We start from the raw sequence: 115,343 nt of genomic DNA, 5'->3' as shown, positions 1-115,343 counted from the left end.
TTGCTAACAGTTTCATGGCTTTGATCCCCACAAGAACAATTTCAATCTGTACCGACCGCCCCCGCGTGGCACACGAGATGACAGTAGATCGCACCCATCTATGCTACGTCTAAATCGTGTAAATCTCAAGCTTTTGTGAACTTTACATGCCTGTCCATCGTCTATGTTGCTGACTATGCGAGATCAGTAAATAGGTAAAAATGGGGTAGATGCGAAGACTGACACGATTTATCCGATACAGCACGTGAAGTAAACTTCATCTGTGTCACACGGTGATCAGTGAATGCTGTTGCAACATTCTCTTTACATTAAGGCCTGCCTTTGTTGAAACTTCTTGCCTCTACCGTGATCAGCGTTAGCTTGACCGCCTCTGTCTCTGCGCAGTTATCCGGCTGGCAGGGGATGCGCGTTATTAACCAGGAAGGCATGCCTTTTCGCGTGCTGGCTGCCGATCTGAATAACGACGGCCGGGATGAATTGGTCGTGATCAACACGCGCCAATCCCGCCTCGATATCTACCGTTGGCAGCCCGTTGGTAAACGCGATCAGCCGGCCAAGCCCGATCCCGATCGTGTCAACGAGTTACCCATGGCTCCAGAGTGGACCAAGGAAGAAGTAGCACTGGACGACCTGCCTGCGGATGCAATCGCCGAAGATCTTGACGGTGATAAATTGAAGGAGTTGATCGTTCTTGGTATGCCCGCCAACCGAGTGCTGGTTTACAAAAGCGAGGCGAAAGACAACGCCAAAACAGCTTGGAAAAAATCACAATCTTGGGATTTGCTGGCAGGCACGATTAGCGGCCGGGAGAAAACGCTATTGTTCCGCAATACTCCGGCTGGTCAGCCTGAGCTGCTGATGAGCTACGACCAGGGAGTTCAGACGCTCCTACTCGAAGCGGGTAGCCGACCAGCATGGATGATGCCTCGTGAGCAGCGAGGTCGGTTTTACTGGCGACTGCTCGATCTCGACGGTGACGGTGACCTTGATCTCGTCGAATGGTCGCCGGTGAACAAGCAGACCGTGCGATGGTATGAGTGTGTCGCCGGAAAACTTTTACCTGCACAGGTCTTGTTCGATCAGCCTATTCAAGGCCTCGAATCTCTGGCGATTAAAGGAAAACCCGCGGAGCTTCTCTTGCTCGGCGGAACACAGGAAGGTCTCGTCCGCCGTTATGCAATGGGTAAGGGTAAAGTGAATCCGCTGGGAAAGGTCGAAGCATTACCGATGCCAGCAGGGGCCAAAGCAGTGTGGACCGGGATTACTCTCGATGGCAAGCCCAATATCGTTGCTGTCGATCCTGCGCAGCCGCGTCTCCGTGTCGCGCCACTGGGTGAGACCGGATGGCTGAATGAGCAGAGTTTCCCGATAGTCGGCAATGTACGCGGAATGGCAGCACCGCAGGGCGCACCCGGCACATTGCTGCTGTGGGCAAAAGATGCCGCGGATCTTCACATCAGCAAATGGGAGGGTGGCCGATTTTCCTATCCGCAGCCAATGCCCCAGTCTGCGGATGTGGTGGATCGACGCATTCTCGCTCTCGACACAACCGGTACGACCACTTGGTGGGCGCAGCGAGTCGGAGACAATCTCGACCTCTATGTATGGGAAGCCGGCCAGAAAGAACCGAAGGCCACTCGGTTCACTGGTGTCGGGGCTAAGGCGGAGCGTGTGTTATGGACGGGTGGTGACCGTCTGCTCGTGCAACAGAGCTACTCAACCGGTGCCAAACTCGCCGTCATCAAGGACGGCAAGACCGTGACGACTGAACCTGCTCATTTAGCGAAGATCGACCTGGGTGAGTTTCAATTGATTACGCAGGCAGGCAAGCTGCGGCTTGCACGATTGACCGATGGTGTGCTTCAGTGGCTGGGTGATGATCTTCAACCCACCGATCAGATCATGCTCACGGACGGTCAACGTCTCTCCAGTTACGTGCCAATATCAGACAAGGAAGCGTGGGCACTGGAGCAGGGGGGCGGTTTCGTGCATCGACTTCGGGCTGACGAATCCGGAGTGCTGCGCGTGGTCGAGAGTATTAAACTTCCCGGCGGAACCGCACTGCTTTCCGATAACGTGCTGGGCATGATGCTCATTGATAATGATCGCGTGCTGCGTCTGACTCGTGGTGAGCCGTGGGAGTTGAAGTTGATCGACAGTATTGACAGCCGTGTCGGGCGGCCGAGCGGGGTGCGTGAGGCGACGATTCACCGGATGTTCATCACCGACGCGACCGGTGACGGGCAGGAAGATGTGATTTTTTCCGACGATCGTCGCCATCAGTTGAGTCTGCTGGTGCGAACGGATAAGGAACTGAAATCAGAGCTGTCCTGGCCAGTATTTGAAAATCAGGCGTACCCCTATGGCGATGGCGGACGTGGAGGACAGGTTGCCGAGCCGCGTGCGGTAGTGGGTCTTGATGCGGATGGTGATGGCGGGCGCGATCTGGCGATGCTTTGTCAGGATCGCCTCATCATCTACTTAGCCAAGGACTCTAAATGAAAGAATCAGTCGTTATTACTCGTATCCGCAAGGGAGAGGGTCGATCAATTACTCGATACATACCGATCCACACGCTTGCCGTCGCTACGGTATTTTCTCTTGCGGGTTTCACCAATGCTCAGCCTGCCACGCAACCAGCACCTGCTGCCGATGCCTCGGCTGTGATTCCGGCTGGTGTAAGAGTCACGGTAACCATCGTCGGCGGGGCAAAGGTCTCCGCCACGTTGCTTCGTGAAAGTACTCAGGGTGTGGTGCTCGATCTGGGGCAGCAGGCAATCACAATTCCATCCGATCAGGTGCTTGACCTGGTGCGGGCGGATAAAAAAGCCAGCGATGAAGAAGTGCGCAGCGAGGGCGTGTTTGTCACCGGGCGGCTCGAAGCGGCACCAGTTTCTGAGCTGGTCAAGCGACATGGCGACGCGGTGGTGATGGTCCGGACGCCGATCGGGTTGGGAAGCGGTTTCGTCATCTCTGACAAGGGACACGTCGTTACCAACTACCATGTGGTCGAAGGGCAGACCAAAGTCTTGCTGACGCTCTTTCGACCCGGAGAGCAGGGCTATCAGAAAAAGGAACTGAAAAAAGTTCGGATCGTTGCGCTGCATCCATTGCGCGATCTGGCACTGCTTCAGATGGATCTGACCGAGCTGGATGGTGATCCTCCCCGGCCGGTGACGATTGACGATCGAGACGATGTAAACGTAGGCGATCTGGTTTTTGCAGTGGGTAATCCTCTGGGATTGGAGCGATCGGTTACTCAGGGCATCATCAGCTCGACAACACGCACGATCGGCCACCTGCGACTTCTTCAGACTGATGCGTCTATCAACCCCGGCAATAGTGGTGGTCCGCTCTTTAACGCGCGGGGTGAAGTAGTCGGCGTCGTCTGTGCCGGTGCCACCTCATTTCAAGGATTGGCATTCGGTATTCCATCCAATGAACTGGTGGACTTCTTGATTCACCGCGATAGTTACCTGTACGATGCTTCTCAGCCACAGAACGGAGTGACGTACCTCGAACCTCCTTTCAAGGATCCCAAAGCTGCGGCGCAGGCTGCGCCAAAGACCGGCAACAACCCCACGCCTACCAAGGATTCCAAGCCATGAAATTGTTGACCTCTCCTTTGAAGTTGTCTGCCGCGCTCTGTCTTGCCGTGCTGACTACCCCGACGTTTGCGGCCGACTTGGCTCCGTCACACACCGCACTGCCGGCGGAAACCATCGCCATTGTTCATGTGCCAAACGGCAATGAATTCCTCAACACGCTCCGTAAAAACACCAAGCTCGGTGCTGTCGGCCTCAGTGAGGAACGAATCGCCAAAGCAATGGCCCTGGTACGTGACTCCAGCGAGGGGGAGTGGGAACAACTCGTCAAAGACATGGGCAAGTACAACCTCAAACCTGAGGACTGGAACGAAGTCCTCGCGGGCGATGCTGGCTTCGGGTTAGTCATGCTGCCTCAAGATGGTGCAGCGACTCCGCTGTCCGTCGGTCTGACGTGGGTTGAACCCGGCGGCGATCTGGCGGAGCGTGTCGTTAAAGCGATCGAGCAGGCTGTCGAGGAAAATAAAGACAAGCCTCACCCTGTCAAGCGTCTGGACACGGAACTCTCAGGTTTCAAGGTCATGCACCTGATCGTCCCGGAAGTGGTCACGGATTTTCATCCCGTCATTCCCGACAACTATTACGAAATGACGCCTGAGGAGCAGGAAAATTTCACTAAGGAGCAAGACGAAAAACGGCGCAACGCACCGAAGATCGTTGTGGATCAGACTCACCTGTTGATTGTGCGCGACGGACGACGACTTCTGATCGGCAATACTTTCCCGCAATCACAGGAACAGGTACGAGAAAAGTTGGCCGCAGGCGACGCAAAGGTTGACTTTGCCGCGATTACCCGCATCGAGGAGGCCAAAGGCGTATTCGCCCGCTTCCTTATGGCGCATAAAACCAAGGATCCTCGTAACGCGTTTGACGTCCTTCAGACGACTCCCGGATTGGCGACCTCATTGCCTTCTGGTCTGGTACTCATGGATGTGTTCTTTGATCCGCGGCCCGTTTTTCAATGGCTCCAGAAATCGGGAAAGGATCCGAAAGCTGCAAAGGCTCTCCAAACCTTTGGGGTGACTCACTTGGGGCCGATAGCCATGCGAAGCTCGTTTGAGAACAACAAATTGCTCAATTCGGTCTTTGCATCAGCACCCGCGCCACGTCCCGGTCTGGTGGCACTGCTGGATCAACCGCCGCTTCCTGCTGAACCACCCGCATGGGTTCCCTCTGCTGCGATTGGTTATACACACGTCAGCTTTGACCTTGGCAAGGCATACACGTTGATCAAAACTCTTTCCATTCAGGAGTTCGGTCAGGAAGCTTCACAAGGGTTTGACCAGATCGAACAATCTGTTGGTCAGCAGTTGGGTACCGACATGGCCAGCTTGCTCTCTGCCTTTGGTCAGCAGCACTCATTGGTTTCGTATCTTCCTGAACTACAGGCGGCGGAGGCGGGTGGAGGCGGGGCGAACGCGGAGCCTAAGCCTGCTGATCTAAACAAGATGGCTTTTGTCTGGACCACGCAGAATGACGACATCTGGAACCGTGTCTTTGCGCTCATCGGTCAATTCGCTCCGATGATGGGTGATGCGGTTGCGCCAGCCGAAGAACAGGGCTTCACCGGTTATCGTGCGACTGATCCAAACGGAAACTTTGAGGGCGGACTCTTTAAGGGTAAGGGTTTTCTCGCTCTGTCCATCGGTCGCGGCGTAGTGGAGACGACACTCAACACCCTCGGCGCGCCCCCAGAGGGCGAAGCTGCGATGCGTGGGGCAGCCTATTTCCGTCGTGCCAAGGAGCTGCTGCCGCTGAAGCCCGGTTTGTGGTTGCAAATCAACGACATGAATCGCTACTCGAAGGTACTCCGTGAATTGTTTATCGGTGAAATGACACGAGAGTTCGAGCGGCAAACCGGGATGCCTGATCTCGATAGCGGCAATAATGCTGCGAGCCGCGAATCGAAGAAAGCTCTCTTTGAGGGGTTCAAGGCGCTGATCCCCAGCGATGTGGAGCTTGACGGCATGACCGGTGTGAGCGTCACCCAGTCTCTCGTCGGGGATCACGGCCTCGTGATTCAGTCGGCAATGGAACTGCCCCCGGTGAAGTAACTCACCAGTTACTCATCGCGGCCGTTTGTTCCGTTTTTTCGAGTTGGCAGCGCGGCTTGCTGCGGTTTAATCCGTCACGTTTCTTCGATCAATGTTTGCTTGATCGCGATTTCCGCCAAGCGTACTGTCGCGTGATCCATTGCCGTCAGCGCATTGGCGAAAGCGTCCGGATCGGGCTTGGCCGCTTCCATGAATCCGCGTACCGCAGCGATTTTGGTTTCGATCTCCGTGCGGTAGGCATCGTCAATCTGGTCGCCTACCTTTTTGAGTTGCCGCTCAATGGCACGGATGTCATTTTGCGCATGGAGCCGTAGATCGATCAGCCGGTGTGCGGTCATATCCTCTCGCGCATGGAGCACGCTCTGTGCTTCCATTCGTGCGACTTCTTCGCGTGACAGACCGTGGTTCGGCACGATCTGGATGCTCGCGGCTTTCTCGCTGCGTTTTTCAACGGCTGAAACATTCAGAATTCCGTTAGCATCGACGAGGAATGTCACCTCAATTTTCGGAAGCCCGGCAGGCATTGGCGGAATGCCGCGAAGATCGAACTGGCCCAGCGAACGGCAATCCTGAACCAGTTCGCGTTCTCCCTGAACCACATGGATTTTCACGTTCGTCTGGCCATCGACATAAGTTGAAAACATCTCCGTCGCTCGCGCGGGAATCGTCGTGTTGGCGGTGATGAGCTTGGCCATCGCACCGCCCATCGTTTCGATCCCCAGTGACAGCGGAATCACATCCAGCAGTAACACACCGCGGTTAATGCCTGCGATGATTGACGCCTGCACCGCGGCACCCAGCGCGACAACTTCATCGGGATTCAGCGCGGTGTAAGGCTCGGTCTGGAAAAATTCCGCAACGCGCCTTCGCACCAGCGGAATGCGTGTCGAGCCACCAACCATCACCACTCGATCGATATCTTCGACAGTCAGCTTTGCTTTGCGCAATGCATCTCGACATTTGCTGATCGCACGCTCAACCCACGGGGAGATCATCTTTTCAAACTCGTACTGTGTTATCGTGCGCTGGTGTGTTCGCCCCTGTCCCAGGTTGAGCTCGAAAGTTGTCTGCGGTTCATTGGACAATCGGACTTTGTTGGTTTCTGCGAGTGTTCGCAGTGCTTGCAGTGTTGATGGCGGAAAGGTCAGGTTGCCGTATTTGGCCCGCAGCTCTGTCTGTACGAGGTCGATGAGCATGCGATCGACGTCATCACCACCCAGGTGTGTATCACCATCGGTGGCGAGAACCTGATCCACCGAGCCTGCCCCGTCATCAAGATGCTGTAGCCGCAGGATGGACAGATCAAAAGTCCCGCCGCCAAGGTCAAAGACCGCGACCGTTGCATCTTGATGTCGCTGGCCGAGGTTGTACGCCAATGCTGCGGCCGTCGGTTCGTTGACGATGCGCAGCACTTCGAGGCCGGCAATTCGTCCAGCGTCGCGCGTCGCCTGTCGCTGAGCGTCATCGAAATAGGCGGGCACGGTGATCACCGCTTTGCGAACCGAGCAACCGAGATGCTTTTCCGCGATCTCTCGCAGCCGTCGGAGGGTTACAGCGCTGATTTCCTGCGGGCTGAGTAGTTTTTCTCCGATTTTGACTCGTGCGGTGTTGTGCTCGCCCGCAGCCACTTCATAGGGGAGGGCAGCCAGATCCTCACGCACGTCATCGAGGCCTCTCCCCATCAGTCGCTTGATGCTGAAAACAGTTTGGTGGGGGAACTCCACCGCGTGTAACCGAGCTTCCTCGCCTACCGCTTCGACCGCAGCAGTCCGAGGGTTGAATCGGACGACGCTGCGCAACATGCGGCGCCCCTGCTCGTCAGGGATGATGCGGGGGCCGGTTTCGTCGCACCATGCGACGAGGCTGTTGGTCGTGCCCAGGTCGATGCCGATAATGGGGTCGTTAGACACGGAGTACGTATCCTTCTCCGGAAGAATGTTGTGTATGGATTTGCGTTGTGCCGTTCATCACGTGAAAGTCTAGGTGAACACTCCGCCGACTCCAACCTGTGAGCCAAATATGTATGAGATCACGATTGCCAAGACCTTTGCCGCCGCCCATGCGATCCGCCTGCCCGATGGCTCGCTGGAACCGATTCATGGCCATAACTGGCCGGTAGAGGTCACGGTGCAGTCGCACCAGCTTGACACCATCGAGACGGTGATGGATTTTCACATATTGGAAAAGACGATCGACGGCCTGATCGCGTGCATCCATAATCGTCATCTCAACGAGGTCGAGCCATTTGTTGACTGCAAGGTTAATCCCACGGCTGAGCGAGTAGCCTGGTGGTTTGCTACGGAAGTAGCAAGGACACTACCCAAAGGTGTCAGCTTGGTGAGCGTGCGTGTTGGCGAGGCACCGGGATGTTTCGCCACATGGAGACCTTGAACGGAATCCCATTGCGAACATCCGCCGATTCGTGCATTTCAACCTATTTCACGGACTGCCTTGAATCGACTCGTGCATAGATGTCGGCGTGATCGCTGCGCGTGTATCTCGTTCCAGGACGCCCGATAACCGATTGAGAAGATTTGGCGTTTTGGCATCCTGTTGGCCGATAAAGTCGAAACCGTAGCATCCGTCAAGCTGTGAGGGAGCAGGTCATGGGTTGGTTTTTGTCCGGTAAATCCGGCCAGACAAAGAGAAAAACAAGGAAGACCGCCAAGACAGCCAAACCTGTCAAAGGGTGGGATCCACGCCGCACACTGGCGGCCCTTCAGATATTGGCATTGATGGCATTGGTACTCGGCGGCTGGGCGGGCTGGCGCAAAGCCGAAGCCTCGCTGACCGGGTACGTCAAAGAACATCAAATGCGCAATATTGGTATCAAGGACGTGGTTCTTGCTGATAAACCGCGATGGCTCAGTGCCAAACTCAGTCAGGATTTGGCCGCCATCGTTGCTGCGCACGTCACTGGCGATCCGCTGGATCATGCGAGTCTTGATAAAGCTGCGATGGCGTTGAATTCCAATCCGTGGGTAAGGCGTGTCGCGCGAGTTCAGCGATTTACCGACGGCAAGATTCACGTGTGGGCGCAGTACCGTGAGCCGATCGCAATGGTCGAGACGGACGATGGCTGCCGACTCGTGGATGCGGAGGGGGTCCGCCTTCCGGGACTGTATAAAACTGGTCAGGCACAGCAAATCGGTCTGCCCACGATTGTCGGAGTCAGCAGCCCGCCACAGCGTGAAGGCTATCACTGGCCGGGAGAGGACCTCAAGGCGGGTCTGAGCCTTGTGCAGCTTCTTCAGGGTGAGCCGTATCTTTCACAGATTCGTGCCTTTGATGTAAGCGGACGCGACCAGCGCGGCCGCATTCGTCTTGTGTTAAAGACGCGCAATGGGATGGTTCGCTGGGGCCTGCCGCCGGGTCAGGAAAAACCGATCGAACCCGAAGCCGAAACAAAAAAAGAGTGGCTTACGACCGTTTACAAGCGGCAAGGATTGATCGATGCGGGTGGAAAAACGGTTGATGTTTATGGCGCAGCGGTCTTTATCCATCAGCCCGAAGGTGAAGAACCGGATATTCCCGTTGGCTACCATTGGTAGAAGTGAACGGATCACCCCATCCTCAGTCCGATGATGCCGACACCACGGCATTTGATGCGCTGCAACCTCATTCAGCGTCCGAGTCTGTTCCTGCATCGGAACATTTTGTAAGCGATGAGCAAGACGGCCAGAGTATCCGAGCTCAATACTCATCTTTCCATGATCTAGCCTCACGAGGCCTTGTGCTGGGTTGGTGCATCTGGCTGCTGGGCAGTTGGTCATCAACGCTTCTAATCGAATCTCCCGTACCCGCTGCACGATGGATGATATTTGCGAGCCTGATCGGCTTGATGCTTCTCTGGCCGGTGATTCGGTTAAGTCAGGAACTGGCGGTCGGCGGAAGAAACAGCGCGGAAGTCGCACCCCTCGGCGGGCCGGCAATGCTCCGTCGTTATCCATCACAGCGACTTCTGAGTGGTCCAGGACTAGCTCTTGCTGATTGGCTTGCACTAATGATCGTCTTTCAAGCAGTCATCTGGCCTCTGCGTCTATCGGCTGGTTGGTCGATTGTGCAGTCAATCTGGCTCGATGCGGCGATTGCGGCGTGGAGTCTGCTGGTTGCTGCGATCATTGCGGTGGGAAGTTTGGCACGTCAAGGCACATACCGCGCGCTGGCGATGCTGCTGTGTGTGCTGCTGATGTTTGCGGAACCGACGGTGATGGTTCTGATGCGTCGTGCTCAGATCAACGTGGCGTGGCAGATGCACGTCAGCCCGATTCAAGCTATCTGGGGTCTGTCCACGTCGCCGGTACTCTGGCAGCCGGATCCCTGGCGATTTCAGATCATCGCTGTCGCATTGGGGGCCGTGGTTGCCTGGCTGGGCGCGATCCTGATCTCCGGGCGGATACGCGAAAATCTGACTGCGGAATTAGTAAGGTGAGCGTGCACGAGTCTCGCGCTGCTCCATCTTTGAGTTCCGCATTTGGTTTGCTCGGATTAACCGGCTAAGCTTTCAATTTGGTGCTGTGATGGTCGGACATCTCGGCCATGCGCGCTTGAGGAGTATTGATATGGAGTTCATCACCGCGGAAGAAAAACAGCAGCTTGAGTCCAAGCTCGAAGATCTCAAGGCCAAGCGACCCGTGCTGAGCAAGCGCATCGCCGAAGCCCGTGCTTTGGGTGATCTGAAGGAAAATGCCGACTATCACGCCGCCCGCGAAGATCAGGGCCTCAACGAAGCGGAAATCCGCCGACTCGAAGAACGTCTCCGAACTGCAAAGGTAGCGGATACTTCCGCTGTGCCGCAGGACATGGTTTTTCTTGGTGCGACGGTAAAGCTCAAAGACGCCTCCACGGGAAGCGAGGATCTTTACAAACTCGTAGGGGAGGCGACCGGGAAGTTCGACAGTGACGAAATTGAAGTCACGGTATCCAGCCCCATGGGTGAAGCACTGCTTAAAGCCCGCATCGGCGATGTGGTCAAGGTGGACCTACCCCGCGGAACCCGTCGATTTGAAGTTGTCGAGATACTTTGATCGATCTTTTATGGGGGAGTTCAGATTGGTGAACGAGGCAGCTTCCCGCTCAGTGCGGAATGCTTGTTATTTGGCAGCAGCGAACCGCATATATCTCTACAGCTAAGGGTTCCCTAGAATAATGCAGGTGGATCCCATGAAAACGGCAACCCGAACGATACACACCGCGGCCTATTGCCTCATGCTGACTTTGGGCAGCATTTCGTCGGCACAAGTACCCGCAGGGCAGAACCCTAACGGTGCCGGAGACGGACGCCTGCTTGATCGCAACCTTCAGGTGGGAACCGGAGGTATCAACGCTCCTCAGCAACAGATCGATTACGCAGCACGAAATAACCTCATCACCGGCAATGTGACCGGACTGGGATATTTCCACGGTCGCGTCGGGTACACCGCGCCGGGTGAGTTCCGGGGTTCTTCCTCGGATGACTCCCTCTTTCGTTTTCGGGCACAGAGTTGGTCGCCGGGATTGCCGAGCATTAATGCCGGCCAACCTTACGCAGGCGGAGTTGTACCGATCTACCGCTACACCGCTGGAACGACTTCCGGCCAGGTATTGAACAACAGCGGACCAGGACTGATTCAGCCGTTTACAGGGTCGTATCAGTCCAACATCGCGTATAGCAACGCGCTGCTGGCCGCACAGAATGCGGCGGGTACTCCCCGGCTGGGTGTGATCCGTCAACCGGATGGGAAATTACTTGAGGTCAGCGCAACGCCATTCCTTGGTGTACGCAAGATTCCGCTGACTTCTCCAAACACGCTTGCCAATCCGTTGGAGGAATCAAATGTTGGGACATCATCCGCGGGATCATCCGACGGCGATAAGGCCGCATCCTCCAATCAAATAACCGCAATGCCGGCTTACTCGACTTCAACATCATTGACGGATCGCGGTTCGGGCGGCACCTCAGCGGAAAATAACCGTACCACTCAGCGCAACTGGAAGCCATCGCTGCTGATCGGTGAGCAGATTCAAAACATGATCCAGCCTGGACGGATGACGGCTGATGGTTCGTTAACGACAGAGAAGCGAATTCAGGATGTTCAGGCGGCAATATTCGAGCCAATCAAATCTTCTCAGGTAAAACCCGGAGAAGACCCGTACCTGGATCTCCTGGCCCGGTTGCGCAGCGGAACCCCCAAAGCTGGTAAACCGGCTGTTAAACCAAGCGCTGAAGACGAGGAAGCTCTTGCCGACCCGCTGCCCAACGATGCAGCCAAAGCGAAAGCAGACCGTGAAGCAGCAGTCAAGCAGGCGTATGGACTGCTGCCGTCTGATGCCGCAAAAATGAACGGAGGACAGCAGACGGACGCTCCTGATCCGAATCGTGCGAAAGTTGATATCGCCATGGCGAAGTTTCTCGATTCGCTCAAGACGGATGAGAAACTGACTCGATTCTCCGGCACCCGTGAAGATCGGATCAGCAAGACGATGCGAGCGGGCGAGATTGCACTGGGATCAGGCAAGTATCTCGATGCGGAAAATTATTTCCGTGAAGTGATTGATCTCAATATGAATCAGCCGTTGGCGGTATCAGGGTTGATCCACGCCCAGGCTGGCGCGGGGTTGATCCGTACGGCGGCATTCAACCTTCGGCGTCACCTCGAAATGCACCCCGAACTCGTCGGCGTCCGTTATGACGCTAAGCTGTTGCCCAGTCGTGCGCGGCTCAGTTGGGTGCGGGCACAGATCGAGCCAATGCTCAAGTATCCGCAGCAGGGTGATGTGGCGATCCTGCTCGCGTATCTGGGATTTCAGCTCGATCAGCCGACTCTGGTGGAGTACGGTCTGGACAAGGCTCAGGCCGCCGCACCACTTGATCCGTTGATTCTGGTATTACGTCGAGTGTGGACCAGCACTGATACGGGTGCGACAACTCAGCCGACTCCAAAGCCATGATGCGATAGATTTCCCTGTCCTCCGGATTGATGAAGTGACCCCTACGTCTTCGACTACAACGAATACTCCGGCCAGCGCAGTGCCGGCAGCGCCGGTGTCCTTGACATCCGACCCGACAGCGGTGGGTGCGTCATGCCCGGTTACACGGCTGACACTGGTTCATTTTCTTGATCTCAAGACGCTTCAGGAATTGCAGGACAGTTTTACTGCCCTGACCGGGTTGAAGACGGAGATCGTTGATCCAACGGGAAAACCGCTGACAGTTCCGACTCAATCGGGTGAGCCGGTGCGCACTCATTCGGCAAGCGAATCGACCACGGGATCAAAAATCGTTGACTCGAATGAGCCTATTGCAGCACCGATCGTTGTAGAAGGGCAGGAATTAGGCTCGGTACGTATCGAGAGCCGGGCGGAGCGATCAGACGCGACGGTTAATCGACAAAAGCTTGTCAACTTATTGACGACATTTGGTGTACCGACTGAAAAGGTTGGCAGCATGCTCGATGCGGCAGAGCATGTATTCGCTCCTCCACGGGCGGCTGCGGTACAGGCGATTTTTCTTTTAGCCAATCACCTTGCGAGGCTCTGCTATCAGGAGCACCAGCTCCGTGAACGTGTGGGTGAACTGGCAGCAATTAACAAGCTCAGTGCTCTGCTCGCTGGAGCTCGTGATGTACAGCAGATTCTGGATACAGCCGTCCTCACCGCGGCTCAGGTGCTCGGTGCCAAAGCAGCGACTATTCGACTGCTGAACGAGGAAACACGCGAGCTGGCCATCAAAGCGGTGTACGGACTGTCGGAGGGTTACTTGAACAAAGGTCCGGTCCATGCCGACAGTGCCGCGATTGCTCGAAGCGCATTCGCTGGTGAAGTTGTGTATGTGGAAGACATGACGACGGACCCGCGCGTGATCTATCCCGAAGATGCCGAACGTGAGGGACTCGTCTCGTTTCTGGTATCGGGAATTATTTATCACAGCAGGCCGATCGGACTTTTCCAGATTTACAGTGCGACCAAACAGAAATTCGGACGCTTCGACATCAATCTGCTCCAGTCGATTTCACAGATCACCGCGACTGCTATCGAAAGCGCTCGCCTGGCGGTGGCTCGTCAGGAGGGCGAGAAAGTGCAGAGGCAGGTGCGATTGGCGGCGGACGTACAGCGCCGGATGCTTCCGGGAACGATGCCTCAGATCAAGGCATTTGATATCGGCGCCCGGTATGTACCAAGTTTTGAACTCGGCGGGGACTTCTATGACTTCATAGACCTCGACGGTCATCTGGGTGTGGCAGTGTGCGATGTAGTGGGCAAGGGTATCGCTGCCAGTCTGCTGATGGCCAGTGTGCGGGCGAGTCTGCGGGCGTATGCGCAGGATGTGTATGACATCGACGAAATTATTTCGCGCGTGAACATCTCCCTTTCCCGCGACACCCGCAGCGATGAGTTTGCCACGCTCTTTTATGGTGTCCTCGATCCTTCTACGCGAAGAATGACCTATTGCAATGCCGGCCACGAGCCGCCGTTGCTTTTGCGCGATGGTCGATTCACACGACTCGATGTCGGCGGTACGGTTGTCGGTATTGACAGAGAGCAGACTTACGAAAAGAGCATCGTTCAGCTTGAACCGGGTGACTTCCTGCTCTTTTACACAGATGGTCTGACAGACGCGCAGAACTTCAACAATGAAAAATTCGGCAGGACGCGAATCCTCAAGGCGATGCGCGATACTGAAAAAGCGCCAGCTCAGGAGGCAGTCAATCACCTGCTTTGGGAAATGCGCCGTTTCATCGGACTAAAACCGGCGATTGATGACACCACGATCGTTGCGGTAAAAGTCAACCCAAGGTCATAACGACGCATCCTGTTGAAGATTAGGTGGAATACCCCGCCGGTTCGCACCAATGCGGTTATGCGCTTTGATCTTCAAACCGTCAGGAATTTCTCGTCGGGCTGCTGGTTTCTATGATGATCCAGCCCATTCTTCGGGTATGGAGCTACTCATGAGATGGATATTGTTCGCGTTGGTTGCCTTGTGTCTGATCGCGTCCTTAGCACAGGCTGAGGATTTCAAGGATCCGGTCTTTGATCTCAACGCTATTACTTCCACGCCGCTCAATGCCAAGGTGCTCAAAGGGCCTTACGAAAAAGACGGCGTGATGGTGGAAGAGGTGCAGTTCCATTCTGAAATGGATGGCTCAACCAGCGTCGATATTTTCGGGATATTTGCATATCCCAAAGGCGCAAAAGCTCTGCCTGCGTTTATCTGGAATCAGGGAGGGCTGGCTCAAGCGAGCGACTATTTTCCGATCCTCGGCGCCAAGCGAGGATATGCAGCACTGTGCATTGATTTCCCTATCAAGGGGTATCGTTCGACAGGCGGCTATCTGATCAATAGCGGTCTCTCCTCCGCTAATGATCCCAGGACCGCGCCGATTTATCACGGGGCGGTAGCGATGCTTAAGGCGGTGAGCTATCTCGAATCACGGCCGGAAGTAGATCGAAACAAGATCGGCATGTGCGGCAGTTCGTGGGGAGGGTTTTATACAACTTTGATGGTCGGCATCGATCCACGGCTAAAGGTTGGCTCGGCAATGTTCGGCTGCGGGTTCCTTGATCTGGGTAACGCATGGTGGGGTTATCCGGGCAAGCAGGGCTTTCCCAGCCAGGAAGCAGTCAAGCAGTGGATGGCTACGCTTGATCCAGGGCCGCGATTGGCGCATCGAAAAACACCAATCGGGTGGTTCACAGGCACCGCTGACATGTTTTACTGGATGCCGTCTGTGATGAAGAGTTACGCAGCAGCTGCGGGTCCAAAGCATCTGACGCTCTTTCCAAACTGGGCACACGGTCTGCCCTCTGAGGGAGACGAGCAGGTCTTTGTGTTTCTTGATATTTACCTCAAAGGTGCTCCCGCCTTTTGTGAGGTGTCACCTATCAATATCGAGGAGCGCGATGGCGGTCAGGTCGCGACTTGGACATTCAAAGGTACACGCAAGGTGGTATCGGCAGACTTGATTCTCAGTCCGGGAGACGAAGGCAATTGGCTCTCACGGTATTGGCTGACCTTGCCGGCGCAGATCGAAGGCAACACGGCGAGCGTCGTCCTGCCGCCGTCGAGTCGTCCGTATCTGATCAGCGGCGCGGTGGTTGACAGCGACCACTTCCGCAGTTCGACGCCGATTCTTCGCATCGTCAAGCCGCCGTCGGGAGGTGAATTGACGTACAACGGCGCATCGATGTGGGGTGATTTTGAAGAAGACGGCGTGGATTGGTCGAGGCGGCACGCTTTCATGAACATCGTGCCCAGCACCGACGCGAAGGCGGGCAAGCAGTCGTACAAGCTGTCAACGGGAAAGAACAGACTCTATCCGCTCTATTTCGCAGCAGATCAGACTCATCGGTTTACCGCATGGGTCAAGTCGGACAAGCCCTGTGCGATCACGCTTCGGTTTGACGGCGGATTGCCTGCGGACAATCACAAGACGTTCAGCGTGACGGATCAGTGGACGCGGATTGAATGTGAAATCAAAACCATGAATATCCCCACAGCGACACTGGATGCACAGATCGAAGTCCCCGCCGGCGCGACGGTGCTGATCGATGATGTGAAGCTCGAGCCGGTCAGCGAGGGCGTGCGCTAAGGTGGGGGAGTCTTCTGATCAATCTGGTTCGGGCAAAGAGGTAAAGCACGACCCGTACGCCGCTATGCGCTGGCGCGACTACCGGCTGTATCTGGCCGGTACGGTCATCGCAAATATCGGTCTGAATATGCAGACCACGGCTGTCGCATGGGACCTCTATAACCTTACCGGCAGCGCGCTGTCACTGGGACTGGTGGGTCTCGTGCAAGTGGTGCCGGTCTTTGCATTGACACTACCCGCGGGGCACGTCGCCGATCATCACGACCGCCGGCGTGTATTGCTGACGGCTGAGTTGTTTCTGGGGCTGGCGACGCTCTCACTGGCGATGGTCTCGCATTTCCAATGGCCGGTGTGGATGATTTATGCCTGTCTGTTCTGCAGCGGAATCGGTCGTGCGTTCCAGTCACCGGCTCGACAATCCTTCATGCCGCAACTGGTCCCGCGAGAAGATTTCAGTAATGCGGTGACCTGGAGCAGTGCGGGTTGGCAGATTTCGAGTGTGGCGGGGCCTTCTCTTGCGGGTGCGCTGATCGCGCTGGCAAAAAGTACGACGATCGTTTACGTGCTCGATTTCTGCGCGATCATGTTTCTTTTCTACGCGATTCTGGCGATTAAACCTCGGCCATTTGTTGGTAAGTCCGCAGCGATGTCCATGGAGTCGCTGGTCGCCGGAACGAAGTTTGTCTGGAAGACGAAGATCGTTCTTGCTGCGATCACGCTTGATTTATTCGCTGTGCTGTTCGGTGCAGCCATTGCGCTTTTGCCCATCTATGCCAAAGATATTCTAAATGTGGGTAAGGTCGGCTTTGGGTGGATGCGGGCGGCACCAGCCATCGGTGCACTGGTAATGGGTCTGTATATCGCTCGTCGCCCGCCGATGAAAAGTGCCGGTAAGGCTCTGCTCTGGGCGGTTGCCGGTTTTGGTGCAGCGACGATCGTCTTCGGATTTTCCCGCTGGTACTGGCTTTCGCTGCTGATGCTCATGCTCACAGGTGTTTTCGACAACATCAGCGTCGTGATCCGTCACACACTGGTGCAAATGATGACGCCTGATGAAATGCGCGGCCGGGTGTCCGCGGTGAACAGCCTGTTCATTGGCTTGTCGAACGAACTGGGCGATTTTGAGTCGGGCTTTGCCGCCTGGTACTTCATCACAAGTCTTGGAATGGGTACGGAACGCGGAGCCACGGCTGCGGTCGTCACGGGTGGGATCGGCACCTTGATCGTGGTCATTGCGACTGCGGCAATCTGGCCGGAGGTACGTCGTTTCGGAGCGCTGCCGGGAGGTTCCAGATGACGAGTCGTTCTGTACCGACCGGACGAATGCCGCTGGTTCGATTCGTTGTGATGGATACTTTCGTCTATCATGGGACCGTATCCTCTGGACTTGAGCCATTGGACCAGCCTGGATCGATGGCTTAGCAGGACGCGGCGTGCGTCCGGCAATTCGTCTGGGCGACCGGATTCTCTCCGGGCTTTCGCCGCAAACTCCGGAAACTCTGGAAACGGCAATCCCGGCTGCACCCCGATGGCGGTGAGCCGGCTTTTTGGAAATGGCTGTGAACTTCAACGATCTCAGGCTTTCAGAGCCTCTTCTTCGCGCACTGGCGACCGAGGGCTACACCACGCCTACGCCGATTCAGGCACAGGCTATTCCGCACGTTCTGGCGGGGAAAGATATTCTCGGCATCGCACAGACCGGCACGGGCAAAACAGCCGCATTCGCACTGCCGATCCTCGATCGCTTATCGCAAAAGAGGCACAACCCCTCGCCATCAACAACAGACGCATTGCCGACAAGTGAGGATTCGAACAGACACGGCAGCAGGCGGGTGCAGCCGCAGAGTCACTCCTTCCGCGGCAGGACGGCTTCGCCGGATCGTTCGTATCCACAAGCGACGTCTCACCTCGCTTATGGCAGGTCAGCGCACAGCCCGTCTTCGCGGGATCATGGCCGCCATATTCGTGCCCTGATTCTGGCTCCCACCCGTGAGCTTGCCGCACAGATCGGCGACAGCTTCCGCGCCTATGGCAGGCATACTTCGTTGCGTCACGCGGTAATTTTTGGCGGTGTCAACCAAAACCCTCAGACCCGCGCGGTACGCGAGGGCATCGACATCCTCGTGGCGACCCCTGGAAGATTGCTTGACCTGGTGAATCAGCAGCACATTGACCTCCGCCATATCGAAGTCTTTGTGCTTGATGAAGCTGATCGCATGCTTGACATGGGTTTCATTCACGACATCCGCAAAGTCGCTGCGCTGCTTCCCCGCACGCCGCACCCGCAGACGCTGCTCTTTTCCGCAACGATGCCGGCAGATATACGACAACTGGCTGCGACGCTGCTGCGCGATCCGGTGAGCGTGCAGGTCGCAGCGGTCTCCGCGACAGCTGATCGCATCGATCAATCGGTCTATTTCGTGGACAAGCGAAATAAGCCGTACCTTTTAACGCATCTTCTTTTGAACACCTCATTCACCCGCGCGCTGGTGTTTACTCGTACCAAACACGGTGCTGATCGCGTTGTGCGGAAGCTATATCAGGCTGGGATTCAAGCGGCGGCGATCCACGGTAACAAGTCGCAATCACAGCGGCTCCGCGCGATGGAGGGGTTCCGTTCCGGGCGTATTCCGGTGCTTATCGCCAGTGACATCGCGTCACGAGGCATTGATATCGATGAAATCTCGCATGTCATCAACTACGACTTGCCGAATGTTCCCGAGACATATGTCCATCGCATCGGTCGGACAGCCCGTGCCGGTGCGGAAGGTGCTGCGATCGCGTTCTGCGATCACGAAGAAAAACCGTACCTGAAGGATATAGAGAAGCTGACCCGCATCCCGATACCTGTGCGGAACGATCATCCTCCATACCCGTCGCGTGCTGAGCATGAGGCGACGCTTCGCGCTGAAGGTGTGACACCGCGACATCAGCACCCGCATTCAGGAGGCAGCACGTCCGGTCGCGGTGGTCAGCGGCAAAATACTCGTGGAGGACAGCATCGCAGCCCTCGTTCGGGCAGCGGTGACCACACACAAAGTCGTGGTCAACGCCGACGGCACTGGTGAGTGATCCGACTCACATCCTCTGGGGACGTTTAGCGATTCATGCTGGAACGAGAAAACGCAAGGAAATGCGGTGAGATGATGAGGCGAATGCTTCGACCGCTGGCGGCATAAAAACGGCTTGGCTATAATCCGCGTCCCACAACCCCGCCCGGGTGGTGAAATTGGCAGACACGCCAGCTTGAGGTGCTGGTGGGAGTAAAATCCCTTGCAGGTTCGACTCCTGTCCCGGGCATTTCAATACTTCCCCTCGACTGCATCAACCTTTCCCGTCTTGACCTGCTTGGTATGTCGCTTCATCGGTGTCGCAGAGAGCGGCCTTGTGCCATGTTATTGAAGTGCGTCATCGCTCTGGCAATCGCAAACTCCAGGTCCGGGCAGAGATCTTCAAGATCAACTCGCCTCGCAATACCCATGGCATCGAGCTGGCGGTAGTGATGTGGCGTCACGCCGGAAATAACCAATCGGCTCCCGCGCTCGTTCAAGGACTGCGCAGCCGCTTGAAGATCGAGCACTGCGTTATTGGTGAAGCGCATCGACGATGGAATGGCAAGGATCACCACTTTCCATCGGCGGGGAATGTGATTAAGCCAGAGCTGGAAATTAGGAGGCCGATGTGTGCGACCCTGCGGTCCGGTGATGCGATAAATGCCCAATTCAGGCGGAAGCAAATCCTTGATGATACCGAAGGCACGTAATTCAGGATCGCTGAGAAGATCAAGCTCTTTTACGTCAGCGATGGGAGTACGCCAATCAATAAAGATGATCCATAACAAGAAAATGATGGGAAGCAGCAGACTTATAGCCCCGTAGCTGTCAAAGAGAAAGGTCCCGATGATCGCGCCCAGCAGGAACGAACCAAAGATGCTCGCCAGGAGCAGGAGCCTCAGAGCGGTGGGGTGCCGCTGCGAGATGCGAAGCACCCGACCGGCACGAGCCCATCGCCTGCCGCGGAGCTTTTCCATCCACCAGTAAAAAAATTGTACGCTCTCAAAGCCGAAGTCAGTGATGACGCCGGTGACGTGCGTCGTTCGGATCTCGGACCCGGAGATTTTGGTGATCGTCGCGTTTTGCAGGCCCATCGCCAGTGCCGCCAGACCGGTGAGCCACCAGAGATGTTCCTGAGTGGGTTCAACCGTGTGACCGCCCGGCTGGATGTTCGTGTATTTGAGTCCTATTGCGATGACAGCCAGCAACACCGCTTCGACCGTCATGGGCAGGACATATTTGGAGATATTGCCGCGCAGACGTGCGCCCTCCGTCATCAAAGCCGAGAGCATGCCCCCGATAAGGAACATCAAAACCAGAAACGCGTAGAGCAGCGATACAGAGTGCCGCTCCATGGCATGACGAGCGATCAGTGTCGTATTGCCCGACATGTGCGAAATGGGGACAACGAAAGTGATGAGCATCACCGCATTGGTGAATCCGCCGATCCAGGAAAGTGAAATGGCAAGGCGCGACTTCTGGCGGAAGGAATAAGCTCGCGCGGAAAGCATCTCGATCGGATCCGTGAATCAGAACGATGAAGGATTTTATCGACCGGTTACCTTTAGGGAATTGAGTCAGAACCATTGGCAGGCACGGAACCATCGCTATGGTCTCGCAATCTCCCCGGAAGATTCGTGGCTTTCGACAAATTTCAAGGGGGCTTGGCTACGTACGGAGGAGTACTGAGTTTTTGCAGATGCCGAAATTACACAGCAGGGAGGGTGAGGCTCTGCCGAACCGTAACTCTTTCGCAAATGTCAAAGTCACACAGCAGGGAGAGTGAGGCTCCGCCGAACCTTATCTCTTTCGCAGATGCCGAAATTACACAACAGGAAGGGTGAGGCTCCGCCGAACCATATCTGGAAGTTGTCGAAAAACGCCAGAGGTTACGGGGTAGAGAGTAACTTGGTCGAGATCGCTTCTGCGTCGTACACGCAGCCGCCCCACGTACCGCCGCTGGCACTTTGTAGCGCAGCCCATAACCGTGTATCTGCCGGGAGATCGGAATCCGGCTTGAGGTCTGAGCGCAGCGGTCGCTGAGCGAGCAGCCGGGCACCGACCGCGGCATCTTGAGCTTTACCGTTTTCACCGACGAGATTGATTGAGCCTTCAAGTCGATTGCGGTCGATCACGATTTGAATCATGTCGCCGTCAAGAACTTTGCCCACCGGCCCGCCTGCCAGAGCTTCCGGGCCGATGTGACCGATGCACGCTCCGGTTGAGACGCCGGAAAACCGAGCGTCCGTGATGACCGCGACATGTTTACCAAAGTCAAGGTGCTTCAGCGCGGTCGTGACCTGCGCTATCTCTTCCATGCCCGATCCCATAGGGCCGCGACAGATGAGCACCATCACATCGCCGACGCGAATGTGACCGCTTTTGATAGCCGCCATCGCCGCCTTCTCAGTGGTGAATACTCGTGCCGGTCCTGTTTTGCGGTACACGCCATCAGCTCCGACCACGCTGGGATCGATCGACGTACTCTTGATGACCGAGCCTTGCGGCGCGAGATTACCCAGTGGAAAGGTCACGGTGCTGGTAAGTCCACGCGAAGCAGCACGTGAAGGTGACATGATTACATCATCGGGATCGATGCCGTCCTGTTTTCGTAGCTCATCACGCAAGCGGCTGCGACGCGGCGAGGTTTCCCACCATTCCAGCACACGGCCAAGTGTTTCTCCGCTTGCGGTCAGGCATGACAGATCGAGCAACCCAAGCTGTCGCAGGTGGAGCATGACTTCCGGCACACCGCCTGCGAGGAAAACGCGGACAGTCACGTGACCCACCGGGCCGTTCGGTAAGGCATCGACCAATCGCGGCACCTGTCGATTCAACTCGATCCAATCCTGCACGGCCGGACGAGTCAGGCCGGCCGCATGTGCGATCGCCGGGATGTGGAGCAGGAGATTGGTCGAACCGCCAAATGCTGCATGAACAGCCATCGCATTTTTGATGGACGCGGGTGTGAGGATGCGATTGACCCCGATATTTTGTGATGTGAGGTTCATCAGTGCCCGGGCTGAACGTGTCGCCATGTCGAGCCAGATCGGTTGGCCCGATGGTGCTAATGCCGAGTGCGGCAGCGAGAGTCCCAGAGCCTCACCGACAACCTGTGAAGTCGCAGCGGTGCCGAGAAACTGACAACCGCCTCCCGGCGAACCGCAAGCACGGCAACCCATTTCGGCGGCTTCTTCCAGACTGATAACCCCAAGCGAAAACCTCGCATTGATGGATTGAATTTTTCCCGCGTCTTCCGCTCCCCGTGCCGGTAGCGTTACTCCGCCGGGGACGAGTACGACGGGCAGATCGCCGCAGCCCGCGAGTGCCATCATCATCGCCGGCAATCCTTTGTCACAGGTTGCAACTCCCATGACACCTGCGCGGCGGGGTAACGATCGGATCAGACGACGCAGCACAATGGCAGCATCATTGCGGTAGGGCAGGCTGTCCATCATGCCTCGCGTGCCCTGCGAGCGGCCGTCGCATGGATCGGTGACATAGCCCGCAAAGGGAATCGCGCCGCGATCCCGCAACTCACGGGCCGCGACTCGCATCAACAGCCCGACTTCCCAGTGGCCGGTGTGATAACCCAGCGCGATGGGTGAGCCATCGTCCGCACGGATACCTCCCGATGTCGAAAGAATCAGAAACTCCGGCCTCGTCAGCTCCGTTGGCCTCCAGCCCATCCCGGCATTCTGCGTCATGCCGAAGAGGTCTCCGCTGGCCCAGTTGCGGAGCATTTCCTCGGTCAGCGGCAGTGATCCCGCAGGACCGGCTCCGCTTGTACGCAACTCATACACGCTCTGATCGGTTGGTTCAACGATATTGGAAAATGAGGTCGGCATCATTTGAGGATATTCCGATTGCAGATGGCGTCCACAACTGCTCAGCGGTTATCTCGATAGTGACTCAGCGGCTGGCAGATGATGTTGATGTTGCATCATCAGCGATGATTCGGCCATCCTCCATCGTGACCACTCGCCGCGCTTTATGTGCTAACGCCTGATCGTGCGTGACCATCACGATGGTCTGACCGCGATCCGCGATTTGATGGAAAATGTCCGCGACCAGTTCGCTGTTGCGCTTGTCGAGGTTACCGGTCGGCTCATCGGCCAGCAGTACCGCGGGATGATTTGATAATGCCCGGGCGATGGCGACACGCTGCTGCTCGCCGCCGCTGAGACGATTGGCGGGCCGCCTGATCTTGTTACTCAAGCCAAGGTCAGTGAGCAGAGAGGCAGCCCGTTCCATAGCCTCTGCACGGTGCAGACGGCCGAGTTTGAACATTGGCAACGCCACGTTTTCCTGTGCTGTGAATTCTTTGAGCAAGTAGTGAAATTGGAAAACAAAACCAATTTTTTCATTCCGCAGACTGGCTAGCTGCGGATCATTTAGCTCAAGGGTGTTATGTCCGTCAATGAACACGCAGCTCGGCGGATCGCAGGGTAAACGGTTTCGTTTTTCATCAAGCGTAAAGGTGCTGGGTCGATCCAGACCACCCAGGAGATACAGAAGCGTACTCTTACCCGAACCGCTGGCCCCGACGATCGACACGTACTCGTTGCGGCCGATAGTCATGTCCACACCGCGCAGCACGACGGTGGCCGCGTCGTCCTCCCCCAGGACACGGTGGACATTTTGAGTACGCAATAAGACATTTGCCTGTGTGGCGGGACTGCTGCAGTTCGCATCGACTTGTTGCGGATTGCTGGTCATCAATGCGCTCCCCGGATCACATCCACCGGGTCGTAACCAGCCGCCCGCCGTGCCGGATATGCCGCCGCCAGCAGAACGATAATCATTGACGCAATGAACGCAGTCACGTAATCGCTGCGATGTTCGCTCATCAGCAGGCCTTCAGTTTTAACAAGCCCTTCCATCTGGATCGGCAGCCGCCGGAGTATTTCAATCGTTACCTTTCCCAGTGCCAGTCCCAGACTGGAACCAATCAGGCCGATGACCAGACCCTGAAAGAGATAAATCTGTGTGATGTCGGAGCGTGAGAGGCCGATGCTTTTGAGGATTGCGATATCGTTGACGCGCTCCAGTACCGCCATGATGAGAATGTTAAGCACTCCGAACGCAGCCACGATGAGCAACGAGGCTGTGATGATGTAGGTGATAACCGTCTGGATGCGGAAAATCTTGAGGAAGTTTGCGTTTGATTCCTGCCAGCTTTCCGTGCGGTAGCCCGCGATTGACTCGATCTGGGCTGCGTAATCCTGCGCCTTGGTGTAGTCGTCGGTGCGCAGGACGATTTCATTGATGATGTTTTTTTTATCCACCAGCGTTTGCGCGTTGTTGATCATCATGTAGGCGCGGCCGTAATCGACCGGGGTGACGCCGGTCTGAAAAATGCCGACGATTTTGGCGACGGTCTTACCGCCGGTAGGACTGGTCAGAACGATGGTGTCGTCGAGTTTAGCCCCCAGCAGGTCTGCCACGCCGCTGCCGACGACCACGCCGTTACCCGCGGTTTTGAGTCGGCCAAAGTCGCCGGCGATGAGTTTGTCGCCGATGGTCGTCACGCGAATCTGCTGTTCGGGTTCGATGCCGAAAATACCCAGATTCATCGTCTTGGTGCCGTAGGTCGCGATGACGTCACCTGTGACCACCGGCGCAGCAGCAACGATGCCGGGCATCCGCCGGAGTTTGGCGAGCAGACCTGTCGAGTTCTTGATTTTTCTAATTTTGTCCTGCGGCTTGGTGCCATCAACCAGTAGCAGGGCGTTGGGATCCTTATATGCACGCTGGAGTATCGGCGTCTGAGTCTCGCGGAACTCGTCCTTGATCGTGATGTGGCCGGACGACTCGACCGTCTCGATGATGAACTTATCAGTGAATCCACCCATCATCGCGGACATGGCGATGAACATCATCACACTGATCGTCACACCAGCGATACACACCAGTGATTGGCGCTTGTGGGAAAGGAAATATCGGATGGAAATAAACCAACGCATGCGAGTGATCCAGCGGACATCCGGTCAATTAGCCGGACTTAACGGAACCCCTTGAACCCGTCCGCATTCTTCACGTGCTTGTTCAGACCTGCCGCTTCACGCGGATCGACAAATTGCGTGCGCACGCGCTGGCCTTCTTCCAGGTTGCCGACCGCGCTGACGACAACCTGATCATCATCGCTCAGACCGGATAGCACTTCGGTCCGCTCGATGCTGGTCAGGCCGAGTTTGACTTCCGCACGTTTGAGTCTGCCTTCGCGCACGATCCATACCGACCCGCCTTGCACAGCCTGAGAGGGCAGGATATTGGCTTTGGACTTTTCTTCGATCACAAACGCCAGTTCCCCTGTCATGCCCGGCGAGAGTTTGGCGCGATGCGGGTCGGACTCGTCGATCTGGATGTCCACCTCGAAAGTTCGACGGTCAGACTCGGCCTTGTCATAGATTTTGCTCACGCAGCCTGTGAGCACTTCACCGGGAAACGAATAGAGCGTCATCCGCACCACCTGGCCGGGTGTCACGCCGACCTTGTCCTCCTCATCGACCGCGGCCCGCATCACGAGTTTGCCCGGAGACACATCGGCTATCTGCATGAGGTGATCGTTGACCGCCACCCGTGTGCCTTGTGAGACGGGCCAGTCGAGCACGACGCCATTAATCGGACTGCGGATGGTCTGCTGGTCGTAGTTCCACTGCGCGATGCGTAGTGCTGCGCGTGCGACATCGACATCCTTATCAAGTTGAATCTTTCGTGTCGCTCGCTGCGCTCGATTGGAGGCAGCATCGCTGGCCGCGCGGCTGAGGCGGTCCAGCGAGCGATCCAGATCCTGATCGGTGGCAGAGTTTGACTTCACCAAAGTCTCTATCCGTTTATTTTCACGGCGAGCCAGCGCGAGCACTTCGTCGGCGGCAACAATCTTCGCGTCAATCTCGGCAAGGATCGGCGAGGTCTTGTCGTCAGCCAACTGCTCCTTTTCCTTCAACTCAGCCTTGGCCTGGTCGAGCTTGAAAGTGATGTCATCGCTGGTGATGACGACAACGGGTTGATCCTTTTTGACCGTATCGCCTTTATCCACGAGCCGCTCAGTGATGAGGCCTGCCACGTTAGCGCGGATCGGATATTCACGGTCGGGCGAGATCGTGCCGGTGGCATAAAACGCATGGACTACCGGAGCTTCGACAATCCGGGTGACGCTTACCACCGGATTCCAGTAGCGTTCATAAACGTAATAGGCAGCCGCGCCGAAAACGACGAGGAGCACAAAAAACACAAGCCAGCGAATACGAGCGAGGGCACGAAGTCGGCGGGTCATGAGGGAGGATTCTAAGGGGAATAGCTTCGCGAAGCAGAACTATATCCGAGACACTTATGTAAGCGGGGAACGATATACGACTTTCACACACTCGCCCTGAAAGGTTACTTCACCATTGCCCATTGCTGTTCAAGCCTTTTAGCCGACACCGGAACCGCGGTGCCCAACTCCTGGGCAAAGAGTGAGACGCGAAACTCCTCAAGCATCCAGCGATATTGTTCAAGGGCAGGATCGTACAGACCGCGAGCTCGATGAAGCTCAGCTCGTGCAACATATTGCTGCCAGAGCGGCGAAAGGTCGGCGGTGTGTCGCGCATCCCGATCGAGGCCTGCATTGGATAGTTTCTGGATTCGTAGCTGAACCGCTTTGAGATAGCGGGGGTATTGCTCAAGCCACGGGTAAGGAATGCGAAGCAGGAATCCTTCCGCCATCAGGCGACCAAGCTGCTGACGCATGTCATTGATTGCTGCGGTCCAGCTCGGTGCGATCCGTCCGCCGAGTTGAAATTGCACAGCCTGATATGCCGCGAGAATCTGTGTCACCAGAGCAACCGTTGACCGCAGTGATTCATCGATGCGATGCTGTCGCTCCCGCAACCGTACTTCAAACTCCATGTGGGTGCGCACTTCGGGGAGGTTTTCGAGAAACGTGCGGTCGATCGCCAGCTCGATCAGGTATGCCCGAAGTGCGGATACGCTGCCCAGCGGGGCGAATTGCACGCCAAGAGTATCAATGCCTCTGAGACCTCGCGTGAGGTATTTCATCTCATCGGCAAGGGCGATCAGGTACAGACGGCGCACGCCGGCGCGGTGGACTGCGCGGGCGGTATCCGCGCTATCAAACAGTCGCAGGGAGACGGAGGTCTGTTTGTCCACCAGTGCGGGATATCCCTGCATGGTTACGCCGGCACGGCGGACGGATACCCGTTCCGGCAAGTCGCCAACATCCCATTTTTTCAGGTCATCACGGGTGAAGTCGGAATCTGTTGCTGGCCCGGAAAAGCTGCCGGCTGCCATCGCACCGAGCCGCTCCTGCAGCTCCGTCAGATCACGGCTCATCGCCAGCGGGTGCCCCTTGTCATCGAGGACGCGGAAATTCATGCGGAGATAATCTTCGATACCAGACTCGTTGAAATCCTCGCGCCGGATCGCTCGACCGGAGATCTGCCCCAGATGGATCACGAGTTGATCGATGAGAGAGCTGCGAACGGTCGTATCGTCTCTTTTTTCCGCGTTTGATGAATGGCATTGTGCTGACGTGTGATTCAGGAGCGGCAGAATCGACGCGGCTGTCTGCGGCACGGGTACAAAGAGAACACGCAGGTGTTTGGGTAGCGATTTAATCATCGCTGTCACTTTTTCATCGAGCCAGCCGGGGACGAGCCATTCAAACGGGTCCGGACGCAACTGATTCAGCGCAGCCAGCGGGACAGACAGCGTCACGCCATCTGCCGGATCACCCGGTTCAAAGCGGTATTGCAATGGCAGTCGCATCTGGCCGACTGCGATTTCATCGGGAAACCGCTCGGTCGTGATCCCTTCCGGCAAGTGATCGACCAGATCACGCATCTCCATAAAAAGCAGTCGTGGCTGCGTGCGTTCCGCCTTTGCCCGCCACTGCTCAAAGAGCGGGCCGCTGAACACATCACGCGGTATGCAACGGTCGTAGAACGCGAAGACATCCTTTTCATCACGCAGCAGGTCGTGCCGCCGCTGCTTTGCTTCGAGAGTTTCTACCTGGGCTGCCAGTGAGCGATTATGCCGAGCGTATGGCGCATTGCTTGAGTATTCGCCTTCGACCAGCGCGTGGTGGATGAATATCTCCCGTGCCAAACGCGGATCGACAGGACCGAAGTGAACCTTTCGGCGAGGGATCACCACCAGGCCGTGTAGCGTCACTCGCTCCCACGCGCGGACGTGGGCTGTCTCCTTTTCCCAGTGCGGGTCAGAGTAGGAGCGTTTCATGAGATGCGGTGCCAGACGCTCGATCCACTCGACGTGGATCGGTGCAACGGTGCGTGCGTAGAGCCTGGTCGTCTCCACAATTTCAGCGGCCATCACCCAGCGCGGTGTCTTCCGAAAGAGTGACGATCCCGGAAAAATGCTGAACCGGCTACCGCGTGTGCCCTGGTATTCCGACGTTTCCCCGCGCAGACCGATATTGCCCAGCAGGCCGGTGAGTAACGCGCGATGGATATGCTCAGGCGGCGCGGGTCGGCGATTCGGTTCAGAACCCGCCTCTCGCACCAGCGAGAGCAACTGTTGGTGGATGTCCAGCCATTCACGCATCCGGACAGGAGAAAGAAAATGCTGCGAACACCACTTGCGAGCCTGACTGCGGGTGCCGCGGCGAATCTCGTCGTGGTATGCCTCCCAAAGTTTCAGATAACCGAGAAAGTCAGAGCTGTCGTCACGGAACTTCGCGTGCGATTCATCAGCGGCCTGTTGTCGATCCAGCGGTCGCTCACGCGGGTCCTGCACGGAGAGTGCAGCCGCGATGATGAGCACCTCGTGCAGAGCGTGTTCCTCGCGAGCAGCCAGAATCATCCGACCAATTCGCGGATCGATCGGCAGACGCGCCAGCTCGCGGCCGATCGGGGTCAATTCGTTTCGTTCATCCACCGCTCCTAATTCGTGCAAAGTGACGTAGCCATCACGGATCGTGCGTGGATCGGGTGATTCGAGGAAGGGAAACTCCTCGATGCGTCCAAGCCGCAGGGCTTTCATTTGCAGGATGACGCCGGCCAGGTTGGTCCGCAAAATCTCCGGCTGTGTGTAGGCGTCCCGCGATAAATAGTCATCTTCGGAGTAAAGACGGATGCAGATGCCTTCGCTGACTCGTCCGCAACGGCCTTTACGCTGATCCGCACTGGCACGCGAGATCGGTTCGATCGGCAGTCGCTGCACTTTCGACCGTGTGCTGTATCGGCTGATGCGTGCTGTACCCGGATCGATCACATACTTGATGCCGGGGACGGTGATCGAAGTTTCCGCCACGTTGGTCGCCAGTACGATGCGCGTGTTGGTGTGCTCCTGGAACACGCGGTTCTGCTCGCCGGTCGAGAGCCGTGCGTAAAGCGGCAGAACTTCGACGCCGCCTCGTGATGGAAAGTGTTTGCGCAAGGCGTCGGAGGTGTCACGGATATCACGTTCTCCGCTGAGAAAAATCAGCGTGTCACCTCTGGCACCGGCTTGCAATTCATCGACCGCGCTAACGATGGAGCCTAGCACATCGTGGTCCGTTTCTTCATCGTCCGGGGCATGCGGACGGTAGCGCACCTCGACGGGATAGGTTCGGCCTGATACCTCAATGATCGGCGCATCATCAAAATGGCGGCTGAATCGCTGGGGATCGATGGTCGCGGAAGTGATGATGACCTTCAGATCACGCCGCTTGGGCAGCAACTGCTTGAGATAACCCAGAAGAAAATCGATGTTGAGGCTGCGTTCGTGCGCTTCGTCAACGATGATCGTGTCATAGGCTTCGAGAAATCGGTCCTGCTGCGTTTCGGCGAGCAGGATGCCATCGGTCATCACCTTGATGTAATTCTGCGGGCTGGTCTTGTCATTGAACCGGACCTTGTAACCGACCGCACTACCCAGCGATGTGCGGAGTTCATGAGCGATGCGGGCCGCGACACTGCGGGCTGCGATTCGTCGCGGTTGCGTATGGCCGATCATTCCCGCGATGCCTCGTCCCAGATCGAGACAAATCTTGGGAAGTTGCGTGGTCTTACCTGATCCGGTCTCGCCGCAGAGGACGACAACCTGATGGGAAGAAATCGCTTTCGCAATTTCTTCCCGTCGCGCGACGATGGGTAATTCACCGGGGAATACAGGTCGTGGCAGTCCGCTGCGGCGTTGCTCTCCCCTGGTGATGGAAGCCTCGACATCAGAAGCCAGACGTGTGAGCGAAGCATCGGCCACGACATCATCCTGTCCCGGACCTCGCCCACGTAACGCATCTTCAATTCGCATCAGAGCGCGGCGAAAGCGGTGCTGGTCTCCCAGCATGGCTTGTCCAATGCGTTCGGTGATCGAGTCAATGCGTTCGCGCACGCGCTAAACCTCGCGTAAAAGGAGGCATTCTAGGAAATGAGACAGCAGACATAACGGGTCCGACAGCTCCTTGGCCAAATACAGAAGTCGAGCAGGGGAGCGTCATCCTGCCGGTGGTGTCGCAGGTCATAGGGGGTGAGTTCAGCCGCGGAAAGGGGCGTTTACCGGCAGCGGTGAGGTTCGTACTGTATTCGATACCTATGCCGATGATTGCCGTTGAAACGCTCGACGATCCCCGCCTCGATGTCTATCGCAATCTCAAGGACCGCGACGTAGCGCGACATGGTGACAGGTTCATCGCGGAAGGTGAGCATCTGGTGCGTCGGCTGCTTGCCAGCGACCACCGCGTGGATTCCGTGTTCATCGCTCAGCGGCGCGTCGAGGAACTGGCTTCACTCGTCCCCTCATCCGTGCCGTTGTATGTCGCGCCTGACTCCGTTCTCGAAGGCGTGATCGGCTTTGCTTTCCATTCCGGCGTGCTGGCGTGCGGCATCCGTCCGGTGGAGCACAGGCTCGACGATGTGCTGCCGCCACCCGCTGGTCCTGCTGTGCCCCTGACGCTGGTGATATGTCCTGAGATCATCAACGCAGACAATCTGGGATCGCTGATCCGCATCAGCGCAGCGATGGGTGCGGATGCCATGATCGTCGGTGAGCGATCATGTGATCCTTATTGGCGTCGGTCGGTTCGGGTGTCGATGGGTTCGATCTTCACGTTGCCGATCGTCCGTTCCGACGACCTGCTGCGTGATCTGTATCGTCTGCGGCAGGAGTGGGATGTAAATCTGCTGGCTTCGGTGCTTGATGATCGCGCTGCTCCGCTGGAATCCATCCGTCACCCTCGAACCCCCAATCGCGTGGGCATTCTTCTGGGTAGCGAGTCACAAGGCCTGCACACCCGCTGGCTGACCGCTTGCGATCAACTGGTGACGATTCCCATGCACCGAGGAACTGATTCACTGAACGTCGCGGTAGCAGCCGCGGTCTTTCTTTATCACATCACCCGTGTTGCTGGGAACGCCACGGGCGGAGCCGAGAAACTCTCCGAAAAATAAGCATCACCACTCGCGGAGTTCCCGCAGCAGCGTCTCCTGTGCCGAAGGGGAAGCCATGAGGTTTGGCACGCGGGCACCGGAGTATCGTTCGAGGTTAAAGGGGAAGACAGCCTTCCCCTGCGTGTCGGTGACCAGACCGCCTGCTTCGATGACCAGAGCAGCAGGGGCCACCACGTCCCAGAGTTTTCCGTGAATGGTGATGGCACCGTGAGCGATGCCGGCTGCTACGTGGGCACCATCGAGTGCCGCCGAACCGATGACGCGCATCTTCCAGGGCGTTCGGCCGAGCCAGCGCGCCGGCCAGGAGGGGGCGCGGCCATTGGCGTCGATGAGATTGCTTGACGACATGACGAATGAACTGTCAGAAAGCGGATCACCGTTTACCTGTGTGCGACGGTCATTAACCGACATGCCTTCGCCTCGCGCCGCGGCATACATCACATCTTCCATCACGTCATACACCACGCCCAGCACAGGCCGGCCGGCATCGAGCAGACCGATGCAGGTGGCGAAGTGTCCGAAGCCGGCAATGAAATTGTTGGTGCCGTCGATGGGATCGACGACCCAGACACGCCCCGCGGGGTTCGGAATCTCACTGGTGATAGCCAGTCCGGTGTCATTCTCCTCCCCGATGAAGCCGTCGCCGGGGAAGCGGGGGCGGATCGCCTCATAAATCAATTTTTGACAGGCGCGGTCAGCATCGGTGACCGCTTCGTCATTCCGCTTGGTGAGACGTTTGACCTTACCGTAATAATCGCGGGCAAGCTGGCCGGAACGTCGCGCCAGTGCGACGGCAAACTGGAGATCTTCCTTGAGCGTCATGTCGGGAGTATAGAGGCGCAGCCTCGGATTGACATTTTTTGCCGATGTGATGCTGTCAAAGGAACTGGTAACGGGCGCCACGGGTTATACTTGGCAAATTGTGAACATTGGTTGGGTCTCGTGCGTCTGAAAACGGACGAGCGAGCGGATCGAACCACTTGGGGATGCGTGATGCACCGACACAGCCAGCGACTCAGCCAGCGCGCCCGGTGCTTTACCGTTGCAGCCGTTGCGCTGACGGGTGTGCTGCCCATTCAAGGTTTCGCTAGAGAAATGGTCCAGATGAACATGAGGGCTGTCTTATCTATCAGCCCTCAAGGTGAGTCGGTTTCCAGCATGGCTGCCTTTCGTGTTCCCGGAGAGTCGCAGCAAACCACTGACGCCGTCGCCGACTTTGAGCAATTGCTGACCAATAAACAGTGGGACAAAGCCTTCCGTGCGATGGAGACTTTCCAATCGGCCAACCCTGTACCGATGGTTCGCACGGCGAACGATTTTGTCATGCCGGTGGACCTCTACGGTCGGCGACGATTGGCATCACTTCCGCCGGATGGTCGGCAGGCGTTTCGTGTGTTTTACGATGCACAGGCCAAAGCTCTGCTGGAGAAACCCGAAGGTTCTTCCGAAGAATTAGCCGCACTGGAGAAGGTGTACCAGAAGTATCTCATCTCCAGTTATGGCCCCGCCGCCGCCGATCGGCTTGGAGACACCTATTTTGAACGTGGTGATTTTTCTCAGGCCGCCAAATGTTGGGCGGACATCATCACCTACTGCCCGGATTCAACGATCTCGGTTGCCCGACTTTATGTGAAACAGGCGACGGCCCTGGCGCGAGCGGGTGATTGGACGCGGTTTGATCAGATTCAGCAGCGTGTTCAGACAAGATACCCCGAAGAGAAAGTCGTGATCGGCGGCGGCGAGGTCGCTGTGACCGAGTATCTGACCGCATTGGCGAAGGAACGCGCTTCGGATGCTGCCGACGCTGCCGGACTCGCTGCCGCATCAAACCCGGTGCCGGACAAAATTCCGCTTCCCAAGGCTGACGTCCCGGCGTGGAAGTATGAGTTCTTCAACGAAAATCTCCGACAACAGGTTGCCGTGGCGTTTCAGAACAGCGGCTATGGCAGCGGGATGATCGACAATCTGCGCCCCGAAGCAGTTAGCGATGAAACGCGGGTGTACGTCAATTGGTTTGGTTTGACGACCGCGATCGACGCCAAAACAGGCAAAGTAATCTGGCAATCAGAAAAACCCGAAGCGATCGCGCCACGTGTCCAGCAGATGGTCAATTACGGAATATTCAACAGCGGCGCGATGTTGCTTGATCGCGGCTTGATCTTCAGCACGGGTTACGAACAGAACCGTATGCCTTACTTGAGGATTGCCTGTTATGACGCTGCCTCTGGAAAGCTCAAATGGAACACGTCGGGTAACTCAGGGCTGGGGGAATACTTCTTCCTCGGTTCACCCGTGATCGAGGGTGACGTGGTCTATTGCACCGCGTTGAAACAGATGCGCGGCGAGCTGAGCCTGGTGGCGATGAGCCGGACCAGCGGCACAAAACTTTGGGAACTGGTGCTGGGAAACCCGACTCAAAACCCGCGAGGCGGGTACAACGTGGACCTGGAACCACAGATCGAAGCGACTGACAATCAGATCTTCGTGTTGACCAATGACGGTGCTCTGGTGGCGGTGGATCCCGTGGAAAAGCGAATAGCCTGGGCGTATATGTACGGTGAAGGTCGAAAAATGTTTTCCAATCGATCTCGCCGCCGCGGTGCGATGCCGTCGACTGGCGGTCGGCGCGGTGATCTGCCGATCGAGCATGGCATCCTTTATTTCAAGGACAAAGGACAGGAAGAATTACACGCAGTAAACATCAACGATCGCTCCCTCCTCTGGACCAAAGAAATCGGATCAACGGATGCACTGCTGGGCATCATTGATGGCGAGCTTTACGTACTCGGCGATGCGCTGACAACCTATAAGCCGAGTTCGTTGGAGCGACGCTGGTGGTCGGAGTTGTTCGGTAAAAATGTCGATGCTCCGCTATTTACCCAGTCACAGGTTTACCTCTACGGTACGGCTGGGCTTTTCGACATCGACCGCAAGACCGGCAAAATCACCCAGATGCTTACCGAGTTTGATACGGAACCCACTGGCGGGTCTGTGCTCGCCGTCGATCAAACGCTGATTCTCATCACCGACACGACAGTAGTCGGGTACCGGACAGCGGCACCATAAAGTAGCCAGCAGGTCATGCCTACGGCATGATGTGTCGGCTTATTCAGCAGAGTCAACAAAGGAACGCATCTCATGAACATCCATCTCCGCTTTCCCGCATTGCTTCTGATTCTTGGAATGCTCGCTTCGGCGGCTGACGCGCAGACGACACGTCCCGCGGATAGTGCGTCGAGTGGTCTGGTCACCTTCAATCTGATGGACGGATCCATCATCAGCGGCACGCTGGGTGTCAAGGAAATTCCGATTGATACAGATTTCGGAGCACTGGTTGTGCCGGTGTCCAAGATCATTTCGGTCACGCCGGGGCTGGACAGCCACACGGATTTTCAGGCGAACTTCGCAAAGCTGGTCGAGAAGCTCGGTTCACAGGAAGTCACCGAACGCGACGCCGCCCAGAAGGCTCTGATCCGCATGGGGCCGTCGCTCCGCAACGAGCTGGTGCGTTATCAGGCGACCGCCGACCCGGAGCGCAAGCTTCGCATCAATGCGATTCTTGAGGAGTTCAACGATGATGTGTCGGTCGATGAAGATGAGCCGCAGCCAGCTGCGGTCATCCGTCTGGACATGATCCAGACAGCGGATTTCACCATCGTCGGGCGGATCGTCCCCAAGTCATTTGCCGTCACAAGTAATTACGGTCAGTTGACGGTGAAGCTCAGCGATATCCGCAACGCTTCACGAAATATCAGCAAGGGCGTGGAGGAGATCAACAAGTCGCTCTCCGTGGACGGCTCTAACCTTGTGCAACTGCGATTCAAGGAATCGGGCATCAAGGTGAGCAAAGGCGATCGGATCACGGTCAAGGCTGACGGCACGCTGGTGATGACGCCCTGGGGCAGCGATGCTCAGTCCACGCCTGATGGTGCGCCGAACTACGGCTGGTACATCCAGAACCAGATTCCGATGGGGATGCTGATCGCGAAGATCGGCAAGAGTGGTTCGGTGTTCAAAGTCGGATCGAATAACACGTTCACCGCAGAGCAGAGCGGCGAGCTGCAATTTGCCATCGCCATGCACCAGGGGTATGCGTCCAACAGTTTCCCCGGCAAATACAACGTCAAAATCAAAGTCCGGCCGAAGTCAACCAATCCGTGATTAAAATCGCCGGTCGATGATGAAAAAGATCACGCCAACCAGCAAGCCCGGTGCCGCCATCGCAGCACTGGGCTTGTCTATTGAAAGCACCGCCAAAGCGCAAGCTGCGTGGGCAGCGGATTGGTCGAGATCGCAGCGGACCTATCGGGCCGGGCGAGTTCCTTTTCTGAAGCCCTCTGCGATCCGCTCGCTCTGTCAGCGGGTTGGAATGCAGCCGGATGCACGCGAAGCGATGGCTGGGGCAGCAGCAGGAATCGCGGATGATCCCACCCTTGAACGCATTGCCTGGCATTGCCATTGGATGACTTTTCATTCCGGCAGGCCGCAACAGATTCCCTCGTATTCCTGGCCGTCAATGGATGAGTGTTTGGGTGAGCCGGGGCGGCTGCTCTACGCTGTCGTGGTGCTGTCCGGGTTGCCTGATCTGGAAAGAGCCAACGCCAAACGAGGCATACCGGTCCGCATCACGCGAGAAACATTAGCGGATGTGGAAGTGTGGATGCGCGACCATCTCGCGCGGCATGGAGTCTGGGGTTTTACCCGCCAAGGGTGGCTGATGCTTCACCTCGCCGGGCGGAATCTGCGCCTCGGTCGCTTGCAGTTTGAGCCGACGACTTTCAATCAGAACATCGTCGTTTACCGTCACCGGCGCACCGGTCGGACTGTCGCATTGGTCGGACACGGCGCGAGGATGGATGCCCAGGGGCAGTTCGTCCCTGCCGATCAGCGACCAGGGCGCGGCGAGTGGACCGCGACCATTACTCGTCACAATCAGATCATCCGTGGATTCTGCATTACACCAAGGGGACAGGTGCAGCGACAGGCGATCAACCTGCGCTCCCGTGAGTGGAAGATCGTGCTCAAAAAAGGTGACCCCATGCTCGGCGTACACATTCCAGCAATGGGTCCGATGGATTTTGCTGAATGCGGAAAGTCTTTCGCTGCTGCGATGAGATGCTTTCCCCGCTGGTTTCCGCGTCATCGTTTTCGCGGTTTCTGCTCTGCCTCTTGGCTCTTTGACGATCAACTGGGCGATTATCTGCCGTCACAGAGCAACATCGTGCGCTTTCAGCGGGAGTTTTATCTGACACCCCTTGAGGGTACGAGTGATTTTCAGACGTGGGAACGAGTGTTCGGCAGCAAGCCGGACAACCTCGACACCGCCCCGCGTGACACCACGTTACGTCGTGTGATTCTCGATCATGTCAAACGCAAGGGTTGCTGGCGGTGCGGCGGCATGTTCCTGCTGCGCGAAGATCTCAAGTGGGGTCGACAGGTGTATCGCTCTGACTTTGACAGCCAGTGCGATCATGGTCGGCACCGCACTCCATAGCCGGTCCGTTATCGCTGGAACACCGTATCCGTCTCAGGTCGGGCTGCCACCTGTGTCGGCGGGAGCATCTTTTCACGTACCCGCGCGATTACCGCCTTCCGTTCCGCTGGCGTGATGCCGACGAGATTCAGGTCGTTGAAGAAGCCGTTGACTCGCTCGAAGTAAGCCAGCGCGTCGCGGTATTGCGTTTCTCTGGTCATGAAAGCGCGAAACGCTTTCGTGTCGGCAGGCCCGTCGGGTTGTTGATGGAACGCCTGCCACGCTTCACGGAGTGATGCCAGACCGGGGTTGACGCTGCCGTCGTCCCGCAACGCAAAAAGTTCGCTGTATTCAGCGATGAGCCGCATAGCCGTCTGCCGCCGAATGCGATGGATGGCAACATCGTGGCCAGCAGCGTTGGCATCCGGTTCGTCCGCACGCGGAGCACCCAGATCGTTATACAGCTCGCGTCCGCTGAGTACCTGCGCGACCTCGAAGCCACGGAGACTTCGCGTCGGCAGGGCTACTTCCTGCGACAACGAATATCGACCTGGAGGGCCAAGCAGAACATCACGCAGTACACGATCTACAAACGGAATCGGCCCCGAACTCCCCGGCAGCGAATCGGCGAGCCGCGATGTCGCCCCCGTTGGAGTCGGCGGCGGAACCGGCGGCGGATCAGACAGCGGGACTACTCTCAGGTCCAGCACCGTGCCGTTGTAGGTAAAGCGATCCGTCGTCAGCGGCGCGATTTTCGTCACCCCGATTCCGCTGAGCGTTCCAGACATATCGCCCGCCGCACCATCCGGTGAACCGATTCGCGGAACGCCGCCCGCGCCTGTTGTGGACGGTACGCTGCTGAAAAACAACCGACCTCCCGTGACGATATCCACGCCGGCATCGGTATCCATAGCTCCTGTGGAGTTCAGCAGTGTGCTTGCATTGCGGAGGCGCAGGAGAATGTTCGAAGCGTTAATCCGCATATCGCCGAGGCTGTTGAGGTCGCCGATGGTCGCAGTGGCACCCGTGCCGGGCAGGTCGATCGTCAACGCGCCGATGTTGGTGATTTTTTCATTGGGGCCGACCAGAAAATCGCCCGCATCGGAATGGATGAGCAGGTCACCGCTGGGGGCAGCGATCGTGGCGACGGTGGGAATCGCGCTTTTGCCGTCGCGGTTCATGATTATGTCACCCACAGCCTGCACGAGCGGGGCATCGATGGTGATTAACGGGCCGGCCGCCAGCTCGAGTGACGCGAGCTTCGTCGCGCCCCCGACCGTATCACCCAGCCGAATGTTGCCCAGTCGGGCAAAAACGCCCAGCGAGTAAGGACCGTCAATAGTCGAAGTGAAGCGGATATCGCCGCTGTTGCTAATCAGGGAGTTATCCCGGCCAAGCGTCACCGCACCGATGTAATCCTGATCGTCAACCGTGTGAACAAGTCCGCCGTTGAGATCGGTCGTGCCGGTGACGAAAACATTCTTGAGCAGCCGGGTTTCGCCGACCGTGCCGTCGAAGATGGCATTCCCCTCCACACGCAGGCCCTCAGCCCCGATGTCGCCGTTCACCGCATCACGAAAATGGATTGTCGTGCCGGTGAGGACCGTGTCATTACCGACCGTTGCTTCACGATAAGTCTGGGCGCCCAGTGTGGTGACGCGGCCGCCGTAGAAGTTGGCTGCGCCCTGAACCAATAGAGACGACAGCGGGGCCGTGTTGCCGACCGGACCGCCGAAGTAAGTGCTGGCGTTGACGGTCAGGGAGCGAGGCGTCACGTCGGAGTCGAGCCGATTTTCAAATCGCGTCCCCGTCGCGCTGAGCACGGTATCCGCACCGAGTGTCACATCGCCGATGAACTGCTGCGTCCGCCCAGTAGCAATCGTCGCGCCGTTGAGGAATATGCGGTTCCCCGAAAACAGAGCTGCCCGCCCGATGGATGTCAGCGCGACATTGATCGTCAGGTCGCCGTCCGCATTGCCGTCGCTGTCAGATCGTGCGGTGAAATTGCGTGCTCCATTGATCGGGGCATTGAGTGTCAGGTGGCGTCCCGCTTCGAGCGTTACGTCGTTGTTCTTTGTCAGGTCAACCGTTTGGTTAACCACCAGGTCCCGTGTCGCCTGAAGCGTGATCGATCCGGTGATCGCTTCCAGTGCTTCGTCGGAGACAGTCGTCAAGCTGGTGGTATCAGGTTCGGCAAAGTCGATTTGTCGATCGGCGAGCAGGGCGTCTTGCGATCCGGTATCGCCGATGATGAGGTCCAGCGGGTCGATCAAGAGCTGGCCTGCCGATGCGCCGTCACCGCCGCGCAGATCGATGAACCCATGAATCGCGAGTGCCTGTCCGGATACTTCGACACTTCCGCCCGCGCCCGTGGTTCCGCCGGAGGCATCGATCACCGCGCGTGGAGCGACGGATGTGGTGCCGTGGTAGCTGTGTACGAGCACCTCGCCGCCTGCCGCAGGGGTTTGCTTCCCGGCGGCGGAGATGCGGCTGCCGTCAAGCAGATAAGTGTGCGTATCGCTGGTGACCGCTACTCGTCCGGTTCGTGCGGCACCGTCCGAAGCATCGGCGGAAATCTCCCCGCCATTGACGACGGCCGGCCCCTGCACGATCACCTCACCTGAAGCCTGCGCGGTTGAGCCGGCTGCGATGCGACCATCATTGACCACCGCGCCGCCGGTTGCCGCGACGTTGATCGTTCCTCCGTCAGCCTGGAGGCTCCCTGAGTTGCGTACTGCCAGCGAGTACATGTCGCCCGCACCAAGCACGATTCTGCCTCGTCTGGCGCGAACGCTGCCGGTATTCTCCACCGCCGGATCGCCGCTGATGTTTGGTTTGGCACCGCCGCTGGCTGGTCGCGGCTGATCTGTGATCTCCCTGCCGTCCACCTTCACCGTAATGCGGCTGCCTTGCTCCTTGAGATACACCTCACCGCCAGCCACCATCGTGACCACGCCCGCATCGCTGACGATGGAACCACGATTGGCGACCGCGTTACCGACCAGATGTATCGCGCGTCCCTGGAGTGATCCTTCGTTGACGACCTGGCCGGCCAGATTGCGGAAGAAATTGTTGCCGGAAAGAAAATCAGCGTTGGAAAGATTCCCCGCCGCCGCGTACAGGCCGCCGACATTCACCGCCGAGCCTTGCAGAAAGTACACGCCGCGCGGATTGACGAGATAAACGATGCCGTTGGAACTAAGCGTGCCGGCGATTTGACTGGGGGACTGGCCGGTAACCCGGTTGAGCACGCGCGACTGGGCGGATGGCTGCACGAATCGCACCGTCTCATGCGGCGCGATGTTGAACTGCGAATACTGGATGATCGCGTTATTACCGGCCTGGATCGTGGTGACATTGCCCTGCTGGGCTACCGAGGCCGATCCGGCGACAACCTGCGCGTTTTGAGGTGCGGCCTTGACGTGGCCGGTCAGCAGACTGACCGCGCCGGCTCCGGCGAGCAGACGCTTGAACGTCCAAGCCGCTTTCTGACGCGAAGTTGCCCCGGCCATTCCTTGCTTGCTGCCGTTTCCTGAAGGCCGTCCCTGTTTCGAGTTTTTCCGTGCCATGCCCCCCGTTTATCGGTCAATAGAGGATCGTAGCAACAAAGTGCAGCCTGCTCGATCCAGCGTCGATCCCCAACTCATCCACATCCTTGAGAACAATGCCCCAGTCGAGCCGCAGGCTGAGGTTTCGCTTGATCGTCAGTTCCGCACCGATACCGCTGCCGACCAGCGTGGCGTTAAACTCCCCCAGACTCTCGCCATCATTGGTTTTCACGCGGCCGACATCCACAAAAGCACGTAAAAGCAAATCCCAGTCCGGCGTGCCATAGGGATATTGCGGCGCGTAGCGGAACGGCTTGCCAAAAAGTTTGCCCGGCTCCTCCTGCACCTTGAATGCACGAGGAACGTGATAACGGTACTCAGCCGTGCCGACAAACACCGAATCTCCCGCGACGGCTGACTCCGGGTAACCACGCACCGAATAAAACCCGCCGATGGCCTCCTCCTGTTGAGGGATCAGGCGGTAGTCAAAGGTATATTGCCCCCGGAAGGCGAAATAAACTTCATGTGCCAACGTCGCGTGCGGTGAGTTGGGGTCTTCCCACGTCTGATGAAACAGCAGCGGCTCAAGATAAACTGAATGAGACAGATCGACGCGCAGCACTGTCCAGCTTCGGTCGGGTAAGGGACGGCCGAGGTTGTCGATCTGATCTCTGCTGACACCAGTCGTACCGCCGTCCATCCACTCGGCAGTGATAGCGCCTCGCGTGGTATGCCACTCCGCTTGCTGGTCGAGGCGCAGGCCGACGTAAGGAAAGAGGAAGTCTTCCTCTCCCGAAACGGAACCGGGCAGACTGTTGGAGACTTTGACGTTTTCAAATCGCGCACCGGCCACGGCGTCGAGAAAGAGATCGCGATGCTGATAAAAGTTCCACGTCAGTTCACCGCCGGCATTCCAACTCTCACCCTCGAACGTGTCCGCGGCGAACCCGACATCGGTCGCGGTGAACTCACTCCACGCACCGAATAAACGGTAGCGGAATCGGCGGCTGTCACCGATCGGCGAGTCGTAGGACACCGTGACGCCCTGCGTATCCTCGAAGCCGGCCGTAACGTAGTCGATGCTGAGAATGTCATCGTTACCCGTGAGCTGGTTGTGAAACGCGCCGAACCGCTCGCGCCATCGGCTGGTCTCTTTCGTGCCGGTATTGGAGACCTGCGCGTACACCGACCAGGGCTTATTTTCCGTGACGAGGTAGTCGAGCGTCACACCGCCCGGCTCGGCCGAGGGCGATAGTGCCACGTCCGCACGCCGACCGGGATGACGGCTGAGCCAGTGAACGTAATCGTCAAGCCGGTCGCGGCGGAGCAGGTCGGTGCGTGTGGATTTGTTGTCGGCAGCGTCTTGACCCGGTTGGACCGGTTGGATGGGTGACTGCCTGCGTATCCGGGCGTGGGCTTTATTGTCCACCCGTTCGTCGGGATCGACCCGTGCGCCCGAAGCCAAGGTCCGTAATTGATTTACGATGCCAACGGTGATCACCAGCCGCAGCGATTGGTTGTCAGCAGGGCGGAGGTCCTGACCTTCCTGATTGATTTCGAAGGGGTCAGGTGCGACGAATACCCCCATGTAATTTTTCGCCAGATATTGATCGCGGATGGCTTCGAGGATAGTTTGCAACGCGCTGGCGCGGAATGAGTGCGGGCTGCCGTTCAAGTCACGCAATCGGATTTTTTCTGCGGAACCTTCTTTGGCAGGGGCCGTGAAAATGTCGCCGTCGCGTGACAGTCTGACGGTCGTATCCAGAACACTATCCGGATCAGGGAGCTGGGGATGATCGCGCAGGTATCGCGGAACGAAGCTGCTGACGACATAAACCATGTCGTCGGCTTCGTCGCGCCAGGGGGTCGCAGCGCCGGGAGATTCGGGAGGCGCTTTCGATTCAACTTTTGCAGAGAGCGGCGAACTGGCGACCGTAACGCCAACCAGCACCGCTCCCACCTGCGTTTTGAGCTTCATGGACCTCCTATGTCCAGCAGGGCTCATCCTTGCATCGGCAACCGAATTATCGCAGCGGGAAAAAACTGTTTCCCAAACTGCTCCGACTGCTTAACCAAGCAACCTAAGTCGTCGATAAGTCCGAAGTACGCAAATAGCCCAAACTATGGAACGGGAGCAAGTTGTGAATAAATTAATCGCAACCATCACGATGACGGGGCTCTCAACTCTCGCTTTTGGGTGCCAGTCCAACCCTGCCGCTCCCACAAGCAAGTCTTTGATGAACCACTCGTTCGACTCCAGCCGGGTCGCCACGCGGGAGATAATCCGTCTCGGCGCGGGTGACTCCCTGGGCCGCGAAGTGTTTGAGCAGGCGGTCACGGTAGCGCGTGCGGAGGCGAGCAAAATATGGCTGGCCTCGGCGAGCAGCCGTGCGATGCTCCCCGCCTTCACCTCCCATCAGGTCAACGCCGCACCCGTGGCGGCGAATGACGCCATGTGGGCGATGCTGGTTGAGCCTGCAGGCTCCAGCCGTGCCGCAGACGATCTGGAATGTCTGCTCGGCCAATGAGTGATCGAGACTTTTCTCCATCTGATTCTGCTCCCTCCGATTTTGAGTCACGAAGTTCACTTCGATGATCTGGGTCGTCGAAGCGCTGTCGCTGCTATCGCTGCCCCTGCTGCCAGCCATCCCGTCGTCGGCTCAGGGATGGTGGTGATGTGCAGCGACCATTGCTGAAGAGCGCCGATTGCAGCCGGTGCGCCATCCGCGATGTAAAGCGTCCACGTGCCGTTGGCGTTCTCTGTGTTGAAAGTGGCGAGCCGGTCGTTTCCCGCTCCGTCAGCATCGGGATAATAAACGCTGGGTGAGCCGTTCAACGGATTGCCGATGATATCGGTGTCGAGCAAACCCTGTCCCATGTCCTCCGCGCTGTCGCCTGCCGAGTCGTCGTAAGTGATGGCGAAGCTCGCGCTGAGATTGGATGCGTCGCCTCCGGTTTGAGAGCCGTCATCCGGCGTAAACAGACCGGGACGATTCAGCAGTGTCACCAACGTCCCCGCGGGGGACTGGAGCTTGATAGTCAGATCGCCTGCGTAAGTGTGATCGAGCGCGATTGTCACATCCACATCAACGATGATCTGCTCACTTCCTGCCACAATCACCGTGATGGTGCTGGGTGTCATCGATGCCAGGGCGCCTGTGTAGGTGTCGTCGGGAATGGCGAGATTAAGTCCCGCAATAGTCGAGGCATCGGTGATCGTGGCTGCGTGGGTCACCTGGCTGCCATCAAGCAGGACACCCAAACCGGCAATGACAAAAAGACCCGTTGAAAAAAGACGTTTCATGCGAACCCTCGCTTGTGTCCGTGCGCGATCAACCATGCGCGAAATATGGCTTAGGCCGTTAAATCGACCGTTTGACCTGAAATGGATCAAAATCCGACGATTTACGGCTTATAGGACGTTTCGGCTGTATTGCGGAACGTGGTTCGAGATGAGGTTTTGTTCACTGTTCCCGCCTTGCCGGGTAGGATGTCCTGAGCATTTGAGGAGTTAAATGACATGACATCGGGTATCAGTGCGCAGCAGTGGGCCGAGTACGAGCGAGATGGCGTCATCCGTCTGGGGAAAGTCCTTTCTGATGAGGGTCTGGCAAAGCTCCAGAAGCGGATCGACCAGATCATGCTCGGACAGGCGAAGGTGAACTACGACCGGATGCTGATGCAGCTTGACAGCACGACCGGCGCATACGAGGACGCGGGGGTGCAGAGTCGCGGCCACAAAGGGGCGCGGCTGGATTACCGCAAAATTCAGGAATTGGAATTCGACCCGCTGTTCCTGGAGTACATGCAACTGCCGATTTTCCGCGAAATCTGCCGCCACGTGTACGGCGATGTGTCGATCGCCTGCTTCCGAGCGATGTTCTTCAACAAGCCCTCCAATCGCGGCACGATGCTGCCCTGGCATCAGGACCGCTGGAACTACCTCGATAAGGATCCGCTGATCACCGTCTGGTCCGCGCTGGATCCGAGCACGAAAGAGAATGGCTGCGTCCAGTACATCCCCGGCAGCCATCGGCGGCTGATCAACCCATCGCACCTCTCAGGGTTTCTCACGCCGGAGCAGGCAGCGGTGGAATGTCCCGATGAAAAGGCTGAGTACCTCGAACTCAAGCCCGGCGAAGTCGCCCTGCTGCACAACTGGGTCTGTCATCGTTCCGATGTGAATCGCACTGCCATCTCACGGCGGGCGTTCAGCGTCTGTTACATGTCCGCGGATACCAAAGCCGCCAACGGCGAGACGTACTCGACCATCTTTGGTCCGGGGGCGTTGTCTCCCGCAGCCCTGTTGGAAGCCGCAGGCGTTTAACAACGAACAAGGCAAGCCCCCCGCGTCTGCATTACACTTGCCGAGTCTATGCCCGGCGACCACGCTTGGCTTGAGCGAATTGTTGGATCGCGGGTGGTGGATCAATTGGTCCTCCGCCTGCGCGACCATGCGCGCATCGTGGCGGAAGGATCGCAGGGGTCGAGTACGCCTCTCATCACCGGCAGCCTGGCGGTACGCACAAACCGACTGGTCCTGCTCGTGGTGCCTCATCTGGATGATGCGGACGATGCACTCGATGATCTGGAATTGTTCCCTGTAGCGGGAATGGCGTTGTCGTCGGAGCGATTCGGCGCGCTGGAGGTTTTGCCCGGCGAGTCGTCGGTGAGTCTGGAGTTGCTCGCTGAGCGATTGAGCGTCGTCTCGCGGCTTTCCGCACAAGGGCAGAAAAACTCCGGCACGGGTGCGGACATGCCCGGTCTTGCCGGCCCGTGCGTCCTTGTTGCACCGATTCAGGCCCTGATGCAGTCGGTCCCTGAGCCTTCCGCGCTGGGGACGCTTTCGCTGACGCTCCGCAAGGGACTGGAACTTTCCCCCGCCAAACTCATGGATTGGCTGGCGACAGCGGGCTACGCGCGGGTGGATGGCATCGAGGAGCCGGGGCAATTTGCGACCCGTGGCGGGATCGTGGACATCTACCCGCCTGCCGGCGCGGTCAAGGGGACACGCGCCGGAGCCGACGAAGCCCACGCCACCGGCCCGATCCGGCTGGACTACTTTGGTGATGAGATCGAAACCATCCGCCGGATCGATCCCGACACGATGGGTTCGGGCGAGCAGGTTCAGACCATTCAGATCATCGGAGCCAGTGTCCAGCAGCTCCAGAGCGATGATGCGACGACCAATCTGCTGGCACTGCTTCCTTCGGATGCTCTTGTCGTGATGCACGAGATGCTCGAACTGTCCGAGCAGGCTCGCGGTTATTACGAAAGGCTGACAAACCCACGCGGTATCTATCCATTCAACACGATCTTTCAGACCATCACGCGGCGGCAACACGTCGAGATCAACCAGTACTCCTCGACGGGCGACCGCACGCAGGTCGTGAACATGCCCGTGCGCCCTTTGCCGACCTTCGACCACGACGCGGGTAAGGCGGTCGGTGAAGTCGCGGAGATGTCCCGTGAGGGCGAGACGGTCGTGCTGTGTTCCAAAGCGGCGGAGCGTGAACGATTGCTGGAGATCATCGCCGACCATCAGGCGGCTGTTCCGCAGGAAAAGGTGAAGGTCGGGTACCTGCATCGCGGGTTTATCTGGAACGATCAGGAGGCCGGCGATACGTCGGCTCCGCTTTTTCTCATTCCCCATCAGGAGCTTTTCCACCGCTACCACACGCGCCGCCGGGTGCGGCGAATCTCCGCCGCCGGCGGAGCAGGCACGAAGGCGTCCGATGCGTTCCTCGAAATACTCGTGGGAGATTACGTCGTTCACGTCGATCACGGCATCGCGCGGTTCAACGGTCTGCGCACGATGAAGAAGGGCGGTCAGAGCGAGGAGTACCTCACGCTGGAGTTTGATGGTCATGCGTTGCTGCATGTGCCGGCCACGCAGATCGACCTGATTCAGAAGTATGTCGGCGGGTTCCACGGCAGGCCTCCGTTGTCGCTGCTGGGCGGCAAGCGATGGCAGAAGCAGAAGGAGCAGGTCGCCGAAGCGGTCAAGGACTTGGCCGCCGATCTGCTGCGCGTTCAGGCGGCACGCGCCAGCATGCCGGGCATCCGTTACCCAGCCGACACCGCATGGCAGAAGGAGTTTGAGGCGGAGTTTCCCTACGAGGAGACGCCTGACCAGCTCGCCGCCATCGCGCAGATCAAACGCGATATGTCCGACGAGCAGCCGATGGACCGTCTCATCTGCGGCGACGTGGGATTCGGCAAGACCGAGGTGGCGATCCGGGCGGCGTTCAAAACCGCCGAGTACGGCAAGCAGGTCGCGGTGCTCGTCCCCACCACGGTGCTGGCGGAGCAGCACGAGCGGACTTTCCGCACGCGGATGGCCGACTATCCGTTCCGTGTCGAGAGCATCAGCCGGTTTAAGACACCATCGCAGGCGCGGGAGACGCTCAACGCGCTCAAGCGGGGCGAGGTGGACATCATCATCGGCACGCACCGCCTGCTCAGCGCGGATGTGGAATTTGCCGACCTGGGGCTTGTCATCATCGACGAGGAGCAACGCTTCGGCGTCGAGCACAAGCACAAATTCATGCAACTGCGTCTGACGGTGGACGTGCTGACGCTCAGCGCGACGCCGATTCCCCGCACGCTGCATATGTCGATGCTGGGGCTTCGTGATATTTCGTCGCTCTCGACTCCGCCGATGGATCGTCGCGCGATCGTCACGGAAGTGATTCCCTACGACACCCGCCGGATCAAGCAGGCGATCCAGCGTGAGCTGGCGCGTGAGGGGCAGATTTACTTCGTGCATAACCGCGTCTTCGACATTCAGAGCGTAGCCGATGATGTGCAGCGATTGGTGCCCGATGCCAGGATTGTGATCGGTCACGGTCAGATGCCCGGCCACGAGCTGGAAGACGTGATGATGCGGTTTATCCGGCGTGAGGCGGACATCCTCGTCTCGACCACCATCATCGAGTCGGGTCTGGACATTCCGACCGCCAACACCATGTTCATCAACCGTGCCGACCAGTTCGGGCTGGCAGACCTGCACCAGCTTCGCGGGCGTGTCGGCCGCTACAAGCATCGCGCCTATTGCTACCTGCTTCTGCCCGAAGATCGCCCCGTGACCGATGTGGCGTCGCAGCGTCTCCGGGCCATCGAGCAATATGCGATGCTCGGTGCAGGTTTCAAGATCGCGATGCGCGACCTTGAAATCCGTGGCGCGGGGAATCTGCTCGGCGAGGAGCAGTCGGGACATATCGCCGCGGTGGGCTACGAGATGTATTGCCACCTCCTTGAGCAGGCACAGCGTCGCCTCAAGCAGCAGCAGGACAGCGAGCCGCCAAGGACGCATCTGGAGTTGCCGTTGACGGGGCAGATTCCCAAGAGTTACATCGCCAGCGATAAGTTCCGCATGGAAGCGTATCGGCGGTTGAGCCGGGCAGTCACGCTCGATGAGCTTGCCGCCGTGGTACGCGACCTGATCGACGCCTACGGCGAGCCGCCGCCGATTGCCCAAACACTGATTCACCTGACGGAGATTCGTCTGGCCGCGGGATTGCACTTTGTCGAGTCGATCAAACTCGACGGACCGGACCTGATCTTTCGCACTCGTCAACCGCAAAAACTCGACGCTGTTTTCACCGGTGCGCCGGGTCGGGCGACGATGATCGACGATCGCACTGTGTACTACCGCCCGCCGCCCGCCTATCTCGAACCGCCGACGCTCGTGGCGGTGTTGCGGAAATTGCTCGTCCGACCGCTCCAGTTGCAGTCGCCTGCCGAGTAATTTTGCAGTTACCGTCAACTTTTCCGCATTATCTCGCATGAGCGTAAACCTTGGTGATAAATGGAGCTGCGCTGACACAGCCGATTTTTTGCGGTCTTTAACGCCGTAATGCGTGATAATTTTTCTTGCTTGACGCATTGGCGGGGTTTAGCTTGGCTCATTGGTTCCGCTGGGCCTGCATGGTCGGGCTGTCATCTCGCGGGACAGGAAAAACACCCGGACTCATTTCGCCGGGCGGCTGCATAAGGAGGAAAATCGGAGGAAGCGGCGCGTGAGGTCCGAGCTTTGTCGGTGCTGTTGGATCGCTGCGTCTGTGTCGCTGGATGTGAGGTGACGGCCTCCGCCGGCTGGAGCGTGATGCAGGCCCCGCGCGGTTTCCGGGACGCGCGTGGCCGACGGTCGGAGCCGTCGTGCGGCTCAAGTGTGGAACGGTAAGGTTGCTGGGGCGAGTTTGGGGCCGGGCCTGGACGCCCACCGCTCTTGCCGACGGGGAGGAGATGGACCCGCATGCCGGTGGCGTGCGGGTTTTTGTTTCCACGCTTTGCTCCGTCGCATCCGATTCAATCGTCCTCGTCCGGCTCGATGCGTTCAGCAGCTGCGCGGGTAACGTCGCTATCATTCGTGATTCTCTTTCGCTGAGAGTTGAACGTGCTGACTTCACCGCTTTTACCGCAGACGCTGGGCTACATCGCCGGTCAATGGACGCGAGGCGACGCACGGAGCACGCTGACGGTGATCAATCCTGCCACGGGAGAGCCGCTCGCCGAAGTGCCTGACATGGGAGCAGCGGACACCACCAGCGCAATCGGAGCCGCCGCCCGCGTTATGGCGGAACCGCTTCCCGTCGCGCAACGGCGCGACTGGCTCCGCGGCGTGAGCCAATCGCTGCTGGCTGACAAGCAGGAGTTTGGTCGGATCATCACGCTTGAGAACGGCAAACCGCACCGGGAAGGCATCGCGGAGACCGAGTACGCTGCGGGTTTTTTTTCTTACTTCGCTGATCAGCTTCATCACCTTGGCCCCGAAGTGCTTCCGCAGCCGATTCGCGGTGCGCGGTGGACGATTCATCACCGGCCGGCCGGCGTCGCGGCTCTCATCACGCCGTGGAACTTCCCCCTGGCGATGCTCGCTAAAAAAATTGCCCCCGCGCTGGCGGCCGGTTGTGCCGTCGTCGTCAAGCCTTCCGAGCTGACGCCGCTCTCGGCCATCGCGCTCTGCGCCGTCCTGGAGCGGGTCGGTGTGCCGGCGGGTTGGTGCAATCTCGTCTGCGGCGCGCCGGGACCGATTGGTGATGTGATCTGTTCGCATCCCGCGGTGCGCATGGTGAGTTTCACCGGTTCGACCCGCGTCGGCAAACTTTTGCTGGAAAAAACAGCCCCGCACGTCAAACGTCTGGCGTTGGAGCTTGGCGGCAATGCGCCGTTCATCGTGTTCGATGATGCTGACCTCTATGCCGCGGTCGAAGCTCTGATGGCCAATAAGTTCCGCGCCGGCGGCCAGACGTGCGTCTGTGCCAATCGCATTTTCGTGCAACGCGGAATTCTCGATCGCTTTACACAGGCGGCCGCCCAGCGAGTGTCGCAACTGCGCGTCGGTAACGGCATGGACCCGGCCACGGACATCGGGCCGCTCATCAACCGTGCCGTGTTTGAGAAAGTGGAACGCCACGTCTCCGATGCCCTGAAAAAAGGAGCCGCATGTCTGACCGCAGCAGCGGTCACCCGCGCGGACTCGTCCGACCGGACGTGGGGACACTTTTACCCGCCGACGGTTCTCACCGGCATCAGGCCGAACATGGCGCTCACGCAGGAGGAAACCTTTGGCCCGGTGGTGGCGGTGATAGCTTTTGAGGATGAAGCGGAAGCGATCGCCCGTGCTAACGACACGCCTTACGGACTGGCGGGGTACGTCTTCACCGCTGACCCGCAGCGTGGTCAGCGCGTTGCCGCACGAATCCAGTGCGGACACGTCGGCATCAACACCGGTACCGGCCCGACACCTGAAGCGCCCTTCGGCGGCATGAAGGAGTCCGGTCTCGGACGAGAGGGCGGCGTCGAGGGACTTTTGGAGTTCTGCCAGACGCAGACCGTCGCCGACAAGTAACCACAATCTCAAAAATACATTCGATACAATCCAACTCATGATTAACATTGATGAACTCCTTGGTCTCAAACGCTGGAATACACCCACGATCTACAACGGCTGGGAGCAGATCACCAAAGGCGATGCCGGCCGAGATGCTTTCAACCTTGAAGAAACGCGCGACTTCATGCCGCAGATGGGACCGATGGTCGGTTATGCCCTGACACTGGTCATCGAGCCGAGCAATCGACAGCATCGTGCGGACAACCCGGGGGCATTCAGCGAGTTTCGTCGATACCTTGCGAGTGTCAGCGGGCCAAAGATCGTGGTCGTGCAGGATCTCGACAAACCCGCTCTCTACGGATCATTCTGGGGCGAAGTGATGTCGAGTATCGCCAGGTCGCTTGGTTGTGTCGGCACGATCACCGACGGCGGCATCCGTGACCTCGACGAAATGACCGGGGCTGGTTTCAAGGCTCTGGCTCGGCGGCTTTGTGTCGGTCATGCTCATGTAATTCCCGTGCGGTGGGGCGAACCGGTCGTCGTCTTTGGCCGGCGCATCGAACCCGGACAACTCATCCATGCCGATAAGCACGGATTTCTCGCCATCCCCAGAGGCGAGGAGAAAAATCTGCTCGAAGCCGCCCGCTTTATGGATCAGAACGAGTGCAACACGGTGATCGACGCAGCGGTCAACACGGCGGGCAAGTCCATCGACCAGGTGCTGAGCGGCATTGATGAATCGGTCGTTCGCTTCAGCGCAGCAGCCAAAGCGAAGTTCGGCAACAAGGGCGAGTGGTAGCCCGATGGGTATCGGCGCTATCCGCCGGTGTCCAGAAACGCTCCGACATCCGCCTGCGGATCAATCTTCCTCGCCTTTTCAGCAGCGATTTTCGCGTCGCCTTTTCTGCCGAGCTTTGCGTAATACGCAGCGAGGCGGACGAAGTGAACAGCCTGATCCGGCTCAAGCAGCGTCATCGCTTCCAGATGTCGCAGCGCATCGCGTTCGTCACCGCGCTGGAGATTGATGACGGCTGCCAGCTCGCGATAGGCGGCGTTGTACGGGTCACGGTTGAGCGCCCGTTCAGCCGCTGCCGCCGCCGCTCCCAACTGCCCTCTGGCGCGATAGACCTTGGCGAGTTGATAGGACCAGATGCCCGTATTCTGCGTCTGACGGTCGAGCTGTTCGAGTGACCCCATCGCCTCGTCGGGCCGGCCGGTCTTCAACGCCAGGTCGGCCAGCATTTGATCCGACCACGAATCCACCGGCCGCGATGCCGCGTAACGCAGGACCGCCTGCCGCGCAGTCTCCGCATCGCCGGAGTCGATCGCATGTTGAGCTGCGAATCGCAGCAGCGAGGGATTGTCCGGGTATTTGGCCAGCAACGGTGCCAACGCAGCGGGATCAGGAGGTTTGCCGGCTAAAGTTTTGCTGATTTCCGCGTCTTCCGGGCGCACAAGCAGGCCCCATCGTTTCACCTGTTCGGTTGCCCAGATCTGAAATGCCGCCATCAACTCAGCCGATGTCTTGCCGGAGATTTGCTGCAGAGCCGCTTCGTTGGGTACTCCCTGGCCGTAGAGCGTCAGCAGCTTGACGATTGCCTCATGGCCGTAGGTCGCAGTGAGGTACTCCACCATCCAGTGTGCCTGCGCATACGCCAGCGGACGGTCGCGCGGCGTTTTGGGACGGATGAACGCCCAGTTGATCTGATCCAGCGCGAAAAGCTGATGGGATTGCAGCGCGTCCGCCAGCAGACGGCAGGTGTTGTAATCACGTCCGCCCGGCTCCTGCGAAACCGCGCAGGCTTCCGTAAACCAGTGCGGCAGACGATTGCGCGTCTGCGCGAGAGTCACCGTGTGGACAAACTCGTGGCGGATCACCCGATCCCAGTCGAACGCTCCGCGCTGATGCGCCCCCGCACGCGGCGGAGTGATGGCGATTACATCACCCGTGCTGGCGCCGATCGTCCAGATTTCCGGCAATCCCGTGATGCGCACCGCGAACCATTTCTCATCCGGCAGTACCTCGATCAGCGTCTTGTTTTCCGGCTGATACTGGAAAACCGAGGTTACGTCGGCGTACATCTGCTCGACCATCTCCTGAAGATCACGCGCGAGAACTTCATCAATCCCCGGCTTGTAACGAATGAGGAAATGCGGCGTCTCCAGCTTGCCCCAGGTCAGTAATTCGTCGATGAGCTTGAGCTGATTCGAGACGCGGAAGTTAAACGGGTCCAGATCGCTGGCACGCTTCAGCTCGGTCTGCGCGGCGGTTTCATCACCCGACTGCATCAACAGCAGACCCAGCTCGACACGCGGGTCCGGCCAGTTCGGTGCCAGCTCAATGGCACGGCGGAGCATGGCCTCGCTGGCCTTGTATTGCCGTGCCTGCGCGAGGTACTTGCCGACGGTGAAGAACGCCAGCGGGTTTTTCGGTGCCAGTTGGTCAAATCGCGCCAGAGCTGTGTCGCGGGCGGAGTCGTTGAACAGCAACGCCTCCACTGCTGCATCGAGGGCCAGCAGGTTTCGCTGCCGGGGATATCGCTTGAGAGCTTCGCCGATCACCTGCTGGGCAGCTTGGGCGTCACGCTGGGCGAGCAATAGGCGAACCTCCGCGTCGTCAGCCAGCGGATGTTGCGGATTGATGTCGCGGAGCCTGGCGACGCAGGCGGCGGCTTTGTCGAAATCAAAATACTCCGCGCTCATCCGTGCCAGTAGGTACCACGCTTCGCTCGCCTGTGGATTGAGCCGCAGCGTGTCGAGGATCGCCCCCGATGCTTCAGCGGGATTGTCTTTCTCGTCGAGCAGGCGGGCTTCAGCCAGATAAGCCGGCCAGTACATGCGGTCGAGTTCACCGCGTGCCTTGGCCAGCAGCGACAGCGCGAGGCGGTAATCCTGAGCCGGGCGACCTTCGAGCCGAGCGAGCATGAGCAGCCCCTCGGTCGCGGCAGTCAACTCCGCTGCGTCAGTCAGATCGCCTGCCTTGAGCGTCTCCCGCAGAGGAGTCAACATGGCCAGGCTTTCAGCAACCCGGCCAAGGTCTTCAAGGGCGCGAGCCTTGAGCAGCGTCGCTTCCGCGGACGTGTCCTTGTCCAGCAAGGCCAGCGTCTGTTCCGGCTCGCCTCGGAGCAGCGCAGCCTTGGCCCGCAGGACCACGGGCACATCCTGGCTGAACACGGAATTGTTCAGGTCGTAGCGTTGCAGGGCGACCTGTGCCTGCTCGGTGATGGTCAAATCCTTGAGTCGATCCGACTGGCCGTGGAAAATGGCCAGGCTTCTCCGCTCAGCCGGACTGAGCGATTTATCGTCGAGGAGCTTGGTGACCGTGGGGGCCAGCTCGACGTTGAAGTCAGGCTTGCCGGCCGGGGATGCGGCAGCATGGCCGGACGCGGCAGGCAGCAGGATTCCCAGCAGGACCAGCCAGAGCAGGGATAGGGGGCCGGGACCACCCGCGCGGCGGCTGGCGTTGGACGGAGGGAGATGAGCGGCGGTACGGATCATGGCCGGAATCCCTTGGGCGGCACGTGCCGCATTCTTGGAGTATTTAACCAAAGCGGGCATAAAAAGTCAAGTAGTCGAATAATTTTTTATCTCAAGGGCGCGATAGGATCAGGTCATGACGGATCAGCATGTGACGGACGTTCGGGCGGGGGAGTTCCCGATTCTGGGGAAGCTGGCGTTTTTCAATCATGCCGGCGTCGCGCCGATCAGCGGCCGCGCCGCCGCAGCCGTCAGAGCTTATGCCGATCAGGCGGAATCCCTGTCCTACCTCAACTCGCACTGGTACTCCCGGGCGCGGCAGGTCAAGCGGCTGGCCGCCCGGCTCATCGGCGCTGCCGGTGAAGCGGAGATCGCTTTGATCCCCAACACCTCGACCGGCATCAGTCTCGTCGCCAAGGGCATCGACTGGCGGCCGGGCGATCATGTCGTCATCACCAACGTCGAATATCCCGCCAACCGTTATCCGTGGGAGGACCTGAAGCGGTTCGGCGTGGAGATCGTCGAGGTGCCGCAACATGCCGATGGCCGCATTGATGTCGAGGATGTCACGCAGGCGGTGACCGATCGCACGCGCGTGGTCGCCATTTCGCATGTGCAGTATGCGTCCGGCTACCGGATCGACCTCAAGCCCATCAGCGAGATGGTTCACAACGCCGGCGGGCTGCTCTGCGTGGATGCGATCCAGAGTGTCGGCGCGATGCCGGTGAACGTCAGCGAGCTGGGGATCGACTTTCTTTCCGCCGACGGCCACAAGTGGCTGCTGTCGCCTGAAGGCTGCGGTATTTTTTATTGCCGTGAAAGTCTCATCTCCACGCTGCATCCCAACATCGTCGGCTGGATGAACATGGTCAACGCCTCCGATTACGGCAACTATCAATTTGAGTTTCAGCGCGACGCGCGAAGGTTTGAGCCTGGCAGCTACAACATTCCCGGCATCATGGGACTCGGTGCGTCACTCGAATTGATCCTCGAATACGGCATCGAAAATATCTGGTCGAGAATTGAGTCGTTGACCGCCCGTCTCTGCGACGGATTACGCGCGAAGGGCTACCGTGTTTTCAGCCCTCGCAACAACGGCGAGCGCAGCGGGATCGTCAGCTTCATCCCGCCTGCACCAGCGGTACGGAGCGTGCCTCCGCTGGAGAAAATCGTCGCGGATCTGGAGTCACGCGGGATCGTCATCGTGGTGCGGGAAGGGCGGCTGCGTGCCAGCCCGCACTTCTACAACACGCCTGAACAAATCGACCAGTTAATCGAAGCATTGCCTTGACCAACGGGCGCGGGATCAGGACCAACCCGTGTGGAGATCATGTACAAACTCCTCGCTGATCTTGTCGCACTCGTTCATGCAGCGTTCATCGTGTTCGTCGTTGGCGGCGAACTGCTGATCGTCATTGGTCTCTTTCGTCGCTGGCGGTGGGTGCGCCATCTGCCGTTCCGCATTGTGCATCTGGTCTGCATCGGTTACGTCGTTGCGGAGGCGTGGCTCGGCGTGAATTGCCCGCTGACGGTCTGGGAGGAGCAGCTACGTGTAGCGGCGAAGCAGCAGGGTTATCCGCGCGGTTTCATCGGCTACTGGGTGCATCAGCTCTTTTTCTTCGATGCGCCGCCGTGGGTCTTCACGCTCGCCTATTCACTCTTTGGTGCGGCGGTGGCGGCGACGTTCATCTGGGGCGCGCCGCGGCGAAGTCGATCTGCTCGTGAGGAAACTAGCGGAGAAAACGCCCGCCGTTGATGTCGAGCAGCGAGCCGTTGGTAAAGCTCGCCGCATCGCTCGCCAGAAACAGCACCGCGTTGGCGACTTCCTCGGCCTTGCCGTTGCGCGCCAGCGGCGTCTGCCTGCGGTAGTTCTCCATCGCTTCGGCACTGCTGGCGACCTCGTGATGTCGCGTCTCGATCACGCCGGGCATTACCGCGTTGGTCCTTACCTGCGGAGCCAGCTCGCGCGCCAATGTCCGTGTGAAAGTGAGCAGGCCGCCCTTGGCTGCGCCATAGGCTCCGGCACCGTTCGCCCCGCCGGTCTGGACCGACAGCGAGAGGATGTTGATGATCGAGCCTTTGCCGCTTTTCCGCAGCGAGGGGATCGCGCGTTTCGTCACCAGAAAAGCACTGGTGAGATTCGCCGTCAGCGTGCGGTTCCACAGGTCGAGTGAGCAACCCTCGATCGTGGCACGCTCCAGCAACGCGCCGGCATTGTTGACGAGAATGTCCAGCCGCCCCAGTTTTTCAACGGCTGCATCGACGACGGCATTGGCGTCATCTTCGCGCGTCAGGTCGCCCTGGATGACTGCGCCTTCGCCGCCGCCAGCACGGATTTGGCGGAGCGTCTCGTCCGCGCCGGCCCGGCTGGAGTTGTAGTGGATCGACACCTTTGCGCCAGCGGCACCCAGCGCGACCGCCACCGCCTGACCGATCCCGACTCCAGCCCCGGTCACCAATGCTGCTCTACCCGAAAGATCGAAAGCGCGATTTACTGTCATGGTTAAGCCCGTTGCGTCTGAGGAATCAAGTCGGCGAGCGTAACGAAGTTTGTCAAAGCGGGCGAGTCGGCTTGCCTTCGCCTTCGGCGACAAACAGTCTGTACGCATCAGCACGACAATCGGCCGTCTCCGTAGTAAGAGCTTCCAACAGCGCAATTAGTGGATTGCCCGTGTTTTACGGCGGTCGGCAGCCTAAAATCGTTATAACTCTCCCCTGAATTTTGCATGCGTGCAAAACCGTCGTATTTTCGTAAGTTACTGAAAATAAACGAGTAACAACTGCAAAATTGACGTAAACGCCGTAATTCGGTAAGCTGATCGCCCTTATGCCGACCTCCACCATGAAAACCAAGCGCCACTCCGGCAAGTCTTCCTCGCACACCGCCAAAAAAGCTGCCCCCGCCAAGTCGCACACCGCTTCGGGTGGCAGCAACTATCAGGCGATGCTTCGCTGGCTATACGAGCACACCGACTACGAGCGTCTCCGCATCGTGCCTTACAACAGCAAGACGTTCAACCTTGAGCGTGTGCGCAAACTTCTGGGGCACCTCGACGACCCGCACAAGGAACTCAAATGCGTTCACGTCGCCGGCACCAAGGGCAAGGGTTCGACCTGTGCCATGCTCGCGTCGATGCTTCAGGCGTGCGGGTACACCGTGGGGCTTTACACCAGCCCGCACCTGGTGGATATCCGCGAGAGGATTCAGATTGACGGTCAGATGATCAGTCATGCCGACCTGGCCGACCTGCTCAAGCAGATCGAAAAGATCGAGGATAAGTTCGGCGATCATCCGCCGAGCTTTTTCGAGATCATCACCGCTGCGGCTCTGCGCTACTTCGCAGATCAGGCGGTGGATATCGTGGTATTGGAAACGGGACTGGGCGGACGTCTCGATGCGACGAACGTGGTCACGCCTTTGGTCTGCGGGCTGACGCACATCAGTCTCGACCACATGAACATCCTCGGCCGGGATCTTGGGACGATCGCCAAGGAAAAGGCCGGCATCATGAAGAAGGGCGTGCCGGTCATCAGCGTCGAGCAGGACCCAGCCGTTGTCCGCTCGTTTGAGGAAGCCGCAGCAGCGGTCAGTGCTCCGCTGGAGTTTACGGGCAAGGAGATCGACTTCAGCTATCGCTTCGAGGCCAACCGCGAGTTAGGCCCGCACACGCGCGTGTGCATCACCACGCCGACGAGCCGCTGGGAGCACCTCGCGGTGCCGATGCGTGGTGAACACCAGGCGTTCAACTGCGGCCTTGCCCTGGCGATGCTCGACAAGCTCAAGGCCCACGGCTTCAACATCCCGGAAGAAAAAATGGTCGCCGGCCTGACCGCGACGCAGCTTCACGGTCGGATGGAGCAGATCAACACCGAGCCGCGCATCCTGATCGACGGCGCGCACAACGCGACCTCGATTCAGGCCCTCATCCGCGCACTGGGCGCCCACATCCAGTACGACTCACTGGTGGTGATCTTCGGATGCGGCCAGGACAAAGACGTCAACGGCATGCTCAAGCAGCTCGCGCTGGGTGCGGACAAGATCATCTTCACCAAGGCTCGCACGAATCCCCGCGCCAGCGAGCCGGAGGAGTTGATGTCCAAGTTCAACGACCTGTCGGGCAAGATGGCGCAGGTCGCACCGACGCTGGAGGACGCCCTGCGTCTGGCCGGTCGTGCGGTCAGCCGCGAAGACCTCATCATCGTCACCGGCAGCTTCTACCTGGCAGGCGAAGCGAAGAAATACTTCGGCGATCAGGCCAACGCGATCAAACGGGCTAAGGCCGGCCGGTAAGCCAGCCGGAGTCGCAGCAGCGTCGTACACGCGGGATGAGTCGCAGCACGCAGCGGCGGTGAGTCACCGCATCGGATCCGGTCACATGGCCACCACCGACATCCTCGCCATCGACTGTCACGCCCACTACGGCGACTGCACCGATAAAAATCCGCATACGAACTACTGCATGTCCGCCGATGCAGCCACGGTTGTCGAGCGGGCGACCGCCTCACGGATCCAGTTCACCATCGCTTCGCCATTGCTGGGGCTTTTTCCGCGCGGGAAGGCTGACGCCGTTAAGGGCAATGAGGAAGCGGCCCGCATCGTCCCGCAGACGCCCGGCCTGCTCCAACTGGCGATTGTCAATCCGCTCCAGCCGGAGACTTTTGAGCAGGCGAGGCAAATGCTCCAGTCCAGGACGTGCGTCGGCCTGAAGTTTCACCCGGAGGAGCATCGCTACCCCATCACCGAGCACGGCGAGAAGCTGTTCGCCTTCGCTGCCCAGATGAGAGCTTCCGTCATGGTGCACAGCGGCGAGGCGCTGAGCCTGCCCGATGATTACGTCGTCTTTGCCAATCGCTACCCGGAAATGAAACTCCTGCTGGCGCACATCGGATGCAGCCATGTGGGCGATCTGACGATCCAGTGTCGGGCGATTCAGAAAAGCAGGCACGGCAACGTATGGGCGGATACGTCCAGCGCGATGAGCATCATCCCGCGCAACATCGAGTGGACGGTCAGCCAGGTCGGCGCGGAGCGCGTCTGCTTCGGCACGGATACGCCGCTCTACGTCACAGCCATGCAGCGGGCCAGGATCGATCATGCGGAGCTGACGGATCAGCAGAAGCGGCTGATCCTGCGGGAAAATGCGTTCAATCTGTTCCCGAAACTCGCGCTGCACGTCGGGCAGGCGATGGCGACCGCGTAAAATCCCTGCTGCTCTGAACTCCTGGACCACCGCCGATTCGTCTGATGCGGTACGGTAATGCTTATGCTTCGCATCGGTTCCGTCACGCTTGCGACTAACGTCCTGCTCGCTCCGATTGCCGGCTACTGCGATCTGGCGTTCCGCTTGATCGTGCGCTCAATCAGCGGGCCGTCGGGCGGAGTCGGTTTGGCGTGTACCGATCTGCTCTGCCCGCAGGCGTTGCTCTCGGAAAATCACAAATCCATGTGGCTGGCCGCGACGTGTCCGGAGGACCAGCCGTTGTGCATGCAGCTTTACGGTGCGCAGGCCGACATCCTCGCTCAGGCGGCACGCTGGGCTGAGACTCACGGCGCCACGACCATCGACATCAACATGGGCTGTCCCGTCGATAAGGTCACGAAAAAAAACGGCGGCTCGATGCTCCTCTGCACGCCCGACAGCACCATCGCGCTGGCACGGCAAGTGGTCGAAGCGGTAAAAATCCCCGTCACCGCCAAGCTGCGGCTCGGCTGGAGCGATGACCAGATCGTCGCGCCGACGCTTGCGCCTCGCCTCGCCGATGTCGGCATCGCGGCGATCACGATTCATGGCCGGACCACGCAGCAGATGTTCAAGCCCAGTGTCCGGCTCGATGGGATCGCGCGGGTCGTCGAAGCGGTGAAGGCGAAACATCCCGCTGTGCCGGTCATTGGTAACGGCGACATCAAGACGCCCGCCGATGCGAAGCACATGATTGCCGTCACCGGCTGTGACGGTGTGATGATCGCCCGCGGCGCGCTGGGCCAGCCGTGGATTTTCCGTGATACCGCTCATCTGTTGCGCACAGGTCAGACACTTGCGCCGCTGCCCCGTTCCGAACGTGCCCGAATCGTGCTGCGTCATTTTGAAAATCTGCTGCGTTTGCGCAGCTCGATCGGCTCGCACGCACCGCATAGCCGGGGAGGTAATCCGATTGACCCTGAACGGATCGCGCTCAACACGATCAAGTCACGGATCAGTTGGTACTCCGCCCATCTCCAGCCGTGGCCGATGCTCCGAGGCAAGGTGCAGGCGATCACTTCCGCTGATGAGTTCCGGGAGTTCATGCTCCGGGGGATCGAACAGATCGAGGCCGACGACGAACCGGCTCCGCTGGCGACGGTCTGACCCAGCGCGGTTTGATAAACAGCGTAACGCGGGGTTTTCAGCGGGTGACGAAATCCCGGAAGTTCTCCCGCAGCAGCAGTCGTGCGTCGTTCTTCATCTGCTGAACGGAAACTTCATAACCCGACTCTTCCAGCTTCGCGTATTGATCCGCCAGCACGTTGGCGATGATCTTCCGGCTGTGATCCCACTTGTAGATGAGTTGATCGAGTACCCGCGCATCGGAGTGCTGCGGGCAGAAGCTGCTGCCGAGCAACTCGATCCGCATCCGCGTGATTTCCTCGATCAGCGAAGGGTTGTTGAGAAACCACCAGCAGCCGAAGATCATCAGGTTGCCGAACTTTCGCGCAGCCACGCAAAGCTCGTGCTGGTTATCGCGTGAGAGCATGGTGACGAGGAATTTATTTGCGGGGAATTCGCGGCAGAGATTCACGACGCTCATCACGTCGGCTTTACCCACCATGTCGCCCGCATCGCGCAGATGAGGATTGACGCGCAGCTGTGACCCGATCATCATCGCCAGCGGCAACTTTCTCTCCGCCAGGAGCGGCAGCAGGCAATCACGCATCACCCGATCAGCCCCGGAGTTTTCGCCCTGGGGAAACCGGAATTCCGGACCAAGACTGACCGCGACGTAGATCGCTTTCATCCGGTCGAGCCACGAAGCCAGAAACCGCTTGACCTCTGCGACGGTCTGCCCGCCAAAGTCGGGTTGAACCTTGAAGCCCCATTGCGTGAGCAGGCCGGCGGCGGCAGGCCAGGCGCGTAACAAAGGATCAATGCGCAGCACCGCCGCGAAGCGCGGGTCATCGCCGATCCTGTCCGCTCGAATGTCGCCCGGCTTGCGATTCCAGAGCGAACGCTCGTGATCGTCAAACACCGGATTAGTCATCGTGATCGAATCGACGTTGGCGATTTCCATGACCTTGTCGATGTAGCGATCGGGATTTTGCCCGCCAAACCACTTGCGGTATTTCCGCAGTGTCTTTTCGTGCGGGTCCAGCCCCAGTCGTTCCAGCGTCGTCAGGACGCCGCGGCAGGCTTCACTCAGAGGAGTCCGCTCGACAAACAGATGTTTCCAGATGTGGTCCGCCTGCTCGGATTTGCTCATCGCCCAGAAAGTTTCGTAAGGCAGGCTGTCGCGGCCGGCTGCGGGAACCACGCGGAAAACCTCCGCGACGAGATAGTGGTAGGTGACCAGCTCATCAATGCCCCAGAGGAGCAGACCGCCGGGATCGGGCGACGCGCCGAAACTCGGCGGATAACAGTGCGTGTGCAGATCGGTGACGGGCTGCGCGTTGACTATTTTCGTGACGCGAGCCAGCAGTTGTTTGGTTGCGGACATGGGGAAGGATTGTAACGGACCCGCGTGGTGTTACCGCGTGAGGGGATCGCGCTGCGGCTGAGAGGGTTCCGCGGATTCCTCGTCGCGTTCGGGGTGCAGATGCACATCACCGCGCAGGAGAAACACGCTGCCGGTCAGCGAGTAAACGAGGTGATAAAGCCGGATCATCAGCAGCATCGCGACGATCTGGTTCATCGTGACCTGGGGCGGGTGGTCGAGCATCTGCTTGCCGATGGCTTCCCAGACGCCAGCGCCCTGCGGAGTGATGGGCAGAGAGCCGGCGAGGAAAATGATCGGGATCACGGTCAGCAAAAGGCCAAAGCCGGCCACGGCGCGATCCATTCCCATGGCGTAGCCTGCAACCGCGGCCGCCGACGCCAGCGCAAAATGGATCGGCACACTCAGGCCCATGGATGCCAGCACCGCGCCTTTGTGGTCGGCATACGCCAGTGCGGCGGCGTCGAGTTTGGTCAGCAGATTCTGGCCGGGCAGCTTTGAAATAAGCCGGTCCACACCCAGGGCGCGGCGGATGCGCCGGGAAAAATAGAATGCGGCCGTCAGCGTCAGCACCGCGGCCCCGATCCACAGATTTTGTGAGATGCGTTTCGCCAGCGGCTCGTGGAGGATGAACAGACTCACCACACCCGCCAGCAGCACCAGGCCGACCATGCCCGCGATGCGGTCGAAGACGACACTCATGACCGCCTCGGTGCGTCGCTCCTTGCGTCGCGCTGCGTAGAACGCCTTGACTACATCACCGCCTGTCGAGCCGGGCATGCAGTAATTGAAAAAGGCACCGATCATCGTGAGCTTCAACGCCTGTCCGTAACTCACCTCAAGCCCGCGTGCCTTCATGAGGATGAGCCAGCGGTACGCCTGTGCGGGATAAACCGGCGCGACCAGCAGCAGCCCCAGAAACAGCAGGCTGCGATCCGCATGACGCACGGTCGTGATGAAACTCGGACGCAGCAGGTAATGGTCGGTGTCTGACAGTTCCGTGGGCGAGAGCGTGATTTGAGTCGGGGTCAGTCCGTCGGTTTCGAGAATGAGTGGTTCAGCCTGATGTTGCGGATCGACCGCTCCGCCGACGACTCTCATGAGTATCGGTTGAGAGATATTGGGAAACCGTGACGCGCCGGGCCGCACCTCGATGCGATCCACCCAGTCCACATTCCAGACGATGAAGGCGATCCCCGCCGCAGTCAGGAGAATCCGCAGGGCAAGGGACAGGTAGCGTTTGATGGGCGAGGATTCCGACGACGCCATGTGCAGCCTATCGTAATCGTTTCGGTCGAGATGGTAATTTTTTATTCAGGCGTTCATCCTGCCGCCGCGAGGAAGCGTCAGCGGCTACACTCACACACGCATGGAACCAGCGACCCCTAATGAATGGGACGAGACTCCCGCGACCAGTGCCGATCATCCCGCGCGACGGGCCGCGGTGATGGTGTGGGTCTTAAGCGCGGTCTGTCTGGTCGTCTTTGGCTGTCTGGGGACGTCCGCGTTTGTGTTTTCACGAGTACCCCACGAGGAACTGCAAAAAATCTTTGCCGACAACGGCCAGGAAATCGCCGCTCCCGACCCGAAATTGTTGAGCGTGATGGCCCTGATGATGGTCGCGCTAGGCGTGCTGCCGGGCATCGTCTATCTGATCGCGGGGTTTGGCGTGCGCGCGGGGAGATCGGGTGCGACCAACCTCGCTTTATACCTCGTCATCACTCAGGTCATCATCTTCGGCCTGCTGATGCTCAACGGTGTGATCGGGGCGTTGCTTGCCGGCGATCCTGCTTCGTTGACGATGGTTATTTTGCCGCTGGGCACGCTGCTGGCGATCATGGGCTTTACCATTCGCTGGCTGATTTCCGCTCTGAGGCTCAGCCGCAGCAACGTGTCGTAGCGTTTACTGCCAGGGCCAGGAAAATACGCGGTGCGTATCGTCTATGTGATTTATGTCCGAACCAAGAGAATCAAAACCTGAGACGAGCAAACCGCCGCCTCGTGCCTTTGCGCAGGGTACCGGCGTGGTTTTGCAAACCGTGGGCATCCTGCTCTTTCTGACCAACTGCTGCGCCTTTACGTTGACCGGTCTGTGGGACAAGGTCCTCTCACGAACCGATGTCATTGAACGGATTGACGCGGGCCAGCCATTGGGGATGTCACTTCAGCGGATGTTTGAGAATCCCGCAAAGGCGGGCTACATGCTCACGGTGATGTCGAGCACGGTGGGCGGACTGGCGATGGCGGTGCTGGGGCTGGGGATGCAGGCGGACCGTCGTCGCGCCGCAGCCGGTGCGCTGGCGAGCGTGGCCGCGACCAGCGCGGTGATGCTCGCAGCCGGCGTGCTCCTGTGGGTCGGCTCCGCTTCCTGGGGTGCCCGCGGGTGGAACGCGATGCTGGTGTTGATCCTTCTCACCTGCGCGGGGTTCACCTGGCACGCGCTGCGCGAGATTCAAGCCGCACCGCCTCCATTGAACATCGACATTGTGCCGCCGGGGAAAAAGATTCCGTACAGCTTTTACCATGACGATCCGCCTGAGGTGCGATTAGCCAAAGAGCTGGAAAACCGCAAGGCGAAACTGGACGCCGAACGAAATGAGATCGAACGCATCGAGCGGGAACTGCGGGATCGCGGCACAGGATCACAGTGATGCGTCGCAGCAAGTCGCTGCACTAAGGAGATAGCCGCTGCCGTCGCGATGCCGCACCGCATCCGACCTAATCTCGTGCATAATATCGGGGCTTCCCGCGTTTACCCTCCAGGGACTATCCATGCGATTACTTTCCGCAGTATGTTTCCTTGCGTTTTCGGTGCATGTGTATGCTGCATCCGCAGTTTGCGCCGCCGAGACCGCGTCAGCGACACAACCCGCCGCTGAGGTTCGCGTCGATCCCGCAGCCGATGAGTTGCTTACCCGTATCGAAACCAAAGCCAGAGACCTCCGCACCTTCAAGGCGGATTTGCGCTACGACCGCAATCAGGTTCTCGTCGGCGACAAGCAACGACGTTTCGGCAAGATCGTTTACGTCGTCGGTCCGCCTGCGAAGTTTGCCGTACAGTTCGATCGCCTGCTGGTCGATGGGCGTGTCGAGCAGCAAAACCAATGGTTCATTTACGACGCCAAGTGGCTGATCGAACGAAACGACGCGGAAAAGACTTTCATCAAGCGGCAGGTGGTTGCACCTGATGCGCCGAAGGATCAATCCGATCCGTTGAATCTCGGCGAGGGACCGTTCGCTTTGCCGATCACGACGAAGAAGGCTCAGATTCTGAAAAAGTTTGATGTCGTCATTGAGCCGGAGTTGAAGGAAACCGACCCGAAAAACACGGTACATCTGAAGCTCACGCCTCGCGCCGGGGTCAAGTCGGACCTGACCCGCATCGACCTCTGGTATGACCTTGAGACGCTGCTGCCGACGCAGGCCCGCACGCTTGATGAATCGGAAAACGAGACGGTGATACTGGTGAACAAAGTCGTGGTCAACGAGCCGGTGGAGGATCAGGTCTTCGATGCCGCCGAACCGAAAGATCACGGCTGGAGCGTGCAGGTCGTGCCGTGGGAAAAGGCGAAGTAATCCTCACGTCAGCGGGGTTATTTCTTTTCGATCAGTTCCAAGCCGTTCATGTAAGGCCGCAGCGCGTTGGGTACGCGGATGTTGCCCTCAGCGGTCTGGTAAAGCTCCATGATCGGAATGAGGATTCGCGGGCTGGCCACGACGGTGTTGTTGAGCGTGTGGCAGATTTTCACTTTCCCTTCACCGCCGCGTCCGGATTCGCCGGAACTTTCCCGGTAGCGTAGGTTCAGCCGGCGCGCCTGGAACTCATAAAAACGTGATGCCGAGTGCGTCTCGCCCCAGTTATTACGTGAGGGCATCCACGTTTCGATGTCGTACTTGGCGGCCTGTCCCTGACCCAGATCAGCGGTGCAGACGTACACGACGCGGTAGGGCAGTTCGAGAGCTTTCAGGAGCGTCTCGGCGTTGTCGAGAATCACGCCATGCCAGCGTTTGGATTCTTCGACATCGTTGCGGCAGACAATGACCTGTTCGACCTTTTCAAACTGATGGATGCGATAGAGTCCCGCGGTGTCCTTGCCGTAAGTACCGGCTTCGCGGCGGAAACACGGGCTCATCGCGACGTACTTGCGAGGCAGGCTTTTCTCGTCGAGCACTTCATCCATGTGAAAAGCGGTCAGCGCGACCTCAGCCGTCCCGACGAGGAATTGCGGCGGGTCTTCGTTGGTCAGCGTGTAGGACTGTTCCCGACCCAGCGGGAAATAGCCTGTGCCCACCATCGCCGGCTCGCGGACCATGACCGGCACGCTCATCGGGACAAAGCCGCGCTGAATCATGAGATCCATTGCGAAGCGCAGCACTGCCTGGTGGAGCAGCACGCCGGCACCGGTGAGGAAATAGCTGCGTGATCCCGAAAGTTTGACGCCCCGGTCGATGTCGATCATGCCCAGCTCCGCGCCGAGCGTGAGATGATCCTTGGGTTGAAAGTTGAATGATCGGATCGTGCCGACGCGACGGATTTCGACGTTTTCCGACTCATCCGCACCCAGCGGCACATCGTCGTCGGCCGGTTGAGGCACGCGAAGCACCAGATCATGGATCTGCGGTTCGAGCTGCGCGATCTGCGGTTCGAGCGTCTGCTCCTGCTGTTTAAGCTCAGCCGGGCGAGCCTGCAGAGCTTTCATCTGTTCCTGAAGCTGCGTTTTTTCCGCGTCGGTCGCTTTTTTGAGGCGGCCGGCAAGCTGGCCGATCTGCTTGCTGATGGAGTTTTTTTCAGCGGTGATCTGCTGCTGCCGGGTAATCAACTCGCGGTGCTGCGCATCAAGCGCGAGCAGGGCGTCGATGTCGGCATTGATGCGCTTTCGCTGGGCGGCGAGTTTATAGCGTTCCGGATTTTCACGCAGGTCCTTAAGGTCGATCATGGGGGCACATCATAAAGTGCGAGGCGCGGAAGTGTAACGCCGTCAGCCGGAATCGGTCGTGAGGGATGAGATTACGCTCTGGCCGCTAACCAATCCGCTTGTGCAGCAGACGATGGATGCGGCGGAAGCAGCCCATTACCCGCTCAGCAAAGACGCGGTAACTCAGCAGGCGGAGGTAGTCGTCGTTGGGCTGGAGCCGACGCGCCCGGCGGAGCCAGCAACGAGCCCGTTTGACGCGCCGAGCATCGAGGTAAGCGAGCACAAGATTCTGCATGGCGATCACGTTACCCGGAACAATGCGCAGCGAACGCCGGCAGTCGGCAATGCCTTCGTCGATCTGTCGGGTCATCATCCGCGCAACGCCTCGGTGGAGCAGCGCGGTCGCCATGCGGCTGTCGTCGAGTTCCAGATCGTGTGCGGCCAGGATCATGGGGGTGAGCAGTTCCACCGCGGGCTGAGGCATGCGGAGATCGATCAGGAGATGCGCCAGTTCCATCACCTGGTCGGGCGTGTGGCCGTTCAGATCAAGCTCGGCACGCAGTTGCGATTGAGCGGTGGTGTGGTCGCCGCGCTGCTGAGCGATCCTCGCCAGCGCGAGGTGGACGCCGGGCAGGTCCGGTTCGAGCCGGCCGGCCATCTCCAGTTCCACCGTGGCGGCCTCGTGATGGCCCGCGAACAGTGCCAATTCCCCCAGGTGCAGGTGGGCCGCACCGAGAGTGGGATTAAGCTCCAACGCTCGGCGCAGTTTTTCCCTCGCTTCGGCGTGTCGTCCCATTTCGACGAGCAGGTTGGCGGATTCGATGAGGGTATCCGTGTCGCCGGGATCTTCACGGAGCTGTTCGAGGAAGAACTGATGCGCCCGTGCGAGTTGTCCGCGCCGCCAGCAGGCGCGGGCCAGATGGGCGTGGGTGTCGGGGTAATGCGGGTCGAGTCGCAGTGTCTGGAGCCAGCACCATGTCGCGCGTTCGAGGTCACCGCGTGCGGAGAGGCTGTGCGCCAGATGATCATAGCAGACGGGGCATTCATCGCTGATCTGCCGCGCCATGTAGAACATGGTTTCAGCCTGATCGTGATCGCCGATGCGGGCATACGCCAGAACGCGGTGGCAATAGGAAGCCTCGCACTCAGGGTCGAGCTTTTCGAGTCGGGTGAGCGTTTCAATCGCCTGCTCACAGCGTGAGGTGCGGAGTTGATCGACCGCCAGATGCAGCATCGCTTCGCCGTCTTCGCCGCGAAGCCGGAGGACTTCCTCGAAGCATCGGATGGCATCGTCGAATTGTCCGAGGGCATCGAGCGTCAAACCCATGCCGAAGTGCCAGTCACTCTGGCTGGGGTCGAAGTTCAAGGCGAGGCGCAGCTCTTGCAGCGCTTTATGCCACTGTCCCGATTCATAAAATTGTCGGGCTCGCTGGGCGTGTTGTTCAGCTTGGTGCCAATCGCTCATCGAGGTCTGCTCACTCGGTCGGAAAGGCTCCCGCGAATAGCGCGGGACCGGGAAATTATCGGCCAATCGGGAGGAACGGCGATAGTGGTTTTCGGTAACCCCACCGTTATTATCTTATCCTGCCGTTGGCGTAGCACCGCCGATGTTTTCCAAGGTTCCCCGCCGTACTCAAGGATGAGTCGTTTGTCCGCGTTGACTAACCCATTATCGCCGCAGGATTCTCGACGTATCCCCGGTGCTGTCCTCTCGGTACTGCTGGCTGCGTTTTTCCTGCTTATCTGGCTCCAGACGGCCCTTTCTCAGCCGCCGCAATCGACCGGCGAACAGGCTCAGTCCTACCTTACCGCGATCCGTGACGCGAAACTCGATCCCACCAGACGTCAGGAAGCCGTCGGCAAGCTGCTGACTCTCGATCGCGCGGGAGCAGTCGAACTGCTGGTGATCGAGCTTCGCCCCGAAGGTGACTCAGGCGTCCAGCGCGTCATCGCCCAGAGCATCGCAGCCATGCCGAATGAGCCGCCGGCGGAATTGTCCTGGCCTCTGTTCACCCTCATGGATCGCGCCGATGATCCGACGCTGCACGACTTGGCGTCTGCGGTGGGGCGGTACGACGACCGCCGGATGATGCGCCGACTGATCGAGACCGTGGACGATACCACCGCCCCGATGGGTCGTCGTCGCGGTTCCGTGCTGAGCCTCGGCCATCACCGCACGCAGGCCACGGTCAAGGCATTGATCGAGTTCACCGACCCCGGCAAGCCGCCGCAGATCCGCGCTGCCGCATTCACCGCGCTGGCGCAACTGACGGGGATCGACGACTTCGGCAGCGATCTGGCGCAATGGCAATCCTGGTGGGAAGAACGAAAGCGGATGAGTGAGGAGCAGTGGTATGAAGACCTGCTCGCCCAATACAGCCGCCGGACGAAGCGCGAGTCGGCAGGTGTGCGGAAGATGCAGGAGCGAGTCGTCGAATTGCAGCGACAGCTTTACCGCGCGACTTCCGTGGACGCTCGACCTGACCTGCTGGTGACTTTGCTGGCTGACCCGCTGGAAGCGACCCGGCAACTGGCGATTGAGCTGACGGTTCAACGGCTCACCGATACCCAGCCGATCACCCCTGAGCTGCGTAAGGCATTGCTGGCCCGGCTGGATGATTCGGGGGCGGCGATCCGGCAGGGCACGGCGCGCATTCTCCGTGAGCTGGCTGATCCCGCCGGTGCCGATGCGGTGGCCGAGCGGCTCGCGCAGGGCAGCGAGCGTGACCCGGATGTGGTGCGGGCGTACCTGCTCGTGCTGGCGCGTTCACCGCGTGCCGGCGGGGTGGACGTGGCGGTCAACCTGCTGGGGGAATCGGGCATGAGCGGCGAGGCGGCTGCGGCACTGGCGAAAGCCATCGATGCCAAGCTCCTCTCCGCGCAGCAGCGCGCGGAGGTGATTCAGCGTCTGCGCAGGTTTGTGAATCCGGATGCGCCGCCTGAACCTCGTGTTATCGAACTGCTGGGAAAAGTCGCACAGGAAGACGACTGGCCGCGCATTGTGCGCTGGCTGGATGACCCTGACACGGCTGTGCGTGTCGCCGCAGCGACGGCGTGGGCGCAGTCGGATCGTCCGTTGCGTTCGTTGGCGGATCACGCTGGCGATGCGGCCATCCGACCGATTGTCATCGAGGCAGCCACGCGGCGCGGGGATGATCTGGAAACCGCAATGGCACTCGTGCATAACAAGCCCGATCAGGATCAGGCGGTTCAGACCTGGCAGCGGGCTTTGGTGGCGATGAGCAGCCGTATCGCGCCTGAAGCGGCACTGTCGCTCAACGATGCGCTGCTGGAGCAAAAGGAAACGCCGACCCTCCGCGAACAGGTGCTCAGCGCAGCCATCGCCCGATTCAACTCGGCGGCGACGCAACCTGCGGACACCGCTCCAGCGACTCAGGCAGCCATCCCTCCCGCGCTGGTGGATCTGATTCTGGCCAGCGGAGAGCTGCGGCTGGCGCAGGGGGAGACGTCGCCAGCCCTGGCGGACCTCAAGAAACTCGAACAGGTCACGACGCTTAGTGCGGCACAGAGCCTGCGGCTGCGGCTTGGATTTTTTCAGGCTGCGCTGGCGTCAAGCGAATGGAACGAGGCTTTCACCCGGGCGGCTCAGGTCGTCCAATCCGCACCTGCTGACAGCCCGGCAAGAGAAACCGTTCTTCAGTCGCTGCTGGCTGCGGCGCAGCGCAGTCTGGCCACCGGACAAAAAGAAACAGCCCTAAACCTGGCGACTCAGATTCGCAGCCTGGCGGGCGCAGCGCTGACCGAGACGATGAACGAAAAGGTCACTGAGATCGAGCGTCGCGCCCAACCGACACCTCCGCCTGCTCCGACCAGTCAACCGGCCACGCAACCGGCGGAGCAGCCAGCGGCACCGTAATCCCTTCAACGGCGGACGGCTGCCCGGAGCGAAAATTCCGGCTATACTCATCGATCCGGTCACTCAATCCCCAGCACCGGATTACAGCCTCGTTTTACGGCGAAAAAATATGGAAACCGTCATTACCGGCAAAGCGTTTGTTCTCGGCGACGACATCGATACCGATCAGATCATCCCGGCTGAGTATCTCTCGTTTAATCCTTCCGATCCCCAGGAGCGGAAGTTTTTCGGGATGTATGCGATGGCGGGCGTCCCGCCTGCGCAGTCTGGTCTGCCCGCGGGGAACACCCCTTTTGTCGAAAAGGGCAAGTTCAAGTCCGTTTACAAGATCGTCATCGGCGGGCGGAACTTCGGCTGCGGCTCATCCCGTGAACACGCGCCGCTGGCCATCGCCGAGGCTGGAGCCACGGTTGTCGTCGCGGAGTTTTACGCTCGCATCTTCTTCCGAAATTGCGTCAACGGCGGATACCTGCTTCCCTGCGAGACTACCACGCCGCTGGTCAATGAAATTAAGACCGGCGACGAAGTGACCGTCGATCTGGATCGAGGCACGCTGACCAATCGCGCCAGCGGAAAGACCTACCAGCTTCGACCGCTGGGCGATGTCAAACCGATCATCGAAGCGGGTGGAATTTTCGAGTACGCGAAGACGGCAGGCATGCTCAAAGCCTGACCCGATCTTCGTGAGGTGTTCCGACTTTCAATACACAGCGAAATTATGGACGCGACATACCTTCAATCCAAGCACGAAGCCGGCAAGCCGTACGAAGCCTACGTAGCTGGGGGCAAGCCCGAACAGCAGGAAAACTGGAAGCGGATTTACGATCAGGCGTCGCTGACGGAATCGCAGACGAAGCTGGTCGGCTCATTCATCCGCAGAATCAATGTGATCGCAATGTCGGGCCTCTGGTGCGGCGACTGCGTGCAGCAGGGGCCGCTGATCCAGCGGATCGCCGAAGCCAACCGCGCAAAGATCGATCTCCGCTGGGTGGACCGCGACGCCCACGCCGACTTGCAGGAAAAACTGATGATCAACGGCGGCAAGCGTGTGCCGGTGCTCGTGTTTTGCGCGGAGGATTATCAGATTGTCAGTTGGTACGGCGACCGCACGCTCTCTCGCTACCGCGCGATCGCGCAGCGTCAGCTCGGCCCCAGTTGCCCATTGCCCGGCGCTCCGGTGGACAAGAGCGAGTTGGCGGCGACACTTCAGGACTGGCTGGACGAGTTCGAGCGCGTCCACCTGCTGCTGCGCTTGAGCGGCCGGTTGCGGCAGAAATACAACGATTAAGCCCGTCCCTCCTCCCATTTCGTCAGGAAACGGAACGAGCCGACTCCGCCAGTCGCGGCTTGCGCGGTTGACATTGGGTACGGATCGTCGGGTTACGACGTGAGGCGGCGGGGAACTAACAGGGAAGCGGTGATTACCGATTACCGCACTTTGCCCATGACCAGCGACACGTTGTGCCCGCCGAAGCCGAACGAATTGCTCATGGCAATTTTGACATCAGCCTTGCGCGCGACGTTGGGTACGTAGTCGAGATCGCATTCCTCGCCGGGGTTGTCGAGATTGATAGTGGGCGGAAGGATGCCGGTCTGAATCGCCTTGGCGGTGATGATGGCCTCGACCCCGCCGGACGCGCCGAGCAGGTGGCCGGTCATCGACTTGGTAGAGCTCATGGGGATGCGTTTGGCGACCTCGCCAAAGAGACGCTTCACCGCGCGGGTCTCCGCCTGATCGCCCAGCGGGGTGCTGGTGCCGTGAGCGTTGATGTAGGACACGTCGTCGGTATTCACGCCGGCATCGCGGAGGGCGGACTGCATGGCGAAGGCTGCGCCTTTGCCCTGTTCATCGGGTGCGGTGATGTGCGAGCCGTCGGCTGATTGTCCGTAGCCGAGGAATTCGCCGTAGATCCGTGCCCCGCGTTTACGAGCGTGTTCGTACTCCTCGAGCACGATGATGCCTGAGCCTTCGCTGAGGATAAAGCCGTCACGGTCGCGGTCGAACGGCCGAGACGCCTTCTCCGGCGCGTCGTTGCGTTCAGACAGAGCACGCAGGGCGATGAAGCAGGCCATTCCCAGCGGGGTCAGCGCGGCTTCGGACCCGCCGGTAATCATGATGTCTGCATCGTCGTAACGAATGCACTTGGCGGCTTCACCGATGGCGTGGGCGGCTGAGGCGCAGGCGGTGGCGACGGCGGAGTTAGGACCGTGGACGCGGTAGTGGATGGAGATGTTCCCGCTCGCGGCATTGCACATGAGCTTGGGAACCATGAACGGGCTGACCCGTTCGGGGCCTTTTTCGAGCAGCTTCTGGTGCCCCTCGGCAAATTCCTCGATGCCGCCGACGCCTGAACCGACGATTGAGCCGACCCGCCAGGGATCTTCTTTGGAGATATCCAGGCCGGCATCCTTGACGGCGTCGATCGCGGCGTTGAGCGCAAACTGGGCGAAGCGATCGAGCCGCTTGGCGTCACGTTTTTCGATGTTGGGTGCCTGCCAATCGCTCACTTCGCCGCCGAACTTGGTGGCGTGGCGCGAGGTGTCAAAGCGAGTAATGGTCCGAATGCCGGACTTACCCGCTATCAGGTCAGACCACACGCCCTCAACGGAGAGCCCGAGGCTGGTGACCCATCCGAGGCCGGTGATCACGACGCGTCGCTTGCTCATAAGGGGAATGAATCCTGGGCGCGGCCCGGCATCAACGCAGACGCGAGCGGCCAATGACTGCGCGGCACTGAGTCAAAGTAAGCGGAAAACATCAGGCTTTGGGCTTGTTCATGTGCTGCTTGATGTAATCGATCGCCTGACCGACGGTCTGAATCTTCTCCGCCTGCTCGTCGGGGATGGAGGTCTCGAACTCGTCCTCAAACTCCATCACCAGCTCAACAGTGTCGAGACTGTCGGCGTTGAGATCCTGGACAAACGAGGTGTCACGGCTGATCTCACCCTTGTCCACGCCCATCTGGTCGGCAACGATCGAAATAACTTTTTCTTCGATCTCTTTTTCGGTCACGCTCATCGGACTCTCCTTGAGTTTGCCGGCCTCGCAGGCGGCGTCCCTGATTTTCCCCGATCGCCCCGCATATGAAAAAGCGGGAATGGCTCCGGGGCCAGAATATAACGACCTTCCATATCCGTCACAAGCCGCTTACGTCGCAGCCTGAAGATTCCTGTGGATGTCGGGGGCCGTTCTTTCCGTAAATCGGCCCTCCGTATCAATACATTGTCATCCCGCCATCGACCGCCAGCACCTGGCCGGTGGTGAATCCCGCATCTTCGGATGCGAAATAGGCGACCGCCGCCGCGATCTCGCAGCCGCGTCCCATCCGCTTGAGCGGAGTGTGATCGACCGCCAGATCCTTGACCTGCTGGGGCAGAACCTGGGTCATGTCCGTCTCAATGAAGCCGGGGGCGACGACATTGGCGGTGATATTTTTCGACGCCATCTCCTTGGCGATCGACTTGGTGAGGCCGACCAGACCGGCCTTTGCCGTCGCGTAGTTTGCCTGGCCCGCGTTTCCCACGAGGCCCGACACCGAGCCGATGTTGATGATCCGGCCCCATTTGCCGCGCATCATCGGCCGCAGCGAGGTGCGGCAGGCGATGAAGACGCTCTTGAGGTTTGTGTTGATCACTTCGTCGAACTGCTCGTCGCTCATGCGGAGCATCAGACCGTCACGGGTGATGCCCGCGTTGTTGACGAGGATGTCGAGCCGCTTGTATTCGTCGGCGATTTTTTCAATGGCCGCTTCGAGGGCTTTGCCGTCACCGATGTCACAGGCGACGCACGACGCCTGCCCGCCGGCATCGGTGATTTCCTTCTGCACCTGGGCCAGCTTGTCGGCGTTCCGGGCCATCAGGATGACGCGGCGACCCTGCCGCGCCAGGGCCTTGGCGATCTCTGCGCCGATGCCGCGGGAAGCTCCGGTGACGAGGGCGATGCGCTGTTCCTGGGATTCACTCATGGTTTCGATCCGGGGGTTCCGTTAGGCGTTGACGATGAAAGCTCGGATGCAGTTTATGCGGACGGCTCCGCGTGATTTTCGACTTTGACCGCCCGATCAATGCGACGCATCAGACCGGAGAGCACCTTGTTCGGTGCCAGCTCGACGTAGCGACCCGGCATGTGCGCGACAGCCCAGACCATGGACTGCTCCCAGCGTACCGGGCTGGTGAGCTGCTCGACGAGACGTTTCCTGATCGAGTCGAGATTGTGTCCGTCGTGAGGCAGGGCAGTGACGTTGGAGATCACAGGCACCGCCGGCTTGTTCCACGCGACGCCGGCAAGCGCGGCGGCGAGGCGATCCGCCGCAGGTTTCATCAATGGAGAGTGAAACGCGCCGGCGACTTTCAGCGGTGTCGCTTTGAGGCCCATTGTCCCAGCGACCTCAACGGCGCGGTAACACGACTCAAGACTGCCGCTGATGACGATCTGGCCGGGACAATTGAAATTGGCCGGTACGAGCACTTCGCTGGGGCCGCCTCGTTCCAGACTTTGTTCACAGACGAGATTCGCCTGCGGCTCATCGGCGCCGACCAGCGCGACCATGCCGCCTTTGCTCGCCTCAGCCGCTTCCTGCATGTATTGCCCGCGTTTGCGTACCAGTTGCAGGCCGTCCTCAAAGCTGAACGCTCCCGCCAAATGCAGCGCGGTGAATTCACCCAGCGAAAGGCCGGCGGTACCGCTGATTTCACCGAGCACACCTCGCTCTTTGAGGACACGGAAGCAGGCGACGGAAGTGGTGTAGATCGCCGCCTGCGCGTAATCCGTTCGGTTGAGCTGTTCTTCGGGACCGTGAAAAGCGATGCCGCTGAGGTCGATGCCGAGAATGCGATCCGCGTCAGCGAAGACGGACGCAGCCGTGGGATGCTGCTGGGTCCACGCTTTCCCCATGCCCACCTGCTGTGCGCCCTGGCCGGGGCAGAGGACCATCGCCGGCCCGATCGTTGCGTTATTTCCCTGATCCGACATAAAGCTCACTTGTAAAACGAAAACCGGGTGCGTCTCAGATGCGCCACAGGCTCGATGCCCATGTCAGCCCGCCACCGAGCGCGACAAAGAGAACCAGGTCGCCTTTCTTGAGTTTACCGGCGGCCATCAGTTCGTGAAGACAGATGGGGACGCTGGCGGCACTGGTGTTTCCGAAGCGGTCGATGTTGATGTAAAGCTTTTCCGGAGGCAGCCCCAGTTTTTCCCGTGCCGATTCGAGAATGCGCGCGTTCGACTGATGCGGGATGATGACCGCCAGGTCGGAGGCCTTGTAGCCCGTAGCCGCCAAGGTTTCTTCAATGCTCGACATCAGGGTCGTGACCGCGAACTTGTAAACCTCGCGGCCGTTCATCTGGAGCGTGTTGTACGCGCCGGAAAAATCAGCGCCTCCCGGCACATCGCCGGGCGTCCGGGGGACGTATAGCTCTTTCCACAGCCCGCCGTTGCTCGACATGCTCTGGTAGATGCAGCCTTCGTCGGGGTTATCCGAGGCGGTGACGATGGCGGCGCCCGCGCCGTCGCCAAACAGCACGCAGGTGCGGCGGTCGTTCCAGTCCGTGATCTTGCTGAGCACCTCGGCGCCGACGACGGCGATGGTGCGATAGAAGCCCGACTGGATCAGGCTCGACGCCATATTGAGCGAATAGACGAAACCGCTGCACGCGGCGCTGATGTCCATAGCACCGGCGGGGCTGGCGCCCAGGTCGGCGACGACCCGCGCGGCGGTCGAGGGACAGCACATCTCGGCGGTGATCGTCGCCAGCAACAGCAGGTCGAGCTGTCGCGGTTCCATCCTGGCATCGCGGAGAGCAGCCTCAACAGCACCCCTGGCGAGGGGAAGCAGACTTGTTTGCTCGTCGGCGATGCGCCGTTCCCGGATGCCCGTGCGCTGCTGAATCCACTCGTCGCTGGTTTCGATACGCTTGGAAAGATCGACATTGGTGATCGACTGCGGCGGCAGACACATGCCCGTGCCCGCCAGTCGCACGCCGGCGGGGCGGCGGGGTGCGGTAAATCGTGCGGTCGCGCCGGAACTACCTGTGGCGGAGTCGGTGCTCATGCCGCGTCCTCTTGGGCAGACTCGGGCGCAGGTTCGATTTTGGACAGCCGCTCGACGATCGCCTGGTTGACCCCCAGCCGCGTGTAGGCGACCGCGTTGCGCACCGCGGCGACTATCGTGCGGGCCTCACTCGAACCGTGACAGATAATGCACACGCCGTTTGCGCCCATCAGCGGCGCGCCGCCGTGCTCGTGGTAGTCGTGTTTCTTGTAGATGCTCTTGACGACCGGCTCAAACTTCATCGCCAGCTCAGGATCGATTTCAAAAATCTCGTGCGCGATGGTCTTGAACAATCCCGCAGCCAGACCTTCCGCGAGCTTGAGCACGACATTTCCCGTGAAGCCCTCGGTGACGACGACATCGCAATGTCCGTCGAAAAGATCGCGGCCTTCGATGTTGCCGACAAAGTTGAGCGTTTTGTCGGGCTTCATCAGCTTGGTCGTGTGTTTGACCAGCGGCGTGCCTTTGCCCTCTTCGCCGCCGATCGACAGCAGGGCGACGCGAGGATTTTTGACGCCGACGACTTTTTCCGCGTACACCGCGCCCATGTGGCCGTACTGATGCAGGTGATGGGGCTTGGGGTCGGGGTTGGCCCCGACATCGCAGAGGATGATCGGGCCGAAAAAGGTGGGGATGGTCACGGCGATTCCCGGTCGGTTGACCCCCGGCAGGCGTCGCATGGACATCTGAGCGGAAGCGACACACGCGCCGGTGTTGCCGGCACTGATGATGATGTCGCAGCGTTTTCCCTTGGCGCGCTGGCCGCCCAGCCAGCCCATGCGCACGATCGAGCTGTCCGGCTTGGTGCGCAGCGCGGTGACCGGAGGCTCCGCCATCCCGATGACCTGAGTCGTGGCCTCGATTTCGAGTCGCGGGTCGTTTTTGAGGCCCCGTTCGGCGATGCCTTCGCGGATGATCGCCTCATCGCCGATAAGGACCAGTCGGTCCTCCGGCGTGAGCAGCTTGATGGCATCGAGGCTGCCCGTGAGGATTTTGTCGGGGGCGTGATCGCCACCCATGACATCGATGGCGATACGCAAGCTACTCTTCTTCCTTCGAGAGCGCCAGCTTCACACCCGGGCGGACAAAGCCACACGACATACACGCCGCGTGAGGGAGCTTGGCGCCGCCGCAGTTGGGGCAGCGAACCGAAGCGATCTTTTTCAGGGCCTGATGCGACCGGCGCATCCGGCTCTGAGACTTGGACTTGCGTTGGACTGGGTTCATGACGAGGCCGCCTTATGTGCATCCGCCGCCGCAAGGCAGCGCGAGATTCCGAACCCTTTGGGGTTCACTCCATAAAACAAGGTCGTGAAAGTTATCCGCGAGGCGGGAAAACGTCAAGAACGCTCATCCCCGGCCCGGCTATCTATACGCCTGTTGTTGACGCGCCGCAAGCGGTGGGCGGTTCCGTGGCGGCATGGGCCATTTACCGTCGATCGGGAATGACGCCGCGGCCGGGTTGCCGATACGTCACCCCTTCCATCAAGGCCCTGATCTGGGGCACGTCGGCCACTTCCATCAGCCCGAAACAAAAGAACGACTGCGCCTGATCGTAATTCATTCCCCAATCCATCAAATACCGCAGCGTGGGGAATGATCCGTAAGAGGTGTAGGTTGAAAAAAGCTCCGGCTCCAGCGCAGCGGCGAGCAGGCAGATGAATGACGCATTCCAGCCGTCGCTGACCATGTGGAGCTTCTTCGCCTTGACCCGTTTGAGGATCGCCTTTGCCGCAGCCAGGACTTGCGCCGCACGAATACCCGTGAAACGGTGGCCGGTCGCGTCGAGCACCATCAGGGATAACACGGACGCGCTGCCCGTGCCGCAGCCAAGCGTATCGATCCGGAATCGCGGCCCCTCCTCCGCTATCGGCAGGGGCATCGGAGTCGCACGGCCGGCATCACCCATGATGAGCACCGGCTCACGGTCCTCTTTACCAGGTTCAACGGTCACGGCGAGCGTCCAGGGGCCGGCCTTTACCGCCAGCAATTCCACGCCCTTTTCTTCCCGCACCGTCGAAAGCTCCGCTTGATAATCCGGCAGCCGGAGAACAGCCGCGAGCTTTTTTCTCAACGCCTTTTTCTGCGCCACGGTCTGAGGCATCTTGTGTCCGCGTCGCAGTGCGTCAGCCCTTTCCCAGGCGAGCCGCTCTACCGTCGTCTGGCTGGCGGGCAGTTCCACGCGCAGCGCATCTTCCGTGTAAAGCTCATCAGTGCGGTGCATGTCGCCTTCGGGCATATTGGCGGCCAGCTTGAAATGCCGTTTGACGAAGCGATAAAACTGCCGGCGATTGTCCGCAGCGTAGTTATGCGTCCCCGGACGGATGTTGTTGTAAGTCTCAAATACTTCCGCAGCTCCCATCGCCTTGTAAGTGGGTACGACGGCATCGTAGATCACCGGACGAGTCGTTGCGGTCTTAAAGCAGCAATCGTCATTCTGATTGAGGATCAGGAGTGCCGGTCGCGGCGCGAGCATGGCCGTCATCATGTCGTAATCCGCTACCGTGCAGAGATCGCTGGGAGTCTGCTCCATATCACCCAGATCGTCGGGGCACCCGATGCGTGTGCGTGTGGCGGTGTAGCCTGCGACGGGTACGCTCATGGTGATGCGCGGGTCGATGGCCGAGAGCACGATCGTCTGCCACCCGCCGCCTGAAAGCCCGGTGCAGCAGACACGTTTGCGGTCAGCGTGAGGGCGTGACAGGAGCAGATCGAGGCCCTTTTTGAGAGCCAGGTAAAACAAACCGACTCCTGCCATTCCGGTCAGGTCGAGCAGGGCGATGTTATTGTGTCGGGCGTCGGCTTCGAGGTCGCCCATGCCGATGTATTCGATGTTGAGGGCGATCATGCCCCGCCGTGCGATGTTGGCGCAGCGAATCTGCTTGTAGTCAGCCGCTTTCCCGCCGCGATGGTGGCCGTTGGGGTTGATGATGACCGGCACGTTACCCGTGAGCTTTGTCGGCTCGTAAAGCAGGGCGGGGATCCAGTAATTCGGGTAGGCCTCGTAGCAGAGCTTGCGGATGAGATAGGACGGGTCCGGCCGCAGAACCCGACCCCAGCGCACACGCGGTTTGGCGGCATAAATTTTTTCGGGAATCCCGCGCAGGAAAACTTTTTTCAGCAACGCGCGTTGCAGCGTGACGATGCGTTTCTTCCAGCCCGGATCAGTCGGCGCGACAAACGGCTTGAACTGTGCGCGAAGAAACTCGTCAAGCTGGGACTCGGCGGATTGTTCGGACGCGGGAGTGTCGTAGAGTGATTGCATGGCTTTCCCCGAAGATCCGAGACAGAAAGCGTCGGAGTCGTCAGCCGTTTACATGCCGCTGCGCAGGGCCGCAAGATGTCGCGCGAAGTGATCCGCGAGAACTTCACGGTGCGTGTCGGGATGCGCTTCGAGGACCGCCCGAACCGCCGGGCCGAACTTCTTGTCCGTCAGCACCGAGCCGAAGGTGCAGTGCATGATCTGCCTGCCTGGGTTGGTGAACCCCTTGCCTTTGGCCACGCTGGACCAATCCTGGAGATAGATTTGCTCCAACTGCTTGATGCGTGCGACCTCGGACGGCGGGGCTGCGTCGGCGAGAGTCGCCGAGACGTGATAAGTCGCCTTGTCCGTGTCGTAACGACCGCGCGCAAAATCGACGATCGCACGAAAGAGTTTGGCGTCGTGACGCGCCACGACCCGCAGGGCTTCCAGATAGCTCGTCCCCGCCGTTTTGACGTGGAACATGCCTCGTGTCGCCCGTGCGAACAGGCGGTACATCGAAATCTTGTCCGATCCTGAGTGCAGGCTCAGCTTGTAAGGGCCAAGCTGACGTGCGATGGCTGCGTGATCGTTGAGCGATTTTTCCAGGGCTTTGAGATTGCCCTTGTAGTCCACGCCTTTTTCAAGGTCGCCGATGAACCGCGGCGCGAGGCTGACGAGGTTGATGCTCCGCGGGCCAAGCTGGTCCGCGATGATGTAATGCTCCGCGAGCGTCGTCGGCTCAGGAGTTTCATCGACGGACAGCTCGATCTCATAGGCTGTGCCTTCGGTACCGCGGGTCTTCATCACCTTGGCGATGTGTGCGGCGATGCGGGCGGTGTGAGCGATGGCGCGGCCGTACTTCACCGCGGCACGCTTGACGGAGGAACTCTCAAACCGGATCGTCGGCCCATCCTTGATGGCGACGGATTTCCCCTCATAGCTGCGAACCCACGGCGTCTGGCTCTTGATCTGGGCAAACTTCGCGTCCAGTGTCGCCTTGTCGTAGCTGTCCGCGTGTGTGTCCACGTGCGCGGAGGGGTCAATCGTGAAGAACACAAAACCCGCAGCGGCGGTGTATTCCACGTCCTCCTCAGTCTTGAGATGGTCCGCGTCGGCACCCCAGACATCCGTGTATTTTTCCGCTTTGAGGGCTTTGGCCGCAGCAGCCATCACTTGCTTGGGCGTGCGCTTCGTGCGGGTCATTTCACGGATGGACTGCTGGGCGAAAATGGGCTTGATGCTACCGGCTCCGGAGCCGCCTTCGCGCTTGAGGGCTTCGAGGTGGCCGGGTGTCGCCAGACCCAGACGGTCACCAAAACCAAAGGAGGGTTCGAGGCCGAGTGTGGACGCTTTTTGTACGGGCATGGGAAGACTCCGGGCGCGTTGCTGAGGGTGAACGGATCTAATTGCGATCATCAATGCAACTACGGGCGGATCAAGCTAGCGAACAGCCGCGAGTGCGTCCAATGCACATCTTTCGGAAAGAGTGCGGAATCGGTAAACGAGGCGATAGGCGTTCGACGTTTTGATCCGAGCCTTCGTCGGCGACAGCACGGACGAACACTCAGCGCATCAGGCCGGCCCCTCGATATCACTGCGGGCACCGTTGGGATTGTCGGTTTCCAATTCCTTCCAGATGAGGATGTGTCGCGTCTCAGGAAGCAGAATCGAGCCGACGACGAAGGTGACAGCCGCGATGACGATGGGGTAGTAGAGGCCGGCGTAGATGTTTCCGGTCCTTGCGACCAGAACCAGCCCGATCACCGGCAGCAGCCCGCCGAAGACACCGTTGCCGATGTGGTAGGGCAGCGACAAGGCGGTGTAGCGGATGCGTGCGGGGAACGCTTCGACGAGGTAAGCCGCGATCGGACCATAGACCATCGTGACGAAAATCACCTGGATGAAGACCAGACCGACAAGCAGCCACGCGACCGGGTTGGCGATCAGCATGAGTGGCTCGCTGTGCGAGAGGACTTCCTGTGCAGGTACCAGTGTTGAGCTGTCTCCTTCCTTGAAAGACTGCGGCACGACTCTGTGAGCACCGGTAAGCGGATCGGTGGTGGTGCTGACGGTCACGACGCCTGAGCCAGCGACATTGCGCATGGTTTGATAGATCGGAATGTAGGTGAGTGCCGCCAGCAGGCAGCCGATCATCATGATTTTTTTACGTCCGATTCGATCTGACAGCGCGCCGAACACAACGAAGAACGGCATGCCCAGCAGCAGTGCCGCCGCGATGATGTAGTTGGCTGCCTGGGCGTTGACCTTCAGAATCGTCTGGAGATAAAAAAGCGCGTAGAACTGACCCGTGTACCAGACCACTCCCTGTCCGGCGGTCGCGCCAAAGAGTGAGACGAGCACGCGCTTGAGGTTGTCCCATTGGGTAAAGGCTTCGGTCAGCGGCCGTGCCGATGTCATGCCCGAACTCTTGATGTGCTGGAAGATGGGCGACTCTTTCATTCGCAGCCGGATGTAGAGCGAGATCGCCACGAGGAGAATCGAGATGAGGAAGGGCACTCGCCATCCCCATGATTCAAACGCTTCCTTGCTCATCGACGCCTGTACGGAAAGGATCACAGCCAGCGAGACGAAAAGGCCCAGCGTGGCGGTGATCTGGATGAAGCTGGTGTAAAAGCCGCGTCGAGCGTCGGGAACATGCTCAGCGACATAGACCGTCGCTCCGCCGTATTCCCCGCCCAGCGCCAGCCCCTGAAGAATGCGGATCAGCAGGAGGATGATCGGTGCCGCCATTCCGATGGTTGCGTAGGTTGGCAGCAGCCCGACCAACGCGGTCGCGCCTCCCATAATCAGCAGCGTGACCAGAAAGGCGTATTTGCGGCCGACCAGATCACCGATACGTCCGAAAAACAGCGCCCCGAACGGACGGACAACGAACCCGACCGCGAAGGTGGAGAGGTAGGCGATCAGGGCGAGCGTGTCGTTGCCCTTGGGATAAAAGAGAGGTGAGATGATGGTGGCGAGACTTCCGAAAATGTAGAAGTCGTACCACTCGATCATCGTGCCGACTGCCGAGGCGAGAATGACCTGGCGAATCTGGCGTGAGCTGAATTGAGTTTCCGGTACGGCGAGGACGGGATGGGCCATAGGGATGGATCCTCGACGGCCAGGCACCGCATAGACAGGCGGGACGCCGGGCAGCCGCGATGTGTTGCCGCAGATTAAACCACAGCCCGCATCCATCGACAAGAAAACCCACCGGCATCTCATGACACCGGTGGGTTCTCATTTACACGAATCCCCAAAACAGCGGGGAGGATACTTTACTTTTAATCATGCTCATGATCGTGGTCATGTTCATGATCTTCATGCTTTTCCTTGTCTTTGTTCTTGTCTTTTTTGTTGCCCGGATCGCGTGCCAACACGTGAGTGGCGACGCCATCAAGGGGCTTGGCGAGTAGCCACATGCCTTCCTTGATGTCATCGATGGTGCCCTCCTTGCCGTTGACCTTGAATTTGGTTTCTGCGTTGGTTTCGATGACGACCTGTGTCTTATTGTTTTTCGGGCCGACCTCGATGGTGATGGAGGTTCCCGACACGCCGACAACCTTGCCGGAGCGGGCCTTCCGGGGCTGTTTGTCCTTGTGACCGTCGTGATCTTTTTCCTTGGTGTTGTGCGTTTTATCGCCTGCACCGTTCGCGTCTTGATTGGCGAGGGCGAGAGAGCCCATTCCCAGACCCAACGCCAGTGTCAGCGCAACAACCTTCCAACTCTTCATACCATTGCTCCTGCCGGGCTTCCGGCTAAAGGCAATCGCTCGGCGGCGATCGCTGTTGGTGCGAACCATCACTTCAAACACATTCCCCAACAACGTGAGGAATCGTTCCGTTATTGCATTACCCAGTTTTTGTTTCCACCCCCGCGGCGGTGCGAAGGACCGTCATCTGTCCACCCAGCGGCAGCTCGATGGTGGCCTCGCGCCCGACGTTAATCAGGTCGAGCATCGGATCGAGCACCACGCCTTGCGGTGTCCAGCGTGCGTTCCAGAGGTGAGCCTCATGCCAGGGGTAATTTTCCGCGGTCTTGACGCCGCCATAGACGCCGCCAAGTTGCTTTTTGCGGATGAAGAACCGTTCGTAGGTTCCCTGCCAGGCGCGGGCGAAGCGTGGGTCACCCGTGTGCTTTGAGAGCCAGAGCAGCGTCCGCGCGTTGTAATCCAGATGCACATCGCCGACGGGATGTTTTTCAGGAGGCTTATCGGGGTTCCATTTCTGGTACGGGGCGGTCGTGTTCTGCCCCCACGCCAGTTCATACGCCCAATACACGCCGTCGGCATCTGTTAATTGAACTTTCAGCAGCCACTCTCCGACACGCCGGACAGCATTCTCCACGACCGGATCGCTGCCGGCTCGTTCAAGGTAGTCCACAAATGCTTCGGTCAGGATGCTGTTCATCCACGGTTTGACGATCTCGTTGAGGTGGCCGTGCGCTCCGACAGCTCCGCCCTGATCGGTGAAGTAGCCCGCGGGTGTTTGACACTGTGCCGCCCGCCGACACGCTGCACCGGCGCGGCGAAGATAGAACCGCTCACCTGTCACCTCATAGAGATGCGTCAAGCTGCGGATATACGCAGCGTCGCGGCCATAGCTGCGTCGCGGCCAGTTGGATCGGTCGATCGCATAGGCGGTGTCCGCGACCGCTTCCGCGCACTCAAGCAGGTATGGATCTCCGTTTTCGAGATAGGCCGCCAGCATGCCGATGACGCGCTGAAGCACCAGCGAAATAGCTCCGCGCACCTGACCGGAAATGAAGATCGTGAAATCCGCATGATCCATGCCGATGTCGGCACAGGCGTAGGCGTGACGAATCGCCGCGTCGTAGAGGTCGCGCCGCCTCATGCGGTACGCTCCGCGCATCAGGCCGTGGGAATGCTCGCCATCTCCGCCTGACGATGCCTCGTAAAATCTGCCGGAGGGCTTGAGTGATGAGGCCATGGCGAAGTCCACCATGCGGTCGGCGGTTTCATTCAGCGACCCGCGGGCCGGGAGTGCGCCATCCGGCCACAGCGCGCCGCAATACGCCAGCCATGCCTGCGGTGCGACGAACCGTCGCGTGCGGATCGGTGCGTCGGCAAGCGAAAGATCAAACTCGACCGTGCGAGCCATCCCTTTCCACATGCGCCGTTCGGAGGACGCCAGCCGCCATTCGACCGCGGGTGTGCCGTGTTCGCCCAATTCGATTTCCGCACCCGTGTAGGGCTGGTAGATCACGACGCCGTTTTGCGTCGCCAGTTTGCCGGGATGTTCCGCACTGACCAGATGGGTTGATCGCGCAATGTCGAGCTGGACATTGCCCAATGCGAAATCGTGACGCTGACCGTCGAGTTTTTCATTCAGCGAAGTGTTTACCGTGCGGAAGCCGAGCACGGGTACGATATCTTCGAGGTCGCGTCCCTGATCGAAGAAACGGTTGTTCACATGTCGTGCGGTCACGCGAGCCAGGCCGTTGGAAAAAAGCCAGATGCGGACTTCGCAAAAGAGCCAGTGTTGCCGGTGAAACCAGTGGCAGGAGTTGTATCGTGCAGGGTTGAAGGTTTCGTCGGTGACGTCGATGGTGCTGACGTAACCTGCTGCGTGGATCGCTTTGCACGACGGGCCGGCCCATTCTTCCTCGACGGTCAGCCACTCCCACCAGCGCGGACCGTCCGCTTTTTCGATACCCAGCCGCAGGCCGATTTCCCGGCCGGCGTGGGTGATGACCAACTCATTGACCTCGCGCATCGCCACGCCGATCTTTTTTTCCTCAAGGATGCCGACGCGCCATGCGGGAAGTGTCGCAGGCTTGATGGCGCTCTCGCCGGATTCGAGCGTGATCTGGTCACTCAAAGGTTTGTCGGAAACGCCGACGACCAGCAATCGCTTTGCGGCGCCCGGGCCGTCAACTCCCGGCCAGCGCGCCAGCGTCACCGCGTGCGACGGAACACCCTTGAACCGTACACTCACCGGCCCCTCACGCGGTACCGGCACCGAGGCGAGCGCGACAGTCGCGCCGGGTTCAGCATCTATCGCAGGCAGCCGAAGCTGGTCAATCCAGTTGGTATTCATGGGATAACAGATTATCGATTTCCGCGCCAAGGAACGGCGGTGACAGCAATCGCAGCTATGGCAGGGCGGGTTGTGTGTCCGCGGGAACCTGCCCCTGTCGGAAAGCATCCAGCCAGGAATTGAGCTGATTCAGCAGCGACGGATCGTCTGCAACGGATGCCAGCTTGGACGCCTGCTGTGCGTCGCGAATCGCCTCGTTAAAACGCCGAAGCTCGCCATAGGCTTTGGCTCGCGCAGCATAGGTCAAAGCGATCTTTCCGCTGGGCTGTTGTTCGGCCAGATCGGCGAACTCGATGGCGGATTGCGGGGAACGGACAGCCGGGTCAGTCGCGGTGGCGTAGGCCCAGGCGAGGTTCGCCAGCGCAAGACCATGCTTCGGGTGCCGACCGAGAATATCTCGCAGATGTTCGATGGCCTGTCGGGTCTGCCCGCTCTCGCCGTAAGAGACCGCCAGGTTAAAACGTGCTTCGTCATAGCCGGGGCGGGAAGCAAGTGCCGCTTCAAACTCGCTAATGGCGCGACTTCGATTCCCCAGCAATGTCAGCGCGACCCCCGCACCGTTGTGCGCTTGTGCGAGGTCCGGATCGAGGCGCAACGCACGCTCAAAGGCCTCAAGAGCCTGCCGAGGCTGCTGCTTTTTTTGCAGCAGTGTGCCGTACTGATACCACGCAGCAGCGGTGGTGCGGTTGTCCAGCGGCTTTTGATTGAGACTCGCCTTTTCGAGATACATCATCGCCGTGTCCAGATCGCCTTGCCGCATCAGCACGTAGCCGAGTAACCCCTGCGTGTATTGAAAGTCCGGCCGGATCGCCAGCGCGCAAAGTAACGCGGTTCGAGCTTCGGGTAGTCGGTTGATTTGTGAATACTCCAGGCCGACAGCATCGAATGCGCGGGAGTTGCCGGGTCGCTTTGCAACCACGTCTTCCCACATCACCAGCTCCGAGCGGTAATCCCAGTTTCGCATATAGGTCAGAGCACCCAGCACCGAGACGGCTGCCGCGACGAGGATGAAGGCCGTCATCGACGGCAGGGTTGAGCCGGAGGATGCGTGGGCGGAGTCAACGGAAGTTGATCGGAACAACCGTTCGCCGACGTGATAGGCCGCCATCACCGCCAGCACGATCACCGCGATAAGGGAGAGGTACATCCGATGTTCCGCGATGACTTCCGTGCGCATGGGCAGGAAGCTCGATGAGGGAGCCAGGATCAGGAAAAACCAGACGCCCGGAAAACCCCATGCAGGCCGGTAACGCAGCGCGAGCACGACGGCGATGAGCAGGCTGACGATGATGAGGCCGCGCGGCGCATACTGAGTGAAATGACGGAGGATCGGCACGCCGAAATCCGCGGGGCCGTAGTCGAGAATCAGCGGGTGAGGCCAGAGAGACAGCTTCAAGTATGTCAGGATCGAACTGGTCTGCGTCTGGAGGTAATCAAGGGCGGTCAGGTCATCGAAATGAAACCCGACGGATTGCCCCCGCGGCGAGTAGCACACGAGCAGGGCGAGGATCACCCACGTAGCTGTCAGGGAAAGATGCAGCCGCCATCGTCGGCGAATCAACTCGCGGAAGTTTCCTGAAAGAAAAATCCAGTCATAAATGAAAACCACCAGCGGCGCGGTGACCATGACTTCCTTGCTGCCCATGCCGACCGCGCAGACGATCAGAGCCGCTACGGACCACCCTTTCCGTTGGGAGCTGTTTGATGAGTCATGCGAGCGGATCACGCAGTAAAGCGTCAGGAGATAGCAAAGCCCCATCAGGATTTCGAGTCGCTGACTGACATAAGTGACCGCGCTGGTTTGCAGCGGGTGAGCCATCCATAAAAGGGCGATGGTCAACGCGAGCCAGCGACTGGACGCGGCGTAGCGTCCGGCAAACCGCGGCAGGTCCAGCGTCCGTCGGGTAATGCCCATCAGCGTCAAGGCCGCTGCCAGATGAATGACGAGATTGACCAGATGGTAGCCCCAGACTTTCAGGCCGTGGATTTGATAGTTGAGTGCGAAGGTGAAAGCTGTGACCGGTCGCCCTGAAAGTCCGGTTTCCTGCACGCCTGCGGGATGAAGCCAGATTTGCAGGGGATGACGGATCATCGAGTTGTCGATGAGCACCTGATGGTCATCGAAGACCATCACCCCGGAAAAGCTGTTGCTGTAGATCGCGCCGCCGACGAGCAGGAGAATCAGTACGGGAGCGATGGATCTGAACCGCACCATGAGTCGCCATTATCGTCGCAGATTGACAGGTTCAGCACAGCCGCATGGCGGCGCGGCCTGACTGCAAAATTTCATGCGGAAGTGTGATCTCGAATGGAGCCGATGGGGATCGAACCCACAACCTCGTCATTGCGAACGACGCGCTCTCCCAATTGAGCTACGGCCCCGCTATGGGGAAACCTCATTTATATCGGCTGAAAACATCGTAAGCAAACGCTGCGCATGTCCGCATCAGATCATTCGACTCAATTATTTTGGTTCTCAGGCGTCGATGCGCTCGCGTATCAGCCGACTCAGGCTGACCTATCGAGGAGCGGTGATCGGGATAGGCAGGCAGGCTGTTGACTCAATCGGTTTTCCACTGACCTGCGCAGGCGGATGAAATCTTGACCCGGATTAGCTGTGCGGGTTAAATAATGTGTCGCTACCGTATCGTCGCGATGTCCTGGGCATGGCGCGGCGCGACCCGGGTTTCACCCGGATTTCCATCCACAACGCTTTCAATGACGTTCAGCACGCAGCACGATCACCGTACCGTCGGCTAAACGGCGTGGAGGGTGGTTGTTGAAGGTTGGCAGTGGAAGCGAAAAACGAATAAAGTCGGCGGGTCTGAACCTGTAAGGAATCGCCAATGTCGAAAAATAACGACGCCTGGGGAATCGAGGTCGGCGCCAACGCCATCAAAGCCATTCGCCTCACCCGTCAGGGAGCAGACCTGGTCGTCACCGATTACGACATCCTCCCGTTCAAGAAAGTCCTCAGCACTCCCGACCTCAACATCGAGGAAGCCATCCAGGTCAACCTCGATCAATTTCTCTCGCGGCATAAACTCGCCAACTCCAACGTCGTCGTCTCCGTGCCCGGGCATATGGCGTTTGCCCGCTTCGTCAAGCTCCCGCCTGTCGATCCCAAGAAGATCGGCGACATCGTCAAGTTTGAAGCAGTCCAGCAGATTCCCTTCCCCATCGATCAGGTCGAGTGGGACTATCAGCAGTTTTCCCAGCCTGACTCGCCCGACGTTGAGGTCGGCATCTTTGCGATCACCAAGGATCGCGTGATGCAATTTCTGACCAACTATCGCAACGTCGGCATCAATATCGACGCCATCACGCTTTCGCCGCTGGCGGCCTACAACGCGCTGGCGAACGATATGGATCTCACCCCCGACTCACCGGGACTGATGATCATGGACATCGGCACGTCGAGTACCGATGTCATCATCGTGGAGAACGGTCAACTCTGGCTGCGGACGCTGCCTATCGGCGGCAACAACTTCACCGAGGCGCTCGTCCGTGCGTTCAAGCTCTCGTTCCCCAAAGCGGAAAAGCTCAAACGCGAAGCCTCCACCAGCAAATACGCGAGGCAGATTTTCCAGGCGATGCGGCCGGTGTTTGCCGACCTCGTTCAGGAAATCCAGCGCTCGCTGGGCTATTACCAAACGCTCAACCGCGACGCGAAATTGAGCCGCATCATCGGGCTTGGTTCGACCTTCCGTCTGCCGGGGATGCAGAAGTTCCTCAAGCAGCAACTCCAGATGGAGGTCGAGAGACCCAACGGATTCAAGCGGATCAAAGTGGACGGCAAGCAGGAGGCCGACTTCGCGGAACACGCGATGAACCTGGCGACGGCCTACGGCTGTGCGTTGCAGGGGCTGGGAGTCGAACAGGTCAACGCAAATCTTTTGCCTCAACACATCATCAAGTCGCGTCTGTGGCGGTCGAAGCGGCCGTGGTTCGCGGCGGCGGCGATTGTGCTGCTGGCGGCGGCGGGGGCGTCGTGGGGACGGCTCTTTGTCGAAAAGAGCGGCTACGAGACTCAGAAGACCGAGGTTCAGGCGAATGCCGACCGCGTGGTCAATCAGGCGCGTGGTCTCGAAAGCAAGATGAAGACGGTGCAGACGAGTTCCGATCCGCGCATCAAGATCGAAAATCTCCGCCGCATCCTCGATGGTCGCACCATCTGGCCTCAACTGATGGTCGATCTCGATCTGGCGGCCCTGTGGCTGATGCAGGACGACCACGGCCGAATACTCCAGCCGGATCTTCTGACTAACGATTATGAAAAGATCGCGCACATTCCGCGAAACCAGCGGCTGCGGATTTATGTTTCCGAGGTTACGGCGGAGTACCAGTTTGGAAACCCGGCAGCAGCGGGTGCGCATGCTTCGGAAGCCGAAGAACCGTCCATCGCCGCGGGCGCGAGCTATCAGGACATCTTCGGCAAACGTCGCAGTGAAATGACGCCTCCCGCGCCGACGCCGGGGCCGATGCAGCCGGTCAAACCCGCTCCCAATCCGTCGGGACTGACTCCGCCGACATTTATCATCACGCTCAAAGGCACGACCCCGAACAGCGATGGTGTGCGGCTCGTCGGCGACCGCTACATCAACTGGCTCAAGGCACACGCGGAACGATCAGATCGGCCGTACCGCATCATCGCGACCAACCAACTGGAGAAGGTTGAAAAAATCGGTGAGAACGAAATGTTCTCCGGCAGTCCGGCTGTTGCGCCAGCCGGCAGGGTAAGCCCGCTGGGAGGACGCAACACGCGAAATCAGACCTTGACGGAGACGGTCAGTGTGTCGAAGGACGTGGTCGGCTTGCCTCCGCCTCCGCCGGATCGGCTAGCGGTGGGAGGAGGAATCCGGTTTGAACTCCGCTGGCAGATACAACTGATCCATCTTCAGGATGCCCGGCAGGGTGAAGCCATCTCACGCGAGCGATCGAAGGCCGCCCCCGCTGGCGGGCTGGATGCTCCGAGTCAAGGCCCGACGACACAGCCCGCAGCCTCGACCGACGGCAAGGAGGACCAACTGTGAAAAGACTCATCGCATGGTCGCGTGATAACTGGATCATCGTCGTTTCGATCGTCGTGATCGTGCTTTCGCTGGGCATCATTGGTTACGTCCAGCTGAGCGGTTCTACTTTCACGCAGAACGTCGTGGATTACGGAAAGACGGAAAAGGAAAAGCTCCGCCGCTATCTCGTGCAGCCGGTGGAAATTCCTGGTGAAAAGGCGGATGACGTGCCGCGGCAGGAGACCATCGCGATCAATCAGGCGGCGATCAACGATCTGGAAGTCGCCTACGGCACGATGAACAAGGAGTTTGCCGACATCTACGGTTACGCGGTGAAGATCAATTCGCAGGACCACACGCCGATGATGGACGGCTTGTTCCCTGATATCCGCGGCACAGCGACGAAGGCGATTTACGCCAAGGACGTTTACAAAGAATCGTTCACCAAGTTTTTTGAGGAGTTTTCGCCGAACTCGGATCACCCGCAGCTCGATGCCGGTTCTGCGCCGGATATGGCTGACGTCAAGTCCTTTGTGGACAAAGTGGATGCAGAGTACCGCAGCAGCAACATGCAGGGCGCGATCCTCACGCAAAAGGAGGACGAGGAGCTGCGTGACCTGCGTCGGCAAAAGACGGCGGAATACCTGATCGAATACGCCAAGAACATCCACATTTATGCGACGACGGAGCAGTCTCGCCGCAGTGCTGTGGGGACCAGCTCTGGAAACCGCAGCAACGTGGCTGATGCTTCGTATCCCTTCACCATCATGCAGTGGGCATCCGAGTCGTCGCAGCCCGACCCTGTCGAGGTGTGGGAAGGTCAGATGCAACTCTGGATCACCGAGGACATTCTCCAGGCGATCGCTCTGACCAATCAGGTCATGGAACCGTCGGCAAACGTGATGACGTCGCCGATCAAACGCCTGGTCACGCTCCAGGTGCTCCCCGATTACGTGGGCATCACCGGTAACGGGGGCATCCGGCAGGAGGGGCCTGGTTCGGTCAGCAGCAGCGGGGCACCGATGAGGGCGTCGGCTCCGCCACCCGCTCCGAGCGCGATGCACCCCGGAATGGGCCCAGGTGCAGCACCCGGCGGTCCTCCGGGAGCGGCAATGGGCCGCCAGCGCACTGGCTCATTGGCGTCTGCTGCCGCTAAAAAACTTCCCGACGACTTTACACTCGCACCCACCGGTCGGCGCAGCAACGACATCTACGATGTCCGCCATGTGTGGCTGTCGATCATGATTGACTCGACTCGCATGCCGGAGTTTTTTGACAACCTCGCGCAGGTCAACTTCATGACGGTGTTGAAGATGAAGATCACCGACGTGGACGAGTACAAAGAGGCAGAAGCCGGCTACATCTACGGTGCGTGTGACGTGGTTCGAGTTGACATGCTTATTGAGACGCTCTGGCTGCGCGACTGGACCGCGAGGCTGATGCCCGCAGAGGTCAAGTCATTGCTCTCCGTAGCTGAGGTTCCCGCAGCAGCTCCCTAATTCCGCAACCCGCCGCGCGGCGGCCAGGGCCTTTGAGCCATGAAAATCAAAAATCTCACCTTCATCGACAAGCACATTCACAAGATCGTCATCGGCGTTGCGCTGGTGCTGGCGGTCATCGTGATCTGGCTTTATGTGCAGGGCCAGCCGTATCAGGTTGAGCTGAATGCCCGCATGATGACTCCGACCGAAACCGTCGAGGAAATCGACCTGGCGACGAAAAAGCTAGACGGAGCGATCAGCAAGAAAGAAAGCCCGCTGCCCAAGATCACCGTGCCCTCTTACACGACTGATTTCAAAGCCCGCGCGGTGCGCTCGCTGACGGGTAAGTCCAAGCTGGAGGTGCCGCTTGGACCGCCGGGCCTCGATCCGCGAGTCGTTCCGACTGAAGCCCCGGTACGTCCGGAATACTTTGTCGGCACACCGCCGCCAGCGACCAACCTGACAACCAGCACGGGTTTCGGTGTGGTGGCGATCCCGTCCGAACCAAAGGAACTGGTTGACGCATGGCACGAACTTCTGGGCGGGAATAATGTCCGTGATATCCGCTACGTCAGTGTGGCGGGGCAGTTTGACATGAAGGAATGGCGTCGGCGTCTGGCGTCGGCTCCCGAAGCGCAGCGGATGCCTGAGTCGTGGTGGCGCGGCCGGCTGTTGGTCGCGGATGTCATCCTCGAACGGCAGGCGCTCGATCCGTCCACTAACCAGTGGGGATCGGTGCAGCGTCTCGCAGCTCTTCCCAATGCGGCCTTCCATTTCCGCAACGGCAACTGGGGTGCGGACGCCGACGAAGCGATCAGCCAGGTTCGTATTGAACAGGATCAGATCACCAAGCCAGCGCCTCCGCCGCTGGTGGATGATGGATGGATTGCGCCGGGAAGCTCTGCTGCACCTCAGCTCAGCGAAGAACAGTTGAAGCGACTCAGGCAGCTCGACATCGAAATCAACCGGTTGCGCGAGCGGGTGAAAGTGTTGCATAAGAGCGGCGGCGCAGAACCGACTCCGCCGCTTCACTCGGCGATGCCGGAAGCCGCGCCCTCTCCGCTGCCCAGGGATCGTCGTCCACCCGGTCGTGCGGCGGCACCCAGGCCGGATTTAGCCGGCGGCGATCTAAACAAGCTTCAGCAGGATCTTCGGGACCGCATCAACGAGAGGGATGCAATCCGTGGAATCAAGCGTGTCGCGGATACCCCAGCCGGTTCTCCGCCTGCGTTTGATGGCAGGCCGCTTCTGGGTGGCCGTGATGCCCAAGCCCCTGTCGAGTCGGTACCGGAGATGAGCGACCGTATCGAAGTATGGGCACACGATGTGACCGTCAAGCCGGGACAGACTTATCGCTATCGACTGGTTGTTGCGGTGCTCAACCCGCTTTTCCAACGCCGTGAACCGCGTCCCGAACAGCGCGAGCAGTATTTTGAAAAGCTGGCGATCGAATCGGCCCCGGACACGGAAACGGCTGTCGAGTTCCACAACGCTTGGTCCTCGCCGGTGACCATCGAGCGTGAAAGCTACTTCTTTGTTACCGGCGGTAATCGCAACGCACAGAACGCGCAGGTCGAAGTGTGGCGCATCATCAACGGTGCGTGGCGATCGCAGGAGTTCACCGTTCAGCCCGGCGATCCGATCGGCAAGTCCGTCGCCATCGCCGGTGTTAACGACGGCAAACCCGTGGACATGACGGTCAATGCGGTCGTGGTGGACATTGATTTTGACGCCCCGGCCGTCGGTTTGGGCTTCAACCAGACGACGACGCGCCTGCTCTACATGGATCGTCAGAGCGGCAAGATGCTCAGCCGTACTCAAGCCGCGGATAAGGATGACTCACTGCGTCAGCGTCTGCGGAGTCAGGCCGTCGAGTCGGTGGCTGGGCGTTCCGAGTGACGGTCAGTAACTTCGCCTTTTATCTGCCAATCCCGTGAACGCGCGTTTGCCGCGTTTCTGTTGCGACGTTAAAACCCGCTGATGCTCAAGCTGGCGACGATTCTGGACAACCCCGGCGAGCCGTTCGCCGGCAGCCGTTACCGCGACCCGCTGCAACTCCGCGCGCTGGGTTATAACGCCGTTGTCCTTTACGAAACGACCGGGCTGTCCGGCGTCGATTCTCCCGACAGCATCAGTTCGGGAGAAATGAGGCGATGGGTCGCCCAGCAATTCGAAATCATCCGTCAGCGGATCGAGCAGGCTGTGCGCGCCAAGCTCGATGTGTATATCGCCTATGACGCGCTGAGCCTGGCGCGGGATGTGGTGGATCGAAACGTCGGCACCCTCACCTGCACCAAGCGGCCATCGACGATCTGTCCCGCCAGTGAAGCGGCTCTGGAACGATCCGGCCAGGCACTCGAATCACTCCTTCAGCAGTTTCCGAGTGTCAGCGGTGTCGTGCTGCGCTTCGGCGACAACGATGCGTCACGTCTGCCCTATCTGGTGGGTAACGATATCTATTCCCCGCATTGTGCCCGGTGCAGCCAGCTTGGCCGGGCTGACCGCATCACGCTAGTTCTGCATCATTTCCATAAGCTCGTCGTGCAAAAGCGGGGGCAGCGGCTCATCGCCCGCGCGTGGAATGTCCGCCCCAACGGTCTGCACGACTCGGTTGAGCTTTGTCGCCGCGTGCAGACCCAGTTACCCGGCGAAGAGACGGACGATCGCTTTGTGTTGTCGTTCAAGTTCACGCAGACCGACTTCTGGCGTTACCAGAACTGGAACCCGGCAAGCCTCGCGTGCGGCAAGAGGCCGATCATCTACGAGCTTCAATGTCAGCGGGAGTTTGAAGGCAAAGGCGGCATCCCCAACTGGCAGGTGCCGCTGTGGCGCGACGGCTATCCGGAGGCGGGAGAGGGCGCTGCGGCTGGACTCGCACAGATCGCCGGCCGCATCAACTTCGCCGGACTCTGGGCGTGGGTTCGCGGCGGCGGGTGGGGTGGGCCTTTCGTCAGCAATGAGTCGTGGATCGACGCCAATGTCTTCTCCGTCCCGTTGCTGGCGGAAAATCCCTCCATCGCACCGCTTGACCTGGCGCAGCGCTGGATCGGTGAGCGGTTGGGCGTCGTCAGCGAGCCGATTGCTGCCGCGATCCAGCAGACGCTGGTGGATTCTCCGGAAGTGATCCGGCAGGGCTTTTACATCGGCCCGTTTGCACGCACCAAGGCTGACCCCTGGCATCCCAACGCGGATTGGATACAGGATGACCTGGTCGATGCGCGGGCAGCATGGCGCATCATTCAGCGGTTACCGGAAAACACACTTGAGGAAGTGGTTGCCGAAAAACAGTCTGCGGTGGAGAGGCTTTATTCTGACCGCGCCGCCCTGAGCCAGCACCTGACTGATCGCACCCGCAGCATACTTGAGCCGCTGATTAACACGATGAGCTATGGCGAATCATTGTTTGAGGCATTGCGTGACTTGCTGGCCGGACTTGCCGCATACCGTCGTTACCTGAAATCGCAGGATCGGGATGCCGCCGAATTATGTCGTCAGAGGCTATTCAGCGCACAAAGCCACTGGAGCAGCCATAGCCAGCGTCATGGCTCACTGCCGGGAGCGGCGACGGCGTTCCGCGAGGCTCATTTCTGGGAACTGACTCAACAAATCCTCGGCGAGCTGGGAGATCGAGCCTGAGCACGCCGCGAGGTTACTTGGTTTCCAGCCAATCCTTCCCCACGCCGACTTCTACCTTCAGCGGTATCCGCAGCGTCATGGCTGACTCCATCTCCGCTTTGATGATTGCTGCATTTTTCTCCGCATCATCGGCAGGGGACTCAAAAACAAGCTCGTCGTGGATCTGGAGCAGCATCATCATCGTCAGTCCGTCGGCGTCGATCCGTCGCTGGAGATTCACCATTGCGCGCTTGATCAATTCCGCTGCGCTGCCCTGCACCACGCTGTTGATCGCCAGTCGCTGACCGAGGCTGCGCTGTGCGCCGTTTTCCGAGCGGAGTTCGGGGATCATTCGCCGCCGCCCGCCCATCGTCTCCACGTAACCTTTGTCCATCGCCTCCTGCACACACGCCTGGAGGAAGGTGTCGATTCCCTTGAATCGCGTGCGGTAGTCAGCGATGAGTTTTTTCGCCGATTCGAGGTCGAGTCCCTCGATCCTTCGCACCAGACCGTACGCACTGACGCCGTAAACGATGCCGAAGTTGATGATCTTCGCCTGATTTCTCTGCTCGCGTGTCACCTGATCGAAAGGCACGCCGAACACCTGCGCCGCTACGTCGGTATGCACATCGAGATCTTTGGCGAATGCCTCGGTCAAGCGAGGATCCTGTGACAGATGCGCCAGCACGCGCAGCTCGATCTGTGAATAATCCGCGCTGATGAGGACATTTCCCGGCTCAGCGATGAATGCTTTACGAATCTGTCGTCCTACCTCGGTACGGATGGGGATGTTCTGAAGGTTCGGACCGTTGGACGACAGCCGCCCGGTCGCTGTCGCCGCTTGATGAAATTGCGCGTGGACCCGGCCTGTGCTCGCGCGGATGCTCTCACGCAGATTTTCAAGATAGGTCCCCACGAGCTTGGTGAGTTGCCGATACTCGACGATCAGTCGAGGCACCGCCTGTTTCGCCGGGTCGATGCCGTCAAGTTCCGCGAGCGTTTCGAGCACTTCGATATCCGTGGAGGGGCCGGTCTTGGTTTTTTTCTGCACCGGCAGGCCCAGATGAGTAAAGAGCACCTCCGCGAGCTGCTTGGGTGAATCAGGGTTGAAGTCGAATTGTGCCTTGTCGAGGATATCCCGTCGTAATTGAACGATGCGGGTGTTGAGTACCTGCTGCTGCTGGATGAGTACGGCCGGGTCCACCTTGATGCCGTGAAACTCCATCTCCGACAGCACCTCAACCAACGGCATCTCGATTTCTGCCGCCAACCGTTCCATCCCCATGAGCCGCAACCGCGGTATGAAGTGCTCGTGGAGACGCAGGGCGATGTCCGCATCCTCCGAGGCGTAAGGCACGATCAACTCCAGCGGTACCTGGTCCATCGTCCGCTGGCCCGCTCCCTTTTTTCGTGTCTCCGCCAGACCGATGAGACGAGTAATGGGAATCATCTCGTGCTTCAGACAGCTCAGTGCCAGCGAGTCAAGCCCATGCGTAGGTGAGCCGGCAAGGTGACTGGCGATCATCGAATCGAACACGATGCCGCGTAATCGCACGCCGGCGTGACGGAATACCAGCGCGTCATATTTGAGGTTGTGCCCGCACTTGGGGCGCGTGGGATCTTCGAGAATCGGCCGGAGTTTTTCCAGCACCGCGCGCTGGTCCAGATGTTGTGACGGATCGGGCGAGCGAAGCGGAATGTAAACCCCCGTACCAGCCTTCCACGAAAAGCTCATGCCGCACATCGCCATTGCACCGCCCAGACCGATCGTTTCCGTGTCCACGCTGATGATCGGTGCGGTTCGGAGCGAGTGGACCAGCTCATCAAGCTCGCCGGTCGTCACAATCGCGCGATAGGCAAAGTCGTCCGCTGTGGTCAGGCCCGGCGTCCTGATGTGATTCGACGGTTCAGCCTGCCCGTCCGATGTCACAGCTGGCGCGACTGCTTCAAAAAGAGACGGCGAGAAATCCGCGTCATCTTTCCTGGCGGGCGCCTGCGTCGATTTGCCGGAGGCGGCATCACCAGCGGTTTTCGCGGTGGAATCCGAACCACGGTTGACCAATGCCTCCAGATCGGTGATGTGCTTTCGGAACCCCAACTCCTCAAACACACGACGGAGTCCGGCCATCTCGATCAAGCCGGCTCTGGCCTTCTCAAGCGTAAAGTCCAGTTCGAGATCGCTCTTGAGCGTTACCAGTGTTCGGCTGACTTCCAGCGTTTGGCGTGAGGCCTCGAGATTTTCCCGGAGTTTGCCTTTGAGCTTGTCGAGGTTTGCATAGATGCCTTCGATCGAGCCGTAGTCCTGAATGAGTTTTGCGGCTGTTTTTGCACCGACGCCGGGCACACCCGGTACGTTGTCCACCGTATCGCCTGTCAATGCCAGCAGGTCGATCACCTGTTGAGGCGCGATGCCTTTGTTTTCCTTGAGCCATGCAGCATCGATCGTCGTGTCGGTATGGATGTCGAACATCTGCACGCGGTCGTTGAGAAGCTGCTGGAGATCTTTATCTTTCGAGACGATGCGGATATTCAGGTGTTTACATTTTGGATCGTTCAGCAGTCGTCGCGTGATTGTCGCGATGATGTCATCCGCTTCTGCGCCGGTCTGGCCGATGACGGGAATTCCAAACAGCCGGGTGATTTCAAGGATGCGCGGAATCTGCGCTTCGAGGTCGGGAGGCGTCGGCGCGCGATTGGCCTTGTAATCGTTAAACATCTCATCGCGGAATGTTTTGCCGGGTGTGTCGATGGCCATGACGACGTACTGCGGCTTGAATGTCGCGAGGAGCTTGAGAAACATCCCCGTCATGCCGTACACCGCCTGGGTGGGTTCGCCGGTGACGGGGCTGTTGAGTCCGCCGCGGATGGCGAAATAGGCGCGAAAAATCTGCGCGTGGCCGTCAATGAGATAGAGCGTCTCGCTGGTATCGGGGCCGTCTTGCATGAGCTTGAATTGTAGATTGCTTCGAGTGATGCCGCCGTCGTGGTGTTTCACCAGTCGAGTGGTTTGCGCCAGATCGTGCGGAGATCATCCAACGGCTCATCGAGCAGGCGGCCATGCTTGGCACAACGAACCGTCAGGCGGTGATGGCCGGCGAATCGACCCACCTGCCCGTAAGGGATTCCCGTCGCTTTGAGCGAGCGGATTACCGAATCAAGATCGGCGGGGGCGACCTCCAGCAGGTAACGACTCGGCGTCTCCGCGAAGGCATGGGTGAGATGGTCAAGCTCACGGGTGGTCGGAACCTGGTCGAGATCGAGGTCCAGTCCGATTCCTCCGGCGAATGCCATCTCGGCGGCAGCCACGAGCAGCCCGCCGTCTGAGCAGTCATGGGCGGATCGCACCAGGCCGCGAGCGATCAACTCCGCAACCGCCGACGCGGTGCCGGGGCCACGTGTCAGGTCCGTGCGGGGTATCGAGCAGTCGCGCCCCGCATCACCTGCCACGTCGATGTAATGCGAGCCGCCCATCGATCCGGTCGTTTCACCCACGAGCAGCAGCGTGCTGTCCGCTGCCTTGGCGTCCATCGTTCGCGCGAGAGTCGTGTCGGGCACGATGCCCAGCGCGGTAATCAGTAGCGTCGGCGGAATCGTGATGAGCTTGCCGTCTTCCGTCGTGAACTGGTTGCTCAGGCTGTCCTTGCCGGAGACAAACGGCGTGCGATAGGCCAATGCGCCTGCATAGCACGCTTCCGCCGCCCGGACGAGGGAGCCGAGTTGCTTCGGATCGTCACAGCGCGGCCAGCAGAAATTATCCAGAATGGCGATCCGTGCCGGGTTCGCCCCGACGCAGACGACATTGCGCACTGCTTCGTCAATCGCAGCGAGCGTCATCCAATAGGAATCCCCGCCCGGTGTTTTTTCTCCCAGCCCGGTTTGTAATCCGTTTCCGATGGCGATGCCGCGTGACGAGTCGAGTTTTGGCCGCAGCACCGCCGCGTCGCCGGGGCCGTCCTGTCGTGGGCCGACCAGCGGCTTGACCACGGATCCGCCCTGCACTTCGTGGTCGTATTGCCGAATGATCCAATGTTTGCTGGCGATGTTTGGATGGGAAAGTAACGCGAATAGCGTTTCCTTCAGCGAGCTGGAGTGTTCAGCATTCGATAGCCTCGCCGGAGCGGAGCGGCTTGCGGCAGAGAAGCTCCATTCCGCTTCACGGGTTGGTGTTGGGATTCCTTCGTGCAGGAAGTGGGTGGAAAGACGACCGACTTCGGTGCCGTGATAAGTCAGGACCAGCACCGGATCGCTGGTGCCTTCCTGGTTCCATCCGAACTGCCCCAGATCGCACATTTCGACATCTTCAGCTTCACAGAGACGGCGAAGCTGCGCGACACGGTCGGCAGGCACCGCGAGCACCATGCGCTCCTGCGCCTCGCTGATCCAGATTTCCGTGTAACTCAGACCGCGATATTTCAACGGAGCGGTTTCGAGCGTGACGTGTGCGCCGGTGTCCTTGCCCATTTCACCGATCGCGCTGGAAAAACCGCCTGCCCCGCAGTCGGTAATGGCGTGGAAGAGGGGGCCGCCTTGGTCCGCAGAAATATCCCTCGCCTGGAGGATGACATCGAGTGTTTTCTTCTGCGTGATGGCATTGCCGATCTGCACAGCATGAGCGAACTCATCCGCATGAGTGTCCGTCAATTCTGCACTGGAGAATGTCGCTCCGTGTATGCCATCGCGACCGGTTCGCCCGCCCAGAGCGATGATCCGATCACCCGGCTGAACTTTCCCGAAACACTTATCGAGCGGGATCAACCCGATGCAGCCTGCGAAAACCAGCGGATTGGCGAGGTAGTCCTCGTGGAATGCAACCGCGCCGTTGACTGTCGGGATCCCCATTCGGTTGCCGTAGTCACGCACACCTGCGACGACCTGCTGAAGCACGCGCCGCGGATGAATGACGCCTTTGGGAAGCGGATCGGATGCGGGCTTAGTTCCGCCGGCTGCGTGCGGAGTTGCGCTGTCGTCATTACGGTCGGGAAACGCAACGCAGAACACGTCGGTATTGGCGATAGGTCTGGCAGCCAGTCCGGTGCCCATCACATCGCGGATACAGCCGCCGATACCGGTCGCCGCACCGCCATAGGGTTCGATTGCGCTGGGGTGATTGTGGGTTTCAACCTTGATGCAGACGCCGTCAGCATTATCAAACTTCACGATGCCTGCGTTGTCCTTGAACACACTGACGCACCAATCACCCAGGTCCGTCTTTGCCATCAGTTCATGCGTGGCGGCTGCGACGGTGCTCTTGAGCAGGTTGTGGATCGTGATGGAGCCGTCAGCGTTGCGCTCATGACCGGGATGGGCCAGGAAATCAGCGATCGACGGCGAGTGACCCGAAGCCGCTCTTGGCGAAGTAGTCTCGCGATAGCGCACCGTGGATTTAAGCGTCTTATGGACGCAATGTTCGCTCCAGGTCTGGGCGATGGTTTCCAGCTCGATATCGCTCGGATCGCGCCCGCCGCCGGGGAGCGAGCGGAAGTAGTCGCGGATAGCCCGCATCTCGTCGAGACTAAGAAAGAGGTGCCCCTCGCGGGAGAGCTTCATCAGGCCGTCGTCATCGAGATTGAGCAGCGGCACGTGAGTGATGCGGAGGGAATACGCGGAGCCGCTCTGGAAATGATCGGGCAAGTATGGCGTATCGTGGATGTCCTGGATCACCGTGTTGGCTAGTGATCGCTCCGCCAGAGCGTGCAGAACGGCGCGGTCCGACACGCCGCCGACAAAGTCGTATCGAAATCCGGTGCGGACTTCGACTTCATCAGCGGAAAGCTCAGGCAGCATCTCCACGATCGCATCGCGTGTGGATTGCGCGACGGGATCCATCACCCCCGGCTGGTAGTGGACTTCAACGACCGCATCTCCTTCACGCAGAGCGGTTGCGCCGAGCGAAACCGTCTGGGTGATCGGATCAGTGAGCAATTCCCGCGCGATCCGACCCACCATCTCCTCCTCAAGGCGGGCCTGAATCAGATAAACACGCGCTGTCGTCACCTGTGACACTTTCGCGCCGGCTTTGCGCGCTTCGGTCAGCACACTATGAGCGACGGCATCAGGCTCGCCGTCACGCGGCCTGACTTCGACACGAAATACCCGTGCTTCACCGGAGGCGGGGAGTGTTCCGGAGGTTCCGGTGGCGGGAGAAGCGGTCATCGGTCATCCTTCTTCTAGCTGGGGGCAGAGGTCTCGGCGAAGTGAAGATGATACGAATTGTCAGGAATATTTCCTTCAACACTTCGGGGGAGAGGCCGGCAGTCTAAAGCACGCCGTATGCGTTGAGATGCCGGGTGATTTGCTCCACCGGATTGCCGGGGTGCTCGATCACTTCAGCCGCCCAGCCACGATCCCGTGCCGCCTGACAGTTTTCCGCTACGTCGTCGAAAAACAGCATCGCTTCCGGGTTGATGCCGGTCTGTTGTTCGACGTGATGGTAAATGGCTGGATCAGGCTTATGAGCTTGGATCAGGTGGCTGGCAAAGCGATAGTCGAGGCGAAGGAGCGGAAGCTGGTTTGGCCCCTCGTCGTGCATCAGTTTCCAGTGGACGCTGTTGGTATTGGAAAGGCAGGCTGTCTGGATGCGGGCGGATTGAAGACGGTCGAGCAATTCATGCCAACCGGGGTATGGCCCTTCGAGCCACGCCAGCGAAATAGCCGTCACCTGCGAGGGTTTGATACCCATGATTGCCGCGGTGCTGCGTGACCATTCATCGTGATCGATGCGGCCGGTTTCGTTGAGGAAGATGAGTCGGAGCAGTTCCTTGCGTGCTGGATCTTCGGGCGAGTCGAGATTGAGACGGCAGGGGACATTCGCTTTTTCGCAGGCGTTCTTCCATCCGCCACAGAGGCGGATCATCACACGCCCCAGATCAAAGACGACTAGCCCGATGGATGGATGCGTCATGGATGAATACGGTCGGCTCAGGGCCGCACCTGTCCTGTGCCGTAGGCGACCCATTTGTAGGTTGTGATGTCGGCGGCACCCATCGGACCGCGGGCGTGGAGTTTGTCGGTGCTGATGCCGATCTCCGCGCCCAGGCCGTATTCGCCGCCATCCGCGAATCGTGTCGAGCAGTTGACGAATACGCCAGCCGCATCGACACGCTGGACGAACTGGTCCGCAGCCTTGAGATCGCCGGTGAGGATGGCATCCGTGTGGTGCGAGCCGTAAACATTGATGTGGTCGATCGCCTGATCGAGGCTGTCCACGACTTTCACCGCGACGATCAGATCGAGATATTCCGTGTACCAGTCCTGCTCGGAAGCGTTCTTTGCTGCGGAGAAGACGGCGTGAGTCGCTTCATCGCCTCGTATCTCCACGCCTTTATTGACCAGGGCATCACAGACGCGCCGGAGCAGGCCGCGCTGAACCGCCTGCTGATGAAAGAGAATCGTCTCCACGGCATTGCAGGCCGAGGGCTTCTGCACCTTGGCGTTGACACAGATATCGACGGTTGAATCCGCATCGGCGGTGGCGTCCACATAGATGTGGCAGTTGCCGGTGTAGTGTTTGATTACGGGGATCAGCGACTGTTCGACGACAGCACGAATCAGCGACTCACCGCCGCGAGGAATGCAGACGTCGATTTTGCCTTCGAGCTTGAGGAGTTCACCGACGGCGGCGCGGTCGGTCGTTTCCACAAACTGCACAGCGTCTTTGACGATCCCCGACTGCTCCATCGCATCCTGGATCACTTTCACGATGACAGCGTTGGAGTGCGCGGCTTCTTTACCGCCACGGAGGATTAACGCATTACCGCTCTTGATGCACAGAGCGGCGGCATCGGAGGTGACATTCGGGCGGCTTTCATAAATGAAAAGCACCACGCCGATCGGTACACGAATTTTCTGGATACGCAGGCCGTTGGGACGAACCGCCCCCTCGATGACCTGCCCGATCGGGTCCACCTGGTCGGCAATCTGCATCACGGCGTCGGCCATTGCGGAGATCCGCTTGTCGTCGAGCTTCAGCCGATCGAGCATCGGCTTGGAAAGTCCAGCCTGTTCCCCGGCGGCCAGATCGCGGGCGTTGGCTTCCTTGATCGAGGCTGCTTGTTCCACCAGACGTGTTGCCACGCGGCGCAGGGCGGCGGTACGCACCGAGCCGGGTGTTGACATCAGCACGCGGCTGGCGGCCTGCGCGCGGTCAGCGAGATTTTGACAGTAGGTACGCACATCCATCGGCGTATTGTAGGAAAGCGCGTCTGATCGTGACGAAGGGCGGTCCTCAGCAGCGGACAAGTGACGACGGGGGACAGAAAATCCCGCTATTTTGCCGCGTCTTAACTTTTCTCACGCTTGAGAATCTTGTAGCTCACCGGTGCGGGGCTTTCGACCGGCGTGACACCGGCGGGCAGGCTGATGATCGGCACTGAAGTCACCGCGTCCTTGCCTGCGGCGCGTTCCAGTTCATCCACCGTCAAGGGCACGTACGCGACTACTTTGATGTCGCCTTTACGGATGCGATCAATCACATCGCTGGGGCCGGTGAGTGCAACATCGCGGAGGAAACGAGTCTCTTCGCTGAACACGACCGAGTAGGTCGCAAGCTCCGTAGGCGGTCCCTGAACGAGCACAGGCACCGCGTAGGGAACGACGAACGTATCAGTCTGCTTGCGGACGGTCAGCGTGACCTTCACACGCGAAGCGCTGGGTGTGTAATTGGTGTCTCGGAGAGGTTCGGGAAGCTCGATCGCAGCATCGACCTGATGAGGCACGTTGACCTCAAGCTGTGACAGCGTTTTCTCATCAAGACGTGCGACGGCCTGGGCGCCGTTGAGCGATTTCACCATGGAAGCGGGCACATCGACGGTGATCTGTTTTTGATCGACGACAGCCGGCCCGGCGAGCTGCACGCCGTTGGTTGCGACGACCACATCGAGGGAAATCTTCTGAAGCGGCTCGACGCTCACTTCGAGCATGCTCGGCTGAACTTCGGTGATGTTAACGCCGAGGGCGGACAGCGGAGCCGCCGAAGCAAGCTGCTCGCGGAGCGAGATGAGTTGCTGTGATTTGCCGTCGGCCTTGTCGCGCACGATCACCCGGACGGGGCCATTGCGGATCTGCCGCTCGACTTCCGCGAACTTTCCCGCAGCGGAACGCATGATGACCCGTACTCGAACGGGGTCTGAAGGCTTGATCTCCAGCGGTCGATCCGTCGGCGCGACGAACTGCACCTCTACATCCAGCGCATGCGAGCGAACATTTTCACTCTCCGCGTAGAGCCAGACCAGTCCCGCCACGATGGTAACGACCACCACCGTGCGGAAGCTCTGCCAGATTTTGCGGGGAGTCATGACCATTAGGCGGCGAGGCTCTTGCTGTTGGCGGCGCGACGCTTCTTCTTCGGCGCTTCGCCTCGGGTCAGTAGGTTGCGTAAATCGTCGGCGGAGAGCTGACGCAGCAGATTACCCCGGCGGGCGACGCTGATCGTGCCGGTCTCCTCGCTGACGATGACGACCACGGCATCGGTTTCCTGTGTCAGTCCGATCGCGGCACGGTGTCGCGATCCCAGCCCGGCCGTGAATGCCTCACCCTCCGCCAGCGGGAGCTGCACGCCTGCCGACACCACGCGGTCCTCTCGGATGACCACGGCCATGTCATGCAGTGCGCTGCCGGGTTTGAAAATGGTCGTCAGGAGTTCGGCACTGACGATCGCATCGATCGGGATACCTGCGACCACGACGCCGTCGAGCGCGATGTCACGCTCCAAAGCGATGATTGCGCCGGTTTTCGCTTTGCTTAACTCCAGCACGGCGTCGATCACCGCATCGATGACTCGCGCATGTCTGAGGCCGGCTCCGCGGAAGATCGGAGCATCCCCCAGCCGCACCAGGGCACGACGCAGCTCCGGTTGGAATACAACGACCATCGTGATCATCGCGATGGTGATGAAACGGCTGTAGAGGTAGTTGATCCGCTCGTATTCGTTGTCCGTCGTCAGGATGCGGACCACCGGCGTCGCCACCAGGAGGATCAGGGCGACGGCCTTGATCACACGGGCCCCTCGTGTGCCGCGCAGGATTCGCATGAACAGGTAAACGGCGATCCACAGCACCACCAGCTCAACGATGACGGCGTGGAGCGGATACCCCCTGATGCGATGGACAAGCTCGTTAATGATTTCGTAGGACAATGGCGTTTCCCGTCACCACGACGGTGATGACATTCAAACATTGTAACGTACGCGATACCGATTTACGGTGCGATTATCCGATACCCACAATCACTAAACGGCGTGAATCCGACCTCATCACACCCCGGCTTGGTGTTATACTTTCGCCCGCTGGGGACATTCCGCGGAGTTTCTTGATGCAGAGGCTCGAACGCCTTCGTGCAAACATTCAGCGAGCTTTTCTGGGAAATCAGACCGCCATTGAAAAGGTCATCGTCTGTCTCCTCGCGCGTGGTCATGTCCTCATCGAGGACGTCCCCGGCGTGGGCAAGACCATCCTCGCCTCCTCACTGGCGCGCAGCCTCGATTGCACCCTCAGCCGTATTCAACTGACGCCTGACATGCTCCCCGGCGATGTTCTGGGTGTCACCATTTGGGATCAGCATAAGAGTGAGTTTGTCTTCAAGCCCGGCCCGATTTTTTCCAACATCGTCCTGGCTGACGAAATCAATCGCACCACTCCTCGCACACAGTCCGCTCTGCTCGAAGCGATGAACGAGGCGCAGGTCTCGATCGACGGCCACACACGGAAACTCATTCAGCCTTTCATCGTGGTGGCGACGCAGAATCCGTTTGAGTTTGAGGGCACTTATTTTCTGCCTGAGAGCCAGCTTGACCGCTTCCTGATGCGGATCCATCTGGGTTATCCGAGTCAGGAAGACGAGGCACGCATTCTGGAGATCGATCCCGCCCGGACTGCGCTGAACGATCTCAAACCAGTGATGACAGCTCAGGATCTCGTTGAGCTTCAGGAGCAGGTTCACAAGGTCACCATCGACCCGGCATTGACGAATTACGTGATCCAGATCGCCAACGCAACGCGGACGAACGATCAACTTCAGATCGGCGTCTCGCCGCGAGGTTCACTCGCCCTCGTGCAGGCGGCAAGGGCGACAGCGATGCTGCACAAACGTGACTACGTTGTGCCCGATGACATTATTTCGAACGTGATTCCGGTCTGCGCCCACCGCATCATCACGAAGACCTACACGCACGATGCGGATGGCATCGCCGCCAGCCGGATCATGCAACAGGTGCTGGAAACGATCCCCAGCCCGGCGTAGGGACGGGAATCAAATCAAAGCAGAGCCGACGCTGCTGGCTCCTCATATTCGGAGCCGGAGACGTAGCCTTCGGCTTCGTAAAAAGGTGATCCTATGGTTGCAGGCGTGCGCTGGTGCCCATCGCCCAGAGCTGGTCGAGCTGCCTTCCGCCGATCCGTACCTTGAAGTACGCCTTTGAATCTTCCCACCGTCGCTCCAGCACCTGGGCGCGGGATTCGAGGAAGCTGATTGCTTTGCCGTCGGTCAGGTCGATGGAAAAGTCCAGCGTCTTCATCCCGCCGCGCATCGCTTCCCGTACCCGCTCGACGAGAACATCCATCCCGCGACCGGAACGGGCACTGATCGGCAATGCGTCGGGAAACTCTTTCTGGAGAATCAGCAGTTCTGCGTTGCTTTCGAGCCGGTCAATCTTGTTGAGCACGAGCAACCGCTGCTGAGTATTGGCGCCGATCTCGTCGAGCACTTCCATCACGGTTTTGAGATGCTGGCTGGCGCGTGGGTGGGAAACATCGAGGACGATCAGCAACATGTCGCTGTGGACCGCTTCTTCCAAAGTCGCACGAAAGCTGGCGACGAGGTGGTGGGGCAGATCGCGGACAAATCCAACCGTGTCTGAGAGCATCACGGTATCGCCGTCGCCCAGCTCCCATTTGCGGGTTCGAGTCGAGAGCGTGGCGAAGAGTTTGTCATCGGCATAGGCATTGCCGTCGGTCGCCGTGTTGAAAAGCGTGCTCTTGCCGGCATTGGTGTAACCGACCAGTCCGACCGTAAAAAAATCTTTGTTGCGAGCGGCAACCTCGCGGCGTTTGCGGCCCAGATCGTGTTCGATTTCGCGGCGGAGCGCGGTGATTTTCCGCTGCACGATTCGGCGGTCGATTTCGAGTTGCTGCTCGCCGGGGCCGCGGGTACCGATTCCCGTCGGCGCGCCGCCGACGATCCGTTCAAGGTGGGACCACATGGCGCGGAGACGCGGGTAAGTGTATTGCAGTTGCGCCAGCTCCACCTGGAGTCTGGCCTCATGCGTACGCGCCCGAGCAGCGAAGATGTCGAGGATCAGTTCGCTTCGGTCGATCACTTTGCACTTGGTAACTTCCTCGATATTGCCAATCTGTGAGGGCGACAGGTCGTTGTCGAAAATAACCACATCCGCCTTGTGGACGCGGACCAGTTCAGCGACTTCGACGACTTTACCTTTACCGATGAAGGTCTTGGCCTCGGGTTTCTGCTTGTTCTGCATCAGTTCATCGACGACGATCGCGCCTGCGGTATCCGCGAGGCTGCGCAATTCACCCAGCGGGTCATGCGGGTCCGCGTGATGACCGGGTAACAGGCAAGCGATGAGGATCGCGCGCTCTTGTACAACGGTGGAACTGGATCGTTCGGATTCTTCCATGCGGACGTGATCTTACGCATGCTGCACACAGCCGCCTATTCAGCACCGTCGCTTACCGCGGGTTTACCGCGTCCAGCACGAGCTGCTCCGCTGCGCGAAGGTAATGCGGGTTGAGGCTATTTCTTGACCTTGGCCCACGCGAGGTGATTGACCGGGCCGTTACCCAGCCCCACGCCGGTGTTCTGCCGCAGAGCCTCGCTGATGACGCTCTTGCCGGTCTGCACAGCTTCTTCGAGCGGTTGACCCAGTGCCAGGGCAGCGGTGATCGCAGCACTGAACGTACACCCTGAGCCGTGCGTGTTGTCGGTGATGCGCCATGGGCTGGAAACTTCCTTGACTCGTTCCTGCCCCTGAGCATCACGGAAGACGAATACATCCACCGCCTGACCTTCCTGATCGTCCGGTTTACGGATGCCCTTGACGATGCAGGCCCGCGCGCCGAATCGGCGGCAGATTTCCTTCGCAGCAGTTGTCGCACCGTACACATCGCTGATCGAGTCGGATGATCCGAGCAGTCGTGCCGCTTCGTGGCGATTCGGCGTCGTAACCGCGGCCAGAGGTAGAAGTTTTTTGGTTATCACGGCGATGGCTGCATCGTCGATGAGTTTGCTGCCGCTTTTGGCGATCATCACCGGATCGACGACCAGTGGGAAGAGGTTGAGCCGGTTGACGGCTTTGGCGACCGTTTCCGCCACCGCAGCATTGCCGAGCATGCCAACTTTGGTCGCGTCAATCTTGAGGTCGCCGCCTACCGCGTCGATCTGCTCCTCGACGAGCGATGGATCCAGGACGAGGGATTTTCTGACGGCGGTGGTGTTCTGCGCGGTGATGGCGGTAATCGCCGTCGCCCCGTAAACATCCATGATGGAAAAGACCTTCAGATCAGCCTGGATGCCGGCGCCGCCTGACGAATCACTGCCGGCAATGGTCAATGCGGCGCGGATGCCTGGGGTGGTACGTTCAGCCACGAGACGCTCCTGCATAAGTAAGGAAAAGTCGCAGCAATGTAGCGATTCTGAAGCGGCGATGCACCGGTGACAGCCTCAGCGGAGCTTAGCCCACAGATCATCCATACCTGACACAACCATATCCGGCCGCACGTGGTGCGCTCTGGCTTCCTCCTCGCTGGTGATACCCGTGAGGATCAACGCGGTGGTCATGCCCACGGATTGCCCGCCGGCGATGTCTGATTCGAGATTGTCGCCGACGATCAGGCAGCGTTTAGGATCAAAACCCATGCGGCGACAAAGCGAGAGAAAGAAACCCGGCTCCGGTTTGCCCGCATAAGTCACACGCGAGGGAGGAAGATTCGCAGCATAGGTGAAAAGCATGCCCCAGCTTCCCGAACCAAACTCCACATCCCCGCCTTGAATGGGGAATACCCGATCTGCGCAACCAACCACCAGTTGTGCGCCCTTGCGCAGGTGATTGAGGCCGATCAGCGACTGTTCAAAGTCGAAGGCCACAGCGTTTTCACGGAAATGCGTACCGACCGCGACGACATCGCAGGGTCCATCGAGCCGCTCTACCAGCGTGGCGCGTTGGCCAAGCTCATGGGGCAGGGCACTGCCGGCGAAGTTGAAGACACGAGGTGTCCGCCAGCGTTCGGTGATCGTGTCCGCCATGGCGTGACACGCGGTGAAGATCATTTCCGGCGCGACTTCCACACCCATTTTCGCCAATCGTGCGGATAATTCCGGGGCGGTGTTGGCGCTGTTGTTGGTGATGCACGCCATCCGGCATCCGGCTCCGCGCAGCCTTGCGAGCACCTCCGCCACACCCGGCAGCGCGTGATGTTCACGGTAGAGCGTGCCGTCCATGTCGAAGAGAATTGCGTCAAAATCCGAGAATCGCATGACGGGATAGTAAGGGCGGAGAGAGCCTCTGTGTAGAGCGGTTGGTCTGGATGATCCATCAAACAGGCAGGACATCCAGCCATCGCACCTGGCATCACGCCTCGACCTTCTCCAGGCGCGAGCGCATGTTATCCAGCACATTCATGAAATTGATGTAGCTGTCGTAGGGAGATTCGTAGGGATTGAAATACTTGTGTACGTCGCCATCCGCGAAGTATTTGGTGCACATGTAATAGAAATGGTCGCTCGTGGTGAGCCTTCTCCAGTCTTCGAGCAGTGACTCGTCTTCAGTTTCCTTGATAGGTTGCTCGAGCTTGTAGAGTTCGTGCAGGGCGTTGGATTGCATCGCATTTCCCAGCCATGCGGACAGATCGCGCTCCGTATCCGCCCAACTGATCATGTGCGGCGCGTCATACTCGCCCACGGCTTCATACGCTTGGGCGCACTGGCTGGGCGTTTTGAAGTCATTGGCTCCGCTCTTGAGTACTTCGCCGGGTAATGCAGCCAGAAAATCGAAAATTCCCGTGTCCGACCACTGATGCTCGCCGAAGGTTTCGTAGTCCATGAAGAGATTGCATACGAATCCGTCGCCGTTGATCTGGTTGATCCACTTGGTGAACTTGTCAGCGGTGAGCGGCCACTCGGTCCACCCGCGATTGGAAAAGCGAAACGCGATGTCGTCGCTGAGACGGTAATTTTTGAGCAGGAGCTTGAGATTTCTGGTGCCGTGCGGCCAGTAGAGGTAGTTGGGTGATCGGTAGCCGAGGATGTGGTCAGCACCTTCTGCGATCACGGCACGATACCCGCCCATGGAAGCGATGAAGCTCGCCACCTCGTTGCTGTAGATCAGCTCGGTGTTGCGGAAAACGGTCGGCCGCTGACCGAAAAGATTTTCCATCAGGGTCGCGTGCCGGTTGACCTGGGCACGGAACTCATCGCGCGAATAGATAAACGACAGGCTGTGGTAGTAGGTTTCGCCGAGGAACTCACAGCAACCGGTTTTCGCTAGGGCTGTCAGCAGGTCGATCATTTCCGGGCAATGCTGCTTGAACTGATCGATAACGCAGCCGGTGAGGGAATACGCGACTCGAAACCGGCCGTCGTGTTTGCGGACCAGATCGAGGATCAGCCGCGTCGTGGGCAGATAGCACTTACCGGCGACCTTATTGAGAATCTGCGCATTGCGGCGGTCATCAAAATAGCTGTAGTCGGTATCAAAGACGCTGTAACGTCGGAGCCGGAACGGCTGATGGACCTGAAAATAAAAACAGACCGACGCCATCGAGCACCCCTGTCGATTAGGCTTGCGGGAGATCCGTGAGCATTCTTCCCCGGAGCTGCGCGCAATGCAAACCCTGCCGGGAACCTGTACACCCTATGCGACCGAGGGAGACGAAACAAGGTATTCGGAATGGGGAACGATATACTGAGGGGCTCGAAAAAGGCACGCCCATGATTACCAGCCGCGAAATCCGCCAGCAGTACCTCGACTTCTTCGTCAAGAGGCATGCGCACGTATTCGTACCCTCGTCGCCTGTCGTCCCTCACGATGACCCGACGCTGCTATTTACCAATGCGGGGATGAACCAGTTCAAGCCTTATTTCCTGGGCACGCAGACCGCGCCGTGGAAGCGTGTCGCCAACACCCAGAAATGCATCCGTGCGGGAGGCAAGCACAATGACCTCGATGACGTAGGTCGCTCGCGGCGGCACCACACCTTCTTTGAAATGCTGGGTAACTGGTCGTTCGGTGACTACTTCAAGCTCGGCGCGATCGAGATGTCCTGGGAACTGCTTACACAGGTCTGGAAGCTCGATCCATCCCGCATCCATGTCACCTGTTTTGAGGGCGATGAAAAAAACGGTGTGCCGCGTGACACCGAGGCGGCTGACATCTGGAAGCAAGTCGCCCGGCTGCCCGATAATCACATTCACTATTTCGGCAAGGATAACTTCTGGGAGATGGGTGACACCGGCCCGTGTGGCCCTTGCACCGAAATCTACTACGATCGTACACCCGACAAGTCCGGCGGCCCGCAGGTCAACGGCTCCGACCCGCGCGTCATGGAAATCTGGAACAACGTCTTTATCCAGTACAACCGCAATCCCGATCGGTCGCTAGTCACTCTGCCGGCACAGCATGTGGACACCGGCATGGGCTTCGAGCGGATATGTCAGGTGCTGCAGGGTAAAGAGGACAACTTTGCGATTGATCTCTGGGAGCCGTTCTTCCGTGCGATCGGTGAAGTCTCCGGCCACCGATACACCGGACAATTCACCGCGACCAACAGCATTGACGCCGCCGCCGAGGCCGCCAATGCACAGCTTCGTACCGACATTGCGTTTCGCGTGATCGCCGACCATGCGAGGTGTCTGACGTTTGCTTTAACAGACGGTGCGGTGCCCAGTAACGAAGGGCGAGGATACGTGCTTCGTCGGATTCTGCGTCGCGCAGTGCGGTTTGGACGGCAGCAATTGGGAATGCGTGATCCGTTCATGTATCGGCTGGTCGATACGGTGGCCGAGGCGATGGGCGAAGCATTCCCGGAACTGCGGAAAAATCCGGGCCGCGTCAAGGATCTCATCAAGGATGAAGAAGTCAGCTTTGGCAAGACGCTCGATCGCGGTATCGAACTGTTCGACGAGGCAGCAAAGCGCGGCGGGACGGCGAATACCATCGCTGCGGATGATGCGTTCAAACTCCACGACACGTATGGCTTCCCCGTTGACTTGACGCGCGTGATGGCGGAAGAGCGTGGCATGACGGTGGATATCGCCGGCTTTGAAAAATTGATGGATGAAGCCAAAGAGCAGGCCCGTGCCGGCGGGGGCACCGCCAACATCGCTCGCGAGTCGCTGGTCAACATCGTCCAGCAGGACAATCCCCCCGCCACCGAGTTCATCGGCCTTGATGCGGACTCCGTCAAAGGGACTCAAGCACGGGTGGAGACGTTTGTGCTTACCTACCGTCTTGAGGGCGAGGAATACAAACGGATCGATCATGCAACGGCTGGCGAGCAACTTGCGGTCGTGGTCGCCCGGACGCCGTTCTATGCGGAAATGGGCGGTCAGGTCGGCGACACAGGCATCATCATCAATGCCGGCGGCGGACAGCTCATGGTGCAGGACACCATCAAGGTCGGTGGTGTGTTCTTTCACCTGGGGATCGTTGAACGCGGGCCGTTTCTGGCGACCCCCGTCGGCGACCGAAGGCTCCAGACGCTGACATTGCAGGTTGATCCGCATCGACGCGCCCGGATTATGTCCAATCACACCACCACGCATGTCATGAATTGCGCGATCCGGCTTCATGTGAGCAAGACCGCAGATCAGAGAGGATCACTGGTTGACGATCAGAAGCTGCGCTTTGACTACGCGCACCACGCAGCGTTGACTCTCGATGAAATCGAAGCTGTCGAGAAAACCGTTAATGAAGACATCGCCCGCGATCTGCCGGTTTATCACGATGTGGTTCCGCAGGAACAGGCTCTGAAAATCCACGGGTTGCGTGCGGTGTTCGGCGAAAAGTATCCGCCAAGAGTCCGCGTGGTGTCGATTGGAGTGCCGGTCAAAGATCTCGTGGCAAACCCCGAAAATGTTGAGTGGGGCGGTTACAGCATCGAGTTCTGCGGCGGTACCCATCTGGCCAAAACGGGTGAGGCAGAAGGGTTTGTGCTCGTGCAGGAAGAAGCGGTCGCCAAAGGGGTGCGCCGCATCACTGCGCTGACCGGTGAGATGGCCCATCAGGCGCAAGCTCGCGGCGACATGCTGATCGCTCGGCTCGGCGCGCTGCGCGGCCTGGGTGCGAGCGTTGAACAGGCCGAAGCGCTGACCCGCGGCGTCGCAGAGCTTTCCAGCGCACTGGCGAATACACAACTACCCGCTTTGGTCAAAGCCAGATTGCGCGAAGGTATCGCTGATCTCCAGAAGACACTCAAGGAACTGAACAAGGCCCGCAGCAAAGAAGCGGCAGGCGATGTGGTGGAAGCCGCCCGGAAAATCGCGGAAAACACCAACGGCGGCGTGATCGTTGAGTCACTGGATGGCGCGGACGCCGACATGCTCCGCACCGCGATGGATGTGATCCGCAAGAAGAAGCCGGAGTCCGCGCTGCTGCTGGGCAGCGTATCGGGTGGCGGAGAAAAGGTGAGCTTCATTGCCGCAGTGCCGGAAGCGTTGATTAAGAAGGGACTGAAGGCAGGCGACTGGGTCCGCGAGGTCGCCAAGGCCGCCGGCGGCGGCGGCGGCGGACGACCGGATATGGCGCAGGCAGGAGGCAAAGACCCCGCCAAGCTGGACGAAGCACTGGAAGTCGGCAGAAAGTTCGCAGCCGCGAAGGTGTGAATCTTTTTTCGCGGAGCGATGTTCGCAGTCGGCGGACCCGATTCTATTGCTCCCGCATCAAGGGGAGGCTCCGGCGCCGCATCCCTGGATGAGCTTTCGCTTGCTCCGATTTCCCGGTAACTTTTTCGCTCTTGTTTCCCTTTGTGTGAGTAATTGATTCATGGCCTACATCAACGACAACTACCTCAAGCTCAAAGCTGGCTATCTCTTTCCCGAAATCGGTCGGCGAGTCAAGGCTTTTCAGGCTTCTCATCCGTCCGCGAAGGTAATCCGTCTGGGCATTGGGGATGTAACCGAGCCGCTTGCTCCCGCGGTCATCTCCGCGATGCACAAGGCGGTTGACGACATGTCCCGACGCGAGACGTTTCAGGGTTATGGCGACGAACAGGGTTACGGCTTTCTGCGCGAAGCGATCGCAAAAAATGATTACCAGGCGCGCGGCTGCGACATCCAGCCCGACGAGGTTTTTGTGTCCGATGGCTCGAAATGCGACACGGGAAACATCCTCGACATTCTTGGCCATGACAACGTGATTGCGATGACCGATCCGGTTTATCCGGTGT

80 protein-coding genes and 2 tRNA genes (2 of these 82 only partly in view) are annotated in these 115,343 nt (G+C 59.2%); 40 read left to right on the top strand and 42 right to left on the bottom strand.

From position 1 onward, the window contains the following. Window positions 1–31 carry the start of a hypothetical protein gene (locus IT444_04730; GenBank protein MCC7192070.1) on the bottom strand. 1,160 nt of this gene lie to the left of the window's left edge, so 31 of the gene's 1,191 nt are visible here — the first part of the coding sequence; its start codon is at window positions 29–31; its stop codon lies off the left edge, out of view. 395 nt (window positions 32–426) lie between these two features. Between IT444_04730 and IT444_04725 the strand changes: the two genes are divergently transcribed. From IT444_04725 to IT444_04715, 3 genes are read left to right on the top strand one after another with little or no spacing between them, the layout of a single operon-like run. Further along, a complete protein-coding gene (locus tag IT444_04725; protein MCC7192069.1) occupies window positions 427–2,502 on the top strand; it encodes a VCBS repeat-containing protein in 2,076 nt (691 codons plus the stop codon). Continuing rightward, window positions 2,499–3,608, top strand: coding sequence for a trypsin-like peptidase domain-containing protein (locus tag IT444_04720; protein MCC7192068.1), 1,110 nt, complete (start codon window positions 2,499–2,501; stop codon window positions 3,606–3,608). The genes IT444_04725 and IT444_04720 overlap by 4 nt, the downstream gene beginning before the upstream one ends. Beyond that, on the top strand, window positions 3,605–5,659 hold the full coding sequence (locus IT444_04715; GenBank protein ID MCC7192067.1) for a hypothetical protein: 2,055 nt from the start codon (window positions 3,605–3,607) through the stop codon (window positions 5,657–5,659). Before IT444_04720 ends, IT444_04715 begins: the two co-directional genes overlap by 4 nt. Before the next feature lie 74 nt (window positions 5,660–5,733). Here IT444_04715 and dnaK read toward each other — a convergent pair whose 3' ends face one another. Next, window positions 5,734–7,569, bottom strand: coding sequence for a molecular chaperone DnaK (gene dnaK, locus IT444_04710; GenBank protein ID MCC7192066.1), 1,836 nt, complete (start codon window positions 7,567–7,569; stop codon window positions 5,734–5,736). A 109-nt stretch (window positions 7,570–7,678) separates the two neighbouring features. On the opposite strand from dnaK, the gene IT444_04705 reads away from it, so the two are divergent. From IT444_04705 to IT444_04660, 10 genes are all read left to right on the top strand, one after another. Continuing rightward, window positions 7,679–8,050 (top strand): 6-carboxytetrahydropterin synthase, encoded by a 372-nt coding sequence (locus IT444_04705; protein MCC7192065.1) that lies wholly within the window; start codon window positions 7,679–7,681, stop codon window positions 8,048–8,050. Between the two features lie 215 nt (window positions 8,051–8,265). Then, a complete protein-coding gene (locus tag IT444_04700; GenBank protein MCC7192064.1) occupies window positions 8,266–9,210 on the top strand; it encodes a hypothetical protein in 945 nt (314 codons plus the stop codon). Between the two features lie 2 nt (window positions 9,211–9,212). Further along, window positions 9,213–10,091 carry a hypothetical protein gene (locus IT444_04695; GenBank protein MCC7192063.1) on the top strand — a complete coding sequence of 293 codons (879 nt, stop codon included), beginning with the start codon at window positions 9,213–9,215 and terminating at the stop codon, window positions 10,089–10,091. A 130-nt stretch (window positions 10,092–10,221) separates the two neighbouring features. Continuing rightward, window positions 10,222–10,686, top strand: a complete 465-nt coding sequence (locus IT444_04690) for a transcription elongation factor GreA (GenBank protein MCC7192062.1) — start codon at window positions 10,222–10,224, stop codon at window positions 10,684–10,686. Between the two features lie 136 nt (window positions 10,687–10,822). Next, a complete protein-coding gene (locus IT444_04685) occupies window positions 10,823–12,589 on the top strand; it encodes a hypothetical protein (protein ID MCC7192061.1) in 1,767 nt (588 codons plus the stop codon). 34 nt (window positions 12,590–12,623) lie between these two features. Continuing rightward, the gene (locus IT444_04680; protein MCC7192060.1) at window positions 12,624–14,441 is read left to right on the top strand and encodes a SpoIIE family protein phosphatase; all 1,818 of its coding nucleotides are present in this window, start codon (window positions 12,624–12,626) and stop codon (window positions 14,439–14,441) included. Between the two features lie 148 nt (window positions 14,442–14,589). Then, on the top strand, window positions 14,590–16,230 hold the full coding sequence (locus tag IT444_04675) for a hypothetical protein (protein ID MCC7192059.1): 1,641 nt from the start codon (window positions 14,590–14,592) through the stop codon (window positions 16,228–16,230). 64 nt (window positions 16,231–16,294) lie between these two features. Next, complete coding sequence (locus IT444_04670) at window positions 16,295–17,527, top strand: MFS transporter (GenBank protein ID MCC7192058.1); 1,233 nt, start codon at window positions 16,295–16,297, stop codon at window positions 17,525–17,527. A 262-nt stretch (window positions 17,528–17,789) separates the two neighbouring features. After that, entirely contained in the window at window positions 17,790–19,298 is a 1,509-nt protein-coding gene (locus tag IT444_04665) for a DEAD/DEAH box helicase (protein MCC7192057.1), read from the top strand. Between the two features lie 146 nt (window positions 19,299–19,444). Continuing rightward, window positions 19,445–19,530 (top strand) — tRNA-Leu (locus IT444_04660). A 61-nt stretch (window positions 19,531–19,591) separates the two neighbouring features. On the opposite strand, the gene IT444_04655 is transcribed toward IT444_04660, so the two are convergent. From IT444_04655 to hrpA, 6 genes are all read right to left on the bottom strand, one after another. Next, window positions 19,592–20,794 (bottom strand): DUF1275 domain-containing protein, encoded by a 1,203-nt coding sequence (locus tag IT444_04655; protein MCC7192056.1) that lies wholly within the window; start codon window positions 20,792–20,794, stop codon window positions 19,592–19,594. Between the two features lie 378 nt (window positions 20,795–21,172). Further along, window positions 21,173–23,131, bottom strand: a complete 1,959-nt coding sequence (locus IT444_04650; GenBank protein ID MCC7192055.1) for a YjhG/YagF family D-xylonate dehydratase — start codon at window positions 23,129–23,131, stop codon at window positions 21,173–21,175. A 64-nt stretch (window positions 23,132–23,195) separates the two neighbouring features. After that, complete coding sequence (locus tag IT444_04645; GenBank protein ID MCC7192054.1) at window positions 23,196–24,002, bottom strand: ABC transporter ATP-binding protein; 807 nt, start codon at window positions 24,000–24,002, stop codon at window positions 23,196–23,198. Continuing rightward, window positions 24,002–25,249, bottom strand: coding sequence for an ABC transporter permease (locus tag IT444_04640; GenBank protein ID MCC7192053.1), 1,248 nt, complete (start codon window positions 25,247–25,249; stop codon window positions 24,002–24,004). The genes IT444_04645 and IT444_04640 overlap by 1 nt, the downstream gene beginning before the upstream one ends. 38 nt (window positions 25,250–25,287) lie before the next feature. Beyond that, window positions 25,288–26,562, bottom strand: coding sequence for an efflux RND transporter periplasmic adaptor subunit (locus tag IT444_04635; GenBank protein ID MCC7192052.1), 1,275 nt, complete (start codon window positions 26,560–26,562; stop codon window positions 25,288–25,290). A 104-nt stretch (window positions 26,563–26,666) separates the two neighbouring features. Beyond that, window positions 26,667–30,620 carry an ATP-dependent RNA helicase HrpA gene (gene hrpA, locus IT444_04630; protein ID MCC7192051.1) on the bottom strand — a complete coding sequence of 1,318 codons (3,954 nt, stop codon included), beginning with the start codon at window positions 30,618–30,620 and terminating at the stop codon, window positions 26,667–26,669. 200 nt (window positions 30,621–30,820) lie between these two features. On the opposite strand from hrpA, the gene IT444_04625 reads away from it, so the two are divergent. After that, on the top strand, window positions 30,821–31,675 hold the full coding sequence (locus tag IT444_04625; GenBank protein ID MCC7192050.1) for an RNA methyltransferase: 855 nt from the start codon (window positions 30,821–30,823) through the stop codon (window positions 31,673–31,675). A gap of 3 nt (window positions 31,676–31,678) precedes the next feature. On the opposite strand, the gene IT444_04620 is transcribed toward IT444_04625, so the two are convergent. Further along, the gene (locus tag IT444_04620; GenBank protein ID MCC7192049.1) at window positions 31,679–32,497 is read right to left on the bottom strand and encodes a hypothetical protein; all 819 of its coding nucleotides are present in this window, start codon (window positions 32,495–32,497) and stop codon (window positions 31,679–31,681) included. A gap of 171 nt (window positions 32,498–32,668) precedes the next feature. On the opposite strand from IT444_04620, the gene IT444_04615 reads away from it, so the two are divergent. The 3 genes from IT444_04615 (at window position 32,669) to IT444_04605 (ending at window position 37,169) form a co-directional block, all read left to right on the top strand. After that, window positions 32,669–34,741: a PQQ-binding-like beta-propeller repeat protein gene (locus IT444_04615; GenBank protein ID MCC7192048.1), complete on the top strand. Its 2,073-nt coding sequence runs from the start codon at window positions 32,669–32,671 to the stop codon at window positions 34,739–34,741. A gap of 72 nt (window positions 34,742–34,813) precedes the next feature. Then, entirely contained in the window at window positions 34,814–35,836 is a 1,023-nt protein-coding gene (locus IT444_04610) for a hypothetical protein (protein ID MCC7192047.1), read from the top strand. A 16-nt stretch (window positions 35,837–35,852) separates the two neighbouring features. Beyond that, on the top strand, window positions 35,853–37,169 hold the full coding sequence (locus tag IT444_04605) for a DUF5596 domain-containing protein (GenBank protein MCC7192046.1): 1,317 nt from the start codon (window positions 35,853–35,855) through the stop codon (window positions 37,167–37,169). A gap of 8 nt (window positions 37,170–37,177) precedes the next feature. Here IT444_04605 and IT444_04600 read toward each other — a convergent pair whose 3' ends face one another. Next, window positions 37,178–40,717, bottom strand: a complete 3,540-nt coding sequence (locus IT444_04600; GenBank protein MCC7192045.1) for a filamentous hemagglutinin N-terminal domain-containing protein — start codon at window positions 40,715–40,717, stop codon at window positions 37,178–37,180. A gap of 16 nt (window positions 40,718–40,733) precedes the next feature. Then, window positions 40,734–42,674, bottom strand: coding sequence for a ShlB/FhaC/HecB family hemolysin secretion/activation protein (locus IT444_04595; GenBank protein ID MCC7192044.1), 1,941 nt, complete (start codon window positions 42,672–42,674; stop codon window positions 40,734–40,736). Between the two features lie 259 nt (window positions 42,675–42,933). Between IT444_04595 and IT444_04590 the strand changes: the two genes are divergently transcribed. After that, on the top strand, window positions 42,934–43,224 hold the full coding sequence (locus tag IT444_04590) for a hypothetical protein (protein ID MCC7192043.1): 291 nt from the start codon (window positions 42,934–42,936) through the stop codon (window positions 43,222–43,224). Between the two features lie 56 nt (window positions 43,225–43,280). Here IT444_04590 and IT444_04585 read toward each other — a convergent pair whose 3' ends face one another. After that, window positions 43,281–44,000 carry a proprotein convertase P-domain-containing protein gene (locus tag IT444_04585; GenBank protein MCC7192042.1) on the bottom strand — a complete coding sequence of 240 codons (720 nt, stop codon included), beginning with the start codon at window positions 43,998–44,000 and terminating at the stop codon, window positions 43,281–43,283. 216 nt (window positions 44,001–44,216) lie between these two features. Here IT444_04585 and IT444_04580 point away from each other — a divergent pair, with 216 nt between their 5' ends. From IT444_04580 to IT444_04565, 4 genes are all read left to right on the top strand, one after another. Further along, window positions 44,217–45,023, top strand: coding sequence for a phytanoyl-CoA dioxygenase family protein (locus tag IT444_04580; GenBank protein ID MCC7192041.1), 807 nt, complete (start codon window positions 44,217–44,219; stop codon window positions 45,021–45,023). Window positions 45,024–45,071: 48 nt separating this feature from the next. Next, window positions 45,072–48,446, top strand: a complete 3,375-nt coding sequence (gene mfd, locus IT444_04575) for a transcription-repair coupling factor (GenBank protein MCC7192040.1) — start codon at window positions 45,072–45,074, stop codon at window positions 48,444–48,446. A 648-nt stretch (window positions 48,447–49,094) separates the two neighbouring features. Then, window positions 49,095–50,549, top strand: coding sequence for an NAD-dependent succinate-semialdehyde dehydrogenase (locus IT444_04570; protein ID MCC7192039.1), 1,455 nt, complete (start codon window positions 49,095–49,097; stop codon window positions 50,547–50,549). 37 nt (window positions 50,550–50,586) lie between these two features. Then, on the top strand, window positions 50,587–51,330 hold the full coding sequence (locus IT444_04565; protein ID MCC7192038.1) for an RraA family protein: 744 nt from the start codon (window positions 50,587–50,589) through the stop codon (window positions 51,328–51,330). Window positions 51,331–51,347: 17 nt separating this feature from the next. On the opposite strand, the gene IT444_04560 is transcribed toward IT444_04565, so the two are convergent. Then, on the bottom strand, window positions 51,348–54,029 hold the full coding sequence (locus IT444_04560; protein ID MCC7192037.1) for a hypothetical protein: 2,682 nt from the start codon (window positions 54,027–54,029) through the stop codon (window positions 51,348–51,350). Window positions 54,030–54,144: 115 nt separating this feature from the next. Between IT444_04560 and IT444_04555 the strand changes: the two genes are divergently transcribed. After that, complete coding sequence (locus IT444_04555; GenBank protein MCC7192036.1) at window positions 54,145–55,299, top strand: aminotransferase class V-fold PLP-dependent enzyme; 1,155 nt, start codon at window positions 54,145–54,147, stop codon at window positions 55,297–55,299. A gap of 39 nt (window positions 55,300–55,338) precedes the next feature. Then, on the top strand, window positions 55,339–55,764 hold the full coding sequence (locus IT444_04550; GenBank protein ID MCC7192035.1) for a DUF2784 domain-containing protein: 426 nt from the start codon (window positions 55,339–55,341) through the stop codon (window positions 55,762–55,764). Here IT444_04550 and IT444_04545 read toward each other — a convergent pair. Continuing rightward, window positions 55,739–56,509 (bottom strand): SDR family oxidoreductase, encoded by a 771-nt coding sequence (locus tag IT444_04545; protein MCC7192034.1) that lies wholly within the window; start codon window positions 56,507–56,509, stop codon window positions 55,739–55,741. The two genes, IT444_04550 and IT444_04545, sit on opposite strands and share 26 nt — an antisense overlap. Window positions 56,510–56,835: 326 nt before the next feature. Between IT444_04545 and IT444_04540 the strand changes: the two genes are divergently transcribed. The 3 genes from IT444_04540 to IT444_04530 all read left to right on the top strand — a co-directional run bounded on the left by IT444_04540 (window position 56,836) and on the right by IT444_04530 (window position 60,355). Further along, on the top strand, window positions 56,836–58,299 hold the full coding sequence (locus tag IT444_04540) for a bifunctional folylpolyglutamate synthase/dihydrofolate synthase (protein ID MCC7192033.1): 1,464 nt from the start codon (window positions 56,836–56,838) through the stop codon (window positions 58,297–58,299). A gap of 85 nt (window positions 58,300–58,384) precedes the next feature. Further along, window positions 58,385–59,209: an amidohydrolase family protein gene (locus tag IT444_04535; GenBank protein MCC7192032.1), complete on the top strand. Its 825-nt coding sequence runs from the start codon at window positions 58,385–58,387 to the stop codon at window positions 59,207–59,209. 63 nt (window positions 59,210–59,272) lie between these two features. After that, a complete protein-coding gene (locus tag IT444_04530) occupies window positions 59,273–60,355 on the top strand; it encodes a tRNA-dihydrouridine synthase (protein MCC7192031.1) in 1,083 nt (360 codons plus the stop codon). 37 nt (window positions 60,356–60,392) lie between these two features. On the opposite strand, the gene IT444_04525 is transcribed toward IT444_04530, so the two are convergent. Then, a complete protein-coding gene (locus tag IT444_04525; protein ID MCC7192030.1) occupies window positions 60,393–61,697 on the bottom strand; it encodes a hypothetical protein in 1,305 nt (434 codons plus the stop codon). A 30-nt stretch (window positions 61,698–61,727) separates the two neighbouring features. Continuing rightward, on the bottom strand, window positions 61,728–62,963 hold the full coding sequence (locus IT444_04520; protein ID MCC7192029.1) for a flippase-like domain-containing protein: 1,236 nt from the start codon (window positions 62,961–62,963) through the stop codon (window positions 61,728–61,730). A gap of 100 nt (window positions 62,964–63,063) precedes the next feature. Here IT444_04520 and IT444_04515 point away from each other — a divergent pair, with 100 nt between their 5' ends. The 3 genes from IT444_04515 (at window position 63,064) to IT444_04505 (ending at window position 65,270) form a co-directional block, all read left to right on the top strand. Then, window positions 63,064–63,594: a hypothetical protein gene (locus IT444_04515; GenBank protein ID MCC7192028.1), complete on the top strand. Its 531-nt coding sequence runs from the start codon at window positions 63,064–63,066 to the stop codon at window positions 63,592–63,594. 52 nt (window positions 63,595–63,646) lie between these two features. Next, on the top strand, window positions 63,647–64,345 hold the full coding sequence (locus IT444_04510; protein MCC7192027.1) for a hypothetical protein: 699 nt from the start codon (window positions 63,647–63,649) through the stop codon (window positions 64,343–64,345). A gap of 121 nt (window positions 64,346–64,466) precedes the next feature. Continuing rightward, window positions 64,467–65,270, top strand: a complete 804-nt coding sequence (locus IT444_04505; protein ID MCC7192026.1) for a hypothetical protein — start codon at window positions 64,467–64,469, stop codon at window positions 65,268–65,270. 17 nt (window positions 65,271–65,287) lie between these two features. Here the strand turns inward: IT444_04505 and serS are convergent, their stop codons facing one another. Next, the gene (gene serS, locus IT444_04500; protein MCC7192025.1) at window positions 65,288–66,631 is read right to left on the bottom strand and encodes a serine--tRNA ligase; all 1,344 of its coding nucleotides are present in this window, start codon (window positions 66,629–66,631) and stop codon (window positions 65,288–65,290) included. An 85-nt stretch (window positions 66,632–66,716) separates the two neighbouring features. Further along, a complete protein-coding gene (locus IT444_04495) occupies window positions 66,717–68,075 on the bottom strand; it encodes a tetratricopeptide repeat protein (GenBank protein ID MCC7192024.1) in 1,359 nt (452 codons plus the stop codon). A gap of 183 nt (window positions 68,076–68,258) precedes the next feature. Here IT444_04495 and IT444_04490 point away from each other — a divergent pair, with 183 nt between their 5' ends. The 3 genes from IT444_04490 (at window position 68,259) to IT444_04480 (ending at window position 71,775) form a co-directional block, all read left to right on the top strand. Beyond that, window positions 68,259–70,487, top strand: a complete 2,229-nt coding sequence (locus tag IT444_04490) for a hypothetical protein (GenBank protein ID MCC7192023.1) — start codon at window positions 68,259–68,261, stop codon at window positions 70,485–70,487. Between the two features lie 109 nt (window positions 70,488–70,596). After that, window positions 70,597–71,160, top strand: a complete 564-nt coding sequence (locus tag IT444_04485) for a 3-isopropylmalate dehydratase (protein MCC7192022.1) — start codon at window positions 70,597–70,599, stop codon at window positions 71,158–71,160. A 45-nt stretch (window positions 71,161–71,205) separates the two neighbouring features. After that, window positions 71,206–71,775, top strand: a complete 570-nt coding sequence (locus tag IT444_04480; protein MCC7192021.1) for a thioredoxin family protein — start codon at window positions 71,206–71,208, stop codon at window positions 71,773–71,775. A 140-nt stretch (window positions 71,776–71,915) separates the two neighbouring features. On the opposite strand, the gene fabF is transcribed toward IT444_04480, so the two are convergent. The 14 genes from fabF to IT444_04410 all read right to left on the bottom strand — a co-directional run bounded on the left by fabF (window position 71,916) and on the right by IT444_04410 (window position 88,226). Next, window positions 71,916–73,154: a beta-ketoacyl-ACP synthase II gene (gene fabF, locus IT444_04475; GenBank protein ID MCC7192020.1), complete on the bottom strand. Its 1,239-nt coding sequence runs from the start codon at window positions 73,152–73,154 to the stop codon at window positions 71,916–71,918. Window positions 73,155–73,245: 91 nt separating this feature from the next. Next, window positions 73,246–73,506, bottom strand: a complete 261-nt coding sequence (acpP, locus tag IT444_04470; GenBank protein MCC7192019.1) for an acyl carrier protein — start codon at window positions 73,504–73,506, stop codon at window positions 73,246–73,248. Between the two features lie 196 nt (window positions 73,507–73,702). Next, window positions 73,703–74,452 (bottom strand): 3-oxoacyl-[acyl-carrier-protein] reductase, encoded by a 750-nt coding sequence (gene fabG / locus IT444_04465; protein ID MCC7192018.1) that lies wholly within the window; start codon window positions 74,450–74,452, stop codon window positions 73,703–73,705. 53 nt (window positions 74,453–74,505) lie between these two features. Further along, window positions 74,506–75,459 (bottom strand): ACP S-malonyltransferase, encoded by a 954-nt coding sequence (gene fabD / locus IT444_04460; protein ID MCC7192017.1) that lies wholly within the window; start codon window positions 75,457–75,459, stop codon window positions 74,506–74,508. Window positions 75,460–75,493: 34 nt separating this feature from the next. Then, on the bottom strand, window positions 75,494–76,537 hold the full coding sequence (locus IT444_04455) for a ketoacyl-ACP synthase III (protein MCC7192016.1): 1,044 nt from the start codon (window positions 76,535–76,537) through the stop codon (window positions 75,494–75,496). Next, window positions 76,534–77,577: a phosphate acyltransferase PlsX gene (gene plsX, locus IT444_04450; protein MCC7192015.1), complete on the bottom strand. Its 1,044-nt coding sequence runs from the start codon at window positions 77,575–77,577 to the stop codon at window positions 76,534–76,536. The genes IT444_04455 and plsX overlap by 4 nt, the downstream gene beginning before the upstream one ends. 1 nt (window position 77,578) lies before the next feature. Continuing rightward, complete coding sequence (gene rpmF / locus IT444_04445; GenBank protein MCC7192014.1) at window positions 77,579–77,764, bottom strand: 50S ribosomal protein L32; 186 nt, start codon at window positions 77,762–77,764, stop codon at window positions 77,579–77,581. 202 nt (window positions 77,765–77,966) lie between these two features. Then, on the bottom strand, window positions 77,967–79,802 hold the full coding sequence (locus IT444_04440; protein ID MCC7192013.1) for a hypothetical protein: 1,836 nt from the start codon (window positions 79,800–79,802) through the stop codon (window positions 77,967–77,969). Window positions 79,803–79,850: 48 nt separating this feature from the next. Continuing rightward, window positions 79,851–81,146, bottom strand: coding sequence for a hypothetical protein (locus IT444_04435; GenBank protein ID MCC7192012.1), 1,296 nt, complete (start codon window positions 81,144–81,146; stop codon window positions 79,851–79,853). A 207-nt stretch (window positions 81,147–81,353) separates the two neighbouring features. Then, window positions 81,354–82,886 (bottom strand): MHS family MFS transporter, encoded by a 1,533-nt coding sequence (locus tag IT444_04430; protein MCC7192011.1) that lies wholly within the window; start codon window positions 82,884–82,886, stop codon window positions 81,354–81,356. A 182-nt stretch (window positions 82,887–83,068) separates the two neighbouring features. Next, a complete protein-coding gene (locus IT444_04425; GenBank protein ID MCC7192010.1) occupies window positions 83,069–83,518 on the bottom strand; it encodes a hypothetical protein in 450 nt (149 codons plus the stop codon). A gap of 118 nt (window positions 83,519–83,636) precedes the next feature. Continuing rightward, entirely contained in the window at window positions 83,637–85,844 is a 2,208-nt protein-coding gene (locus IT444_04420; protein MCC7192009.1) for a hypothetical protein, read from the bottom strand. Window positions 85,845–85,899: 55 nt separating this feature from the next. After that, window positions 85,900–88,059, bottom strand: a complete 2,160-nt coding sequence (locus IT444_04415) for a tetratricopeptide repeat protein (protein ID MCC7192008.1) — start codon at window positions 88,057–88,059, stop codon at window positions 85,900–85,902. 94 nt (window positions 88,060–88,153) lie between these two features. Further along, window positions 88,154–88,226, bottom strand: a tRNA-Ala gene (locus tag IT444_04410). A 464-nt stretch (window positions 88,227–88,690) separates the two neighbouring features. Between IT444_04410 and pilM the strand changes: the two genes are divergently transcribed. The 4 genes from pilM to IT444_04390 all read left to right on the top strand — a co-directional run bounded on the left by pilM (window position 88,691) and on the right by IT444_04390 (window position 95,973). Beyond that, window positions 88,691–90,877 carry a type IV pilus assembly protein PilM gene (pilM, locus tag IT444_04405; protein ID MCC7192007.1) on the top strand — a complete coding sequence of 729 codons (2,187 nt, stop codon included), beginning with the start codon at window positions 88,691–88,693 and terminating at the stop codon, window positions 90,875–90,877. Continuing rightward, window positions 90,874–92,355 (top strand): hypothetical protein, encoded by a 1,482-nt coding sequence (locus IT444_04400; GenBank protein MCC7192006.1) that lies wholly within the window; start codon window positions 90,874–90,876, stop codon window positions 92,353–92,355. Before pilM ends, IT444_04400 begins: the two co-directional genes overlap by 4 nt. Before the next feature lie 39 nt (window positions 92,356–92,394). Continuing rightward, window positions 92,395–94,236, top strand: a complete 1,842-nt coding sequence (locus IT444_04395) for a hypothetical protein (GenBank protein ID MCC7192005.1) — start codon at window positions 92,395–92,397, stop codon at window positions 94,234–94,236. An 81-nt stretch (window positions 94,237–94,317) separates the two neighbouring features. Further along, on the top strand, window positions 94,318–95,973 hold the full coding sequence (locus IT444_04390) for a hypothetical protein (protein ID MCC7192004.1): 1,656 nt from the start codon (window positions 94,318–94,320) through the stop codon (window positions 95,971–95,973). A gap of 13 nt (window positions 95,974–95,986) precedes the next feature. Here IT444_04390 and polA read toward each other — a convergent pair whose 3' ends face one another. The 6 genes from polA to IT444_04360 all read right to left on the bottom strand — a co-directional run bounded on the left by polA (window position 95,987) and on the right by IT444_04360 (window position 106,084). Next, on the bottom strand, window positions 95,987–98,896 hold the full coding sequence (gene polA, locus IT444_04385) for a DNA polymerase I (protein ID MCC7192003.1): 2,910 nt from the start codon (window positions 98,894–98,896) through the stop codon (window positions 95,987–95,989). Between the two features lie 47 nt (window positions 98,897–98,943). Then, complete coding sequence (locus IT444_04380; GenBank protein ID MCC7192002.1) at window positions 98,944–102,105, bottom strand: hypothetical protein; 3,162 nt, start codon at window positions 102,103–102,105, stop codon at window positions 98,944–98,946. 103 nt (window positions 102,106–102,208) lie between these two features. Then, the gene (locus IT444_04375) at window positions 102,209–102,853 is read right to left on the bottom strand and encodes an HAD-IA family hydrolase (protein ID MCC7192001.1); all 645 of its coding nucleotides are present in this window, start codon (window positions 102,851–102,853) and stop codon (window positions 102,209–102,211) included. Between the two features lie 17 nt (window positions 102,854–102,870). Then, the gene (locus tag IT444_04370) at window positions 102,871–104,130 is read right to left on the bottom strand and encodes a glutamate-5-semialdehyde dehydrogenase (protein ID MCC7192000.1); all 1,260 of its coding nucleotides are present in this window, start codon (window positions 104,128–104,130) and stop codon (window positions 102,871–102,873) included. A gap of 101 nt (window positions 104,131–104,231) precedes the next feature. Then, complete coding sequence (locus IT444_04365) at window positions 104,232–105,245, bottom strand: hypothetical protein (protein ID MCC7191999.1); 1,014 nt, start codon at window positions 105,243–105,245, stop codon at window positions 104,232–104,234. Between the two features lie 5 nt (window positions 105,246–105,250). Next, the gene (locus tag IT444_04360; GenBank protein MCC7191998.1) at window positions 105,251–106,084 is read right to left on the bottom strand and encodes a TIGR00159 family protein; all 834 of its coding nucleotides are present in this window, start codon (window positions 106,082–106,084) and stop codon (window positions 105,251–105,253) included. Between the two features lie 176 nt (window positions 106,085–106,260). On the opposite strand from IT444_04360, the gene IT444_04355 reads away from it, so the two are divergent. Then, the gene (locus IT444_04355) at window positions 106,261–107,187 is read left to right on the top strand and encodes a MoxR family ATPase (protein ID MCC7191997.1); all 927 of its coding nucleotides are present in this window, start codon (window positions 106,261–106,263) and stop codon (window positions 107,185–107,187) included. A gap of 91 nt (window positions 107,188–107,278) precedes the next feature. Here IT444_04355 and hflX read toward each other — a convergent pair whose 3' ends face one another. The 4 genes from hflX to IT444_04335 all read right to left on the bottom strand — a co-directional run bounded on the left by hflX (window position 107,279) and on the right by IT444_04335 (window position 111,718). Next, window positions 107,279–108,580: a GTPase HflX gene (hflX, locus tag IT444_04350; GenBank protein MCC7191996.1), complete on the bottom strand. Its 1,302-nt coding sequence runs from the start codon at window positions 108,578–108,580 to the stop codon at window positions 107,279–107,281. 116 nt (window positions 108,581–108,696) lie between these two features. Beyond that, window positions 108,697–109,548, bottom strand: coding sequence for a bifunctional hydroxymethylpyrimidine kinase/phosphomethylpyrimidine kinase (gene thiD / locus IT444_04345; GenBank protein MCC7191995.1), 852 nt, complete (start codon window positions 109,546–109,548; stop codon window positions 108,697–108,699). Between the two features lie 75 nt (window positions 109,549–109,623). Then, entirely contained in the window at window positions 109,624–110,436 is an 813-nt protein-coding gene (locus tag IT444_04340; GenBank protein MCC7191994.1) for an HAD-IIA family hydrolase, read from the bottom strand. Window positions 110,437–110,530: 94 nt separating this feature from the next. After that, the gene (locus IT444_04335) at window positions 110,531–111,718 is read right to left on the bottom strand and encodes a glycoside hydrolase family 57 protein (GenBank protein MCC7191993.1); all 1,188 of its coding nucleotides are present in this window, start codon (window positions 111,716–111,718) and stop codon (window positions 110,531–110,533) included. A gap of 170 nt (window positions 111,719–111,888) precedes the next feature. On the opposite strand from IT444_04335, the gene alaS reads away from it, so the two are divergent. Both alaS and IT444_04325 read left to right on the top strand, forming a co-directional pair. Next, entirely contained in the window at window positions 111,889–114,780 is a 2,892-nt protein-coding gene (gene alaS / locus IT444_04330; GenBank protein ID MCC7191992.1) for an alanine--tRNA ligase, read from the top strand. A gap of 160 nt (window positions 114,781–114,940) precedes the next feature. Continuing rightward, window positions 114,941–115,343, top strand: partial view of an LL-diaminopimelate aminotransferase gene (locus tag IT444_04325; protein ID MCC7191991.1) — the start only. The gene runs 863 nt beyond the window's last position; 403 of the gene's 1,266 nt are visible here — the first part of the coding sequence; its start codon is at window positions 114,941–114,943; its stop codon lies beyond the right edge, outside the window.

It is taken from the genome of Phycisphaeraceae bacterium (assembly GCA_020851465.1).
Classification (GTDB): domain Bacteria; phylum Planctomycetota; class Phycisphaerae; order Phycisphaerales; family Phycisphaeraceae; genus JADZCR01.
The sequence above is the reverse complement of the archived record's forward strand: the minus strand, read 5'-3'. Positions and strand labels throughout refer to the sequence as shown.

Coding starts and splice junctions, on each gene's coding strand:
- IT444_04580 (MCC7192041.1), top strand. CDS start 44,217: ATGACATCGGGTATCAGTGCGCAGCAGTGGGCCGAGTACGAGCGAGAT.
- IT444_04595 (MCC7192044.1), bottom strand. CDS start 42,674: ATGAAGCTCAAAACGCAGGTGGGAGCGGTGCTGGTTGGCGTTACGGTC.
- IT444_04600 (MCC7192045.1), bottom strand. CDS start 40,717: ATGGCACGGAAAAACTCGAAACAGGGACGGCCTTCAGGAAACGGCAGC.
- IT444_04455 (MCC7192016.1), bottom strand. CDS start 76,537: ATGAGCACCGACTCCGCCACAGGTAGTTCCGGCGCGACCGCACGATTT.
- IT444_04440 (MCC7192013.1), bottom strand. CDS start 79,802: ATGCAATCACTCTACGACACTCCCGCGTCCGAACAATCCGCCGAGTCC.
- IT444_04435 (MCC7192012.1), bottom strand. CDS start 81,146: ATGCCCGTACAAAAAGCGTCCACACTCGGCCTCGAACCCTCCTTTGGT.
- IT444_04395 (MCC7192005.1), top strand. CDS start 92,395: ATGAAAATCAAAAATCTCACCTTCATCGACAAGCACATTCACAAGATC.
- IT444_04510 (MCC7192027.1), top strand. CDS start 63,647: ATGTCCGAACCAAGAGAATCAAAACCTGAGACGAGCAAACCGCCGCCT.
- IT444_04495 (MCC7192024.1), bottom strand. CDS start 68,075: ATGAGCGATTGGCACCAAGCTGAACAACACGCCCAGCGAGCCCGACAA.
- IT444_04420 (MCC7192009.1), bottom strand. CDS start 85,844: ATGAATACCAACTGGATTGACCAGCTTCGGCTGCCTGCGATAGATGCT.
- IT444_04340 (MCC7191994.1), bottom strand. CDS start 110,436: ATGCGATTCTCGGATTTTGACGCAATTCTCTTCGACATGGACGGCACG.
- IT444_04520 (MCC7192029.1), bottom strand. CDS start 62,963: ATGGCGTCGTCGGAATCCTCGCCCATCAAACGCTACCTGTCCCTTGCC.
- IT444_04415 (MCC7192008.1), bottom strand. CDS start 88,059: ATGGTGCGGTTCAGATCCATCGCTCCCGTACTGATTCTCCTGCTCGTC.
- IT444_04725 (MCC7192069.1), top strand. CDS start 427: ATGCCTTTTCGCGTGCTGGCTGCCGATCTGAATAACGACGGCCGGGAT.
- IT444_04585 (MCC7192042.1), bottom strand. CDS start 44,000: ATGAAACGTCTTTTTTCAACGGGTCTTTTTGTCATTGCCGGTTTGGGT.
- serS (MCC7192025.1), bottom strand. CDS start 66,631: ATGATCGACCTTAAGGACCTGCGTGAAAATCCGGAACGCTATAAACTC.
- IT444_04715 (MCC7192067.1), top strand. CDS start 3,605: ATGAAATTGTTGACCTCTCCTTTGAAGTTGTCTGCCGCGCTCTGTCTT.
- IT444_04645 (MCC7192054.1), bottom strand. CDS start 24,002: ATGACCAGCAATCCGCAACAAGTCGATGCGAACTGCAGCAGTCCCGCC.
- IT444_04355 (MCC7191997.1), top strand. CDS start 106,261: ATGCAGAGGCTCGAACGCCTTCGTGCAAACATTCAGCGAGCTTTTCTG.
- IT444_04655 (MCC7192056.1), bottom strand. CDS start 20,794: ATGCTTTCCGCGCGAGCTTATTCCTTCCGCCAGAAGTCGCGCCTTGCC.
- IT444_04690 (MCC7192062.1), top strand. CDS start 10,222: ATGGAGTTCATCACCGCGGAAGAAAAACAGCAGCTTGAGTCCAAGCTC.
- fabD (MCC7192017.1), bottom strand. CDS start 75,459: ATGTCGGATCAGGGAAATAACGCAACGATCGGGCCGGCGATGGTCCTC.
- IT444_04720 (MCC7192068.1), top strand. CDS start 2,499: ATGAAAGAATCAGTCGTTATTACTCGTATCCGCAAGGGAGAGGGTCGA.
- IT444_04550 (MCC7192035.1), top strand. CDS start 55,339: ATGTACAAACTCCTCGCTGATCTTGTCGCACTCGTTCATGCAGCGTTC.
- IT444_04430 (MCC7192011.1), bottom strand. CDS start 82,886: ATGGCCCATCCCGTCCTCGCCGTACCGGAAACTCAATTCAGCTCACGC.
- IT444_04505 (MCC7192026.1), top strand. CDS start 64,467: ATGCGATTACTTTCCGCAGTATGTTTCCTTGCGTTTTCGGTGCATGTG.
- acpP (MCC7192019.1), bottom strand. CDS start 73,506: ATGAGCGTGACCGAAAAAGAGATCGAAGAAAAAGTTATTTCGATCGTT.
- IT444_04615 (MCC7192048.1), top strand. CDS start 32,669: ATGCACCGACACAGCCAGCGACTCAGCCAGCGCGCCCGGTGCTTTACC.
- IT444_04370 (MCC7192000.1), bottom strand. CDS start 104,130: ATGGATGTGCGTACCTACTGTCAAAATCTCGCTGACCGCGCGCAGGCC.
- IT444_04390 (MCC7192004.1), top strand. CDS start 94,318: ATGCTCAAGCTGGCGACGATTCTGGACAACCCCGGCGAGCCGTTCGCC.
- IT444_04525 (MCC7192030.1), bottom strand. CDS start 61,697: ATGTCCGCAACCAAACAACTGCTGGCTCGCGTCACGAAAATAGTCAAC.
- alaS (MCC7191992.1), top strand. CDS start 111,889: ATGATTACCAGCCGCGAAATCCGCCAGCAGTACCTCGACTTCTTCGTC.
- IT444_04625 (MCC7192050.1), top strand. CDS start 30,821: ATGCCGATGATTGCCGTTGAAACGCTCGACGATCCCCGCCTCGATGTC.
- IT444_04640 (MCC7192053.1), bottom strand. CDS start 25,249: ATGCGTTGGTTTATTTCCATCCGATATTTCCTTTCCCACAAGCGCCAA.
- IT444_04700 (MCC7192064.1), top strand. CDS start 8,266: ATGGGTTGGTTTTTGTCCGGTAAATCCGGCCAGACAAAGAGAAAAACA.
- polA (MCC7192003.1), bottom strand. CDS start 98,896: ATGCAAGACGGCCCCGATACCAGCGAGACGCTCTATCTCATTGACGGC.
- IT444_04375 (MCC7192001.1), bottom strand. CDS start 102,853: ATGACGCATCCATCCATCGGGCTAGTCGTCTTTGATCTGGGGCGTGTG.
- IT444_04705 (MCC7192065.1), top strand. CDS start 7,679: ATGTATGAGATCACGATTGCCAAGACCTTTGCCGCCGCCCATGCGATC.
- IT444_04380 (MCC7192002.1), bottom strand. CDS start 102,105: ATGACCGCTTCTCCCGCCACCGGAACCTCCGGAACACTCCCCGCCTCC.
- rpmF (MCC7192014.1), bottom strand. CDS start 77,764: ATGAACCCAGTCCAACGCAAGTCCAAGTCTCAGAGCCGGATGCGCCGG.
- IT444_04555 (MCC7192036.1), top strand. CDS start 54,145: ATGACGGATCAGCATGTGACGGACGTTCGGGCGGGGGAGTTCCCGATT.
- hflX (MCC7191996.1), bottom strand. CDS start 108,580: ATGGAAGAATCCGAACGATCCAGTTCCACCGTTGTACAAGAGCGCGCG.
- IT444_04560 (MCC7192037.1), bottom strand. CDS start 54,029: ATGATCCGTACCGCCGCTCATCTCCCTCCGTCCAACGCCAGCCGCCGC.
- IT444_04675 (MCC7192059.1), top strand. CDS start 14,590: ATGAGATGGATATTGTTCGCGTTGGTTGCCTTGTGTCTGATCGCGTCC.
- IT444_04685 (MCC7192061.1), top strand. CDS start 10,823: ATGAAAACGGCAACCCGAACGATACACACCGCGGCCTATTGCCTCATG.
- IT444_04535 (MCC7192032.1), top strand. CDS start 58,385: ATGGCCACCACCGACATCCTCGCCATCGACTGTCACGCCCACTACGGC.
- IT444_04605 (MCC7192046.1), top strand. CDS start 35,853: ATGATGAAAAAGATCACGCCAACCAGCAAGCCCGGTGCCGCCATCGCA.
- IT444_04425 (MCC7192010.1), bottom strand. CDS start 83,518: ATGAAGAGTTGGAAGGTTGTTGCGCTGACACTGGCGTTGGGTCTGGGA.
- IT444_04565 (MCC7192038.1), top strand. CDS start 50,587: ATGATTAACATTGATGAACTCCTTGGTCTCAAACGCTGGAATACACCC.
- IT444_04480 (MCC7192021.1), top strand. CDS start 71,206: ATGGACGCGACATACCTTCAATCCAAGCACGAAGCCGGCAAGCCGTAC.
- IT444_04515 (MCC7192028.1), top strand. CDS start 63,064: ATGGAACCAGCGACCCCTAATGAATGGGACGAGACTCCCGCGACCAGT.
- IT444_04545 (MCC7192034.1), bottom strand. CDS start 56,509: ATGACAGTAAATCGCGCTTTCGATCTTTCGGGTAGAGCAGCATTGGTG.
- IT444_04620 (MCC7192049.1), bottom strand. CDS start 32,497: ATGACGCTCAAGGAAGATCTCCAGTTTGCCGTCGCACTGGCGCGACGT.
- IT444_04590 (MCC7192043.1), top strand. CDS start 42,934: ATGAACCACTCGTTCGACTCCAGCCGGGTCGCCACGCGGGAGATAATC.
- IT444_04610 (MCC7192047.1), top strand. CDS start 34,814: ATGAACATCCATCTCCGCTTTCCCGCATTGCTTCTGATTCTTGGAATG.
- IT444_04485 (MCC7192022.1), top strand. CDS start 70,597: ATGGAAACCGTCATTACCGGCAAAGCGTTTGTTCTCGGCGACGACATC.
- fabG (MCC7192018.1), bottom strand. CDS start 74,452: ATGAGTGAATCCCAGGAACAGCGCATCGCCCTCGTCACCGGAGCTTCC.
- IT444_04635 (MCC7192052.1), bottom strand. CDS start 26,562: ATGACCCGCCGACTTCGTGCCCTCGCTCGTATTCGCTGGCTTGTGTTT.
- IT444_04335 (MCC7191993.1), bottom strand. CDS start 111,718: ATGGCGTCGGTCTGTTTTTATTTTCAGGTCCATCAGCCGTTCCGGCTC.
- IT444_04540 (MCC7192033.1), top strand. CDS start 56,836: ATGCCGACCTCCACCATGAAAACCAAGCGCCACTCCGGCAAGTCTTCC.
- fabF (MCC7192020.1), bottom strand. CDS start 73,154: ATGAGCAAGCGACGCGTCGTGATCACCGGCCTCGGATGGGTCACCAGC.
- IT444_04365 (MCC7191999.1), bottom strand. CDS start 105,245: ATGACTCCCCGCAAAATCTGGCAGAGCTTCCGCACGGTGGTGGTCGTT.
- pilM (MCC7192007.1), top strand. CDS start 88,691: ATGTCGAAAAATAACGACGCCTGGGGAATCGAGGTCGGCGCCAACGCC.
- IT444_04670 (MCC7192058.1), top strand. CDS start 16,295: ATGCGCTGGCGCGACTACCGGCTGTATCTGGCCGGTACGGTCATCGCA.
- IT444_04530 (MCC7192031.1), top strand. CDS start 59,273: ATGCTTCGCATCGGTTCCGTCACGCTTGCGACTAACGTCCTGCTCGCT.
- mfd (MCC7192040.1), top strand. CDS start 45,072: ATGCCCGGCGACCACGCTTGGCTTGAGCGAATTGTTGGATCGCGGGTG.
- IT444_04650 (MCC7192055.1), bottom strand. CDS start 23,131: ATGCCGACCTCATTTTCCAATATCGTTGAACCAACCGATCAGAGCGTG.